This window comes from Adhaeribacter radiodurans (genome assembly GCF_014075995.1).
GTDB classification, from domain to species: domain Bacteria; phylum Bacteroidota; class Bacteroidia; order Cytophagales; family Hymenobacteraceae; genus Adhaeribacter; species Adhaeribacter radiodurans.
The window spans coordinates 5,305,776-5,421,118 of sequence record NZ_CP055153.1 but is presented as its reverse complement, the minus strand read 5'-3'; the positions used below and the strand labels follow the sequence as shown (position 1 = coordinate 5,421,118).

Sequence of the window (115,343 nt, the reverse complement as noted above, 5' to 3'; positions counted from 1 at the left end):
GCTTACAATTCTGTAAGCCTTTTTCTGTAAAAGAATATCCCATTTTAGATAGATAGCTTCCTTAACTAATACCAAATAGTAAAAAGCACCTTTTTTAGTTCAACCCCGGCAGGTTTTCAAAACCTGCCGAGGTTATACCCCTATGTTTTAACCTTTATTTTAATAGGGAAACTCTAAACACTATTGGGTATAAAACTATCCGTAAATTTAAAACGGGAAGGAAACTTTTATTTCTGAAATCCTTTCCCTATCAATCATCAGATTTTCATTACCGTAGCATCAGTTTTGCTTGGGTAGTTCCGGCCTTACCTGCCGCCCGAATCAGATAGGTACCCGTACGTAATTTGCCGGCTAGTTCCCATTCGGTGCGTGCGGTACCCTGTTCATTGGTTATGAGGTTAGTTGTTTGAACAAGCTTGCCAGTAACATCAAATAACGTAAGTGCAATGTTTTCCTGCTGGCCGCCATTCGTAACTTCTACAAAAGTCCGTTCGCCGGAAACGCCCGGGTTAGGATACAGTTTTACAGTTAAAGAATTACCCAGCGCTGGTGTCTTAACTTCGGAAGGAGTGGTAGCTTTTCGGCTTACTTTTCCCGGGTTATTGTTAGTTGCAATTACTGCTTCTCCTATAGAATCAGCTTTAACCGGAATAGTACCGGCTTTTACAATAACAGTAGTGTAATCAGTGCGGTAAGCTCCGGCATTGTCTTTTATAACCAGTTTAATTTGGTGCGTTCCAACTCTTAATCGTACCGTTGGTTTTTCGCCGTTAGCTAAATGCTGTTCATTACGAAGCCAATGATATAAAACTAAATAACCATCTGTATCAAAAGAAGCGCCGCCGTTTAAGGTTACGTTGGCATAGCCATTGGAATTAGCGGTTACTGTTTGAACTTTACCCGCATTTGGAGTAGGTTTACTATTAAAAGTAGCCGTTCCTAAAGGTGCAATCTCAATAGCGCTTACCTTGGCATTCTGAACCTGGCGAATAAAAGCAAGATTAACCGCTCCATCGGATATGGTAACCGGATATTCCCGGTAAATGGCTTTGTGGATACCGTTAGCAGCGTCATAAATATCGAAGTTTTTCTGAATGAACTGCCCTTCCAGCTTAATATCAAACTTGCGCAAATCACGACCATTTTTATTCAATTCCACAAAGTACAAGCGCACCAGGTACTGACCATTTTTTACGGGTATGTGATACGAAAAGGCCGTAGCACCTTTCGGTACAGAATTAGGTCCGGTTTCACCGCCGGTCCACTCAGTTTGGTAAATGGCCTGGTTCAAGTTATTATAATTAGCGCCGATAATGCCAGGAGAAGGTCTTTCGGTATAAGCAAAACCACCATCCACGTAATCGCGGCAGCCGTTTTCCGAAGCACAGCCGCGCCAGGTTACGCCCTTAATTGTTTGGTTGCTGCCACCGGCATTAATTCGTACCACGGTTACATCTGTTTCTTTCCGGCGGAAATTAGCAGTTATGCGGCGATTACCTTTCATGATTACTTTAAGTGGGTTAGCGGAACCAGATACATCTCCAGACCAGCCAGCAAACCGGTAACCGCTGGCAGGTTTTGCCGTTACCTGTACCCTTTCGCCGTAGCTATAATAAGCTTTGTCGGGATTTTTAGTAACAGAGCCATTACCGGTTTTAGTAATGGTTAAAACCGAAGAACCTTTAGTAACTTTTAAAGTTACGCAGAAGCTGGCACTGGTAAAGTTTCGGCCTTTACCGGTTCCTTTAGCCGTGATAGTAGCTTTGTAGTTACCAGCTGGTAAACCTTCTGCCTGAATAGTAGCTTCTACGTAAACTCCCGATGGAGCTGCTAAACCGGAAGCATTTTTACTAATTTTTACCCAAGGTGCATTTGAAGTTAAGCGGTAATTTTTTTCTCCTTCTAGGGTGTACAGTAAGTTTTTTACCGTAATTTTTTCGTTAGAAATTACCGTGCGGCTAAAGCAATCTTCTGAAAAACCAAATTTATAGGCTACGTTCTGCGGAAAAGGAGCGCTGTAGGTTTCTAAACGGGTAGTATGGGAGTTCTCGAACCGGCCACCAGTTACGATTAGTTTGTTATGTACAGCTTTCGCCGTTACGGCAATATAAGGCCGGGGTAAATTTAAAGCAGAAAGATTGCTCCAGGAACCGCGACCGCCATTTGCTTCCGGGTTAAAGCGGGTAACTTTATCCGGGCCGCCATCGCCACCTACCATGTATATTTTACCTCCGGTAGCAAAAACGCTGGCTTCGCAGTGCGAGCGATCCATGGGTAAATCTGTTAAACGGGTCCAGGTATTCGTAAGCGGATTATACACGTGGGAGTATCTCTTGTCCTGTCCGCCCCCGCAATCGTGTCCAAATTGTCCGCCGAGAACATATATTTTGCCTCCTAAAACAATGGTGCTCATGTGATTGCGTTTAATAGGCATAGGGGCAAGCTTGTTTTCCCAAGTGGTGCGTTTAGGATTAGCGGCCCACTTATCTACGTCCAAAGTCAGGTGAAATTGATCCTGGTCGCTGTTGCAGGTGGTCATGGCAAAGCCTCCTACCAGGTGAATCGTACGCCCGACTAAAGCCGCCCCACCACCGCCCCAAGGTACAGGTTTGCCGGTAACAGGGTGTTTTAAATCCGGGCCTTTAAACCATTTGTTCTGGCTGATATCATATATCCAGACTTCGTGCGTGAGGGGGCCTTCGGTACTTTCTAAACGTCCGCCAATGTGCCAAACTTGGTCACCTACCACCACAATTCCTTGGTGAGTAACAGTTTTTCCGGCGGGCATGGGAGCCAACATTGTCCATTTATCGCGAACTGGATCGTAAACCTCGGGTACGGGTTCTACCAGTGGCCAGTTGCCAATTCCACCGAAACTATACATTTTACCTTGGTATAATATATTCATCATTTCGGCGCGTCTTTTATTAGCATTTTTCTGGCGGGTCCATTGGGCGTATGTTACCTGAATTTGAAACAGAAAAATAAACAGTAACAGAACGCGAGCGGTAAGAGGAAACCTCGTTTGTGGTTTCCGGATCTTAAAAAAGTAAAGTTTGATCATAAAAATTTGAAAAAATTAAGAAAACAACCATAAAGTGCTAAAAGCCCTGCTAAGCTATTATGTTCTTACTTTTTTAGCTACCTATTTGTTTAACATTATTCGATTTGTTTTCCTTTTTACTTTATTAAGTAAAAGGAAAATGCGGGAGGCAGTATTTTCTGTTGCGTAAATGAAGTTACACATATCTTATTAAAGATAATAAAACCCAGCGTACTTTTTTAAAGTAAAATCTTGTTCTTCAAAGATCTAACAGCGTAGCCACTGATTATAAGTAAAAGTTTTCTAAAATGTAATGGTTGAAAGAGCAGATCGGGTAGCAAGATCAAAGCAACATACAAGACTATACATTATCTAAACACCTAAAAGCAAGAGGGTATAACCTGGGTTACAAAGTATGAATGAACCCTATCTTAAAAGGAGGCTTTGTTAGTTGACATATATTTCTAATTCCAAAAAGCAGTTTACTAAATTTTGGTTAGTTATGCTGCCACTGGTTTGAATGATTTAATTAATACTGGCAGAACTCACAATTAAATACAAGATAAAATTAAGGTATTAAAAAATAATGGATTAAAGAAATTAAATAAATTTTGGCCTTTACATAATTTGTATGGTATTTCTACAATATTAATTGGTGTTCTACTTCCTTCTGGTTGTTTTACGATGCCGTATAAGTCGGTTTAATAAGTTTGTATACAGAAGAAAAATGCTGCTATCACAGTTTTGGGTTTTGTAAATCATATAAATTCTTTATCTTATCCATTTAAAAGGCACTGCGTTGTTGGTCTTTTTTACAATCAATTGGATGTTGGATTTTTTTATAAAATGGTTATGCGTTCTTTAAAACTGCAAATTGGATTGTTGTTTCTCTTCTCTGTTTACCATACCTGCACTTTTGCTCAAAATACTGGTATTAGTGATGTTAACCGAACGCCAGATGCTTCTGCCGTGCTGGATGTTTATTCTACTTCTAAAGGAGTACTGGTGCCCCGCTTAAACGAAGCCCAACGTACCGCCATTGCTAGTCCGGCCATAGGTTTGCTCGTTTATCAGACTGATGGCGCTACTCCCGGTTTCTATTATTATACCGGCACTACCTGGACGCCCATTGCCTCGGGCAGCGGAAGCCGTTGGACCCTGGAGCCCTCTACTTCTAATATTTACTATAATTCTGGTTTTGTAGGAGTAGGCGTAACTAATCCCAGAAACCAATTGGTTGTAAATAATAATCTGGAAATCAGGCGTACTGGTACTGCTACGGACATTTCACAACTTATTTTTTCGAACACAGCTAATCAAGGGAATTTTAGGATTGGCGGTGATGGTGGCGATATATTTTGGCAAGGAGGAGGAGGACAATCGCTTCAAATGGGTTCCTTCTGGACGACCATATTAACCGGGGACCGCCAATCTGCAGCATTCCCAGCTTTTATTACTGGTTCTACTATTCCAAACCGGTCAGTTTTAGTAAGAAGCTCGCGCAATGCCAGTATACCTTTATCTATTCAGGGTAATTCTTCTTCTCAAACTGCTAATTTAACCGAATGGCTAAATGCAACGGGCACCGCAATTAATGTAGTAAGTAGTGCCGGGAATTTAGGCCTTGGTGTTACAACTCCAACTCAAAAATTAGATGTAGCCGGAAATATTAATTTATCAGGGGCTTTTATGCCCAACAATGCGCCGGGAACAGCCGGGCAAATTTTACAATCGGCCGGGGCAAATGCATACCCAACCTGGGTAGATTTAAGTACTGCTACCAATAATTTAAACTGGGCTTTGGGAGGCAACAACCTTGCAGGTATTAAAACTTTAGGAACTACCACTAACTTTGATTTGCCTTTTATTACTAACAATACCGAAAAAATGCGGATTTCTGCTACCGGTAACGTAGGTATTGGTTCCACTACTTTCGATGCAACCAATCCAGAGAAGTTATTGGTGAACACTGGTACTACTACTTCAGTGAATGCTATTGTAGCTAGGGGTAATATTAATAAGTACTTTCAAACCAATATTCAAAACTTATCAACCGGAAACCAAGCTAGCTCCGATATTGTAGCTACGGCTAACAACGGTACTGAAACTTCTTTTTTTGTAAACTTAGGCATAAATGGCAGTGGGTTTGTGTATAGCCAAGCGAATAATTTAATAGCAGCGGGAGCAGCTAACGACGGCTATTTGCTTTCGGCAGGCAATAATTTTCATATTGTAAACAGTAACGCCACTAAAGACATTGTTTTTACTACGGGGGGTACTGCTACTACCAACGAAGCCATGCGCTTAACCGCTGCCCGCAATTTAGGAATTGGATTAACACCCACTCAAAAACTAGATGTTTTAGGCAATTTTAAATTAAACGGAGCTTTTATGCCCAATGGCAATGCTGGTACGGCCGGCCAAGTTTTACAGTCTGCGGGTGCGAATGCATCACCGGTATGGGTAACCGCCGGTGCTTCTTCTAGTTGGGCTTTAGGAGGTAACAGCGTAGCTGCATTAAATAGTTTAGGAACCACATCTAACTTTGATTTACCTATTATTACTAATAACGCCGAAAAAATGCGCGTTTTAGCGAATGGTAATATAGGAATAGGGCTTACAGCACCCGCAGAGAAATTAGATGTAAACGGAAATATCAGACTAAGTGCTACCTCTAATACTACCCCCAGAAGAATAATGTTTGCCAACACCGGCTCGGACCCGGATGCAGCCATAGAAGTACGCCCGGGTGGTTCTCCGGAGCAGCAGGAAATGCTGTTTTACGTAGGTAATGACCCAGCTAATGCTTTCGGCCCTGACCGGATACGCATGGTAGCGGAAGAAATCCGTTTTCAAAACTTTAATGCGGATGGTACTAGTAGCTTAGCCAACGCAGAAGCACAACCTGCTTCTTTAAATACCCGCATGATAATTTCTCCGGCAGGGAATGTAGGTATTGGTGCCACTACTTTTGACCAGGATAGTCCCGAACAATTATTAGTAGAAGCGAACACTAATACCTATAACGCTATTGTAGCAAGAGGAAATATAAATAGTTATTTCCAAACCAATATTCAAAATCTATCCACGGGTAGCCAAGCCAGTTCTGATGTTGTAGCAACAGCCGATAATGGTACCGAAACTACCAATTTTATTAATATGGGAATCAATAATTCTGGTTATCTATATCAAAATGGAAATGTTATAGAAACGGGTAAAAAAAATGATGGCTATATTCTTTCAGCGGGGCAAGATTTTTACATTGTTAATAATAATCCTACCAAAGATATGATTTTTACCGTTGGTGGAACTGCTACTACCAACGAAGCCATGCGCATTACGGGCGCTGGAGAACGGGTAGGTATTGCCAATAATGCGCCAAATTCAACTTTATCCGTTAATGGAACTCTCAGTATGGCGGTACGCAATGTATCTGGGGGGACTACCTTAAGCGCTACCGACCATGTTATAATCAATACTACTAATGGGACTGCAACCTGGGCCTTACCAGCGGCAAATAGTTGTAAAGGCAGAATTTACCGGGTAATTAACCATGGTTCCGGAACGCTTACTTTTTCAACTTCTATTATAGTAGGATATAATACTACCGCAACCAGTTTAAATGCGGGTGCTGCTGTAGAGCTGATTTCTGATGGAACGAACTGGCGTAGAATGGACGACTAAGTCTCTACTTAAATAAAAATTTTAATCTAAAATTTATTTAAGGAAGATCTTATGAAAAATATACTATCCCTTTTATTTTTAATGTTACCATTCTTACTGCAAGCCCAGGGAGTCGTAAATAATGGCGGAAAAATAGTAGTGGGAACCGGGTCTTTTTTTACTATTTCGGGTAATAATAGCCACTTAACTAATAACACTACTGCCACTACTGACGGCACTTTTGATAATAATGGCACTATCCGCCTGCAGGGTAATTTAATCAATAATGCCGGGAACAATTTATTTATTAATCCCAACGGAGTAGGAGAAATAGTATTTACCGGTATTACTGGTCAGGCAGTAATGGGGCCATCCCCTACTAAATTTGAGAGGTTTACGGTAAATAATGCAACGGGGCTTACTTTACAGCAAAATGTAATTACCGAAGTTCTTACTTTAAGTACCGGTCCTTTGTATTTAAATGCCCAGACTTTATCTGTAACGAGTAATGCTCCCGCTGCTATTACCCGCACCAATGGTTATATTGTAAGCGAGCAAACTAATAATTCCGGGCGGGTAAACTGGAACATAGGCAATAGTACTGGAACGCACATTTTTCCATTTGGTACCGCCTCGGGCAGTTACATACCCTTTGTTCTTAACCTAACTTCCGGAAATATAGGTAATGTAGCCGTTGCCACCTATGCAACCGGCAACAACAATCAACCTTATCCTACCACACCCGACCTGGTAACCAATGTAAACGGCTGGGATGGCAAAGATAACAGTGCCAACACCGTAGACCGTTTTTGGCAGATTGATAAAGATGGACCCAGCGGCACCGCAACTCTTACGTTTACCGCCAGTCCGGAAGAGGTAGGAGAAATAACTATGTTGCAGGCCCAGCGCTGGAACGCAGCCCAAGCTATCTGGGAGTTTCCTTTACCTGGCCAAAGTAATACAGCTACTTCAGCAACCGTACCGGATGTAACGGCTTTTTCGCCCTGGACTTTATCGGGTAATAATTCACCTTTGCCTATACAACTGTTAACTTTTACCGCTACTCTAAACAATGCGCAGGTAAATTTGCACTGGAAAACGGTTTCGGAAACTAATACCGACTTTTTTACCGTAGAGAAAACCCGCGATTTAAAAAACTACCAAACCGTTGCTACGGTTAAAGCGGCAGGTACTAGTAAACAAATAATAACTTATAATGCGCAGGATGCTCAACCGTACAGTGGTGTATCGTACTACCGTTTAAAGCAAACAGACTTAAACAAAAAGACTTATTACTCAGAAGTAGTGGCGATTAATTTAATTGAAAATTCAGTTTTTGCCGTGCGTGTTTTCCCTAACCCAACAGAAGGAACAATAAATATATTTATTGGCGGCGACGATGATAAAGAATACACTTTATTATTAACTGACATGGTAGGGCAGCGTTACTACAACAAAAAAGTAAAAACTGAGCTTACCTATCATACTTTCTTAATAAACCAGAACCGATATTTGCCGTCAGGCGTGTATCTATTAACTGTTGCGGGCGCTGGCCATTTTTACAGCCGAAAAGTGGTGATACAATAATGTGTAAACAACTCTAAAAACCAAACAAAAAAGCTGGAAGATTTTTCCAGCTTTTTTGTTTGGTTTATTTATCAAAATTGTTTTACCCATTCAGGAAAGCATTCAGCATCCAGAAGGTTTTTTCGTTTTCGTTCAGGTCAGTGCTAATCAGGCCTTCGGTACCTTCATCATTGCTTTCATCGGCCAATTTCAAAATGTCCCGCTCCAACTGAATGATGTAGGTGATGTTTTCGATGGTAGTGCCTACAGTATCGCGATCAGAGGTAAGGTTATGGGTTTCTTTAATCTGGGCATTTTTAATAAAATCCGAAAAACTGTGTAACGGCGTATAACCCAATGTTAAAATTCGTTCGGCAATTTCATCGATGCGGGTTAAAGCATTGGTATACAGTTCTTCGAACTTAGCGTGCAACTGAAAAAAGTTGCTGCCTTTGATGTTCCAGTGAAACCCGCGCACGTTCTGGTAGTAAATGTGGTAGTTCGCCAGGAGTTCGTTTAGCTTAGTGGCTAATTCCTGATTACTTTTTTTTTCGAGTCCGGTTATAGTTAAGTCTTGCATAGTTTTATAGAATTACTTCTTATAAGATTTCTTCATTTGCTGTTTTATGTACTTTTTAAACTTGCAAATACCCTATAAAGTTTAAGAAAACTTTCTGGACGAATTACTTTTAGCAAGAGCAAAAAAAAAGAGATGCCTTTTAGGACATCTCTTTTTAAATTTATAAAGTAAGTCTTGTGTTTAGCATCTAGGTACTAGCAGCTACACTTACGCTTCAATACTTTCACCTTTTAGTACTTTGGCCATGGTTTCGCCAATATCAGCCGGTGATTTTACTACGTAAATACCGCACTCCTGCATAATCCGCATCTTGGCTTCAGCGGTATCGTCGGCGCCGCCAATAATAGCCCCAGCGTGGCCCATCCGGCGACCTTTAGGTGCGGTTTGGCCGGCAATAAAACCAACTACCGGTTTTTTGTTACCCGTTTCTTTAATGTATTGCGAGGCCATTGCTTCGTAATTACCACCAATTTCGCCAATCATTACAATAGCGTCGGTGTCTGGGTCATTCATTAATAATTCTACCGCGTTTTTGGTAGGCGTACCAATAATTGGGTCACCACCAATGCCAATAGCTGTAGAAATGCCTAAACCAGCTTTTACAATTTGGTCGGCCGCCTCGTACGTTAAGGTTCCGGATTTAGATACAATACCAATGCGGCCCGGCTCAAACACAAAACCCGGCATAATACCTACTTTAGCTTCGCCTGGGGTAATAACGCCAGGGCAATTCGGGCCAATTAAAGTAAGCGGTTTATCCTTCACATATTCTTTCACGTAGATCATGTCTTTCGTAGGAATACCTTCGGTAATGGTTACAATTACGTTAATTCCCGCATCGGCCGCTTCCATAATAGCATCGGCAGCAAAAGCGGGCGGTACAAAAATAATAGTAACATTAGCGCTGGTTTCGCGCACGGCTTCGGCTACCGTATTAAATACAGGCCGATCCAGGTGGGTGCTGCCCCCTTTACCCGGAGTAACTCCGCCTACTACGTTCGTGCCATATTCAATCATTTGTTGGGCATGAAACGAACCTTCGGAGCCGGTAAAGCCCTGTACAATCACTCTTGAATCTTTATTTACTAAAACACTCATGTCAGTCAGGTTAAAAATGTGGGTACGTATGTAATAGGTGATGCAAAAATAGTTTTTTTTAAATCCGCTCCAAACAGAATCAAGTATTTACCGGATAAAATTGCCCACCGGTTTAAGTTAAAAATTAGCCATAAAAGAAGAATAATAGATTATGATACAGAATTATTCCCAAGGAAGTTGTTTCTTTTAGCAAATGCCGGTATTAAAAAACTTTTTCTATTAACAGAAAATAGATGATTGGCGGTATTCCGGTTTCTATAATCTGTTCTTCTTCTTTGAGTAAAGTTTTAACTCAGATTTATCTTTTATAAATTTTTCTCTTAGCTTTTTCGAATAACTTACTTTTAAACTTTCCTAACAGTTTTGGTATTTAAAGACAGTGTTTTTTATTAAACATTGGTGCAATTGTTAATTTTATTTGATTAAAAATAATAATCTTATTTTAGGCGGAGTTAATCCTTATTGAATAGTATTTTATAGCCAATAAACATTTAAATCATGTAAGAATTAAATGTTAAAAAAATGTTAAGAAATTTGTAAAAACATTTGTATCTTATTTAAAAAGAAGTTACTTTAGTCACTATCAAATAGGTAAAAAACAAATTTTTAGTTTTATAATCCAATCAGCTAATTCCAACGCTTATTGAGCAACAGGCAATAAGAGATTTTACAAGTGTAGATGTGATGTGTTAATTTAATTTTAGTTATTAAATTAAATGAGGGTAACTTGATTAATGTAAAATTTAAATGTAGGTCTTTTAATACTTACATAACTCCAATAACTCAACCTGTACTTATTGTTTTATTGCTTAACGCCCTTTCTCTTAAAGGTGTAATATACAACAGAGGATAGCTTGCTATAGATTTTCTTTAGCTAGGAAGCTAATTTTCTATTCCCGTACTTATTAGCGCAACTTCTTTGCCTTTTTAATTCTGCTGGCAAACTTAATCTTTTTACGGATATTAGATTTAATATGATCTAGCTTCAGGTTCATAAAACCTGAAAATACAGTCATTTTAAACTTTATAATTTACTAATATTTTAAGTGCGTTCTTAAAAAATAAGAGCTTGAGATTACCATGATTAGTTAGTAAGTTCTTGTTTGTTAAGTCATAATATATATTAAATTAATTATGTTTTTTGCTATGCTGCTATAAATAGTAACAGGAAAGCTAGTGCCTGTAAGGTAAATGAAAATAGAAATATTATATATTTTATTTAAATTTTATAATTATAATATTCTAAATAAGAACTTCTAAATAACGGATTATATAATTGTATTATGCTATGTAGCATAGCCAATAGGAAAGCTATGCCTAAATTATACTAAATCAATAAACCATTCATTGGTTTTTAAGATATTCAGTACCGCGGACTGATAGGGAGAAGGCGAAAACCCTAGCAACAGAGTAGCCTATTTATTCATTTTTTAATTTTTTAAGTCATGATCACTTTAGAAAAAATCTTAACTGACCTAAAAGGCGAATCTCTAAATGAGATTGTTGGTGGTACATATGGTTGCTACACTCCACCTAGCTGCAGTTATAGCAAAAGCCATAGCAGAAGCTGTAGCAAGAGCAAGAGTAGAAGTCATAGCCACCATGGCAAAAAAAGAAGAAAAAATAAGAAGTGCAAGTACTAATCAGCAAGGCTGACTATAAAGTATGCTTAAGTAAATTCTGCTAAACTATAAGGAGTGGGGTAATTTCCATCACTCCTTATTCCTTTTAAAATAATCGAGAATGGTGAAGTACCGGATATCCCACAATATAAGTATCCTCAATCCTTCTGATTTTCCTGAGATAAATCCTCTGTCAGAGAATCTGCATGGACATTATATTTTGTTGGATCAAAACAAAGGGAAGGAGTTTTTAATTAATGAAACTGTTAAATATTTTATAGACAAATTTTCTAATCCTAAAACACAAGCCGAAGTCTTACAAGAAGTAGCTTTGGATGTACAAACCGAAGAAAAGAAAATAGAACAAAAATGTGCGTCCTTTTTTAAGTTTTTGTGCCGAAGGAAAATTGTGGTTCCGGAGAATTGGGTTGAACCAAAAAAAGAAAAACAACCGCTTTATAAAGAAGGAGATTGCTTTGATAATTTACTAGTTCTGGAAATTATTTCTAACAAGGATTATGTAGATATATACCTGGTCCAAAATAAAGTTACTGCCACCAAATATGTTGTAAAATTATTAAACCAGAAAAAAATATCTGATAAAACTAAATATAAAGAAGAACTTCTGGACCTGGAACATGAATATCAAATGCTCCAAAAAATTAAACATATACCTTCTATCTGCCAAGCCTATACTTTTCGAAAAGATAGTGATCAGAACGCGTATATTTTATTGGAATATATTAAAGGTAAACCATTATCTCGTTTTTTGAAGCAGGTTGATACTTTAACTCTGCACGATTGTCTTACTATTATTCATAACATCTTGCAAGCATTTTCTATGCTACATGAAAGCCATTTGATTCATGGCGATATTCACCCCTCTAACATAATGGTAAACGATGATAAAAGCATTAAGATTATTGATTTGGGATTTTCATTTGAGGTAACAATTGAGGCGGATGAAGTACTAAAATTTGGAGGGGTACTTTATTATATGCCTCCCGAACGAATCAATACTACCAGCTTGCATAAATTTTCTAAAGAGCCTGATTACTATTCTGATGTATACCAAATTGGTCTAATATTATATTTCATTTTTTACCAGAAAGAACCATTTATCGGCTTTATATGGGAAGAATTTTCGGAGAATATCAAAAGAAAGGAGGTCATGTATCCTACTCTTTCCATCTTTAATTTTCGGGTATCCGAACAGATAATTCAAATTATAGAAAATTGCTTGCAAAAGAAGCCTTCAAGGCGGTACGCAACTGCTACTTCCCTGTTAAAAGAATTTAAAAAAGTAGCCTTGGAAAATGAAGCATTAATCTTTTAATTCTTTCTTATGCATAGCGATATTGAACAACAACTAAAGCATAACGATTGTGGTATTAGTGCAGTCAAAATTATCTATAACCTGCACAACATTCATATTAACCGAAATTATTTAGAAGAAAACATATACGTTACCGAAAACGGCTCTAGCCTGCACGATATCAAAGATTTTTTTGACAAACAACATTTTCAGGCTGACTTTAATTTGCTGGATTTAAATAGTTTAAAGTTTAACAGCGATAAATTAAAGGCTTTAGTTCCCTGCATTTTGCCGGTTAAAAATACCCAAGGGCTGCATTATGTGGTGATTAAAGGTTTCCGTAAAAATAAATTACAAATTCTGGATCCAGGCATCGGTCAGTCTTATCTCTGGACCCTATCGGAGTTAATGAATAACGCTTATACCGCCACGGCTAATTACGATTATGTAAGTAACAGTAAAGTTTTACAACAAATTATCCGGGAAGAACTTATTGCTTACCAACTTAATCCGGAAAAAGTAGAAGATCAAAATGAAGGGGATGTAATTAATAAACTTACTTATTTTTCTTATTTAAAAGAAAATTTTGGTTTTGCTGATAGTACCGCCGAAAAAAACTTTTTAGTAGATCTGCTCTTTAATCAGGAGTTAAGTGTTCTGCCAAAACAATTTAGGACTTTAAAACTAAGAGAAGCTGTTTTGCGCATTACAGCTCCCGTGGTTCTAACGGTAAAAAAAACAGCAGAAGTTCAGTTACCCAGTACCAGCGCTATTGTCTCGGAAAAACCAATCAATCCGTACCGCCGACTTTTCAAAGAATTGAAGCCTTACCATAAGCTTTGGGGTATTTACATTGCAACTGCGGTTTTTGCCGCCTTGCTGGGGCAGCTTACCATCTTTAGTAGCCAGATTCTGATTGATTACGTTTTGCCCGATTATAATTTGAGTTTGCTGGTGTTATTTGCTTTAGGATTAGGTCTTTTTAAGGTTTTCAATCTTATCCTGTCGCTATATAAAAGTTTTATTTCCATTCACCTGGCCAATATTCTGGATAACTTTTTTCTGACTTCTTTTATTGAAAAGCTCAACACGTACTCTATCCGCTACATTCATACTTTTAGCCGCGGCGATTTAACCGAACGGATACAGGATAGCCTGAAGCTTAAAACTTTTTTTATGCGGTTTTTTACCGGTATCCTCATCGATTCTATTGTAACAGTATACTCATTGGTGGTTTTATTTATTCTCGATTTTAAAATTACGTTTATCGTTGTTGGCATCTTAGTTATTTTTATAGTTTGGTTTTTCCTGATTACGCCCTATATCCGCGAAAACGAAAACCGAAGGTTCCTCGAAAAATCAAATTTGTTTTCTTCTCTCTTCGAAAATATCGATGGCTTACAGGTAATTAAATCGTTTCGGTTGGAAGGTTTATTTATGCAACGATTAGGGCCGCGCATTAAAAATATTCTGGGCATTCAGCGCCGGGTGAAATACGTGAGTTTAATTAATTCGGGGGTTATTAATTTTATAATGATTATCGCCAGTATTCTTATTCTGGTGTTTCTGTCTCAAAATGCCATTACCACCCGGAACATTTCCATGGGACAGGTAATTACCTTCATCGCTTTCTCCTCTCAAGTGTTTTCTTCGGTTAGTAGCCTTTTGGATCAAAACTTGGATATTCAGGAAAACCAAATTATTCTTTCCCGTTATTTTGATTTTGGCAGTAAGGAGGCGCAAACTACAGCGGCAACTTTTCATAGTAAAATAAGAGGAGTTGAAATTCAAACAGTTACTTTCCGTAATGTAGGTTTTCATTATATCCCACAACGCCCGGTTTTTTCCAATCTAAATATTGTTATTAACAAAGGCGAAATCATTAAGCTGGAAGGAAGCAACGGGGCAGGTAAGAGTACTTTTTGCAAGTTACTTTCGCTGTTATATACGCCCGACCAAGGAGAAATACTGATAAACAACGAAAAATTCTCTTTCTATAACCCAAGTTCTTTACGCAAAAAGATATTGCTGGTCAGCAACGAGGATATTGTGTTTAACGACACTCTGGGCTTTAATATGGCTTTTTCTTATTCGGTTAATACTGCCCGGGTTTTAGCCTTAGCCAAAGAAATTGGCTTGTACGAGTTTATTACCGAAAAAGCCGAAGGTCTTGATTTTGTAATAAACGAACAAGGCAGCAATTTATCCACGGGTCAGCGAAAAAAAATACTCATGATGCGGGCTTTTCTGTCCGAAGCGGAGCTGATTATTTTAGATGAAACCTTGTCGGGTATTGATGTAGAATCGAAGGAGAAAATTGAAAACTACATTAATAACCAGACGAATCGTTCTTTCATCATTGTGTCGCACGAGCCGCTTTACCGTTTACGATTTTCAAATACTATAATCATGCAAAATGGAAGCATTGAGCAACTACAATATCAAGGAGTATAATTTTACCATTTGGTTTTTCCGGTTGCTGATGGGGATTGCGGCTACGCTTATCATCTTGGTCTTTGCCCTGCAGATAAACGATTCGGTAGCCATTAGAGAAGGGGAAATAGTAGCTACTAATCCGCAGTCGGATTATAAAGCTCCTTTTGAGGCCCAGATTGTAAAAATTTACGTGAAAGAAGGGCAACCGGTAAAAGCGGGCGACACGCTGTTGGTAATGAATAATTTGGACTTTGGGGAACAGCAAGCTAAAACCAGCACCGAAATAGAATATCTCCAGAAGAAAATTCAATCTGTTTCGGTACTCTTAGACGCGGTGCAAAAAAAGAAGGCGGCCGTAGAACAAACCAGTACTATTAATGCCCGAAAATATGAGTTAGACAATAATCGGTTGATTACGGATTTAAAAACTTTAAAAGAGCAATTTGCTTTACAGAAAGAACGGCTGGCTTCAGCGCAAGAAAAATACCTGGGCGATGCGGCCTTGTTTAAAAAAGATATGCTCAGTAAATATGAGTACAACTCTACGAAAGATGCTTACCTATCTCTAAAAGAAAATTTAACCAGCCTTAAAAACGAGCAAAATAAATTACTCGCCGAAAGAAACCTGAGTTATAACAATTTTACGAATGAGCAAAATAATTTATTGCTCAGTAAACTGCAACTCGACGAAAATACCCAGGAACTGCTGCAAACCAAAAACGACCTGGAAGGCCAGCTCTTACAGACCAGGGAAACTTTGCGGAAAGTAGATAAGGAGCTGCAAAAGCAATACGTAATTGCGGCAAATTCCGGCATTGTTAATTTTTTATTTAGTACCAAATTAACTAGTAATTTAATTTCCCGGGGTGATTTGCTGGTTAGCGTTGCTCCCGATTCCCGGTCGTATTACGCAAAAGTTATTGTGCCGGAAAAAGATATGCCCTACGTAAAAGCCGGGCAGGAAGCCCGTTTGAAACTGGATGCTTACCAACGGTTAGAGTATGGCATGATTCGGGGCAAAGTACTGTACCTGGCCGAAAGAAAAGAAAGTGAAAAGTTTTATGCGTTGGTGCAACTCCTGCAAAATGACCGGTACAAGTTAAAATCTGGTTATACCATTCACGGCGAAATTGTAGTACAGCGGCTGCCTCTCTATAAATTCTTTATTAAAAAGATTTTTAAACGGTTCGACAAGGTATGAAATGCTGGTTCGTTTTTCTGCCGATCATGCTGCTGGTTACCTGGCCTTGCTGTGGCCAAAAGCAATTCACTTTAGATGATTGTTATCAAATTGCTTTAGAAAATAATATTGCCGTTAAACAAGCTCAAAACGATATTAACTCAAATGCGCTGGACCGAAAAACGGCTCAATACAGTTTATTGCCTTCGCTGGCCTATTCGGTAAATCATTATTTTTCTTTTGGTAAAAATATTGACCCGGTTACCAATGATTTTGTTTTCGAGCGATTTAGTGGCGGCTCCACCGGGTTAGACTTAAATCTGGAATTGTTTTCAGGATTGAAAAAATTAAATACTATTAAGCAAAGTGCGTTTAACCTTAAATCGGCCGGCTACGCTAAAAAAAGAACAGAGCTGGAAGTATTATCTAATATTACGCTGAGTTATGCTCGTTTGCTACTGGATAAAGAACAAGCAACCATTGCCCGCAACAATATTTTAACTACTACTAAAACGCTGGCTATAATACAAGAAAAAATAAAAACCGGCCGGCTTACTAAATACGAGCACTATACTTTTAATGCCCGCCTAAATAGCGAAAAGGCTGATTTAATTACCGTATTAAACGATTCATTGTTGGCTTTACAGGAGTTAAAACAATTTCTAAATATCTCTTATAAAGATTATTTTACCATTGCTGCTATTGATACTTCTCTACTAGCTGATATTTACAACACTTCTATTGTAGCCAACGAATTTGTAGAATCAGTTATACAAACGCATCCAGCTATTAAACAGGCTCAAATGAACGAGCAGGTAGCCCGGTTAGGAGTTAAAGTTGCAAAAAGTAGTTTGCTGCCTTCGCTCTCCGCCGGAGGAAATCTGGTATCAAACTATAATAGTAACGAAAAAGTAACCGATGGAGCCAAAATACCTATAAATCAGCAGCTAAATGATAACTTGGGCCAAAACATTGGTATTAGCCTGGATATCCCTATATTTTCCAAAAAGGAGTTTATTAACAGTGTAAAAAAAGAAAAGATTAATGTTTCGAATGCTCAATTAGCAACCAAGGAAGCAGAGAATGCCGTAATTAATAATACCCTGCAGTTTATTAATGAATTTAATTCGGCTAAGCAAAAGTACAAAGCTACTTTGGCCGCCTGGCAACAAAACAGCTTATCTTATAATCTATACGCCGAAAAATATAAATTAGGGCAAATCAGTTCTGTAGAGCTATTAACCGCTCGCGATATTTTAAATGCTTCGGCCGCCAATTACTTGCAATCTAAACTTCAATTATTTTTCCGCTATCAGCTTTTGCTTTTGTTAAAAGCCAATTAAAAATTAACAACTCGTTACAATTAAATAAAAATAACTTTTCAATTAGTAAGCTAAAGTGGTTTAAGAATATGGTGATACACCTGCGACCGGATAAACCCTTGAAAAAAGTACTCGGTTTTAACTAAAGTAAGAGGTGTATTTTGAAACAGCTGATCAAAGTTGGGCAAAGTACTTGTTTCTAATTGGCATAACTTACTAAAAAAGGCGTACATCGCCTTTAATAAACTTTGCTGCCACCATTTCTGCCAGTGTGCTTGGTTAAAATTTAAGTAAAAATCGGCTACCAGCCATTTTCCGTTTAATTTTAAATGTTGTTGTAAATGCTCTACCATGGCAGCAGCTAAGTGCTCAGGATATAAGTCTAAAACAAAGGGCGTAAAAATAACATCAAACATTTCGCTCTTTGCTAAACTTGCCTCATTGCCCTGCCGGAAATCTACTTGCAAAAAATGATTTGAAATCCCAGCTAAGGTTTTTTTAGCTTTTGTTAACATGCGGGGAGATATTTCTAAGTACGTTATTTTCAAGGGCAATTGCAGCCTGGCTAAGTCGCGAAGCAACCAACCCGTGCCCCCACCTAAAATTAAAACCGATGTCTGAGCCGGAATAAAAGGTAAAAGAACAACCTGCGACTTTTGGATAGCCCCGCCAAAAATAAGCTTGGCTAAAGGATCGTAAAACCAGCTCACCCGGTCGAAAGAAGCGCGCATACGTGTAATTAAAAAGTTTGTTTCAAAAACGTAAAATTATTTAAATGAAATACTTGTAAATGATAGTTTATTTTAGATATTTGCTTTATGGGTAATTATATTACAACAAAATAACAAAATAATCTTATGGTAAGAAAAGTACTTAAATGGACTGGTATTGTTTTAGGGTGTTTCGTGCTACTATTAATAGCAGCGTACGTTGTTGTGTATTTTAAAACGGAAAGCCGCATTAATAAAACGTATACGGTAAATGTGCAGAAAATTGCGGTAACGCAAAGTGCGGAGGCGCTAGCCCAGGGAGAACATTTAGTACAAATTAAAGGTTGCCGGGAATGTCATGGAGAGGATTTAGGTGGTAAAGTATTTATAGATGATCCGCAATTAGGTAGGTTAGTGGGTGCAAATCTAACGCAAGGGCGAGGTGGTATTATGCGCGAGTATACCAAAGCCGATTTAACCCGGGCCTTGAAGCACGGCGTTCGTAAAGATGGTAAATCTGTTATTCTAATGCCATCGGATGAATATAATGCATTGTCCGTAGAAGATATGGGAGCCTTAATGTCATACCTTAAAAGTTTACGGCCCGTGGACCGGGAACTTCCTGAAAACGAAATAAAACCATTGCTGCGGGTGTTAACTTTTTTAGACAAGTTTCCGTTGCTGCCTGCTGAGCGAGTTGATCATAGCAAACAAAGCCTGGCAACAATAAAGTCTGAAATATCGGCTAATTATGGTCAGTATGTAGCAGCTGGTTGCGTAGGCTGTCACCGGACGAATTATAAAGGTGGAGAAGCATTAGTGCCAGGGTCTCCGCCTGTGCCAAATATTACTAAAACCGGTAATATTGGTAAATGGACGGAAGACCAATTTATTCATACTTTACGTACCGGCGTAACCCCCGAAGGTAAGAAAATGAACCCAAAAAACATGCCCTGGACCATGACCAAGGAATTTACAGATAACGAAATTAAATCGGTTTACCTGTTCCTGAAAAATCTGCCGGAAGAAGGTTAAGTTAAACGCAAACTTGAATCCACCTAAAATAAGTTTACCTTCTTATTCCTGTTAATTTACTTTAGGATGATTTACTAAAAACTACTCTCTTTCAAAATGACGGTCGACGGTAGTTTCAATTTTCTGGAAGATAAAATCTGCGGCTTGCTTCCGGATATCGCCATCTTCTTTCGAGAATTCCTGGCGAAACTCCTCTACCTTGTTTTTGCAATAAATCGAAAAAAATACGGTGCCAATGGGCTTTTCGCTCGTTTCAGAAGCTCCTTGCCCGCTTAAACCCGTAACGGCTACGCACATTTCGGCTTTCAGCAGTTTAAACAAACCTAACACCATCTCGTTGGTTACCTGTTGCGATTCAGCAGTGTAGAGTTTTAAGGTCTGCTTTTTTACGCCTAAAACTTTTTGTTTTACTTCTTCTGCATACGTTACAATACTGCCCAGTAGCACATCGCTTGCTCCTTTTGCTTTTACAAATTCCGAAATTAAGAGACCGCCCGTTACGCTTTCGGCAAAAGCAAGCGTCAACTTTTTGTCTCGTAGTTTGGTAACAATGCGGGTTAAGTCAGTTGCGTTCATGGGTAATTTAGTTTGTAGCTACCTATACTGTTTTTTACTCTCCTAGGTTTATGCTCCTTCCGGGCCAGTTAATGGGTAAAGTATCAAACTCTGATAAATGGGATGGGGACTTGCTAATTTAGATTCCCACAAGGCCACCGAAGAGACCGGTAAAGTAATTTGTTGTGGAGGTACTGTTACCGAAGATAATAGAGGTGGTTTGGTTCCCTTCCGGAAGCGGGCCAAAGTAATGTGAGGAATATAGTTGGCTTGGTTAGAAGAAGAAATGCCTAATTGAGTAGTAAAGGCAGTACATAATTGAGTAAAGGTCGGATGGGTAGCAAACCGGGCCCAAATAAGCCGCGGCGATTTTGGTTTAGGTCCCGGTTCTAGGCGTTCTAATTCTAAGTGAAAGGGAGTTGTATGGCTAGCAACTTGTTGCAAGGCCGTCATTATATTTTCCAGGTGGCTGGTTGGTACTTCTCCTAAAAAGTAAACGGTAAGGTGCAAATTGGCTGCCGGAACAAACCGAACGGCTTCATGCTCGAACGCGGATTGTTGTTGATTAAAAAAATCTTGCAGGTTATCAGGCACGGGAACCGCAATAAATAATCGTCGGGTTTCAGTCATAAAATGGAAATACTTACCAATACAAAATACTCACTCACAAATAAAGAGTTATAGTTTCTATTAATTTTTAATTAAATGGGAGTAATAAGTAAGCAGCGTTGGGTTAAGGTAGCAGTTACTGGCTATTTACTTGTAGTGGAACTGAGGAAAAATTAGTAGTAGAGGCACAATTAAAAATAAAGTAAGTTGCTATAAAAGTAAATTCGGAAAAATAATAAGCAGCTTTCATCCGAAAATAGAATATTTATTTTACATTTGCCCTTCGAAAAATGAGCGCACGTGGCGGAACTGGTAGACGTGCAGGTCTCAGAAGCCTGTGGGAGTTGTCCCGTGGGAGTTCGAGTCTCCCCGTGCGCACTAAGGCAAAAGCCGGCTTTTTAGCCGGCTTTTTTGTTTATCTAGGTTTGTCTGTTAAAATTATCTTATTTCAAGAAATCTGAGAATCAAGATCGCTGTTAAGTAACCGGACAAAATTTATGTAATATAATTGATGCGGCTATTGTTTAAAATTACTTGATATTTAATGACTGAAACACCAAAAGTCTAACATCTAGCATCTAAATACTGGTGTCTCTTTATTTACTGAGTTCCCTGTCTGTTTTGCGTAAATAAATCTGCTTCAGGCCAATTAGTTTTAAGTAAAAGTTGCTCTTTAATGGCGGCGTACAAGGCATCGGTTATAGCAAAAGGCTGATCATTATTGCGGGTATTGGCTAATACGGCAAAACTATATTCATCGTCTAAGCGGGTAAGAATAGCTGAAGTTCCCGGGAAAGAACCGGTATGAAACCAATTATAATATCCCATGTACGTTTGGTTTAACATATCACTCGATACAATATCGGCGGCTTTGGTGTTGCGGTCGATGTGAACCATCAAGCGCATTAAATCAGTGGCAGTAGCCAACCAACCACCGTGCGCATCCATTCGGTTTATATTGTAAGCATAAGGATTGTCATTTTCCTGGTAGTAGGTTACTTCGTTAAGGGCACTTTGGGCTTGGGTATTACTTGCCAGGCGCATATCAATAATTCCTAAAGGTTGCAGTATGGCCGATTGAACATAACTGGAATACGTTTTTCCGCTTACTTTCTCGATGATCCGCCCCAAAACACAATAGCCGAAATTAGAATAGTAATAAGTGCTGCCCGGTGAATATGCTAAGGGGCGATGTTGAACAATATCGGCAATTAACTCTTGGTGCGAAAGATTTAAATTGGCCATCATGGGGTCATTGGGTTGATTTATCCAGCCTGACTTGTGTTCCAGCAAATTTTGCACGGTAATAGCTTCGAGGTTGGAACCAGCAGGTACATTACCAAATTCATTTCTAAGAATGCCGGCCGAACCAAAAACTTTATCCGATAATTTTAATTTACCGTCCTGGGCTAATTTTAAAATGGCAACAGCCGTAATAGGTTTAGAAATACTGGCAATCCGGAATAAACTTTCATTATCAACGGGTTGATGGGTTTCTTTATTCGCGTAACCATACCCTTTAGCAAATACTAACTTCTCGTTTTTAACAATGGCTACTGTTAATCCGGGTACCTGGTATTGTTGCATTACGGTTTCCAGAGCCTGGTCCAGTTCCGGAAACATTGGATGTATTTCTACTCCCTTATAGTTAGCGGATTCGTTAGAGGCGAGTACCCGATAGACAAGTGGAGCCGAAAAATTGTTATTAGTTTTTCTACTGGTTGGCTCATTATTCCCGACGTAAATATTAGATTCAGGTTCATTATCGAAAGAGGCAATAAGATTATTTAAATATAATCCTGCTGGAGCCTGTAATGTAATTCTTTGTTCCATTACATTACCTGTTAAATCTTCTGATAATTCCGGATTAAGAACTTTCAAAAACCTAAAGGCACTTAAATAATTTTGAGCATTGGGTGCAATTACGCTATTATCTTCTTTCTGGCAGCCAAATATAAATAATACAAGCACCAGCATGGCTAGTCTTCCTGTTTTCATGTAAAGGAAGACTAGTAAACTGTAGAAGAATTTAAAGAAAACTCACCTAAAGGCTGGTTAGCAGCAACAAATAAATGAAGGGAATTAGTAAAATAATAAGAGGAAAATAAGCGTAAATGTTTTATTCTAATAAGCATTACAGTTGGTTGACTAATTGTTTAAGACGAGGCAAAACTATAACGCAAATAACAATAATGGAATAGTGTAATTATGACTATTCTAATATAATGATAGCAAGTAGTCTGTTTATTGGAAAGTAGTTAATCTGGGAAAAAGTAAAATAGAAGAACGTGATTGTAAACCTATTTCCAAGTGTGAATTCAGTAAACAAGAAATACAGCTGTTATTTACCGGCAAGTTGGCGCAATAACATTCTACCCCGGGCATTTACCGCCGCGCCGCCTTTTGCCATTTCTTCTTGCACGATTAAAATGGTTTCCCGGCGTAACCAATCGTGTTTTTGAGCCAGATTTGCTAAAGCTTGCAGGCAATGTGCTTTCAAGAATTTATTTGGATCGGTACGCAACCAGGTTAGTATATATTCAATTACCTCGGCTAATTGATCGTCGTCAGAAAAAGGCAAGTAGGATAGGATTAAAGCCAAATGCCAGCGGATAATTGGTTTTTGCGTATGCGGCAAAGCAGCCAGTAAAACATCCTGGTACGGCAACAATAAATGCGGATGGCGCTGACTGATCTTTTCAGAAATATCAGCCGCGTACCGGGCGGTATCTGCTGGCATATCAGAATTTAGCATGGCAGTGAGAAAAACAGCAAATTTATCCGGGTCATCACCCACTTCTTCTACTAAATCTTTTGCTCGTTCGGCGTATTTCTTACCCGGGGCCATTAATTGAGCAAGCAGAGGATGCATTTGGGATTGATCGGTTAATTTTTTCTTACTGCTAGATAATACTTATTTTAAGCTTTGTTTTATCAAGCTGTCAACATTATACTTCTTCAACCATTAACTGCTCGGGAGTTGGATTATCGTTAAACTCGCCTTCCCAACGGGCAATTACGGCAGAGGCTAAACAGTTACCGGTAACATTTACCGCCGTACGAGCCATATCCATTAATTCGTCAATGCCTAAAATAATAAATATGGGTTCAATCGGTAAATTAAAGGAAGCTGCTGTACCCAATAAAATTACTAACGAAGCGCGAGGTACACCGGCTACGCCCTTGCTGGTAAGCATTAAAGTAAATACCATTAGCAATTGTTGTTCCCAGGGCATGTCAATACCCGCGGCTTGAGCCACAAATACTGACGCTAACGAAAGGTATAAGGTAGTGCCATCGAGGTTAAATGAATAACCCATAGGCATCACAAAGGCAATAATTTTACGGGGTACGCCAATACTTTCCATAGCTTCCATGGCGCGCGGTAAAGCGGCTTCCGAACTAGTGGTAGCAAACGCAATAGAAACGGGTTCGGCAACAGCCGCCACAAATTTTTTCACCGGAATCCGGAAGAAGTACGCTACCGGTAATAATACCAATAACACAAAGGCCACCAGCGAAACGTACAAGGTAGCTAACAGCTTAAATAAATTTACTAAAATTCCAAAACCCATGTGACCTACCGTGTAAGCAATAGCTGCTCCTACCGCAATTGGAGCAAAATACATGATAATGTTGGTAAACTTAAACATAGTTTCGGAAAGGCTTTCGGCAAACTCAAGCATAGGACGGCGCTTAGCCTCGCTCAGCATGGCCAGAGCAATCCCGAATAAAATGCTAAATACTACAATTTGCAAAACCTGTCCTTCTGCTACCGATTGGGCAATATTTTCCGGGAAAATATGCAGGATTATATCGGAAATAGTTTGCGGCTCCGGCTTCTTTATTTCGTCGGTGGCATTTACTTTTAGTTGAATTCCCTCGCCGGCTTTGCTGATGTTAATGGCCGCTAATCCAATAAACAAGGCTAAGGTAGTTACTATCTCAAAGTAGATCAGGGCTTTTATACCCATGCTGCCTACTTGTTTTAAATTAGAGTGGCCGGCAATACCTACTACCAAAGTGCCGAATAAGAGCGGCGCAATAATAGTTTTTACTAATTTCAGGAATACTTTACTTAATACATTCAGGTTCTGAGCAAAAACCGGAAAATCATAGCCAATCTCGGCTCCTATTACCATGCTGGCTAAAATCCAGGTAGTTAGCGAACGTTTTAAGTAAGCATAATACAGGAGCAAGGCTATGGCCATCCACCGTACTGTTGTTAAAACCGCCGGGGCAATAGAAATAAAACCGTATTCATTAAGCAGCGAAAGGCTTAGAACGGCCGTAAAAATTAAAATAATGAGTAAAACTAAGCGGGATTTCTGCATAGAAAAAGGAGTAAGCCAATCTGCCGGAGAATTTTACTAAAAGGCCATTTAACCATTATTTAGTCTTACCAACAAGCCCGGACAGACGTATCTTTTATAAGAACAAAGATATTATTTTATTTCTTATTTAAAGAAATTACACATTTGCTCCTGGCCTAAACCGAAAAAACGAAAGAGTAATAGAAGGAAATAGTTTTCTTAAAATAAAGTAGTGGATGCTTTAATTAGAAATTTTAAATGTTTTATGCTTCTAGAAAGCCTAACGATTATTCTTTATTAAATTATTTAAAACATCGGTAAGTACAAGTTTAACCTCTGAGGAAGGTTTGGCTAAGAAAGAGTAAAGAAATAAGTGAATTAATACCTAAGCAAACAGACATGATGCAATAGCAATGCTTAACTTACAGTAACTGATTCGGAAGAGAAGGTGGCCTCAAACTTTTTTGATCCAATTATCTTGTAGATTCTGAAGGAGCGTATTTATTCATGGTTTAAATCCTCAATAAGTTTTGTTTTCCGATGCTTTTAAACTATAGATGTATACTTAGTGTAACAATGTAATAAATACAGATAGCTCTTGATTGATTAAATCAAGGGCTTATTTGCAATATTTTGTAAAAGTTAAAAAACCGGTAAAGAGACCCTACTTTACCGGTTTTTATTTTAATACCCTGAAAGAATAATTCTTATAAAAATTCTATTAGTTTTGAGATACAACAAACTTCAATATTAAGCCGGCGGAGGGTCTCTGCCGGTTTTCTTAGAATTTTTACTCGCTTCCGGCATGTGCCCGTCGCAGGAAGCGTTTTTCCTTTCTCAGTATTACCTCTAAATACCTTGAAGGAAAGAATTGTTACCAGTAGTAAACGGAATTATTTTGTTGTACTTATATAAGTAGCTGATATAATAGGTTTTGGATTAGTATTGGTGCTTTCAAAAAGTGAAACCTTCTGCTCAATAAAAGCGCAACGTATTTAATTCTAAATACTAATCGATATGCAGGTTCTCTTTAATCCTCTGTTTCATTTAGCCTTAGGTGCTACCGGTCTTGAAAGTACAGGAATATTATTAAAAGATGTATTAGCCATTCGGAAGCAGTTCCGGATAGATACAGGCAAAAGCAATCCCAAAAAGGTAGCACAAGTTTAGATGGGAATTCAATTCAAAATCATGGGCAAACCAACCGTAAACTAACCAATTAAAAAGCTGTTTATAGGGAGAATACCTTTTTATTTGGTTAGGAAAGTATATTTTTTAAGCAGCCAATACAGTTTTAAACATGTCCTCGGTTAAGGGCTTTTCTAAAAAAGCAATAATCGGATACTCGTGCGCTAACAGATAATCTAGGGGGTTATTAGAAGTGGTTAGAACAGCAATCTTTAAAGCACAAGTAACAATGGGTGAGTTTTGTAGTTCCTGTAAAAATTCCAACCCATTCATAATTGGCATATTAATATCCAACAGGATTAGTTCCGGACAGTTATTGGATGAACAGCCCTGATTTAACAGCAGTAATGCTTCCTCGCCATTGCCTGCTGTTTGAATTTGATTTGCCTGGGCCACGCTTCTAACTACCCTGGTTATTAAGAAGCGGGATACATCATCATCATCTACTATTAAAATCTTATTTAATGAATTCATTTCGAGTTAACTTCGTCTACACTTTATACTTAGTAACCTGAGATTAAAATAGCAACAATCCAGCATACTTATATAATATTTACTAGCTTATAGTATAAATACGGAGATTATAGCTGCTATTAGAGAGCAAATACACCGAATTATTCTCCAAAACCTTAATTCCATAACTTCCTCATAATCTGGCACAATATTTATAATTTATAATGTTATATCCATGTGTTATGAACCTGTACGACTTTAACCATAAAAACCACGAAAAACGAATAGCATTAATTAGAACGCAAGGTGAATTCTTAGCGGTTCGGGTTAGTAACTATTATGTTATTAAACTGTACTCGGTGGATAAGTTCTTTGCTGAAATCTGGTACCGGGGAGAAAATTGCGAGGTTGGCCTAGTTAGAGGTTTTACCGGCATTGCTTTATTGGAACCTTATTTGGAGATGGTAGATTTATCCGAAATAACGGAATAAAATTATGGAGTGGTGGCAATGGCTTATAGCCACAATCCTTCTGATTGTGGCTATTTTATTTGGGGATTGGCTTAAGAAAAAATTGAAGCCTAAACCAAATAAGCAAAGAAAGTACAAAGGATTGTAAATCTAAGGTTTCTGACTTGTATCCATTTAAAAAATTCCTAAACTTTTTACTAATAATTTGTTGTGAACCAATCAGTTGTGTTTTTAATCCCATTGGTTTAACACATTAAGGGACAAATAAAAAATATTATTAGTGGATGATGTTTCTACAGCTATTTTTTAACCAAGAGTGTACTTGACAGATTTGCAATAAACCTCCAGGTGCAAACTGCGGCCAACGGGGAATCAACTTTGGGAATTGTAAAGGAAGTATGCTGACAAGAGCAATGCCTCAATTTAATTTTATGAGATATTAACATGCCTATAATGGGTGAATTTGAATTTTTAGAAGAATTACAAATATCGGCATAAGAAAACACGGCTACCATTAAGATCGTTGCACTGAGCAGTTCAAGGAATTATCTGGATATAGCTAGATCAAAGGACTTTTTCCTAATCGATTGCATTAAAAAACCACTTACTCCGGAAAAGCTTACTCCCTTTTTAAAGTAGACTTTTTAAGCGCCTTTTAAATTTCCAATTATCGTATTTAATTCAATTCTGTTCAGATAGAGTATTACTGACCGGTAGTGTTCTATTGCACTACCGGTCAGTAATACTTAAAAAGAGTTACTCTTTTATAATTCTATTAGTTTTGAGATACAACAAACCTTCAATTAAGCCGGCGGAAGGTTTCTGCCGATTTTCTTAAATTTTAAAATAGGGCCAGTGTAATGAATGCTTCTTTTTTGAGTATTAATTCTAAATCCACCTTAGCAGAAATTTGTTACCGGTAATAAGTGGATAATTTATTTCAACCCATAATTATACAGGGCGTATAGCTGGAATAATTACTAAATCATGGAAAAAGAATACTTTGAATTACCAGTTACCTATAAAGGAGAGGAACGGGATTTTAAATCAAGGCTTATCATGGCCGGCTACATGCATAAGATAGAAGTGGAGGTGGATGGATTGCTCGTCTATTTTGAATCAGACGATGAGCAGAATTACCGGGCATTGGTAGATCAGGATCAAATAGATAAACATTCTAAAGTAGATATAGGATTGCTACAAGCTATAGCAAAAGTCATTGAATCCGTGCGGCAGTAAAATTAGAACATTTATAAATGAACCTATACAACTTCAACTTCCTTACTCCTGAGCAAAGATTTTTACTGGTATAAAAGCAAGGAAAGTTCCTGGTCGTTCGCCTTCTATTTGTTCTTACTCACTGGGTAAGTACTTTGCCGAGGTCTGGTATTAGCCAAGGTCGATGATATTGAGCTGGTGTATGGTTTTAAAATTAAAACCCAGCGTGAACCTTACTTGGACATGGTGGATATTGCAGATATAAAAATTAACTTAAATTAATTCTTTAATCAGACACCATAATGGGTAAAACATTAGATTTAGTTAATAAATGTAATGGCAGTGTTTTTATATAGAGAGTTTTAAAAAGCATTTGCAAATAGTAGAAAATAAAAGAAAGCTAACTGTATATGCTTACCTGGCACATTGAGACCAAAGTACTTTCGTTACGCTACACCTGGAAAATTTCCCGCAACGCCGCAGATAGTAAAATCAATTTATTTGTGCGCGTATCTGACCAGCAATTTTTAGGAATTGGGGAGGCTGCTCCTAATGTACGTTACCATGAAACCCCCGAACTCTTGCTACAGCAATTTCAAAACTTGCTCCGTAATGGTTTAGCGTACATCCGTTCTATTTCGGAATTGGAGACTTTGCTTAAATTGTACCCGGTAGCCAATTCTTTGCGCTTTGCCGTGGAGTCGGCGTACGTGCATTTTATTTGCTGGCAGCAGCAACTCACGGTGAGTCAATTTTTAAAGTTACCTCAGCCCGAAACTGTGCCTACCATTTTTTCTTTACCCATAATGGCACCCGAGTTAATAGGTGATTTTATTAAAGTAAATAATTTAACGCGTTTCTCTCCTTTAAAAGTGAAGGTAAACCAGACGGATGCCTTGGTCTTAGTGCAAGCTGTAGCAGCAGTTACCGTAAGTCCTATTATTATTGATGGCAACGAGGCCTGGACGAACCCCGACGAACTTCTTGTTTTTCTACGGGAGTTAAATGGTTTACCAATCCTTTTTATCGAACAGCCCTTACCGGCTAGTCAGTTAGAGGCTTACCAGTATTTAAAAAAGCAGAGTCCTTATCCAATTTTCGCTGATGAATCGGTAACGAACGAACCTGATTTTGAGAAGCTACGTGCGCAATTTCACGGCATTAATATGAAATTAATGAAAGCGGGCGGTTACCTAAACGGACTGCGGATATTACAAGAAACCCGTGCCTATGGTTTACAGCCTATGATTGGGTGTATGGTAGAAACTTCGTTGGGAATCTGGTCGGCTATGCAGTTATGTTCCGGTATTCATTACGCCGATTTAGATGGCTTTTTAATTTTAAAAGAAGAGCCATTTGGCATGGTAAAAGAAGAAGACGGGCAGCTTATTTTAAATAAATAAACTTTATGAAGGAGCTGTTTGAAAGTAAAAAGACATAAGTATTCAGATATCAGACACCAAACTTCTTTGTATGTAATAGGCTTTATTTCTGCTTATAACACTAAATACATTTCTAATAAACGGGTTGAATTAAGTTTGTCCTTTTACTTGAATATTGCTCTAGTTTATAGGCTTCGGATGTATTCTATGATTCGGTAAAGATTTACTAAACTAGCTACTTATATCTTATGGTCTTAACTACCACTTATAAGATTAAGCAAATTAGGTAAGTCCACCAAATAAGCTTGTACCACACCTAGATACCAGTTCAGATCATCAGGCATAACAGCCTATTAATCGTCATCCTACCAGAATATAACCGGTTCACAACGACTGCTAGAGCAGTGTTAAAAAGTAATTTTTTTTGGTTGAAGGAGAAAATAAATTACTTTTCTTAAACTCTTCTTATTGACTTGAACAAGTGGGATAAATAGTTTTTCTACCTATTCAGGGTTTAGGTAATCTTATTTTCAAAACCGCTGGATTTATCATCTCTTTATTAGGCAAGTGGTTTAGGAAATTAAGCAGGATAGCTTTACTTAGAGAACTAGTTAAAAAAAAGCCAACAGACAACATCTGTTAGCTTTTTAGCGCCTATTATGAAAAAACTATAAATTCTAACTTATCTCTAATCTAGCTGCAAAACTTAGTAAATACTTATCTTAAACCGCCTGTAGTAGTACCGGAAGTACTGCCACCAGAGCCAGAAGTAGAACCACTTGTAGATCCTGTACCAGAAGTGCTACCGCCGGAAGTTGTTGCTCCGGTTGTGCCGCTGGTAGTTCCGCCAGCTGTTGTACCACCCGAAGTAGTAGGTCCGGTTGTAGTTCCAGAAGTAGTAGTTCCAGAAGTGATGGCTCCGGAAGTGGTACCGCTGGTTGTTCCGGATGTAGTGCCACCAACAGTTGTTCCTGAAGTGGTACCAGAAGTAGTTCCGCTAGTAGTGCCAGTAGTAGTTCCACTGGTTGTACCGGCTGTAGTGCCACTGGTAGTTCCAACAGTTGTAGAACCACTTCTTGATCTACCGGAGGTAGTTCCGGAAGTGGTGCCGCTGGTAGTGCCCATAGTACCTGTGGTTGTACCAGAAGTAGTACCGCTGGTCGTGCTTCCTCTTCTTATCGTACCGGAGGTAGTTCCACCGGTAGTGCCGCTAGTTGTTCCCGTAGAACCGCTAGTAGTGCCAGCAGTGGTACCTGTTCCAGAGGTAGTTCCTGAACCAGAAGTGGTAGTTTGGGCATTGGTTAAATAACTGGCAAATACCAAGGCAATGGCTGGTAAAAACTTTAATTTGTTTGTCATAGCTTAAAAAATTAATAGAAAAATAAAAATTTAGTTAATAAGGTATCCTATGATTCGGGCTTGTATGCTTCGGTAAGAAAATCCTTTAATCCTCCTTCGCAGTCCTAACCCTTTTAAAATCTTTCCTATTCTACTCTAATTAACTTCTTTCTAAAATTATGATTCTCTTACTTTTAAGAGATTATGTCCTTTTACGCGGGTTTTAAAGAGAGAACTAACAATTAAATACTTATTTTAAGCTGAAAAATACGGATTTACCCCGCTTAGTACGGATAAATAAGACTAATTGCAAGATTTTTAAGTGGTTATATAGGTTAAAAGCTCTTAGTGGATAGCTGTTTTATCCCAGAAAAATTAAAGCAAAAATTAACTTACGTCAGGAAGCCGGCTGTATTGATATCGTTGAAAGAGTAGATAAGCAAAAACAATCAGGGTAAGAACAGGTAAAAAATAAAAGGTTTTAAGATAAATTTCCAGAATATAAAACAAGACCATAATTACTACTAATACCATACTACTAATAATGTAGTGGCGGGTAGGTACTTGTTTAAAGTTAATCCCCTGAATAATGCCGAGTGGTAAGATAAACAAGGTAATTCCAATTATCATTAACAAGTTAGCCAGGTTCGCCAGCGTACTAATGTGGCTGAGAATACTGTACTCGAGTCCTACTCCCAGAATAACAATCCCGATGTAAATAAAAAAATGCAGGTAAGTATAAAGCAACCCCGTGCCTTGTATTTTACCGGTAACAAATTCTTCGATGTAATCGAAGTAAATCCACCAGACCAGAACAATTAAAATAAAGCTGCAAATGGCATTAGCGCCGGTAAAAAACTGCCATAATTCCAGGTTAGTTAAGGCTCTGGTAATTCGTAAAATACTTTCGCCTAACACAATTATTACAAATAAACCAAAGCGTTCGGGTAAATGGGTATTCTGAATAGGCTTTTCCCGTAGTCTTTTGTGGTTCATCCAAGGAATAATAAACTCTAAAAGCCAACTAAAACCCCATAAGTAAAATCGCCCGGGTGGAGGTGTAAAAATGGATATTATCCATATAATAGCCCCAATCGAAAATCCGATTAATAAAGGAGTAACAATGCTACGACTATCCGGCTCGTGGTAGAATACCCGAAGGTACATTATCAGCAATACCAACCGAATAAATAAATAAGCGCAAGCAAATAGATAAGATTCTTTTAATAAAGCTTCCTGAATAAAGACCGCGATAAAAAGGGAACCTAACACTTGAAGTAAGGTAAGTATCCGGTGCCTTTGATCGTCGAGTTCAAAGCGATTAGCGTACATGGTATGGCCGGTCCAGGCCCACCAGATTGGAATAAATAACAAAACGAACTGCCACAAGCTTACCAACGTTAAATCTTTCGATAAATGAGTAGTAAGTTGCCCAATAGCAATTACAAAAATTAAATCGTAAAAAAGTTCGAGCCAGGTAGCATGACGTTCCTGCTGTTGTGGCGTATCAGTTTTAGGCGAGTCATCCATAAGATCTCAAAAATTAACCAGAAGTAAGATTTAACAACGCTTTTTAACAGTTCAAGCAAATTAAGCTTCGTTAATATTTGGTTCTGGTTAAGAATAGCAGCTTTTTTGAATAGTTTAAATTCGTATTTTAAAGAATATTCAGAGATTGTTTTTTGTTAATCGAGTAGCTATTTAAGGTTTTGATTAACAATGTCTTATTGAATTAAAAATAGCATCTTAGCAATACGGCGACCTTGGTAATTGGTTTTAAGGAAACAAATAAAGTAAATTCTAAAAAAAAATAAATTAATAATATGTTGGTACATTAAATGTATATACATATATTTGTAACGTTAAAAGGATATGAAGATAGAAGAAGAGATTAAGCAGAAAACTTTTAAAGATGTGTATCAAAAAATATACATAAATATTGGGTACACAGCTGGTTGGTTACAAGTGCAGCAAGCAGCTGTTTTTAAGAAGTTTGGACTTACGTTGCCACAGTTTAATATTTTACGCATTCTGCGGGGGCAATACCCAAAACCAGCAACGGTAAATTTGCTGATTGACCGAATGCTGGATAAAACATCTAATGCTTCCCGCATTGTAGATAAACTGGAGGTAAAGAATTTAGTAACGCGTCATCAATGCCCGAATGACCGCCGGACGGTAGATATTCTGATTACGGAAAAAGGGTTATCGTTATTGCAGCAAATTGACGAAGACCAAGGTACCCGGATTCCAGGTTTGGAAAACTTAACCATAGCTGAAGCCGAAGAGCTGAGTCGCTTGCTGGATAAAATCCGGGATTAGAACTAAATAAAACCAATTATTTACACCTTAAAATTAAAAATAGAATCTTATCAACCTTAGTATTTTAAATTAATCATGAAAAAGACATTATTATCAGTTGCTGTTGTTGCTAGTTTATTTTTTGCCAATGCTGCTTCGGCTCAAGCCTTAGCTTCTGCTGCTAAAACTACCAAAGCCGTAAAAGCAGCTACCGTTTATAAAGTAGAAACTTCTCAAAGTAACCTGGAGTGGAATGGTAAAAAAGTTACCGGCGAACATACCGGCAACATTGCTATTTCTAAAGGCGATATATTAGTAAATGGCAATAGAATTGTGAGCGGTACTGTTTTAATCGACATGAATTCTATTACGAATAAAGACCTGACCGATGAAGGTTATAAGCAAAAATTATTAGGTCACTTAAAATCTGATGATTTCTTTTCTACGGAAAAACACCCAACCGGTACTTTAAAAATTACCAGCGTTACTCCTCTTAAAGGAGCTGCTGCCGGAGCGGCTAATGCTACCGTTAACGGTGATTTAACAATCAAAGGAATTACCAAGCCTGTTTCTTTTCCGGCTACTGTTAGCGTGAAAGATGGAGTGGCTACCGCTGTTGGTACGGCTACTTTAAATCGTACTAACTGGGATATTAAATATAACTCTAAGAGCTTTTTCCCGAATATCGCCGATAAAGCTATTTACGACGACTTTACCGTTAAATTTAATTTAGTTGCTAAAAGCGATCGTAAAGCTTAAATAATACCTTAATTTTTTACTTTTCTGTTTTTTAACCTATAAGGGAGGCCAATTCTACTGGTCTCCCTTATTTATTCTGGAAAAAATTCAAAATGATGCAGGTAAACTTTTTATAATGAAAATTATATTTTTAGTTTGTTACAACTTAGAATTCTAATCGGTTACTGCATTCTAACTTCTATAATTTTATCTCCCACTTCTAACAAGGGCAATACTTCTAATCCTTTTACTACCTTAGCGAAAATGGTATAGCGGCCATCAAGGTGGGGGGTAGGAGAGTGGGTAATAAACCATTGGCAACTTTCGGTGTCTTTACCCGCCGAGGCCATCCCCACAAAGCCTTCGCGGTAACGTAGATTGGCAAACTCCGAGCGAATAGCATAATCCCTACCGCCCCAACCATCGCCGCGCGGGTCACCACCTTGTATGACAAAGTTGGGGACTACCCGGTGAAAGTTTTTGTCGTTAAAAAAGCCGTTGCGCGCTAGCAGCACGAAATTAGCAACGGTACCCGGGGCTTGTTCCACAAATAACTGCAGTATTACTTCTCCCCGGTTTGTTTGAATGGCCACTTTCTGGTTTGCCGGAATACTTTTTACTAAATTCCAATCTATGGGGTGCGAAAAAGGGTTTTTAGGGGCAGCAGGTTCTGGTTTCCCTTCAAAATAAGCTACGGTTTTCGCAACTTCCTGGTACGCTTCGTTATCGCGGGGTAAGACTAATTTATCTAAGGCCGTTTTTAAGAAGCTTGTATTCGTAAAATCCGCTTTAAAATTTAATTCGGGTTGTCGCAGAATGCCAGCTGTAATTCCTACGGCGGCTATATCGCCGGAAGAAATGGTCCGTTGAAATAAGTTGGCAAAGTGCTTTTTTTGATTCGATGGAAAATTTTTCTCGCTGCGAAGTTGAGTTAAGGCTTCTATGCCGTAAGTGCGTACAACCGGTATCTGAGCGGCAAATGTTTCCTGCTCCACAAAACTGGCGCCTGCTATATCTTTTGCGGCTGCACTTAGTAAAGCAGCTTTTTCGTAAAAATTGTTGGTTTGTTGGTAACGTTCCTGGATGCTGCTTAAAACCTGTTTTTTATCCGGATGTTGCTTCATAGCGGTTGCCAATAAACTAGCTCGTACCCGCCAGCGTAAAGTTTGTTCGGCTTTTTGTAATAACTCGGGCGCTTCTTCGGGAGTAGATTTGCCGGCAATTAGGTCGGCGGCGGTAAGGGCAACATTTATATTTTTGTCGGTTAAGGCGCGCCATACTATTGGTTTTACCAAAATCCAAACCTGGTTGGTTAAAGCCCGAAGCGAATTTAATCGCACCCGGTAATCGGGCTCGGTTTCCATTATTCCCGCTACCTCTTCGGGTAAATGGGTTGCTTTAGATTTACTTAATGCCAGCGCGGCGGCCATGCGTACTTCCGGGCTCGGATCAATTTGAACAGCTGTTAAAACGGCTTCGGTATGCGGCGTTATATCTAGCTTTGTCGTCCGGGCTAAAAAATGACTGGCTGCTAACCTGGTTTCTGGGCTGGGAGAACTTAATAAGCTAATTATTTTAGGTAGGGCAGTTTTGAATTGTAATGGACGAGAGTGGGCCCGGTAAATACCCCAGGCCTGGCCTGCTTGCACTATAGGGTCCGGAAAATCATATTTTACTAAAGTCTCCAAACCTTTTTGGGTGGCACATTTACCTAGTGCTTCTAATAACTCCGCGTTTACTGCCGCCACAGTTTCTTTTTCAATAGCAGCTTGCAGAATTTCCTCTACCGAAGCTTTTCCGGTCTGCCCTAAAGCGTAAGCCGCTGCCCGCCGTACCGTCGATTCCGGATCGGTAAGTAACGGAGTAAGGGAAGTAATTGCCTGCGAGTCTTGCACGGAAGCAAATGCCTGGGCGGCTTCTTGCCGGTAACTGGCATCTGCGTGGGTTAAGTAAGGCAGTAAAACAGAAGTTTGCCGTTCGTCCTGGGCCGTGTAAATAGTTTGTAAAGTAGTATCGTTAAATTTATTAGTTAAAAGAGAAGAACTTTGCCGCCCAGGTTTTTGGCAGCCCATACAAAATAAATAAAGCAGCAGAAAGTAATAATATTTCATAAAGATGACCTCCTGCCGGAAGATACAGAAAACCATAAAAAATTACCAAAATACTCCCTGCTTAGCTAAAAACCTGAAACCGGCAAAAGAAACATTTAGTCATTAGTTACGCCGTTTAGTAAAAGGTTTAAGTTAAATGAGTACCATTATAGCTATAGGAAAGCATTGATAAGTAATACTAGGGTATTTACAAAAGGAACATTCTGGCTTGTTTATAAAGCTCCAAAGCCAATTAAAATAATGTATTGTATGTCAGTAATTTAAATTTATTTTTTCTTTTAATTAAACCGATATATCAAAAAAGACGAAAGAAGGTATTTGTTAGATTTACTTAATTTTAACCTATGTATACCACAACAATTGTAATTAATAATTCGGAAGCTTACGTGAGAAGTCCCCAACTACTGAGAGAAGATGTACTAACCAAGCTTTGTGTTGAAGCTGAGGCTGTAACAGGTGCCAGGCCGGAAAAGGACGAAATTGAGATAATAAGCGGTTTCCCTGAACTTATAGATGGGGAATTACTGCCTTTTACTGTAGAATGGGAAATTATACCTAAAGCGTAACCGATCCAAAAAGCCTCTCGCGTATAGCAAGGGGCTTTACTTTATATTAACTACGCTTTTAATCTTTCTGATCTACTTCCGTCATTTATTATTTCAACAAATCCCGTTGGTTTAGGGATTAAAGGAATTTGTAAAAGTTTAATCTTCCTCCCTAACTGTTAATAGTAATTCTAAATATTCTGGTGTCATATTTAGGTCACATACAATATAATACCCTTTATCTCTTAGAAACTCTAATTCTGCTTTACTAAACCCAAAAACTTTATTAAACCTTGCTAAATCCACTAACATGCCTTTGGTGGGAGTGTAAGGAAGGTAGAAAACCACGCCATTTACTTTTTTTAGAATAGATAAATGTAGCCCCTTATTTTCAAAACCATACAGGTAATCATCTAAAGGTTCTTGTAATAAGTAAAAGGCTACTTTCATATTCTTAATTCATAAATTCAAAAGGCATTGTAGTATTTACGCTAGCTGTCCAGAGTGGCGGTGATGCCTTTTTTACTTTTTTTAGGATGGAGAAGTTTACTTCCTAATAATAGTTAAAAGTATTTTATAATAGAGAATTCTACGAAAATAGTAGGTGAAAAAAATATAAAAAATACCCTAAAGCTTTCGAAGGCAGGAACTAGAATTAGCAGTAAGGATTGTTACTTTGTACAGTAACAAAGCTTTACAAAATCAGAGCGCCTGGCAAACCGAGAATAGTTTACAAAATGAGTAGAGGAACCAAGGATGTAAAAACAGATAGGTTTCTATATGAATAAACACGCGTATAAAGTATAACCTATAATTTTAGCCTATGAAAAAGTGTGTTTTCTTCCTTCTGCTAGTACTCTGTTCCGCTTGTGAAAATAGGTTTATGCGCACTATTGTTTTTGACGGAGATAGTATGACTGCGCCCAACCCTGCGGATGGTGGTACCGAATGGCCGTTGCTGTTAAAAGAGCAATTATGGTCGGGCTATTCGGGCTGGCAGAACTATGCGAAAAACGGCCAAACCGTAGACCAAATGTTGCAAGATCAAAACGGTCAGATTATCGCCAGGTATAAATTCAGCAATACCATGCTTATGGTTTGGGCAGGCATAAACGACTTGCATTTAGGGGTAAATGCCGATTCATTAATTGAAAGAATAACTATTTACCACCAAAAATCTGATCGGTACTCTATCCGTACATTTGCCTTTACTCTTACCGCTAGTCAGATTCCAAAATACGCCCCGGTACACCAACAGATAGAAACGGAAAGACTTAAATTTAATAGCTGGTTACGAGCTAATTATAAGTTGATTGGAGCAGATGCTTTAGTAGATTTAGCGGCTGATAAGCGAATAGGAGAATTTGATTCCGTTTTAAATCAGCAATACTTTCAGGCAGATAGATTACACATGAACCAGGGAGGGCGTAAGGTAGTAGCCGAGCTAGTAAAAGCACAACTTTAAGTAAATTTAAAGGCTTATCTATCTTTATCTTATATTCTCTGAGTTTATTAACCTGCACGCCTTTTTTCATCTTCGGCACCCCCGGAGCGCCGCCGTGCGGGAGCCGCCTGGCTTTGACCAAACTGGTACGTAAAGCTAATGGTGGCTACCCGCGAATCGCGCCGTTGAAAAAAGCGTTCGGTGTAACCGGTAAGCGCAGTAATTGCCCGGACTTTGTTCGTGTAAAAAGCATCGGTTACGTTTAATTTCACATTCGCCTTTTTCTGCCAGAGTTGCTTTTGAATGCCCCCGGTAACAAACCAGATAGGTTTAATATCCAGGAATCCGTAGATTTCCCGAGCTTGATATTCCCCGGTTACCTCGGCAGTCCAGTCTTTGTTTAGCACAAAAGTGTTATTGGAGTTAATATTAAACGTAGGCCGACCGTTCCGTAGATTGGTATTTGCTAAATTACCCTGGTACAAACCATAATAAAACGATGCATTAGTTACGCTATTAAACCAATTGCCAATGGAAGCCGGCACGGACAGGTTTATACCGTAATAATTATACTTAGCCAGGTTGCGATCGGTTTGTATTACCACTTTGTCTAGTTCCGGATCGGGTGAGAGAACCGAAATAATGTTATCGGTGGTGCGGCTGTAGGAGTATTTGGTTGTAATTTTTTGCTTGATAGTATGCGTAAACTCCACCGAATACGTTAATTGCGGCTTTAGGAAAGGATTACCGGTAGAGTACGTACTGGGGTCCAGGAAATACTTGAATGGGTTTAGCTGGTTATAAGTAGGCCGGTCTATGCGGCGGCTCAGCGACAAGCCCAGGTCGTGCATTTTGTTAACGGTATAGCCCACAAAGGCACTCGGAAATAATTGGGTATAATTCCGGTTAAACTCTTGCCCATCGGAAAGTTGCTTGCCATCTGCAATGGTATTTTCGACCCGCAAGCCTAGCTGTAAACTGGCTTTGCTCCATTTTTTAGAGGCATTAAGGTAAGCCGCGTTAATGTTTTCTTTATAAATAAAATGGTTGCTTTTGCTTGGGTCCAGCACGTTGCCGTTGTTACTGCGGTCGAGGAACTGTAAATTGTTATCGGCTTTTACCGAACTGCTTTTCAGGCCGGCTTCTAGTTTCCCTTTGATACCTTTTAGCGGTTGAGTATAATCTACTTTCGCCGATTGAATAATTAAATCTCCGTCTAAATCGCCGTACAATAAATAAGGCGAACGGGTAGGTTCGTTTTGCAGGTTAAAATAGTTAGTAGTATAATCCTGGATATCGGTGGTTTTATAAGAAATATAATCAAAGTCGGCGGAAATTTCCCGGCCCAAGCTGTCGAGGGTATGTTTCAAGTTAAGGTTAGCCGAACCATTATACCGGTTAGTGCCGGTAATAGCCTTCGTCAGGAACGACGAGGCAGGCTGATGCTGTTCATCCAGCACTCCGGCCTTATTGTCGGTGGTGCGGTTAATATCGTTCGCAAACCCGTTTACTACCACCCCCACAATGGTCTTGGGGGATACGTAATAATCCATACCCACCCGGGCAGAATGGTTATTTAAGATAAAGCCGAAGTTGTTTTTCTGGTCGTAGGCACCAATATAGGTTAGACCTTCGAAAAACTCCCGGTAAATATCTAACTTAGATAGTTCGCTTCGGTGCACGTAATTGTAACTGGCAAATAAGTTTATTTTCTTACCCCGGTGGTTTACCTGCACGCCTTGGTTGGATTTTTCGTACTTGCCGTGCCCGAACGACGAAGTAAGGGTACCGTTGGTGCCCATGCGTTTGTCTTTCTTTAACCGGATATCTATAATGCCCGCATTACCAGCAGCCTCGTATTTGGCCGATGGATTAGTAATTAAATCAATTTTTTCTACTGAATTCGCTGATAAGCCCCGCAGCATATTAGCCAGTTCGGTGCCCGACATGGGTACCCGTTTCCCATCAATCATCACGATTACACCCGGACGGCCGCGCATACTAATGTTATCGTTCTGGTCTACGTTTACGCCGGGGGCTTTTTCGAGTACTTCCAAAACCGTGTTGCCGGCAGCCGTAATGCTGTTTTCTACGTTTAAAACAGTTTTATCAAACTGTTGCTCAATAAAGGGTTTCTTGCCTACTACATCTACTTCCTTTAAAGTGGTTGCTCTCTCGGAAAGGTTTATTACCCCTAAATCAACATTTTTCTCTAATGGTATAACCGCTGATTGGTATACCGCAAAATCAAAATGGGTTATTACTACTTTGTACGTGCCAACAGCTAAATTTTGAACCACAAAGCGACCTTCAAAATCCGAAACTTCTACTTTTACCAAGGTGCCAGCCGGCTCCTTGGTTACCTGAATGTTGGCGCCGCTCACCGGTTTGTTTTGCAGCCCCATCACCTGGCCCCTTAATTCTAACCGCCAAGGCGTTTCCTGCGCCCATCCTAATTGCCCCAGACCTAAAAATAAAGCCAGAATCAGCTTAGTAACCTTGCTGCCCATATCACTCAATCTTAAAATTTTATAATTCAAAAATAAAGCTTGAATAATTATTTAAAAAATATACTTTAGCTTACCATTTGATATAAAAAATATATGGATGTAAAGCCAGATATAGACTTGAAAGTGCTGTATTACTTTACCGTAGTAGCCGAAGAAAAGCACTTTGGCTTGGCAGCCAAGCGCATTGGCATTGAGCAGCCGCCGTTAAGCTTAGCCATGCAAAAATTGGAGAGGAAAATGGGTGGTAAGTTGTTCGACCGCAGTAACCGGCGTATTGCCCTCACCGAAAGCGGCGAAGCCTTACTGCCCGAAGCCTTAAAATTACTAAATACTACTAAACACATAGTTGATAAAATCAGACGAATTAACCGGGGCGAAGCAGGCGTTTTAAATATAGGCTTTACCTCTTCTACTATTTTTTGCGGCGTTCCGGAATTAATACAAAAACACCGGCAAGCCTACCCACACGCCGAGTTCTCGCTGCGCGAACTTTCCCCGGCGGCTCAACTGGCCGAATTAAAAAACGGAACCCTGGACGTAGGCTTTATCCGGGAACCGACAACAACAACGGGTATTTCTTGCCGGCCCATGCAGCAGGAACATTTTGTGGCGGCGCTATCTGGCAGGCATCCTTTGGCCCATAAGAAACAACTTAAGTTGAAGGATTTGGAAAAAGAGTCATTTGTGTTGTTTCCGCAATTCATCGCACCTAAATTGTATGATAAGCTCCAGACTATTTTTAAAGCGGCACAGCTTGCTCCGCAGATTGGCCAGGAAGCCAACGAATGGCAAACTATTGTGAACTTAGTGGAAGCCAACCTGGGTATTTCCGTCTGTCCTTCATCTTTCCAGAAACTGCAAATCGGGCAAATCCGATATATTCCGCTTACAGATGTAAAAATTAAAACCGGTGTGAGTGTGTGCATCAATGCGGATTACAAATCCAAATTAATTGATTCCTTTATGGCTCTGATAGAGGAAGAAGTTGCCCAAAGCGGCAAGTAGTTAATTAGGGCTGCTTTAAAAATAATAGTAATTAGGGTAGAGCAAAAGCTAGTTAGGCCTATTCGTTTTAATTGCTCTTGTACATAAAATTTATTATAAGAAGTTCTCCTTTAGTAAATTCATCTATATGATTTACTAATACTAATTATTAAATCTATTTTCTGCTAGGGAGTCACCTAAAGGCAACTTAAAGTTTTAAGCTTATTTATAAATTATTGTATTTTTTATATGCTATAAGTAGTTTGTTTACCTGAACTGCTTATATATTTTAACTATTCCTTACTTTTAGGTGCTATCCAATTGAAAAGCGGTAATAATAGTTTTATGGCAAGGGTAGGACCAGAGGCATTGTATTCTTTCTGTTTGAAAATACAAACAATCATAACGGTTAGCAACAGGTTACTTTAAACGATTAATTCTTAGATCGAAGCTGGCAGAGCGTATATGGAGCAATCTTTTTTTAAGGTAATTCAACAGTACCTGGCCGTAGCTGGAAAGATTAGAAGTACCTGGTTCGCCGTTATGATTTATGCGCTTTTCACCACCTTCTTTTTCTCTTGCTCGATTGCATTTGCTCAAAATACAGTTAACCTGGCCTTGAATAAAGCAGCTACTGCCTCTTCTGCGGTGGGGAGCAATAACGCTAATCTGGCCGTTGACGGAAATGAAAATACCCGTTGGGAAAGTAATTCCAGTGATCCGCAGTGGCTCCAGGTAGATTTAGGAGTGGTGCAAAGCATTAGCCGGGTTCGTTTGGTTTGGGAAAATGCTTACGGGAAAGATTATGAAATCCAGGTTTCCGATAATGGTACTACCTGGTCTCCCATTCAAACAGTTACGAACAATAACACGCTTATCAATGATTTTGCCGTTTCGGCAAATGGGCGGTACGTGCGCGTATATGGTACAGTTCGGGGCACTGGCTACGGCTATTCTTTGTTTGAATTGGGAGTGTATGGTATAGATAATTCTCCCGTTGTTAGTCTTTCTTCGCCGGCAAATAATGCCATTTATAATCTGCCAACCACTATTCTTTTAAGTGCCACGGCCAATGCCGCTTCGGGCAGAACCATTAGCCAGGTAGAATTTTATAACGGAACTACTTTGTTAGGAAGCACCACCACTGCTCCTTATACTTTTACCTGGGGCAATCCTACCTTGGGCACCCATACTATTACGGCCAAAGCCATAGATAACGAAAATGCCGCGGCTTTTTCCTCCCCGGTTACAATTACAGTAAATGCCTTAAATATAGCTTTAAACCGGCCGGCTGTTGCTTCTACCACTAATAATAATGGGGTACTGGCGAGCAACGCTTTCGACGGCAACCTGGGTACCCGGTGGGAAAGCCAACAAGGTGTAGACTCACAATGGCTATACGTGGATTTAGGGGATATTTACTCCATTGAACGTGTTAAACTGACCTGGGAAACGGCCTATGCTTCTAACTTCCGGATAGAGGTTTCTAATGATGCCAGTACCTGGACCACGATTGCCAGCGAAACCAATCCGGCTAATTTAGGCAACAACTTAGTCAATGACCTAACCGGGTTGGTTGGCTCCGGGCGTTATATACGAATGTACGGGGTAAGCCGTTCGACGCAATATGGTTATTCGCTTTGGGAGTTTGAAGTTAATGGGTCGAGTGGACCTTCTGTTATTGAGGCACCTGCTCCAGGAGTTACTTATACAGCACCGGGTAATTTAGCCGTGAGCATCAATGCTGCCTCAGTTACTGAACCCATTTCTAAAATTGAATTGGTGTCTGATAATATCGTTTTGGACACGCGAACGACCGAGCCATTTACATATACGGTGTCGTTAACCGATTTAGCGGCGGGTAATTACAATTTGTACGCCCGGATATACGATGAAAATAATTCTGTTACTAATTCTTCGGTAGTACCTGTTTACGTGGTACCAGCTACATCAGGGGCTTTTAGTTGCGGCGAACCGGTAATTTTAACTGCCTCCGGGGGCACTTACCGGTGGTACACGGTTCCGGTGGGAGGAACTCCGATTGCAAATACCTCGGGCACTACGTATACCACACCTATTCTCAATTTTACTACTACCTATTATGTAGCCGCAGTAAGTCCGGAGGGAGAAGAAAGTCAACGAACACCGGTTACGGCTAATTTTAATAGTTTGGCGCAGGTGGCTACAACGGGTTTAACCAGCTCTTATCCATTTAACGGTAATCCGCTGGATGCTACCGGCCAAGGCAATAATGGAATAGTTCATGGAGCTATCCTGGTTGCGGATCGGTACAACCGGCCTAATAGTGCTTATAGCTTTGATGGCGTGGGCGATTATATTACTACCAGTACTTCTTTTCCTACGAACATCGAAGGTACTAATGTGTTTTCCTTAAGTCTATGGTTTAAAACTAATACTGCATGGGGGGGAAAGATGCTTGGCTTAGGTACTAGTCAAACCGGTCCGAGTAGTCAATATGATCGGCACATTTATATGACGAACTCGGGGCAGGTAGTTTTTGGAATTTACTTAGACACCCATAAAATTATAAAGTCTCCCGAGGCTTTTAACGATAACGAGTGGCACCACGTGGTGGCCACTTTGGCACCGAGTGGGATAAAATTATTTATTGATGGAAAATTAGAAGCCAGTGATGAATCAGTAAAAAAAGGAGAGAGTTATGCGGCTCCCGGTTATTGGCGCATCGGATTTGATAATTTGGGCGGTTGGCCAGATGACCCAACCAGTGATTATTTTCAAGGCCAATTAGATGATATAAATATTTATTATTCTACTGAGATTTCTCCGGGGGATTTAACGAGCCTTTACGGGGCAAGTGTAGATCCTGTAAATACAGGTGAAACGCTGAAACTGAAAGCCAACTACGTAGAAGGGGTAACTTATTCCTGGACGGGACCAAATGACTTTACTTCTAATTTGCAAAATCCCACTATTCCAAATGCTACTGCTGTTAATGCCGGAGAGTATACCGTAGTTGCTAATAGTGGTACTTGTTCCACTACTCCCATAACTGTTACTGCCGTAGTAAATGCCCCTTTACCGGTAAATTTAATTTTATTTAAGGCTAATCAGAGAGCTGGCGAGGTAAAGTTACAATGGGAAACCGCCATGGAAGTAAATAATAAAGGTTTTATTGTTCAACGCTCCACTGATGGTCTTCTTTTCGAAAACATTGGATTTGTTGAAGGTGCATGTACCAGCCGGCAAGTTCAGCATTATACCTATTTCGATAAACCGGTTTCTTTTGAGTGGTTGTATTATCGTTTACAGCAAATAGATTTTGATGGTCAGATTGTTTACTCTAAAATCATCACTGTCAAAACTGTTTTAATTTCTTCATTTTCCTTTTACCCGAACCCCGTAAAGACAAAAGCAATCCTGTCATGGAGTACTCCTCTGCCAAAAGGAACCTTAATAAAGATTTTCGATTCTAAAGGTCAAATCATCTTAATGGAACACTTGCCCGGCAAGGAACAAAATGAATATTGGCTTAACCTGGAAGAATTAGTTCCTGGTCAGTATTACTTTATTTTGGAGAAGGATGATCAGGTTATATACCGCAGTAAAATGTTGAAACAGTAGATGCTGCGCCTGAATGAGGATAGTAACGGTTCGTGTGTTATAAAGGTTGAATAGAGCTGTTTTTAACTAAATATTTAATAATAAAGTAAGTTCCCAAACTCCCGGAAACGGATTAAAGCCACTTTCAAGGTAACAACATTATTTGTGAACCGGTAAATAATGTTGCCTGCCCAGTGGGCACCCACCGTGTACCACAAATTCTGGGTGTTTATTAAAGGTAGCGTTAGCATTAGCCCAATTACAAATAAATTAATGAACTGCGTAGGGCCATTACTCAGGGCATAAATGTGGTTCAAAATATAAAAATCAGATGATAAAAGTATAAAACCCAAACTGGACGTTTTATTCTTAAAATGTTTATATAAATATCCTCAGGTTAAAATGTCTTCGGCCATTGAAGGCAGGAAGGAACCTATACTAAAATTGAAGGTACCAGTCATTATTTTAGCCAAATTGAGTACTGTCGAAATAGATTCTATGTAAGCCAAAGGCTCACTAAAAAAGCAATGCTATTAATAATTAATCCTATTTATAAACCAATAGCCAATCAGGTTAGGGTACGGAGATTGGTTTGCAGTCGCCAGGCACTTTGCCCTTTAAAACCTTGTCTTTTTGCCACCGCATAGGTTCCTATTACTACAGCCAACAGTAAACCCAGGAACAAGGGAATATTCCGGTAAAAACGCATGGTGTATTCGGCAGCATGGTAAGTAAATGCCAACAATAGGTAACCAGAAATCAAGTGCCACCAATTAATTTTTACTTTTTTCAGCAGAAAGTAGTTGAGTATCCTTTATATAATTTGTTGAGCGGTAGAAAACTGGAAGAGTGATAAAGATATGTTAGTAAAATATTAAGGTTGGGCGGAATGTTATATATTTCGGCCGGAAATTCAATTTTTAAAAACTTGGAAGATTACCGAGGTAGAAAGTTGAGTATAACCGGCAGATTAGATAGTATCCGAGCAAATTAAAAGCAGATGAAGAAACAGTTATTCTTATTAGTATTTTGCCTTTTAACCAGCTTTTACCTATTTGCGCAACAAAAGAAAAAGCAACCTAATATTTTAATAATTGTTTCGGACGACCACGCTTACCAAGCCATTAGTGCTTATGGCAGCAAATTAATCCAAACGCCCAACATTGATCGTATTGCTCGGGAAGGTGTAATTTTTAAAAAAGCATACGTTACTAATTCTATTTGCGGGCCTAGCCGGGCGGTACTTTTAACGGGCAAGTACAGCCACAAAAACGGTTTTAAAGACAACGAAAATTCACACTTCGACGGCAGCCAGGATACTTTTATCAAACAATTAAAGGCCGGCGGCTACCAGACCGCTTGGGTAGGCAAGTGGCATTTAGAAAGCCAGCCTCAAGGATTCGATTTCTGGCAAATTCTGCCTGCTCAGGGCCACTATTATAACCCTGATTTTTTAATGATGGATGGCAGCCAGAAACGGATAGAAGGGTATGTATCGGATGTGACGGCCGATGTAGCCGAAAATTGGCTGGAGAAACGCAACCCCGAAAAACCGTTTTGCCTCGTTGTTGGCCACAAAGCTACTCACCGCACCTGGTTGCCCGCCCCCGAAGATATGGGCCGGTTTGATAATGTTACCTTCCCTGTTCCGGCTAACTTTTACGACACCTACGAAAACCGGGAAGCAGCTCGGGTACAGGATATGAGCGTAGAAAAAACCATGCTGATGGGCTACGATTTAAAAATGTTTCCGGCCGGCGAAGAAATTAAAGACGGCACCATTACCCGCATGAACGTTGCCCAACGCGCCAAATTTGATGCGTACTACCAACCCATTCAGGCCGATTTAAAAGCCCGTAATTTGACTGGGCATGCTTTAACCGAGTGGAAATATCAGCGCTACCTGCGCGATTATTTGAGTACTGCCGCTTCCCTGGACCGCAGCATTGGCCGTACCCTGGCTTACCTGGACAATAATAAATTAACCGACAACACCATTGTAATCTATCTGTCGGATCAAGGCTTTTTCCTGGGCGAGCACGGCTGGTTTGATAAACGCTTTATGTACGAAGAGTCTTTCCGGACGCCCATGGTGATGCGTTACCCGGGAGTAATAAAACCCGGTACTGTTTCTAACGACATGGTTATGAACATGGATATTGCCCCAACCATGCTGGATGCCGCCGGTTTGCCCGTGCCGCGCCAGATGCAAGGCCAGTCGCTGTTGCCAATTTTAAAAAATAAAAATGCCAAGGGTCGGGAAGCTTTGTATTACCATTACTATGAAAATGGTGAACATTCCGTTTCGCCGCACTTTGGTGTAAAAACCAGCCAGTATAAACTAATTCGCTTTTATAAGCGCGTAGAAAGTTGGGAACTGTACAATTTGCAAAAAGACCCGCAAGAAATGCATAACTTATACGGTCAGAAAGGCTACGCAAAAATTACCGCTACGCTGCAAAACCAACTGACTAGCTTAATTAATAAGTACGAAGACACGGATGCACAAAAGTTATTAGTAAGTAAATAATGGCTGTTTTGTTATGCTGAAAAAAGTAAATTTATTCTTTTTAGTTGTATTAGTTTCCTTAACCTGTGCTGCTCAGAATAAGCATAATGTGGTTTTTATTCTGGCCGATGATTTAGGCTACGGCGATATTGGCGTTTACGGCCAAAAATTAATTAAAACTCCTAACATTGATAAACTAGCGGCCAACGGAATTCGCTTTACTCAGTTTTATGCGGGTACCTCGGTGTGCGCACCCTCCCGGGCAGCGCTATTAACCGGCAAACATACAGGCCATACGCCAGTGCGCGGGAATTACGAGATCCAACCCGAAGGCCAGTTTCCCTTAGCGGATTCAGTTTTTACCATGGCCGAAATGTTCCGGAAAGCGGGATATGCTACGGGTTTATTTGGCAAGTGGGGGTTGGGTTCTCCGGGTTCGGCGGGGGAACCTACCCAGCAAGGTTTTGACCAGTTTTATGGCTATAACTGCCAGCGGCAATCGCATAATTTCTTTCCAGATCATTTGTGGCACAATCAGCAACGCGTTAATTTAACCAATACTACCACAGTTCAACCGCAATACGCCCCCGAGTTAATTCAGGAAAAAGCTTTAGCTTTTATTACCACTCATAGCAAAAAACCTTTTTTCCTGTACCTGGCCTACACTTTGCCGCACGCCGCCCTACAACTACCAGCTGGCGATAAAGCTTTTGAAGCTTACAAAAAGCAGTTTAACGAGCAACCCCAAACTGTACCGGCCACCTGGAATGGCCTTGGTTATCAGCCTCAGGCTTACCCTCGCGCCACCTACGCGGCTATGGTTACCCGCCTCGACGACTACGTAGGGCAGGTAGTAAAAGAACTAAAAACCTTGGGCATCGATAAAAATACGTTAATTGTTTTTACCAGCGATAACGGTCCGCACCGCGAAGGGGGAAATCAACCGGAATATTTTAATAGCAGCGGCGGCTTTCGGGGCATTAAGCGCGATTTGTACGAAGGCGGCATCCGGGTACCCATGATTGTGAGTTGGCCAGCTTTAATCAAAAAAGCCCGGCAATCGGAATTTGTGGGAGCTGCCTGGGATTTTTTGCCCACTTTTGCGCAGCTGGTAAACCAACCTGTACCTAAAAACCTGGACGGAATTTCGATTTTGCCTACTCTCCGGAACCAAGAAAAACAAGCGCAGCACGACTTTTTATACTGGGAATTTCACGAAGACGGTGGCCGGCAAGCCGTGCGTTTGGGCAACTGGAAAGGCGTACGATTAAACGTGAAAAAAGACCGCCACAGTCCGATTCAGTTATACAATTTAACTGTTGATCCTGCTGAGAAAAAAGATATTAGCGCGGCGCACCCTGACGTAGTAAAACAAATAGCCCGCATTATAACGCGTGAACACATTCCGAACAATGATTTTCAGTTACTGGCCGTAGAATAAGTTAAGTATAAAGTTTAAAAAAATCTATTATCCTTAACAATGCAATTAGAGCATCACAATAACCATGCAGAAGGATTATTGCCAGTAACTGCTATTTTGTTCAATAAAATTATAAATAAGGTACGTTTAGGTGCTTTCGTTAAAATCAGGCAAAGATTAATTTTTCTTCTTTAATAAGTAGTGGTAAATACTTTGTTCTTCCTCTATAGAAGTATAAGCCTGAATAAATTCATAACCGTTTTTGGTCATAAAGTTTAAAGCTTCCACCATATAATTAAATTGAATATCTTTCCCCTTCATATCTTTAATTTTCATGTTTCAATAAGAATACAGTCCAGAAGCTTTTTCTTGTCCGTAAGCTATTTCAACAAACTGCCGATTGGATAACACCTTTGTTTGTCCCACAATTTCCACATATTCTATAGCTAAATCTTTTAACGCAGTTCCATCAATTGTTTGGGCAGAGCTATCCATAATTCCCCATAAGAGCGCTACCGATAAAAGTAAAATAAATTTCATTTCGTTTTAATTCTAAAATAAACTCTGAATTCTATGTATTGCTTTTTGCAGCCTGGGCCGATTATACCGTTGAACTACAATGGGGTAAACATGGAAAATTACATTTAGAAAAATTAGCCATAGTGAATGCTGAATTCCCTCTTTTAATGCTACAAAAAGGATAAAGAACGATACGATAAAAAATATAATTAAATGCCCAAATTCCGATTGCCGGGTACTATACTCTAAATGTTTTAACGCTGTTAAACTCTTTTTTACCGGATAAGCCGTTTTTTGAAGTTTCTCCCACCCAATCCAGACCAGGATTTTCCTAAATCCAAGAACCCCGAACCATTCATATAGCTTTCCATCTGCCTCCCATCTTTTTGAATGGTAATAAGTCGAGGTTAATGGCGGTTGAAAGGTTTGCGTGAGGTATAAAACACCCGTCATGAGCATGAAGTTTAAAATCCAGGCAAACAGAAAAGAGGGAAGGCCCTGCCATAGGGCTGCTGCCACCACCATGCAGATAACAAACAATAAGACCAAACCAACTCTTACATATTTAATCATGGTTTTTTACTAGAAATAGAAAGCACAATATCTGAGGATACATATTGTGCTTGAGGTTAACCTGATGATTATTTAGAAATCCTTACTTGTATAATTGGGTACTTTATTCTGTAGGTTCTTATTAGCAAGTATAACGTTACTAATTAAATAAAAACAAAAAGCCCTGACCCATAAGGCAGAGCTTGATGATAAAAAAATATATTATTAAATAAAATAAAAACGGTTCTAATATAGAAGGATAAACTATCTTATTCCGAATGTTACCGAAGGTTAAGCTAGTTTCCAACCATTTTGATACTCGCGTTTCACAAACTGATTCGCTTCTTCAAAGTTGGTAATGCGGGTCTTGGGTCCATCCCACAACAGTTTCTTACGACCCGGATAATTAAAGCCTTTACCGTCGGCGGTAGGAGTGCGCAGGTTATAACTACGGATAGCCAGATTACCCATAAGCACAGTTTCAGTTAGTGGTCCGGCGTAGTCGAACGACGAAGTTAAAGCTTTGTGCTTGGCACTATTGAAACCGGCCTTGCAGGCTTCTTGCCAAGCCAGGTTATGGCCCCACTCCGGTACCGACGAATTAGTAGAGGAACCTTCGCCGCTGCTGTTTATTACTTGTCCGTTGTTCAGGAAAACTTTTGGGTTAACGCCGTACGTACCACAATTAATAACCCCCTTAGTACCAACCATAAACACGCCATTGCTGCCATCTGGTTCGCTTAGTTCCGCATCCGCCGGTATTACTTCCGGCCGGAATGCCCGCAGACCACCATCCGACCAGGTCATGGTAATGGGAGTTTTGTTTTTAGCGGTGGCCGGAAACTTTAACTGCACGTGCGATGATGGTGGTGCCCCTTCGGGTAAATATTCCGGAGTCCAGTCTTTCAGGAACACCGAACCTACACTGGCTTCTACCTCAGTAGGGTAACCTAAACCCAATACCCGGAAAGGCGGATCGATGAGGTGGCAGCCCATGTCGCCAAGGGCACCCGTACCAAAGTTCCACCAGCCCCGCCATTTAAACGGATGGTATGCCGGCGTATAACCCACTTTGGTGGCTGGCCCTAACCATAAATCCCAGTCCAAGGTGTCGGGAGGTGTCCCGGTAGCTTGTGGCACCGGAATACCTTGCGGCCAAACCGGCCGGTTGGTCCAAACGTGTACGGTATGCACATCGCCAATAACGCCGTCGTTAAACCATTTTATCATTTGTTGCTGCGCCGGGTTCGAAGCACCCTGGTTTCCCATTTGGGTTACTACTTTGTATTTCCGGGCAGCTTCGGTTAATAAGCGTGCTTCGTAGATGTTGTGGGTTAAGGGTTTTTGCACGTACACGTGTTTTCCTAACTGCATGGCCGCTAAGGCTACTAAAGCGTGGGTATGGTCGGCGGTAGATACGGTAATGGCATCAATATTCTTTCTTTCTTTTTCCAGCATTTGCCGGAAATCTTTGTAGCGTTTGGCTTTCGGGTGTTTTTCAAATTGTTCCTTGGCCAGGTTCCAATCCACATCGCACAAAGCCACAATGTTATTGGCTCCGTTGTTGTACGCATTATTAACGTCCGAAAATCCTTTGCCCGATACTCCTACGCCCGCAATGTTTAATTTATCGCTCGGCGCAATAAACCCTTTGCCGAGTACGTGCCGGGGAAAAATAAAAAAGCTGCTCGCAGCCAGGGCACCTGTCCTAAGAAAATCGCGACGGCCAGTCGTTATTTTTTCTTTTTCTTTCATGTTTGATTTGAGGTAGGGATGAATGAAAATAATTAACGAATGAAGTTAAGGAGAGAAAATAACAGTATGAAGTACAATTAGTAATATTTTTCCAGTTAAATGTATTTAGGATAATGGAGTGGTTTATAGAAACCAATTGCAGCCTTACTATTTGGGTTGCTAAGTTACTTTTAAAGTTGGCGTATTTTATAGTAGTGCAAGGCTTTTTAATTTAATAGGTATGCTTCAACTGCCACCTGTAAACCAAAAATGCAGCTACTTGCCGGCTGACTCTTACTCATCAGAAATTAAATGTAATAAAACCTAAGGTAGTTACGACATACCCTGAACTATGAGAATGCCCAAGAACTACTTAGTTGAGATAATGCCTTATAATTAATTGGGGAGCACTATACAAATACCTAGTAAAACCATTTTCTTGAAATAAAGGGTAGTTGTAAGTGAATTTTTTAGGAACAAAAAAGCACTTACAGAAATTTATCTATAAGTGCTTTTTAATCTGTGGAGAATATCGGAGTCGAACCGATGACCTCTTGCATGCCATGCAAGCGCTCTAGCCAGCTGAGCTAATCCCCCTTGCGTTTGGTGCTACAAAAGTAAAAGAAAGTTTTAAAAATAGAACAGGTGAAGTAAAAAATAATTTAAAATAAAAAAGCCCACCATTTCTGGTGGGCTTTTTTATTTTAAATTATTCCTTAGAAACTGTACCGTAAACCAAGTTGCATGCGCCAGGTATTGGTAGTTGCCAGGTAGTTACGGAAAGGAGAGGTAGGTAATACCGTTTGGTTGTTCTCGTTCCGGATGGTAATCATCTGGAAAGCGGGAACTCCCTCAGGGGTTACACTGGCTACGTTTAATAGTGGATAGTTAAAGTTAGAGCCACCGTTTAATTGTTGGATTAATCCCCAATCAGAATTTAGCAGGTTTCCTACGTTCTGAATATCCAGGCTTAACTGCAAGGTGTTCCGGCGCTCCCCAATGTTCGTGAAAACATCTTGTAATAACCGGAAATCAAAACGGTTTAACCACGGCATTAAACCATTATTCCGTTCTACGTAACCGCCGCGGCTATTTTTTAAAAATTTACTGTTATTTACGAACTCATCAAAAGCGGCTCTTTGCTGCTCCGGGGTAAAGGTTATATCTCCAACGGTAAGCGGGGCAAAGTTTAACTCCGAAGAATTATTCGGGATGTACAATAAGTCTAAGCTTACGCCATCCTGGTTCAGGTCGCCGCGAGTGGTGTAAGCAAAACGGCCGCCATTACCCTGACCCTGATGCGAACCTTCGTAGAATAAAGAAACCGTAGTACCTAAATGGTTCAGGTATTCTTTGCGGTAAGAAATGCTACCTATTACGCGGTGCGGACTGGCGTACTGCGAAATACCTAACAGTTGCTCATTCGGATCGTTTATGGAGTAGTTATTAGACCAGGCCGAAGCCGCCGCTGAACCGGGGTTACCTGTAATATCTTTGGCTTGGGTATAGGTGTAAGCAACGTTACCAAAGAAGCCATTTTGGTTAGGCAATGTAACCCCTACAGTCGAAGAAAAGGAGTAGCCTTTTTTAGTGTTCGACAATACAGCAGCAATACTTCCAGTAGAAGCAGTGTAACTGGCATTGGCACTGCCACCCCAGAAATCCCGATTGTCACCGGAGTAATTCATTTGTTGCGTAGCCGGTTTCCGGTTAGCGTTATACATGTAAACGCCCTGGATGTCTTTGGAATACAAAATATCGGCGGTGGCTACTAAAGGAGTACCCGGAATTACATAATCTACGCCAAAGCTGGAACGCCAGATTTGCGGCATTTTAAAATTGCGGTCAACCACGGAAATACTTCTGGGAATACCTGAACTTGGCGTAGGTAAGAATACATCTTCCGGGCCATTCTGTACCCAATACAAAGGATCCGGATTAAACCGGATGGTATTTAAAGCTGTGGCCGGAACCGGCTCTAAGTTGTTTTTAGTTAAACCGGTACCACCGGCCATGTTGGTTAAAAATACAAACGGCACCCGGCCGGCAAAAATACCGGTTCCACCGCGTAGTTTTAAAGAACCGTCTTCAAAAACATTGTAGTTAAAGCCAACACGCGGCGACAAAATTATCTTTTGCTTCGGCCACCGGGAGCTGGCGTAAGTAGTAGCATTGCCATCCTGATCTAACAATTGTAAATTATCTACGGCCGAGTTCGCACCTAAATCGTTCAGGTATAAAGGTAGCTCCGCGCGAATTCCATAAGTAAGGTCGAACCGGTTGTTAAAGGCTACCCGGTCCTGAATATACGCGCCGGCTAAACCAAAAGTAATGCTTTCGTAAGGGTCGCCGTACGGGTAAGTAATGCCGTAAGAAGTAGGCTGCGCATTATTAATAAAATCGTCCACGGAAGCGTAACGGTAATAAGACGTAGACATCCGGAGGTATTTATTGCCGTATTCGATTTGCTCGTAGCTGATACCGCCCGTGATGGTATGCTTGCCGGCTAAATACGTTACGTTATCGATAAAGCTGTAATTATCGTTTATTAAATCGTTATCCCCAGAAAACAGTTCAGTACCAAAACTCATGTACTGGTCGCCCCCTTGCCAAATATCGACAAACGGAAACCGGTTGCCCGGGAAAGAACGGGTAGCCTGGCTGTGGCTGTAAGTAGCTAATAGTTGGTTAGATAATTTGTTACTAATCGTACTGTTTAATTCGCCGGTAAGGGAGCTGATCTTATTTAAGAAGCTAAAATTTGAATTAGAAAAAACCAGGGAGTTAGAACCAACCCGGGAAGAAGAAGAACGTGGGTTCGGGCCGGAATTGTCATTTACTACCTGGTCGCTGGTGCCTTCGGCGTAGGTATACCGGAGACTAGCTTTGTGCGTCTCGTTAATGTTCCAATCCAGGCGGGCGATTAAACGGTCACTAAGATTGGTAAACTTATTGGCGTAATTTTCATAAGCTCCCGGATCGTAGCCGTAAGTAGATATCAGGTGCTGGCGAACCCGTTCTAAATCTTCTACGGTCGTACGGGCTACGTTACCGGTAGCACCCGGCCGGCTAGCTACCCAGGTAATACCCGGAAAAGTTTCTTTTTCGTGTTCGTAATTAGCAAAAAAGAACAATTTATTTTTGATGATTGGTCCGCCTAAACGGGCACCGTAGGTGAAGGTTCTGTTATCGGGGTTTACCACTTCGGCATCGCCCACTTTTGTACCCCTTAAATCTTGATTCCGTAAAAAAGTGTAAGCCGAACCGGTAAAGCTATTGGTACCACTCCGGGTAATGGCATTAATACCTGCACCGGTAAAACCCGATTGCCGTACATCGTAAGGCGCAATGTTTACCTGAATTTCTTCTACCGCATCCAGCGAAATAGGCCGGGTAGCGCCACCGGGTAATAAATCCTGAGCGCTTAAACCAAAAGCGTTATTAAAGTTAGCGCCATCTATTTGTAAGTTGTTATAACGGTTATCACGGCCGGCAAAACCTACTCCATTGGCTTGGGGAGTTAAACGGGTGAAATCTTCTAAACTTCTGGTTACCGTGGGTAAAGTAGCAATTTGTTGCGTACCAATGTTGGTGGCGGCCCCGGTTTTATTGGCGTTAAACACGTCGGTGCGGTCGGCGGTAATTTCTACTTCCTGCAACGCGGTGCTGGCCTGCCCAATGCGGGCATCTAAAGAGTAAGGCACCCCTAAGGCAAGGGAAATGTTATTATAGGTTTGTGTTTGAAAGCCAATATAGCTCACTTCTACGGCGTAAGGGCCACCTACCCGCATATTTTGAATGTTAAAACGTCCGTCGACATTGGTAACGGTACCGTACACCGTACCGGAGGGCTGGTGGGTAGCTTTTACCGTAGCCCCAATTAAGGCTTCGCCGGTAGCATCTCTTACAGAACCGGTAATACTACTGGTTGTTACCTGGGCGTACAGGCTGGCTGCACCTAGTAACAAGAAGAGGATAGTAAGTAAGTACTTCTTCATAAAGAATTGTAAATTATTGTTTGTTTACGCGAATGGAAAAGGAATTAGGACTAAAATTGAAACGAGAATTAAGCAACTAGGTTATTTTAACTAATTACTTATGAGTTAGTTATTAGGTATTGATACTGGTTGAAAGTATTTAAATCATGCAGTTAGGTTAAGTTTTTAAAATTTCTTAATACAAATTTAATTTAAGTTTTTGGCTTTTATGTTAAAAAAATATTAATAAATGTAAAGGTTTGTTTGAAAAATTAAAATTGATTGACTTATAGGAAGTTAAGAGTAGGGCTTAGAACAAAGAAAAAAGGTCTGCCGGATAAAATATTTTAGTCCTTACTGAAGGAGGTTGCAAGTGCGTGTTAGGAGGGAGTAGCAATAAAAATCAAAAGCCTTTATCTTTCTGCAAATGGAAGGATAAAGGCTTTAAAGCTGCGTTATATTATAAAGTTTCTGTTTACTTTATTATTAATGTTGATAAATGAGACAGATAAAATTTTAAATTTTTGGCCGAACAGCCTTAATAAAGATTTTCTGGTAGTAGCGGGAGTACAAATTATCTTCGATTACGCCTAAAGTAGAAGAAGCATGAATAAACGTTACCTGGTCTTTGCCTTTTACATCGGTAACCATGCCCACGTGCGTAATCTTATTACTAAACTTGTTGGCGCCGAAGAAAACCAAATCGCCTTCCCGGATGTCGTTGGTTCGTACCGTGCGGCCAAATTTACTCTGATCGGTAGAGTTACGAGGTAATGTTACGTTAATGGTTTTAAAGGAAGTACACAATAAACCAGAACAATCCATGCCGATGCGGGTGGTGCCTCCAAACCGGTAAGGCGTACCACGGTAGGAGCGGGCTACCTGAATTACTTTAGCCACTTTCCGGTCGAGGTGCGTTTTGGCATAGCGGGCATTTCGGCGCTCCATACGGCGCGCTACCCGATCGAGTTTGCGCGATTTTTTTAAAAAAGCTTTTTCCAACATCCGCTGGCTGGTGTCTAAAGCCGTGCCTGATGGCCGTTGACCAAAGCTAAAAGTAGGTTTAGCAGAACGGCATGAAGCCATTGCCAGTAAAGTTCCTAATAAGATAATAACGTAGGTTCTGGTAAATTCTCTCTGCAACATAGTCCGGCACGTTTGGCGATATAGGTAAAAATAAAAATTCCGGTAGTGCAAAGAAACGATTCATTCTTTAAAATTTATCCACGATAAATAAGGACGAATGTGGATTAATGTGTGAATAAAATAAGCTGCTATAATTAAATATTCATCTAATTGCTTTTCTAAGTGGTGGTTATATTCAATCCTAGCATCTTAAATTAATGGCATTTATCACTTAACAGAAAGCTTCATTTAGCTTAAGTTAGTGGAATTTATAATTCAGTTTTACTTTATTAAAAGGCTAATAACCAGAATAAACCAAACTATAAAACAGCAATTTCGGAACCCTGTAGAAGCAAGAGTCGTTTTATGATTTATGTAATATTGTTTATTTTTAATATTTAATAAGTTGCGAAAGGTAGATTTATCTGTTAATGGTTTATAAAAGTGTATTCACAAAATAAAAAGTAATCAGTTAAATATGGTTTTTAAGGAAGTATTCGAAGTAGAATGCTGACAAGTAAGTGAATAAGGTATAAGTTGTATTAAATTGTTTCGGGATATCTAGTAATTTTGCCTCATGTGCGGAATATCAGGAGTATATGCTTTTAGCGACAAAGGGCGCGAATCAATTACAAAGTTAAAAGACTCAACCGATGCTATTGAAAGCCGGGGACCAGATTCTCAAGGTCATTATGTATACGACAAAGTAGGGTTAGGGCATCGGAGGTTATCTGTTCTGGATGTAAGTTCCGATGGAGCGCAGCCCATGGTAGATGAGTCAGGACGTTATACCATCGTATTTAATGGAGAGATTTTTAATTTTTTAGAGCTAAAAAGAAAATTAATTCAGAATGGCTACACCTTCTACTCCGGAACTGATACCGAAGTTTTATTAAAGCTGTATATCACCGAAGGAAAAGATCTTTTGAAAAAACTAAATGGCTTTTTTGCTTTTGCCATTTACGATAAAGAAGAAGACTCTTTGTTTATTGCCCGCGACCGGATGGGCGTAAAGCCTTTACTCATTTACAAAGACGAAGATCAGCTATTATTTGCTTCGGAAATGAAAGCTATGCTGGCTTTTAGCATTCAGCGTAAAATTGATTTTGTTTCGTTGTACCAGTATTTACAGTTTAATTATATTCCGGGACCAGCCTCTATCTTTAAAGGGGTTAAAAAGTTAGAACCGGGTCACTACTTATATATTAAAAAAAATCGGGTTCTTAAAAAAGCTTGGTACCGTATTCCTTACGATCGTAAAAAGATTAAGAAAAATGATTTATCGTACGAGGATCAGCAAAAGAAGCTCGTTACTTTATTAGATGAAGCCGTTCAGCGCCGCCTGGTTGCCGATGTACCTTTAGGCGCTTTTTTAAGTGGCGGTATTGATTCTTCCGTAATTGTGGCGCTGGCTTCGCGGCATACCCAACATTTAAACACCTTTTCTATTGGTTACCAGGACGAGCCATTTTTTGATGAAACCCGATATGCAAATTTGGTAGCAGATAAATATAAAACCAACCATACCGTTTTCTCACTCACTAACCAGGATTTGTACGATCATTTGTTCGATGTATTAAATTACACCGACGAACCTTTCGCCGATTCTTCCGCCTTGGCAGTCTATATTTTGAGCAAACGTACCCGCGAAAAAGTAACCGTAGCCTTATCCGGTGATGGAGCCGATGAATTATTTGCCGGTTATAATAAGCACATGGGCGATTTTAAAGTGCGGCAAGGAGGCTTTCTGGCCGAAGCGGTTACTTTTTTAGGACCACTTTGGGATGTGCTGCCTAAATCGCGCAATTCATCTATGGGTAACCGGGTGCGGCAGTACCAACGATTTGCTGAAGGTATGTTGGTATCCGCTAAAGACCGTTACTACAATTGGGCTACCCTCGCCGACGAAGATGAAGCCAATCACTTATTAAGTAAGCGCATTCGCCGGGCGTTGTCCAAAAATATCTACAAAAAAAGGAAAAAGCGGATTCTGGAACATATTCACCAGGAAGGTGACTTAAACGAAGTACTGTATACCGACATGCAATTAGTGCTACCCAACGATATGCTTACAAAAGTAGATTTAATGTCGATGGCCAATAGTTTAGAAGTACGCACTCCTTTTCTGGATTATAAAGTAGTTAATTTTGCTTTTTCTTTGCCTCAATCTTCTAAAATTGATGGCGGGATAAAGAAAAAAATTGTGCAGGATGCTTTTCGCCCGCTATTACCTGCCGAACTGTACAAAAGACCCAAGCAAGGTTTTGAAGTTCCTCTGCTCAAATGGTTCCGCAATGAACTTCGGCCCTTAATTACCGACGAACTACTTTCCGATGATTTGATTCATGCTCAGGATATTTTTAGCGTAAATGAAATCCGCAAGCTCAAGGCAAAATTATTCTCCTCCAATCCCGAAGATGTTCATGCCCGCATTTGGGCGTTGATTGTGTTTCAGCATTGGTGGAAAAAATGGATGGCATAGATTAAACTCTTCTTAAAAAAGAAAGAATTACTTATTGCTACTTTAATTTTTCTTCACGCGGCACCTGTTTGAGTTGCTAAATGGTGCTAAAAAGAATTTTTATACTTAGAGATTGGGCTAATAACACCTAATAGTTTATACGTATTAAGATTATTTTACTAAATAATTGAAAATTTTTGGCAGTTATAAAGCTTTTTAACTAAAACGGAACAATAATTGTAAAGACTGGCAAATATATAAAAATTCCTTTTTAGTAATATCCAATAAAGACGTTACTATTTAGAAATGAATCATTTAAGTTGAATATAGTGTTTGCCTTATTAAAATTTATCATTATTGTATTATCCAAATGTTAAATTAGCTATAAAGAATACCGTTTTTCATCTTTTTTCTTTCTTTCAAAAAATAATTAGTAATTTTATATCGTAAAAACTTGTATAACCAAAAATTTCTAACACATAACTTAAATTAATATGAAAATTGCAGTTGTAGGAACAGGCTATGTTGGCCTGGTTACTGGAACCTGTCTGGCCGAAGTGGGCATGGAAGTTACCTGTATCGACATTGACGTTAAAAAAATTGAAAATCTCAAGAAAGGTATCTTACCGATCTATGAGCCAGGGCTGGAAGAAATGGTGTTGCGCAACACTGCTCAAGGCCGTCTGCACTTTTCTAACGACATTGAATCTAGTATTCAGGACGCGGACGTTGCCTTTATTGCGGTGGGTACCCCTCCCGGCGAAGATGGCAGCGCCGATTTAAAATATGTATTAGCTGTTGCCCGTAGCATTGGTAAATACATGAATAACTACATTGTAGTAGTAACCAAGAGTACCGTGCCAGTAGGTACTGCTATTAAAGTAAAAGCAGCTATTACCGAAGAATTAGCTTTACGCAATTCGTACGAAGAATTTGATGTGGCTTCTAACCCAGAGTTCTTAAAAGAAGGTGCTGCTATTGACGACTTCCTGAAACCAGATCGTATTGTAGTTGGTGTAGAGTCTGCCCGTGCCGAAGAAGTAATGCGCCGTCTGTACAAGCCTTTCTTATTGAATGGTCACCCGATTATTTTCATGGATGTTCCTTCAGCTGAAATGACTAAGTATGCCGCTAATTCTATGTTGGCTACTAAAATTTCTTTCATGAACGATATTGCTAACCTGTGCGAGATTATGGGTGCCGATGTAAACATGGTTCGGAAAGGTATTGGTAGCGATCCGCGGATTGGTAATAAGTTTATCTACCCAGGTATTGGTTACGGCGGTTCTTGCTTCCCGAAAGACGTAAAAGCTTTAATTAAAACCGCTTCCGAAAATGGTTATAGCATGCAGATTTTGAAAGCTGTTGAATCAGTAAACGAAAATCAGAAATCGGTTTTATTCAACAAAGTAATGGAGCATTTTGGCGGCGACATTGCCGGTAAAACTTTTGCTTTGTGGGGCCTTTCCTTTAAACCCAAAACTGATGACATGCGCGAAGCGCCATCTTTGGTAATCATTGAAAAATTATTAGCGGCCGGTGCCAACGTGCGGGCTTACGATCCGGTGGCTATGGCGGAAGCGAAACACAGCTTAGGCGATACCATTGTGTTTGCGAATGATCAGCACGATACCTTGATTGATGCCGATGCATTATTAATTATTACCGAATGGCCAGAGTTCCGTACTCCGAATCTGAAAGTATTAGGTAAGTTAATGAATGACAAAGTTATTTTCGATGGCCGAAATATTTATGAAGCCAAAGAAATCCAAGAAGCAGGATTTGCGTATTATTGCATCGGCGTGAAGACGAATCTTCACGATGTAGCAACCGTATAATCCTTCAATGACAAGAAAACGTGTACTGATCACCGGCGGTGCCGGCTTTTTAGGGTCGCATCTCTGCGACCGCTTTATCCGGGAAGGTTACCATGTTATTGCCATGGATAACCTTATCACCGGTGATTTAAGTAACATCGAGCATTTATTTAAGCTCGAGCAGTTCGAGTTTTATCACCACGATGTTTCCAAGTACGTGTTTGTGCCCGGGCATTTGGATTACATCCTGCATTTTGCCTCACCGGCTAGCCCCATCGATTATTTGCGTATCCCCATTCAGACCCTCAAAGTAGGGTCTTTGGGAACGCATAATCTGTTGGGTTTAGCTAAAAACAAAGGCGCCCGCATGTTAATTGCTTCTACTTCAGAAGTATACGGCGATCCGGAAATTCACCCCCAGGTAGAAGAATATTGGGGCAATGTAAACCCAGTGGGTCCTCGTGGATGTTACGACGAGGCCAAGCGTTTTCAGGAGGCTATGACAATGGCTTACCACATGCACCACGGCTTAGAAACCCGCATTGTCCGGATATTTAATACGTATGGTCCGCGTATGCGCCTCGATGATGGTCGGGTGTTACCAGCCTTTATTACCCAGGCTTTACGGGGCGAAGAATTATCTATTTTCGGAGATGGCTCACAAACGCGCTCTTTCTGTTACGTAGATGATTTAATAGAAGGTATTTACCGGTTATTACTTAGTGATTATCCTTTACCGGTAAACATTGGTAACCCCGATGAAATTACCATTAAAGAGTTTGCTGAAGAGATTTGTAATATTACTGGGGTGCCGCTTAACCTGGGTTACCAACCTTTACCAAAAGATGACCCGCAAAAGCGTCGCCCGGATATAACAAAAGCAAAAGAGATTCTTGGTTGGGAGCCTAAAGTATCCCGCGCTGAAGGCCTGAAACTTACGTTAGAGTATTTTAAAGAACACGTATAGTAAGGAGCCATTATTAAAAAATATAAGTTTTTCTTTATTCAAATTTAATAGAATAAGAACCGCAGAGAACCTGCGGTTCTTATTTTTTTGACTTGTTTTTACCTACAAGAAACTACCTTATCTTCATTCTAAAGGTATAATAGGTAAGTTAGTAGCCGGGTGTTTTTAGAAAAAGAAAGTACTTTTCCATCGCAAATTTTAGATTGCTGAGCATTTAAAAATTAGTAAATGCTTTTAAAATATAAGTAATAAGTGCTTAGTTAAGAATAAGTTAAATATTTATTTCCTTCCGAAGGAATTTATTTAGCTCCGTAGCAGATTCGTTTCTTTTAGAAGGACAACTGTAAAAGATGCAGATTTACTTTAAACTAATTTTACTCCTTGAATATCTTTAAAATAATGTGAAACAGCTAGAAAGTAAATTTCTTTTTGGTGTTGAACTAAATAGCAAGGTGTCAATAAGTACGGTCTTTACTCTACTGCTTTTTCCATTTTGGGTACTAAGAGCCAAAAACCTAGGGAGGCAATGGCAGCCAAAATAACTGTAAACCACCAAAGCCCCGTAAACCCGAAGTGCGTAATAAGACTGGAGCCCAAGTACGGACCAACTACAAAAGCTACGGAGTAAGATAAATTAAACATACCCATGTAGGCACCCCGATTCTCTTCATTGGACCGGTGTACAGGAACGGTTGCCATAAAGGGCATTGCTAAAATCTCAGCTATACTTAACAAAACCATGGCCAGGTATAAAATCCATACTCCCTTAAACCAATTGAATAGCACAAAAGAAAAACCTGCCAGCAAAGTGCCTAAACTGATTAAGTGCACCAATTTGTAACGTTGCCCAAGCAGGTATACCAATATCATTTCTAAAGAGAAAACCACCATCCCATTAAGGGCGAATAGTATTCCAATGGTGGTTTTGGGCAGAAAGTATACTTGCCGGTAATATAACGGCAAATTGGAAAAAAACTGAAAAAAGACAATTCCAAAGCAGCAACTCAAAAATGTGTATGCTATAAATTTTCGGTCGTGGTAAGGCGATTGCTTTGAAATTAGAGTTGCTTTTTCCTTTGTTTTAGGAATTGCTTGCCGGCTTGAACGATGACGAAAGTAAAAATAGAAAAATAACCCAGCTACCAGGCTGCTGCATCCATCGGCTACAAATAACCATTGATACGAAATGGCTGCCAATAAACCACCCAGCGCCGGACCAATGGAAAATCCTAAATTAATAGCCATCCGGTTCAGGGAAAAGGCACGGGTAATATTTGTATTACTGGTGTAAAAACTAACGGATGCTGCGTTGGCTGGGCGCAGGCATTCCGTAGTTAAACTAAGTATAAAAATCCCAAAGGCAAATGAAAGGAAAGTTTTAAGGATTAGTAGTAAAAAGAAAAAGCCGCCTCCTAGCATTAAACTCATTATCTGCACCCAAAAATGACCAAACTTATCGGTAAGCCAACCACCCAGAAATGATCCGCACATAGAGCCTAAACCAAATAAACTAAGCGTAAAACCTACCTGTTGCACAGAAAAATGCAAGGACTCGGTCAAGTATACACTTAAAAAAGGTAAAACCATAGCCCCACTCCGGTTGATAAACATAACCAAAGCTAGCATCCAGGCAGTTCGCGATAAGCCGCCGAAGGCATTTCGGTAAAGATTAAAAATGGAAGTGGCGACCAGGTTTAACACGAATTACTTAATGATTTTAACAAGTCTTGTAGAACAAACATAATCTTGTAAAAGCATTTTACCTAGTCTATTACACTATGATTTATTCAGCATTTCGAAGCTTTTTTAAGGTGTATCTAAAAAAAGAATAAGAGCAAATAATCAGCTTAAAAATGGTGCGAAGAATCACGACTTTATAATCTCCTGAAAATAGTAAATTGCTACCTGTAACCTATAACTTACTATTGATAACCTTTGGCTTGAAGGCGGAATAATTCGGCGTAACGGCCGTCCTTAGCCAGTAACTCCAGGTGCGAGCCAATTTCTAAAAACTGACCGTTTTCTATAACCAGAATGCGGTCGGCCATGCGTACAGTGGAGAACCGGTGAGAAATAAGAACGGCGGTTTTGCCATGCGTTAATTCGGCAAAACGCTGAAAGACTTCGTGTTCGGCACGGGCATCCAGGGCAGCAGTAGGCTCATCCAGAATAAGTAATTGTGCATCGCGCATATACGCCCTACCCAAGGCCATTTTCTGCCATTCTCCTCCTGATAATTCTACTCCCTTGGCAAAGCGCCGACCGATCATCTGGTCGTAGCCATCAGGTAATTTCTGAATAACAGTATCAGCCAAGCTTTGCGTCGCAGAGGTTTGAATACGACTTCGATTTTCTTTCTCATCAATGCGGCCCACAGCAATATTATTCGAAGCTGTCATTTGAAACCGGACAAAATCCTGAAAAATAACACCGATCTCTTTGCGTAAATCTTCTGGATTATAATCCCGCAAGTCATAGCCATCGAGCAGAATGCGTCCTTCGGTGGGGTCGTAAAGGCGAGCTAGTAATTTTACCAGTGTAGTTTTGCCTGCTCCGTTTTCACCAACCAAAGCTAGTTTCTCGCCGGCAGTAAGAGTAAAATTTAAATGCCGGATAGCCCATTTATCGGGGGAGTTCGCGTATTTAAACCCAACATTTTCGAATACAAAACCCTCTCGGATAGGTTTAGGAAAAGGCCGGGCTTGCGGATTTATTTTGATATGCGGTTTTAATTGGAAGAAATCAAAAAAGTCCTGGAGGTATAAGGCGCCTTCCGCAATACTGGAAAACCGGTTTAAAATAGCTTCGAGTAAGCCGCGCAAACGAGCAAATGAACCCGATAGAAAGGTTAATTGCCCAATGCTTATTTGCCCACTAATAGTTTGGTAAATAATGTATAAATACGCGCCGTAATAACCAACACTGCCCAGTGTGGCAAAAATACTACCCCAGGCGGCTCGTCTTAAAGCCAATTTCTTATTATCGTGGTAAAATTTATCGGATAATTCTTTGAACCGGTCGATAAGAAAGTCGGCTAGGCCAAAAATTTTAATTTCTTTAGCCGTGTCGTCGCTGGCTCCGGTTAAACGCAGGTAGTCGAGTTCACGGCGTTCGGGAGTCCAGCCATGCACGAGGGAGTAGCTTCGTTCGTTGAAATGCGATTCGCCTAAAAATGCGGGAATAACGGCAACAATTAATAATAAAATTAGCCAAGGATTAAAAGCAATTAACCCAACGGCCAAAAAAACCATGGTTATAATATCCTGCATCTGGCCTAATACCTGCGACATTAAAATAGTCCGGCTTAAAGTCTGTCGACGAGCCCGTTCCAGTTTGTCGTAAAAAACGGAATCTTCAAACTGCACCATATCCAAGGTAGCAGCGTGTTTCATTAAATCCACGGAGGTTTGATTCGCAAATAAATCACCTAAAAGGCTATCGAGTAAAGCCGTACCCCGGTTTAAAACATCTGAAACAATAGCTAAGCCAAACTCCAGCGCTACCAGCGTAAGAAGATATGAGGTGTTTTTTTCGTCCGGCGATTGCGCCATACGTACTACTTCGTCGATAATTAACTTAGCAATGTATAAAGTAGCCAGCGGAATAGCCGAACGGATAAGCCGGAGAAATATGTTGCTGGCGGCTAAAGAAGGATCAGTTTGCCAGATTAATTTTAAAAAAGCCGGAATATTTTTAAGGGCGGTAAAACGCTCTTTCAAAGTAATCGGTGTTTTATCGGTGGGTTTAGCACCAGGTAAACGGATAAAATATTTAATTCGGGTCCAAAAAGACATGTAAAAAATTTAAGAATGATGTTTAATTATACGTAATAGGTTCGTGTATTTACGCTAAGCGTTAAACTAAATATTACTTCACTGAGTATAAAACGAGAAATCCTGATCAGAAAGATTTTCTACTCTATTTAATGAAACAGTTTATAAAATTTACTAAATAGGATTTAGCCTGTATTCGTAACAGAATAAGCAGAAAACTAAATAGTTATTCATTTGTTTAAACAGAATATCACAAAGCGCCTACCACTAAAAACATTAAAGTAGTTTTTGAAAGTTTATTAAGGTTTTAGGAGTTATGCTAAAAAATAACAAATAAAATTAGGTAAAAGTTAAAACTCCTGTTAGTTTTGCCCGACCGAATGAACGTTCGTTCGGTAATAGCAGGGAGAAATTAGCAGGTGGAGCAGATTACCGAGAAAAAAAAGATAATTTTTGACACTACTTTGACCTTGGTCCGAGCGAATGGATTTCATGGTACTACCATGAGTATGCTTATTAAAAGCTCGGGAGTTGCAGCCGGTACTATCTACCACTATTTCGATTCGAAAGATGCACTTATTCTAGAATTACACGCGTACATCCGGGAGATTATGGCAACTGCCATTCTGGAAGGCGACAATGAGAATCTAAACTTTAAAGATCGGTTTATTGCTTACTGGACCCGTCAATGGCAATTTTACACCCAGCACCCAGAGGCTTTGTATTTCATTGAGCAGTTTGTGAACTCACCTTATTATAAGCAATGTCCGCAACCCGAAAACGATCGTTGTCAGAATATTATTACCCATTTTGTGAAAACGGGTATTGAAACCGGTATTCTGAAATCAATGAATTACAAATTAATGGGAATTATGGTACACAGCAGCATTATAAAGGCAGCCAAGGTAAAGCTCAATAATTATTTGCCGGTCGGCGACGAAGAACTTAAACAAATTATAGATATGGTTTGGGACGGAATGGTGATAAGGTAATTGAATAAACAAAATTCTAGGATCTACTAAGCCACGCGGGCTTATGAAATATTTTAAACTATGCTAAAAGACTACTTAATTCAGTAAAAGCTTTATGAAAAAAATAAAAAGATGGGCATTTCAGGTGGCACTGGGATGCTTATTGGCTCCATTAAATTTATTTGCGCAGGTAAAAACAGAAAGCCCAACTACTGGACTTACGCTGGAGCAATGCATTGAGTATGCCCTTAAACATCAGCCGGCGGTGCAGCAGGCCCGTATTGATGAAGAAATTGGAGAGCGGGAAATAAATATTGGTTTGGCCGGTTGGATGCCGCAATTAAACGCACAGTATAATTTTCAGCATTATTTAAAAATGCCGGTTACTTTTTTCCCGAACGATGCAGGCGTACCCACCCCCCGTACTATTGGTGTAGCAAACACCTCTACTTTGCAATTTCAGGCGAATCAAACCCTTTATAGCAACGATGTCCTTTTAGCTTCGCGGGCAGCCCGGTTTGTTCGTTTACAGGATGATCAAAACACGCAAAATGTTAAAATAAGAACGGTAGTAAATGTAAGTAAAGCTTTTTACGACATACTGCTTACCCAGGAACAACTACGTATTCTGGATGAAGCCATTACCCGGCAGGAAAAACAGCAAAAAGATGCTTTGGCGCAATACGAGAATGGTATTGTAGATAAAACAGATTACCAGCGGGCCAGTATATCGCTGAGTAATACGCGCAGCGACCGTAAAAGGACCCAGGAATCTATTAAATTTAAAGTTGCTTTCCTGAAAGAATTATTAGGTTACCAGCCCGAAACTAATTTACAATTAGCGTTTGAGCGCAATAAGATGGAGCAGAATATTGTGGTAGATACAACTGAGACCTTAACTTTTGCCAACCGCATTGAATTTCAGCAGCTTCAAACTCAAAAGCAACTGCAGAACCTGAATGTTACTTATTACCGCTGGGGCTTTTTACCTACTGTTTCGGCTTTTGTAAACTACAATATAGTAAATCAAAATAACGAGTTTTCGGAAGTGTTTAGCCAGACTTTTCCCAATTCCTTAGCCGGCTTAAGTGTGGGGCTGCCTATATTTCAGGGTACCCGCCGCGTGCAAAACCTGCGCCGGGCCCAGTTATTAAACCAGCGCCTAGATGTAGATATTGCTAATACTAAAAACATAATTAATACTGAATACCAGGAAGCTTTAGCCAATTATAAAAGTGACCTGAACGAGTGGAATACTACTAAAAGTAACGTAGCCGTAGCGGAAGATGTGTATCGGATTATAAAGTTACAGTACAACGAAGGCATTAAAACTTACCTGGAAGTAATTACCGCCGAAACCGATTTGCGCACTACCCAGCTCAATTATTTTAATGCGCTTTACCGTTTATTGGCCAGTAAATTAGACCTGCAGCGCGCCCAGGGAACCATTAACGTGAATTAATTCTCAAGCAAAAATTCAAAACTTTATCATGCATAGTAAATTCATTTCATTGGCAACTGTCGTTGTAGTTTCGATTAGTTTGTCAGCATGTAACAAATCACAGAATGCGGGTCAGCCTAATCCTTTGGATGCCCCGGTACCCGTTAATGCCTATACCGTGGCGCAGGAAAACGTAGTAGGTACCGATACCTATCCGGGAACTGTAGTAGCTTTAAACGAAGTAGAGCTTCGGCCGCAGGTTGCAGGTTATATAACAAACATGTATGTGCAAGACGGACAAATGGTAACGAAAGGGCAAAAACTGTACGAAATTGACCGTACGCAGTACCAGGCTACGTATAATCAGGCGCAGGCTAATTTACGAAGTGCCCAGGCTAACCTGGAAAGAGCCCGGCAAGATGCAGAACGTTACGAGAACTTAGCGAAGCAAGATGCGGTGGCCCGGCAACGGGTGGATTACGCGCGGGCCGAACTAGGTACAGCCGAGGCGCAGGTAGCGGCGGCACAGGCGGGAGTTTCCGGAGCATCTACTAATTTGCGGTATTCAACTATTATAGCTCCTATGAGTGGCCGGATTGGCATTGCCCAGGTTAAAGTGGGTTCGCAGGTTTCGCCGGGAACAACGCTTATTAATACTATTTCAGCGGATAACCCCATTGCTGTGGATATTGTAATTAACGAAAGCGAAGTGCCCCGCTTTGTTCGTTTAAGAAGTAAATCAACTTCTGATTCTACTTTTACCCTTCAGTTTACGGATGGTAGCGTTTATCCTTATCCGGGTAAAATTCAAGCTATTGACCGTGCTATTAACCCGCAAACAGGTACCATTACCGTGCGGATAGGCTTTCCTAATAAAGATCGCCAGTTAATTCCGGGCATGATTGCTGTTTTACGAGTACGGAACGCAGATATTGGAGAACAATTGGTTATTCCAAATAAAGCCATTACCGAGCAGATGGGCGAATTCTATACTTATGTTATACAAGGCGATTCAGTTGTTCAGAATAAAGTTTCTTTAGGCAGCAAAGTGGCCGATAAGATAGTAATACGCGAAGGTTTAAAAGCGGGAGATAAAATAGTGGTAGAAGGAACGCAAAAACTGCGGCCGGGTGCTAAAATTACCTTAGGTCCCCCAACTGCTTCAGCCGGACCTGCTACTGGTAAATAGAGTTTGAAAGTTTTGAATGTTTGAATAAGTGGGTGAGTGAATAATTTGAAATAACAAATTAAGACCTTGATTTAGTAAAAGGTAAGCCCTTCCATTTATTAAGTAAATTTTATTATTCAATCATTCCAAAACGCACTCATTTACCCAATCATTTAAAGAGTACTCATTTTATTTAGATAAAAAATGATTTCAGAAGTATTTATAAGAAGGCCGGTTACGGCAATTGTAATTTCAATTGTGATAGTTCTGGTAGGTACGTTGGCCATATTAAATTTGCCCATCAGCCAATATCCTAATATCTCGCCGCCGGTAGTTTCCATCCAGGGCAACTATACGGGGGCCGATGCCCAAACAGTAGAACAAACCGTTACTACTCCCGTGGAAACCCAGGTAAATGGTACCCCGGGCATGACTTACTTGTCCTCTAACAGTACCAGCACCGGGCAAATGTCCATGGATGTAAACTTTGAAGTAGGCACCGATGTAGACATTGCTACCCTGGATGTACAGAACCGGGCCAGTATTGCTGAACCACGGTTACCGGAAGAAGTACGCCGTTTAGGTTTAACTGTCCGGAAGCGGAACCCTACTATCATGATGGTAGTAACTTTTTACTCACCCAACGGTACGCACGATATTAAATTCCTGGATAACTACACCAACATTTACATTCGCGATGCTATTTTGCGGGTAAAAGGCGTAGGGGATATTAATACCGTAGGCGAAGAGTTTAGTATGCGGGTTTGGTTACAACCCGATAAGCTTTCGCAGTTGGGAATAGCCCCTACCGAGGTAGCGGCGGCTTTACGGGAACAAAACGTACAGGTGGCGGCTGGTTCAGTGGGTGGAGCCCCGCAATTTTCAACTCAGGCTTTCGAATATCCTTTAACAGTAAACGGCCGCTTAACGGGCCAGGAACAGTTCGAAAATATTGTAGTGCGTACCCGACCCGAAGATGGATCGGTTGTTTATTTGCGCGATGTTGCCCGTTTAGAATTAGGTAGTTTCGGGTATACCCGTCAAGCGTTTATTAATGGCAAACCAGCTACATTTTTACTAATTTATCAATCGCCGGGCAGTAATGCCTTGGATACCGCCGAAGGTGTTTATGCAGCTCTGGCAAACCTGAAAAAAACGTTTCCGGCCGATATGGATTATAAAGTATCGTTCGAGACAGTTTCGGTAGTACAAGTTTCTATTGAAGAAGTAATTCATACTTTGATAGAAGCTTTGGTGCTGGTAATTTTAGTGGTATTTATTTTCCTGCAAAACTGGCGGGCTACTCTGATACCTATCCTCGCTATTCCGGTTTCTATTATTGGTACGTTTATTTTCTTTATCCCGCTCGGGTTTACTATTAATACGCTTACTTTATTTGGTTTCGTGTTAGCCATTGGTATTGTAGTAGATGATGCCATTGTGGTAGTAGAGGCCGTGCAGCATTACATCGACCACGAGCGACTTTCGGCAAAGGAAGCTACCCGTAAAGCCATGAAAGATATTACGGCTCCGGTTATTGCCATTGCCTTGGTATTGGCCGCAGTATTTATTCCGGTAGGCTTTATTCCGGGTATTGTAGGCCGTTTGTACCAGCAGTTTGCCATTACCATTGCTATTTCGGTGCTTATTTCGGCTTTTGTGGCCCTTACTTTAACCCCGGCCCTGTGTTCCTTAATGTTGCGGCCTATGAACCTGAACAGGAATTCACGCGGTATAAATAAGCTCTTTTATAAATTTAACCGTTGGTTTGCCCGGGTTACGCACGCGTATTCTAATGGCGTTCGGAAAAGCATAAAGGCGGCTCCTTTGGTTTTAATTTTGTTGGCCTGTATTTATGCCGGCACTTTTGGCTTGTTCCGGGCCAAACCAACCGGCTTTATTCCTACTGAGGATGAAGGTCGTTTATTTGTAACCTTCGAATTGCCCCAGGCAGCTTCCAGTAATCGGACTATTGCCGTTTTAAAAGAGATATCCGAACATTTAAGAACTACTCCGGGAGTTAGCAACTACTCAGCCATTGCCGGATTAAACGTTTTAAACTTCTCTATCAAATCGAACAGCGGTACTATTTTCGTGCAGTTGAAGCCTTGGGCCGATCGGAAAGATGCCGCTCAACAGCTTTTTGCTATTATCGGCAGCTTGCAGCAAAAGTTTGCTACCGTTAAAGATGCGAATATTGTAGTAGTGCCTCCTCCAGCGGTTCCCGGCTTAGGTCGTACGGGTGGTTTTAGCTTTATTTTGCAGCAACGCGAAAGCACCGACGATATAAAAGCGTTTGAAGGAGTAGTAAATAACTTTTTGGCGGAAGTGCGGAAGCGTCCCGAAATAACTGGTGCCTTTTCGTTCTTTACCGCCCGGGCTCCGGGCTACCAACTCCAGGTGGACCGCGAAAAAGTGAAAAAAATGGGTGTTTCCCTGGCAGATGTTTTTTCTACCATGTCTACGTATATGGGTAGCCAGTACATTAACGATTTTACTATGTACGGTCGTAACTTCCGGGTAGTAGCCCAGGCCGATACTGCCTTCCGCGACGATATCAGCGATTTAAGCCAGTATTACGTATTAAACCGCCAGGGACAATCGGTGCCGCTAAGTGCACTGGTTTCGCACCAGGTAACGGAAAGTGCGCCGGTAGTAACCCATTTTAATTTGTTCCGGTCAACCGAAATAAATGGTAACCCGGCTCCGGGCTATAGTAGTGGTCAGGCCATTCAGGCTCTGGAAGAAGTAGCGGCTAAAGTGCTGCCAGCTGGTTATGGCTACGAATTTTCCGGGTTAAGCCGCGAAGAGCTATCGTCGGGTAATACTACTATTTACATTTTTGCTTTATCTATTACCTTGGTGTTTCTGTTAATGGCGGCTCTTTACGAAAGTTGGTCGGTGCCGTTTTCGGTTTTATTGGCCGTACCATTAGGAGCATTCGGGGCCATTTTGGCTTTAACGTTTCTACCCAAGTTATCTAATAATATCTACGCGCAGATTGGTTTGATTACCTTAATTGGTCTGGCGGCGAAAAATGCGATTCTGATTGTGGAGTTCGCCAAAGAAAGGGTAGACCACGGTATGGAAATACTCGCTGCTACCATCGATGCCGTTAAACTTCGCTTACGGCCAATTATTATGACTTCCCTGGCCTTTATTCTAGGGGTATTGCCTTTGGCGTTCTCGTCGGGGGCAGGAGCGGTAGCCCGGCAAACCATTGGCTGGACAGTAGTAGGGGGGATGCTTTCGGCTACCTTCTTGGCACTTTTTATGGTTCCGGTATTATTTATCGTAATTACCAGGTTTGCCTACGGTAAAAAGCAATTAGAAGAACTGCAAAAAGCGCATCCAAGAGTAGATTACGACCACGCAGGAGCTTAAAGCTTTCGCCACCAGAAAACTTTAGAGTAAAACAGAACCCCGAACACAGACAAACTAGGCTGCGTTCGGGGATTTGCTATTTCTGGGCGGTAACTTTCTTATTTTTAATTCGCAATTATATCCTAAAATCATTACTACTTTCCATAATATTAAGTAAACCCGCTAAGTTTCCAAAACAAGCTTCTCCCGCCCCTAGAACCCGACTTAGGCCATCAGACGTCCGCTTCTTTTGTCTGTCATCCTGCAAGGATTTAACCGGTTCACTGCAATTGCCGGAGCAACATTATACTGTAGTTTCTTGGTCGAAGGAATCACTAGTATTCCTTTCCATTCCAACTCCTGTTTCGAACAATCTTGCTTTCAAAAGCAGTTGAAGTTCGTGTCTCTTGATTAAGTTAGCAGGTTCAGGCGATTGGGTATAATCTTAAGGTTCTGATTTTAACAATATTACTACCCAACTACCATTCTTTTTAATGCTGATTGCTGAAGCGTAGATTTTGATTCTGGTGAAATTTTAATAGAATCTACTAGTTCTTTATCTAATTGTACCAGTCTGTTTTCCAGGCTTATTTTGTAGGAATAATATTTCACTATTCTGTCCAAAGAAGTTTCCTGCTGCGTTATTTCATTTAAGTAAATCAGATGATTTAAAACTGCGCTTCTATCTAAGCTTTTGAAGTCTAAATTCTGGAAAATCCAATCTATTAATCTGATGGACATGGCACAAGTCGAATAAAAATATTTTTAAAGTGCTGTGCTGCAAGTAATATGCCCACCAGATTAAATAAATACGGAATTAGTTAGCTATTAATACGGAAATAAACCAGGTTTTATTTAGCATAACAGCGCAATTACTTGTTATAGCCAGTGGGTTTTTAAGTAAGTCAAATGCGCTCGTAAAACCACTTAAGATTTTACTATATAAAACATATTCTAAACCAGGCACTCCCTTATTTACTTTTATTAACCCTACAGGATTAAACCTGTTATATAATTATTTACTATAAAGTATTTTTAAGATGAGGAAAGCAAGAGATTTCATGAAACAACATTCTTGATTGCAGGTAAACCAATCTGAAACTAAAAGACAAGTTCATCAAAATAGAGGTTAGCTTAATCAATCTGAAAATGATAAATAATTACTTTACTAAATTGAATTTGTGGGAAAGGTAGAATTAAAGAAAGCAAACGGCGACGTATTTTTAATTGCCGAACGAATGCCGGATAACTCCTATGTTCTGGCGCAATGGATTGGGATACAAACCTTAGATACGGTAAAGCAAGGCGGTAATTATTACATAGAAATGCTGCAGAAGCAACCTTGCTCTAAACTCTTAAATAGCCACGCCGAATTAATTAGCCCCTGGACGGTTGCTAACGATTGGATTGTACAAACTTGGACTCCTAAAATACAAGCCTTAGGACTGCGTTACATGGCCCAGGTACTGGCGCCAGGAGTATACGGGCAAATGTCGTTTCACCAACTGTAGTAATACCTGGGAAATTAAAATGTTTGATGATGAACCTTCTGCCCGGGAATGGCTGCTTTCTTTACCATAACGCTATTTTAACGAGTTAAGCAGATATATTTATAAGCTGGTTTGCTTCCTGCGTTACTAATTCATTCTTAGATTTATCTAAAATGCTATCATATATTTTGCAGCAGAGATTAGTATAATTTCAATGATAAAATTTGGATAATTTTATACTACAACTAAGACTAATTATCTTTTAGCTCTAAGTTTAAATTCAACTAACTATTTACAAGTAATATTGTTCTATTGAATTTGGGCTATGTTTAACAAGTTTAAAATAGTTACCGGATTAAGATAGGAAATAGTGCGTATAACAAAGCTTAGTTGTTTTTAAATTTTTTGTGCTGGATGGTAGATGTTATTAAAAGAAACAATGTTCGCGTAGTAGGCAATGCAAACCAATCTATTGTGCTTGCTCATGGTTTCGGATGTAGCCAAAATGTATGGCGTCATTTTGTTGCGGCTTATCGATCAAAATATAAATTAATTCTTTTTGATTTTGTGGGGGCAGGTCAATCGGACTTGAGTGCGTATGATTCTGACCGCTACAGTTCTTTAGAAGGGTATGCTCAGGATGTTTTAGAAATTCTGGAGGCATTGCATATTACCAGTATAATTTTTATCGGGCATTCGGTGAGCAGTATGATAGGGGTAAAAGCCGCTATTATGCAGCCAGCTTATTTTAGTAAATTAATTTTTGTGGCTCCATCGCCGTATTACATAAACGAAGCGGAATATATAGGCGGCATGGAAAAAGAAGATTTACATAATTTATTAGAGTTAATGGATAGTAATTACCTGGGCTGGTCGAGCTTGTTGGGGCCTCAGGTAATGGCAAATGAAGACCGACCTGAATTAGGCGAAGAACTGGTAGCCAATTTTTGTGCAACCGACCCAGATATTGCAAAGGAATTTGCCCGGGTTACTTTTCTTTCGGATACTCGGGCAGATCTGGAAAATCTTCAAACTGAAAGCCTGACCCTGCAATGCTCGAACGATATTTTAGCTCCTTTAGAAGTAGGTTATTACATAAAAGAGAAAGCCAAAGGAAATACTTTACAAATTTTAGAAGCCACTGGTCATTGTCCGCATTTAAGCGCCCCGGAAGAAACCATTAAGGCAATTAACGCTTATATCCAAATCGAACAATAATACCGCTGATGGAAAAAGAACATCCAGAAAATCTTACAGATTATACCTTTTTATATAACACGGCTCCCTGCGGTATACTAACTTTTGAGATTAATGGCCCCATCAATCAGGCAAATCAAACTTTGTTAAATTGGCTGGGTATCAGTAAAGAAGAAATACTAGATAAAAAGTTTACACACCTCTTAGATAAAGCCGGTGTAATGTATTACGAGCTTTTTGTTCAGCCTATCTTAAAAATGCACCAGGAAGCAAAAGAGATTAATTTAAATATTCAAACTTCTCAAGGCGTTTTCTCTTGTTTATTTAACGGAGTGGTAGTTAATAAAAAAGAAGGGGGAGGCGAAATTATAAATGCCATTATTTTTAAGGTAGAAGACCGGAAGAAATACGAAAATGAGCTGCTGCTTAAAAGAACCAAGGCCGAAGAAGAAAAGCAATTAAAAGCAAAAGTTTTACAAGAAGTATCTTTTAGTCAGGCGCATTTAGTCCGGGCTCCTTTAGCCAACATTCTGGCTCTTATTACTTTTCTAGAACAAATAGATCATCAAGACGAGGAAACCAAACAAATAGTAGGTATGCTGCAGGTGAGTGCTGCTGAATTGGATAAGCAGGTAAGAGCCATTGTAGATAAAGCCGATTTAAATATTTAACTCTTGATTTAGTAAATTTTTTCACTTTCATCTTCCCGCTTATACAAATTAATACACCTAAATGGATAGGTTACAGAATAAAGAAATTCTTATAAGAACGGAAAGCTAAGAAAAAATTAATAAAATTATTTTAACGTATAATTCTGATCCAGAGAAGGATAGAAACTCTTGGATCAGAATTTAAATTTTCCTATCTTTCAAATACTTTCCTGAAGTGACCTAAATAGTAGATTTAGTCACCTTATTTTCCCGAATCGATCATATAAAGTACCCTATACTAAATAGGTATTTAAAATAGATATACTTTTCTGTTTTAAATACTTATTCATCTAAATTGGGTAGCTACTTACTCTTCTCCGGTAGTTGTTAAACTACATTAAGGCATCTTTTTTTATAAGGTAACTTTAACAACAAATAATAAAAGTTTACCCTTTGTAAATTAATACCATGAGATAGATATTCTTCTCCTGAAAATTCCTTCTCTAGCTTAGTTTAATTCTAATTTTTTTCTTACAGGCGAGGCGTACTGCACGAATTAGAATCATTTAAATACCGGCAATAAAGCAATTTTAGTAAGCACAAAGGTTATAATACTTGCCGGGTATATTTTGTATCGGATTAATTTAAAAAAGAAGAAGATATGAATAAGCAATTACTCCGTAAAAATGTGCTTTACATTTTGGTCTGTACAGCCACTATTGTTCTTTCCTCCGCTGCATCCTTGCAAGCCCAAATGCAACGCGATGTTATGGTTAATGCCATCTTTGAAAGGTATGTTTACCTGACAGCAGGGAATAAGGTACAATTTGAAACAAGAAACCTTTCCCAGCAATGCGATCCGGTGCTAAATCTTATCTCTCCCCGAGGAGTAGAAGTGGCGGCAAATGATAACGGCGCCGGTGGCTTTGCCGCCAGAATCACTTATACTCCCCCGGCATCTGGGTATTATACATTGATTGTCAGGGCTCGTTCCACTGCGAGAAGTGGCACCGCAGATATTTATAAAAATAATGCCCAGTTTCAAACTAATGTTGCATTTGGCGGACGCCTATTAATTCTGGCAAACCTGCGAAATAAAGAATCGATTCAAACGGTAAAATTGCCACGGGGCGATAACGGTAGCCACCGTATTTATTTATTAAATGTAAATGAAGTTAATATTGTAGCTCGCGGCGCGAATACGGCGGCCGGAAACGCTGCTATTCTTAAATTAACAACTACCCCAAATACAAATAAGATTATAGTGGGTTCCACTGGAGTTGGAGGAATGCTTCGTTTGATTCGGAACGATGCGGCTATCTTGTGGCATGACCCGGACCAGGATGGTTTAGGAACGGAGTTAGAAACAGAACTTGGGAGCTGTTCTTTCCGGAGCGGATTTGCCAAAGGTTTTGACTGCCGCCTGGTAGCTGATCCGAGAGATACAGATGGTGATGGCATATCGGATGGTTGGGAAGTTCTTGGCCGTTCCGACATTACTCCCACTCAACCTCTTCCTAAGTGGGGAGCCAATCCCAGGCATAAGGATCTTTTTATAGAGGTAGATTTCATGCGCCGAACTAGCGAGGAAAATACCGGCAACGTTAACCTAAAAATGAGCCCTGCTTCTGCCCGGCAGTTTGCTGCTATATATGCCGACTCATTTACGGTATCTCCTTTATTAAAATTGTATCACGCAACCATTTTGCAAAACCCGGATCTGGTACCGGGTATTAGCGCCCACTTAGATATTGGCCTGGAACCTGCTTCGCCCGCTGATGCCACAATCTATGGCAATTGGGGAGGGTTTAATGCTGTAAATGCTATTGTTTCCGGATCCGATTACATTGGCTTGGATCCCAATGTTGCCTGGAAAACAAATCTGAGAGAAGCTAGATTAGGAATTTTTCGTTATGCCCTGGGCTATAGTAGTGGGGGCGGAAGCTGCGGAAACACTTATGCCTGTGCCTTTAATTTTCAGGATAATTTCAACCCGGCGCATGAATATGGGCATACTCTAGGGCTTGGCCATTCAGGTCCTTATGGGGCTACGGGAAATGTTGACCCTAACTGCAAACCTAATTATGCCAGCCACATGAACTATGCCTTTTATGGTCAGTCGAAAGCCGGCTTTTCGGATGGTAACGGAGCCCCCGCCTTGAATAATGCTTCTCTTAAAGAATGGAAGGCGGTATCACCCAGTAAAACGTTATACCTAGATGTGTTAGAAAAAATATTTAGATATTGGGTAGACCGTACCAATGGTCACGTGGATTGGAACCGTAATGGGGTATTTGAACCCGAAGGGCAAACAGTAAGAGCGTATGCTAATTACCGGCCCGGTGCAGCTTGTGAATATACCCGGTATAACAAAACCATAATAAACGGTGCCCAAACTACTACCACGCCTATTTTGGCCAGGATGGGCAACCGACTCTATATGTTTTATACCAATGGTGGAACGTTAAAATACAAGTATTCTACTTCTACCTGGAATTGCCCCGAGCCAGGTACGGCCGGCTGTGCTAACGGTACCTGGAGCAGCGAGAAAAATGCCGGAATGCTGTCGGTAGGCGTAGATGTAGCCAATGATGGAAATGGTCTTAGGGTAGTGTCCGTTGAATGGAGTGGAAAAATAATGGAAAAACGGCTTCAACTGGATGTTATATTTAATAGGGAAGTATGGACTAGTGCCAGGCAAATTCCCGGATCAGCGCAGGGGGAACCCTCCATTTCTTACACCCGCACCAGTACCTACCTGGTATATAAGGGTACCGATTTACTCATTCATTTTAACAAATGGGTGAATGGTAGGTGGCAAGGAGATCGGATTGCTTATTCAGCTGCAAATACTCCGGTAAAATCTACCAGCCAGTGGGCCTTCCCGGCTATTATTCAAACGTATCTACCCTGGAAGCCGGGGGTAAAAAGCTTGTATGCCCTCGTTCCGGCTGCTGATGCCAAACTTGACTTGTGGTATTACAATCCTGCTACCAACTTATGGGAATTAACCAATGTAATAGAAGGTGGGCGGGTTGGACCTATTCATAGCAAACCTTCCATGGCCTATGTTCCTTACCGGGGCAGTTCAGAAACTCCAGGAAGAGTATATATGGTATACATTAAACAATCCCAGCCAGGTGCTGTTTTCAACGGACAAGTCAGAATGAAAATGTCGTATGTAAAAACCACGCTTAATCCGGATAGCACTTATACAAAAGAGGAAAAAATAGGACTAGATTCTTATTTTGACAATTCCTGGTTTTATGCTTATGGGATGAGCTTATATTTTGATCGCGGGCAAGACACTAATCTACGGGCTGTTTCCACAATAGGAAGTGAAGAAAACAAATTGAACGTAGTCTTTCGCCCCAAAGCTGACGGTATAAATGATTTTAGTTATACTAATTACAATGATTGGGAGGTGCTTCGGTTAAATCTTTGTAAACAGGTTGTAAATCCAGGAGGCCTTGTTTCTAATCCGATTAATTGCACCTCTGCCACCCTGCCGCAAGAAGCAGCAATAGAGGCAACCCAGAGAGAAGAAAAAGCAACGGATAAGAACCCCTTAAAGGTGTTTCCTAATCCTTTTTTTAATAACGTACAGGTAAGTTTTTCTTTACCCGTAACCCAAGTTGCTTCAGTTAAAATATACGACTTGCAAGGTATAGAAAGAGCTACTTTATTCCAGGGCGAAGCGCAAGCCAATCAAACATATCCATTAGAATGGCAAGCCAGCCATAAAGCTGCAGGTATATATCTTTTGCAATTGCAAACCCCCGGTAAACGTTATCAGCAAAGACTGCTTCTGGCAAAGTAAATAGTACTACCTGAAAAAGCCGGCGAAAAGTAATTTTATCCGGCTTTTTAGTAAATTCTGATCCTATTTATACCAGGTAGTATTTACAAATTACCATAAGAGTATATTAAAAAGAAGTTAATCCGGTAGGTATTGAAAACAGGAATGTCGAAAACCTGCGGGAACTGTAATCAAGTAATACATACTTCTTCCACTTTAGTCATCCTGAAAGGAACTAATCGGCAGAAAAGAAGAACAAATTGTTGGAAGTAAGGGAGATTACCTACTATAACTTTCCGGATCAGTAAAAACAGCAGAAAGCTAGTTTTAACGTTAACTTGAGTACTGCTTACTTTATTAACTTACTCGAACGAAAACCGGTTTCTGTTTTTGATTTCATAGTTGCAGACTTTATGATTTTCTTTCCACAACTCCAGTTCTTTCATTACTAATTCGGCCAGGTGGGTGAGCATATCCTGATCGGCATAAGTAAACTTTCGGGGCTCTTTATCTACAATGCACACGGAGCCCAGATTGTAGCCATCGGCGGTTTGTAAGGGAGCGGCGGCATAAAATCGTAGCCCAAAGCTACCGGCAACTAACGGGTTAGCTAAAAGGCAGGGTTCTTCTAAAGTATCCGTAAATACGGTGAGGTCATCGTTTAAAATAGACAGTGAACACAAACTAATGCCGCGGTCTATTTCTGTTACTTCTTCCATACCCTCATTCGCCTTAAACCAAACCCTTTCAGAATCCACGAAAGAGATTAAAGCAATGGGTACTTTAAAAATATGGGCCGCTAAAGAAGTAATATGCTTAAAAGAACCTTCGGAATGGGTATCCAAAATGTTGTATTCGTGGAGTTTTTTTACTCTTTCCCGATCGTTACAAGGAATAATGGGAATGCCAAATGTGTTTTTCATACGCCTCTACCAACAGACTTACAATTATAAACTAAGCATAAATACGTGTATGCTTTAGCGTTTATACTGATTGCTGCTGTTTAGGTTAGCCAACTCAATAAAAAAGATACAAATATTTTAAACGGACAAGTGTGCCCGCTTTATTCAACTTTACGCAAAACGAAATTGGTTACCAGGTTACAGAAGGATGTGGGCCAGTAGTAAGGTTAAGAAAAGTAAAATCCAGCTAAATTATTTTTCAGGAATAGATAAATAACCTTTACCTAAATAGTAAGCTTAGAGGCACTAAGTAAAGAGACAAATGAAATGATAGAGGATAAGTTGAGGAAAAAACTCACCACCTAAGTTTAAGAGGGGTAGGGGTGGTTGTTTTCCTACGCAGTAATTCTTAAGCTAATAACCATTCCATAGCTTCGGCTTTGCCGTTAAAACTTTTGTATTCGATAGGTAGGTTCAGTTCCTGTTTAATTTCCTGGGAAATCTTTGCTGAACTTTCTTCGCGGTTCGTATTGGTGGTTCCTACCCGCGCTAGTTTCTTTAAGCGGGTGTTCATCAGGTTTAGCGCAAATTGAGTAGTAATGGTTTTGTACGCTTCGTCTTCTACTTCTACCACCGAGTTGCTGGAATCGAGCAAAAGCTTTTTAATATCGTAATTACGAATATATTCCACAATCAGACCCAGGCAATAACTTACTTCTGAAAGACCAAACGTTTTAATATCGGGCATACTGGTGATGAGCACATCTTGAGCCGGATTATAATCGAGGGTAATAATACCATCATGTAGAACCATACTTTGCGATATCAATAATTAAAGGAATGATTTTTATAACTATTAAGGGAGATCCACGCTCCTAAGTAAACTGAAAACAAGTTATTAATACTTAAGTTCCGGTTTGTAATTATTTAAATTTTTTAGATATAAGTTATTGTAAATAAGGTAATTAATTTGCGTTAAATACTTGGTAAATGTGGGTGCGACTTATACTTATTATCCTTATTTAAAAAGAATATTACCTAAAAAAATAAAGCTATAATATAATCAATTTAAAGTTAAAAGGAATAAGGAGAGTAGATTTAAAACCTTCCTCTGCTTTTGATGTAAAGCGGATAACCACCAAAAGCCCGAAAAGCGTCGGAGTATACTTAACCAAGTATATAACTAAGAATAAGGCAGAATTCAGGTGTCAGGTTTGGAATTGCTCGAAGGATATTTCTGCTCTTTATACTCACTTCCGTTCAGATTATGCCACTTTGGATGAGTTTCACAGGCTCAAGAAGGAGGAAATAAAAGTAAAGCCTAAAGATTATTACACCCTGCACATTATTCCTTTGGATAAAACAACTATGCGGTTTTATGACTGTTTAGCATTGAAGAATAAACAAATTTTACAAACTCTAAAATAAGTAAAATGCCAAGTTCCCGTAAACGTAAAAATAGGTATCCTCCTTTTGTAAGGCTAAAGTAAAAGCAACACAAGTTTATTTTAACAATCGTGAATTCAGAGGATGTAAATAAGGAAAATGTATAATTTGTAGGTTATTGAGAGAGAAACTTACGACTCTTGAGCTTCCACTTAAGCAAAAGATTAATTGGATATTGGATATAAAATAAGCATTTTAGGTCAATAAACTTTTTCCTTTACTTTCTACAATGCCAAGAATCAACTGCATTATTTTAAATTTATAGGGATTTAACAGGAGAGCCGGTCTAACCCGGTTCTTTTGTTTATGATTGTCACTTTTAATTGAATTGCATATCTTGACATTCTTGTAATCTACAACCTTACTGTATTAAAAAGAACACATGTCTTTAAGTAGAATTGAGAACACAATAATTTGGAAAAAAACTTTAGCAAGTCAAAAAAAAGATACATTCTCTACTAAAAGAGAAGAGCTTCGTTCCTCTTTTTTTAAGTTAAGAGAAAATGTTTCTTTTTTAGTTGTAAGAATTACAGGTGAACTACCGGGACTTACTCAACATGACATTAGCCATTTGGACGCATTATGGGAAACTGCCAGTCTTATAGCTGGAGAGGATTTCCCAATTTCACCACTTGAAGGGTTTGTTTTAGGAGGAGCTATTTTACTTCATGACTCAGCACTTTGTTTTGAAGCATATGAGAATGGTCAAATTGGAATTAGGGAAACTTTGCAATGGAAAGATGCATTTTCCTCTTTAGAAGATTTAAAAATATCTGAAGAAGAGAAAAAAAATATAGCTGATTTTTATGCACTTAGACAATTACATGCAATACAAGCAGAAACATTGCTGGGAAAAAGTTGGATTGACCCAGATACTGAACAGGAAATCTATTTGTTAGAAAACCAAAATTTACGTAAACATCTTGGTAAATTAATTGGTCAGATTGCTGCTAGCCATCACTGGGATGTTGAAATGGTAGCATCGAAATTGCCTTCGCAACTCAATGCCTTAGCAAATTTTCCAACAGAATGGCGAATAGATCCAGTAAAATTGGCCTGTCTACTTCGGTGTGCTGATGCCTCACATATTAATAATGAACGAGCACCTGATTTCTTACACGCATTATTAAAGAGAAAAGGAGTCTCATTTTTACATTGGCAAGCTCAAAATAGACTTGCTGCTGTAGATATTGACCAATCTGACCCTAACAAAAATACGCTGTTATTTACTTCAACTATTGATTTTAATGAAGCAGAAGCTGAATCTGAATCTTGGTTCGTTGTATACGATGCTTTATATCTATTAAATAAAGAGCTACAGTCCTGCAACACTCTCTTAGATACCCGGAATGGTATTTCTTTTAAAGTGAAAAAAGTAAAAGGAGTTGAATCACCTGAAAGTTTAGCAAACTTTGTAAAAGCAGTTGGTTGGAAACCTTGTTCTGCTCATGTCCATGTAAGTAATATTGAGAAATTGGTGCAGAACCTTGGAGGTGAAATGCTATATGGCACGCATTCTGATTTGTTTGGGGTTGCTATTAGGGAATTAATACAAAATGCCCGTGATTCCATAAAAGCTCGTTTACTTTCTGAAATGGATTTTGTTGGTAAAATTCTTGTCAAAATTAAAAATATTGATGATTCGCTTTGGCTTTTTATAGAAGACAACGGTATAGGGATGTCTGAAAGAGTATTAACAGGTCCTTTACTTGACTTTGGTACAAGTTTTTGGACTTCCTCTTTAGTACAAAGTGAATTTCCGGGTTTGCGTTCCTCTAACTTTAAATCTGTAGGTAAATTCGGTATTGGGTTCTATTCTGTTTTTATGGTTGCACAAAAAGTCTTTATTGCTACAAGAAGATGGGATGAAGGTATCTCGGATATTAAAGAGCTTAAATTTTCTTCTGGATTTACCTTAAGGCCAATAATAACTAAAGGACCGGTTGAAGGATTTAGTTCTTTAATATCAACTCAAGTTAAATTACAATTAAATGATAACTATTTAAGAGAGGACTTGAGTATGTTAATAACAACTAATAGAAGCGGGGCAAAAAATTTTTATGTGCCTTTTAAGAATTATTTAGCTGCTCTTTGTGCAGGATTAGATGTGCCTGTTTTTTATAAGGAAAATGAAAGTCTTGAGGTAAATATTCATGAGAGTATAGAAAGTGAAAATTTTGATAAGGAAAAATGGCTTAATGATATCTCATTTTCAGGATATATACCTAATATTTCAATTAAAGAATATATTTCAGTAAACGTAAATAGATTAAAGCCAATCATTGAAAACGAAAAGATACTTGGATTAGCTGCAATAAATACACAAACAGAAAAAGAGCAAAATTTTCTTAGTATTACCACTATTGGAGGATTGGCTTCAACTGTCCATGCAAGAGATTCAGAAAATTTTATTGGTTTTATTGATTATAAACCTAAATCCGCAAAAAGAGACCAGGGAGATTATTCTGCTAGTCCAACTATTATTAAAGATTGGGCCCAAAATCAACTAGCGGAGCTTCTAAAATTAAATTTATCTCCCCATGAAAAAACTTCCGCTTCAGCAGCTTTATGTTCGTTCGGAGTAGACCCAATTTCAATAGCTCATGTTTATGTTTTGCTTAATGGAACTCAGAGCTTTGTCTCAATTGATACATTGGCAGATTTATCTGTTAATATAGGAATAGCTTTCTTAGAGTCGAGTTTTGGAAGTTATATGGAAACACATCATAATTTTCAATACTTAGATGGTTTCGCCTTAGTAGTGCCCCTGGCTGGAGGACCTTTTTTAAAGTTAGAATTGGAAAATGGAATTCCACTTAATAATAATAGTATCATTGATTGTTTACACAGGTCTATTTCGAAGAAAGGATATTTACCAAATTGGGAAAAATCTGAAAATGTAGATACTAATAGGTTTAATGAAAAAATGAATGCGTTAGTTGTTTCTTCAAAAATGGCAACTACCTAAACATAAATAGTTAAGGTTTTAATTAAAATATTTAATCTAGATTAATGTTATAAACCGTCCCCTATACTGTCCCCTGAAAACCAAAAAGCCTTGTAAATGATTAGTTTACAAGGCTTTATAAGATAAATAAGTACCCAGAGCCGGGGTCGAACCGGCACAACCGTGAAGTTATTGGTGTTTGAGACCAACGCGTCTACCAATTCCGCCATCTGGGCAATTTGTAGCTTCCTTTTCGCTAAAAACGCCGGAGCGTTGTTTTACGATGGGGTTGCAAACTTAGAGAATCTTTCGGGAATACGCAATAGGTTTTTCTCCCACTCGTAATAAATTTTTGCCTCAGCCGGGTTCTGGTTTAGGAGTAGTTTAAAATTATTCCGGTTGGTTCTGGCTACTTCGTACCCGGTGCCCTAAATAAGTAAAAAATTTAAAAATGCAATTGTAGCTGAGGCAAAGGTAGTTTCCTCCCCTTACCCTCTCCGAAGGGGGACTTTTACCTGTATTGCTTCATGGTATTCGTGTAGGTGAATCAGAATTTACTATTTACTATTACTATTTACTTTTTTCTGTATTTACCTTACAACCTTACAACCTTCTAACTTTCCAACTCTTCAACCAAATTTAACCTGTAACTTGCAACCTGTAACTTGCAACCCCTAGCATGCGCCTTGTTCGTCACCCAGTTTTGTGTAATTATTACGTTACGTACCGCTGCAATGCCCGGTGTTCGTTCTGTGATATCTGGGAAAAACCGTCGCCGTATATACAACTGGCCGATGTAGAGCAGAATTTGCGCGATTTACGGGAATTAGGCGTGCAGGTAATTGATTTTACCGGCGGCGAGCCTTTGCTGCATCAGCAGATAGATACTTTTTTGGCATTAGCGCATCAAATGGGTTTTATTACTACCCTTACCACTAATGGTTTGTTATATCCCAAATGGGCAGAGCGTTTACGAGGCAAGGTAGATATGCTGCATTTTTCGCTGGATGCCGCCGATAAAAATTTGCACGACCAGGGCAGGGGAGTAGCTTGTTTTGATTTTGTGCAGGAATCTATCCGGATAGCAAAAAGCTTAGGCGAACGACCCGATATTTTATTTACCGTTTTTAGCGGCAATATAGACCAGGTAGAACGGGTTTACCACGAAATAGCGCTGCCCAATAATTTAATGCTGCTCCTTAATCCGGCATTTTCGTACAACACTGTCGAAACCGGGACTCCTTTAACGCCCACCGATCTGGATTACCTCTCGGCTTTTGGCAAGCGCCGGAACGTGTACCTGAACGAAGCTTTTATGCAGTTGCGCCGCGATGGCGGCAATCATATTTCCGATCCCGTTTGTAAAGCCGCCAGCACTACTTTAGTTATTTCGCCGGAGAACGAATTAATTTTACCTTGTTACCATTTGGGCGAACAGAAATTTAAAATTACCAGGAATTTAAAGCAATTATATCGCTCCGAAGAAATACGGCAGCTTGTAGCCTTGGAGGGGCGTTTACCCGCCTGCGAAGGTTGTACTATTAATTGTTACATGCAGCCAAGTTTCGCCGTGGAGCTTAATTCGTACTTCTGGAAAGCTTTGCCCAGTACAATTAAATACAATTGGCAAAAAGGCACCTGGAAACGTTTATTAAAGCAAGTCGTCTGAATCGCGGATTTTTACGGATTATACTTATTACGCGTATTATTAAAGCCATGTAATTAAGTGAAGCCAATCAGATGAAAAAAGTCCCCTTTTGAGGGGGTAGGTGGAGGATTTAAAACATCTGATTAAATTTTACAATACGCGTCATTCCTTAATTTAATGATATTTCATTTACCATTTACCATTTACCAGTCACCAATTATCATTTACCAAAGTCCGTTTGCAATTTTATTAAGGTTTTTGCAAAGTATTAACTTTCTTGTATTTGCTCTATTTGGAGTTCGTATAATTCGGCATAATCATACATTAGTAGGGCATTGGAGTTGGCATATCCTTTTTCTGCTAAATGCAACAGGTTATCTTCTCCTCCACCGCTTATAACATCTATGTAAATAGAAGAAGCTGCCTTTTTTAAGATGACTATATTCAGGTGAACTGCCAGGTTTAACAGAAGAAGGTTGTCGCTTATAAGAATGGACATATCTTCGCCGTGATTTTCGTAATCAAATTTTCCATCCTTAATTAAGTAGTGTACGAGTTGGTCTAAGTTATTATTGTTTAGTTTTAACTTCAAGGTTGTCATTTTAATTAAGGTTAAAGGGTACTTTAATTGTTTAAAATTTCCTGAATGTTAAATACCAAAGTTTAAAATAATCTTCAGGCAGATAGGGCCACAAATGCAGTATCACCGAAACTGAAATTATATACCGTTATAAAGCTTAAGAATAATTTATTTGATTGAAGCCTATTTGTTTACAGCAGTACGGTCAGGTCTTTTTCTTTATATTTATATCACTAATCCAGGTACCCTTTATTCTAGAATCTTAATTTCAAGCGGGCATGTATCCTACGTTATTAGCTTTGCACTCTTTGGTGCGGTGGTTAGTTTTAGCTAGTTTGCTTTTAGCAATTATTTATGCGTATAAAGGCTGGTTCACGAATAAACAATATTCCCGAAGCGATAATATTATCCGGAACATAGCCACCAGCTTCGCGCATATTCAAATAACGATCGGGCTATTTTTGTATTACCTCAGTCCGTTAACTACTTACTTTTTGCATTATTTTAAAGATGCCCTGCACCAAAGAGAAATCCGGTTTTTCGGGATGGAGCATAGCTTTATTATGTTTTTATCCCTGGTTTTAATTACCATTGGCTCCAGCAAAGTCAAACGCCTGACTGATGACAAACAGAAGTTTAAAACTATGGCTATTTGGTTTACTATCGGCCTGGTACTTATTCTTTCGTCTATTCCCTGGGCCTTTTCGCCGTTGGTAAGCCGGCCTTATTTTAGAGCTTTTTTCTAAAAACCACTACTAAATGGGTTGTTCTAAATGGTTGTGGCAATTAGTATTAGTTGTTAGCAGTGGCTATGATTTTACCAAGCTACCCGGTTTTGCTTACCCAGGAATAGGAATAATAGAGTCTGTAACCTGTTTCTATCGCGAGCGTCCTCGCTCGTGATGTTCATCGTCCGGCCTCTGGCCGGTAGGAAATTTTGTTTTTCTTAGTAAAAGTAAATCGGTTCACCCGGCCGGCGGCCTCCTGAATAATCTTCACGAGAAAACAGGAATTTATTAGAACTTAACGGACCTACCCCTTCGGAGGGGATAGGGAGAGGATGATACAATTAGAAAAAAAATAATTTACTAAATCTTTCTCCTTTCACCAGACAATATCCGTTCACGGATAACCTAATATTATTTATTCTTAGCTACTTATAGCCGATACACCCTTATTGTTTCCATTTCGTATCATTAGCTTACCTGTCTTATAAATAATAAATTTACTTTTAAATTATAGCCAAACCATCTCCCGATGAAGCAAGCGTATCCTCTTTTTCTTATTTGGTTAAATTTCTTTTTTTTCTTTCAAAGCAGCCAGGCTCAGGTTACCTCTGGCACCACTAGTAAATACGATCAGCTAAAAGTATTTGATCCTTTATTTTATAAAGAAAACGGCAACCAGTACCGAACTGCCGGTGGCGCTCCCAGCAGCAAATACTGGCAAAACAGAGCCGATTACCAAATTACCGTTTCGCTCGATACCGCCCAGCATCAGGTAAGTGGCAGTACTATAATTACCTATACCAATAACAGTCCGGACGAATTACCTTTTTTATGGCTGCAACTCGACCAGAATATCTACCGAGAAGATTCGCGTGGGGTAGCTACCAGTCCGGTAACCGGTGGCCGTTATTCTCATCGTTCCTTTACCAAAGGAGACGAAATTAAATCGGTATCTATTATCCAGAAGAAAAAGGAGGAACCGGTAGATTATCTGGTTTCGGATACCCGCATGCAGATTAAGTTAAAAGAAGCTTTAAAAGCCGGAGGGAACAAAATACAGATTAAGATTACCTACAATTTTGAGGTTCCGGAATACGGAACAGACCGGTTAGGGCGGTTAAAAACCAAATACGGCTGGATCTACGAAATAGCGCAATGGTATCCGCGTATGGAAGTGTACGACGACGTGAGCGGCTGGAATACCATTCCGTACCTGGGTGCATCGGAATTTTACCTGGAATACGGCGATCTGGATTATACCATTACTGCCCCGGCCGACCTGGTAGTAGTAGGTTCAGGTGAATTACTAAATCCTAAGGAAGTTTTAACGCCTACTGCTATTAGTCGTTTGGCCAAAGCGCAAAACAGCGATCAAACCGTGGTCATTAAAGATTCGGCGGAGGTAGTGGCGCACAACAGTTACCCGAAAAAGAATACGCTTACCTGGCACTTTCTCTGTAAAAATGCCCGCGATGCTTCCTGGGCAGCTTCTAAAGCCTTTGTTTGGGATGCCGCCCGGATTAATCTGCCCAGTGGCAAAAAAGCCTTGGCCCAATCGGTGTACCCTCTGGAAAGTGGTGGCCAATCGGCCTGGGGACGATCGACGGAATACGTGAAAGCTTGCATTGAACTTTACTCGAAGCAATGGTACGAATATACTTACCCAGTAGCTACCAATGTGGCCGGCATTGTATCGGGTATGGAATATCCGGGTATTGTTTTTTGTGGAGCTAACAGCAAAGGCGCCGGCTTATGGGGCGTTACCGACCATGAATTTGGTCATAACTGGTTCCCGATGATTGTGGGTTCTAACGAGCGTAAATACGCCTGGATGGATGAAGGTTTTAATACTTTTATCAATTCCTTAAACGCAAAGGCCTTTAACAACGGCGAATACTACACGAAAGAAAATGTGCAGCGGAGTGCCCAGAATACCTTTGGCCCCAAGGCCAAACCCATTTTAAATACTCCGGATGTATTACCGGGCGATTATTTAGGAGAAGCCGCTTATAATAAACCGGCCATGGGGCTTACTATTTTGCGCGAACAGATTTTAGGAAAAGAGCGGTTTGACTATGCTTTTCAAACGTACATTAAACGCTGGGCATTTAAGCACCCAACTCCCTGGGACTTTTTTCACAGTATGGATAATGCCGCCGGCGAAGACTTAAGCTGGTTCTGGAAAGAATGGTTTTTTACCGACCGGAAACTGGATCAAGCCTTAAGAGACCTCCGTTACGTAGGTAATGATGCTGCGAAAGGGGCATTGATTACCCTCGAAAACCTGGAAGAAATGGCTTTGCCGGTTACCATTCAGGTTAAAGAAGAAAATGGAAAAACCGGTACCGTGAACTTGCCCGCCGAAATCTGGCAGCGGGGCAGCACCTGGACTTTTTCTTATAAATCTACATCCAAAATAAATTTAATTACCATTGATCCTGAGCATCTTTTCCCTGATATAAATCCGGATAATAATGCCATAAGCGGTCTGGATATGCCGGCCGGTATAACGGCCACGCAGGTAATCCGGAAATACATTAATGCCGTGGGCGGAGCCGAAAAACTGAAAAATGTAAAAGATATTTCTTTTACGGCAGCTGGGGTTATTCAGGGTACGGCCGTGAAATTAGTAATGAACCATAAACTCCCGAATCAATATGCCCAGGAAATTCGGGTGCCCTCGGTTAACATTGCTATTTGGGGAGCGGTAAGTGGCGATAGTGCTACTGTTACCTATAATAACCAGAAAGTACCGCTCACCGACGATTATAAAGCTCTTCTGAAGCAATCGGTGGCTATTTTTCCAGAATTAAATTATGGGAGTAATACCTATAACCTAACGCTGGATCCCCGGCTACGAATAGTAAATGATAAACCAGCCTACTTAATTACCGCCACTGCGGCCAACGGAACAGCAAGGAAGAGCTATTACGACCTGAATACCGGCTTAAAATTAAAAGAAATAAAAATATCGCCCACCGAAACCCGGGTAGAAGAATACGCCGATTACCGCGAAGCCGGCAACGGTATTAAAGTACCCTACACGATAACTAGTCCAATTGCCGGTCCACCGATTGAGTTCAAAGTTTCAGAGGTAAAAGTAAATAGTAATTTGGCGGATAAGATGTTTAAATAATACCAGCTAAAGAAGTTATTATGTTCTTCCAGAAGGTGCGCCAAATACAATTTTCCTGCACCGGATGGCTGGAGATGTAGTCTAATCTTTGTTTTAATAAGCTTTCGGACCATATAGGCACGATTAAAGGGGGCTACCTTCCTGCATACTAAACAAAAATTTACTATATTTCCCAGTCTCTTTCTAAACTCCAGAGCTATGAAATTCCGGATTCTGTTGCTTTTTACGTGCGCTATTCTTCTAGTAGCTTTTATCAATCCAAAATCAGAAAAACAAAAAGCAGGTATTACGCAAGAGGTATTTGGTAAAATGCCAGACGGGCAGGAAGCGCAGTTGTTTACGCTGCGCAATGCGGCGGGTATGGAAGTGAAAATTACTAATTACGGCGGCTACATTGTTACCTGGGCGGCACCGGATAAGAACGGAAAACAAGAAAATATTACCCTGGGCGTGCCCACTTTCGCGGATTATTTAAAAGGTACTCCCGCTTTTGGTCCTATAATTGGCCGTTACGGCAATCGCATTGCTAAAGGTAAACTCGTTTTGGATGGTAAAGAATATGCCTTACCTACCAACGGCAGCGGCAACCACATGCACGGGGGTAAAATAGGTTTTGATAAAAAATTATGGACCGCCACCTCTACCAACGGTACCGAACCTTCCCTGAAACTGCATTACACCTCGCCGGACGGCGAAGAAGGTTACCCCGGTACTTTAAACGTAGACGTAACCTATACCCTGCAAAAAGATAACGCTTTGCGCATTGATTACCGGGCTACCACCGATAAAGTAACGGTAGTAAACCTTACCAATCACGCTTATTTTAACTTAAGCGGCATGAAGCGCGATATTCTGAACCAGGAATTAATGATAAAAGCGAATAAATTTCTGCCCACCGATGCTACTCAAATTCCAACCGGGGAGTTAAAAGCAGTAGCCGGAACACCTTTCGATTTTACTAAACCCACCGTAGTGGGTGCCCGCATCAACGATACCATGGATACGCAAATAAAATACGGCCACGGCTACGACCATTGCTGGGTTTTTACCGACCAATCGAAAAAATTAAAACTGGGGGCTACGGTATACGAGCCCGTAAGTGGCCGGTATATGGAAATGTATACCACCGAACCGGGCGTGCAAATTTATACCGCTAATCATTTAAATGGAAAAGTACAGGGAGTAGAAGGAGTGCCGTATACGAAACGTTTTGGCTTGTGCCTCGAAACCCAGCATTTCCCCGATTCGCCTAATCACCTGAACTTTCCTACTACCACGCTCCGTCCCGGCGAGACCTACCAATCTACTACCGTTTATAAGCTATCAGTGAAGTAGAAAACAGGCTTGCCTAGGCTCGTTAAAGCCAGGCTGGTGGGGTGGTTAATCTATTTAAATGGCAAACACTAAAACCAGATTGTTGCAAGCCTGTGAAGGATTACCTATATTTCTAAAATTAAATGAAATTGAACGCTTAATCTTACCTAATACTATGAACAAAAATCGATTTGCTAAATCTTGTTTATTGGGCGCTTTGTTGTTGGGTTTTACTCAAATAAGTAGCCCGGCAGTGGCTCAAACCGTAAGTCTGGTTAAAAAGTGGGAAACCCCCGCTACTCTAAAAGAGCCGGAGTCTGTATTGTACGACAAAGCCAATAAGGTGCTTTATGCTTCTAACATTAACAACCCGGCGGGCAACGCCGATGGCAATGGTTCTATCGCCCGGATTTCTTTAAACGGCGATATTCAGAAAGTAGAGTGGGTCGTAGGAGGCATGGATTCACCGAAAGGGTTGGGTTTATCGAAAGGGCTTTTGTACGTTGCCGATCTCACCAAAGTAGTGGTAATTGATACTAAAACCGCCAAAGTGGTTCGTACTATACCCGTAGCCGATGCCGGTATGTTAAACGATATTACCGTGGATGCGCAAGGAGTGGTGTATGTGTCGGACTCCGATAAAAAAAGAGTATACCGCTTACAAAATAACCAGGCAGAGGTGTGGCTGGAAAAAGACCATTTTCAAAAACCGAATGGCTTGTTGGCGCATCAAAACAAATTTTACATGATTGATATGACGGCGGGCATTTTCTACGAGGTAAATAAAACCACGAAAGAGCTGCGTAAAATAGCCGAAGGATTACAAGGCGGTGATGGTATTATTCCGTACGGTAAAGATTTTATTATTTCTAACTGGAACGGCGAAATCAATTATGTAACCGCCAGTGGCCAGGTAACTAAATTGCTCGATACCAAAGCCGAAAAAGTAAATGCCGCCGATATTGAATATATTCCGGAACAAAATTTACTATTAGTACCTACCTTTTTCGCGAATAAAGTAGTAGCCTACCAGGTTAAAAAGTAAGTAAGTATGTGATTAAAGCCAGAATAAAACAACCAGCAGATTTCAGTTGCTAGTTGTTACATTAAGCCTAAATGACCAAATTCTAATGCCGAACGGGACTTGCTCGTAGCATTAAAATTTGGTCATTTTTTTATCGTAGTAGTCTAAATTGTAAGAAATAATTGCTATAGTGGTCTTTGATGTTGTTCTTTGGAGCCTTTGCAAGTCTCCAGGCATTGGTGCTAACTTGTTTGACAAGCCTAAGTTCGCCTCATGGCCGGCGGGCCTCGTTTGGCTGTTGAGGGCGGTCTAAGCTTCCTTTCCTCGCTCCGCTGCGGAATTTTGCTGCGCAAAACCGGAACCTTAGAAGGCCCTCAACAGCCAAACTGGTGTCTTTATTCTTAGCTAAGGCATTTCTTCCGAATTTTGTATAATTAAGGAGAAGAAGGAATGTTTTAACTACTTTATACTATTTGGTATTCATTAAGCTACGTCCAAGGCAATAATTTCGTGATCGGCTAACTGGCTTACTTTTAAGTTTATCAGTCCATCTTTTATCGTAAATGCTGGTTTTTGTTCGCTTAATAGTAAATGCACACCGGTAACTTTTTTATTTTTTGGTACCCGGATGCTTACCTGGGCATCTACCGGAATTAACTCCCGGAAAGGTCCTTTTAGCAGCATAGGGTTAGTCAAATTTACTATATGAACGGTCATAGAGTTTTTCTGCTGCCAGGCAGTTACATCAATAATTCCAGGCCCGGTTACATCTACCAAGGGAGCTTCGTTTAAAGCCCACCTGATAGTATTCCGCAGCAGTTTCCCATGATCGGAGCTCATAATTTGCCAGAAAGCGCGATCCAGATCGCCCGGAATATACGCTATCCGGCCTTTCCCAACTTCGCGCAGGTAAAGTTCGCGGGTATCGGTATCGGGTTTCCGCGGGAAAACATCTTCCATCGGTAAGTCGGGGTAAGACGGCACCAAGGTTACCGGGCTGGGGAAAGTACCGTTGGGTTTTACTTTCACGCGGTGAGTAGTATTGATAATGCGATAAGCATCTTCTAAACCTTTTAAAACTGGATGAAAGGTATTCGTACTAGCATCACTCTTGAGCCGCAGGTAACTATTCTGGAGGGGGCCTTCTACTTCCTGGTTGTAACTCACCCCCAATAAATCGGCTAAGCCAAAATCCGGACGTTGCTTACCTTCTTCATCGTACAGCGAGGTTTCGAAGGTAGCTACTAAACTGCCCCCGGCGTTTACAAACTGCCGCAGCTGGTCGCATTGAGCCTGGGAAAGTACCGCAATATTGGGCAGGATTAATAATTTATAAGGTTTCAGGTGTTCGGCATCCAGCAAGCGGTCGTTTACCATTTCAAAAGGCATCCGGTCTTCAATCAGGGCGTGGTATACTCCATTCGCGTGGTCGGGGTAATTTTTCTGCCACGCTTTATCGCCATAATTTTTAGCAGTTTGCTCGGAGTATACTACTCCTACGCGTGCTAGTGGAGCCGTATTACGCAAATACTTTTCGTTTTTATAATAGCTCTGATACAGTTTTTCAACGGTGGTAAGCCAGCGTTTATCGTAAATTTGCCCCCCGAATTTTACAAAACAAGGTAATAAACCGTTTGCGGTACCTTCGGCTACCCAAATTTTTATTTCTGCATTATCCTGCACCGAGTCTTTCCAGCGGTATTGTTCTTCTACGCCCACGCTAAAAATGCCCACCTGAGGTTTCATGCCCATGGTAGCCCGCAATTCTTTGGCGTGTTTGCCATTTGACCACGGCGGAATCACGCCGCTACGGGCCTGCTGGTCCGCAAAAAAGAAATCAGAATTCTGACCGGTTACTAATTTATCCGGAAAGCCATTCGGGATGAACCGGGCTGTTGCTTTTTGCTTTTGTATTTCGCTATCCCACAAAAACCATAATTCCCGTAAACGTTCGGTGCGCCATGCCACGTATTTCCGGTAAGCAGGATCGTTTTTATCGCCGGAGGCCATGGCCGTGCTATTATTGACGGAAGTGGAACGCGGCAAGTCGTAACCCGAAAAAGCTTTAAAGTTGCGTTTGCAATGTTCGCAGTAACAAATACCGTGGCCCGACCACCGGTTAGAAAAAATGGCATCGGGCTGGTAACGGGTCATTATTTCCTGATTCACCTGCTTCATAAAATCGAAGTTGTAGGGACCTAAAGCGCAGGTTACCCATAATTCCGGGTTAGCCCAATGTTTCCGTTTATCACCATTTATATTTGTATGAATCCAATCTGGGTGGGCATCTACCACGTTTTGCCGGGCGGCATGCGGGTCGGTACGCAAAATTACCGACATATTCATTTTTCGGCAGCCATTTACTAAATAGCCGAGCACGTCTTTATCTTTCAGCCAGGCGCTTTGGTAATGCAAGGGCACTTTAGTAGGGTAAAAGGCAACAATGCCACCCGCACTAAGCAATACCCCATCGGCATGTAAGCGTTTAAAATAATCCAGCCAGAAATCCGGGTCGTAATTGCCGGGGTCAGTTTCTACAAAGGCTAACTGCGCCCACCGCATGCACCGGTCAAACCACAAACTTTCTTTGGGGCTGGTGGCTTGAGCCCAGGCAGCGCTTCCGGCCAGCGTAAAACTTCCACCAACAACTGCCGTTGTTTTAATAAACGTTCTTCTATGCATAATAAGGAGTACAAGGAAAGACTAAAGTGAATTTCGCACCCTAATAATACAATTTAGTAGTTATTTAAAATACATTTATTTAAAATGTTTTCCGGCAGGCGCCACCAGAAAACAAAATAGTAAAAGGAGTTATTTTATTAATTGCGGGATTGCACCTCTTTATAGAGCCTGCCTTCGTTGCCCAGAGCCTCGTTATATAATTTAAAGTGTTCTTTGCCAGTTGTTGCCCCATACATTTTGGTGAGTAAACTTTCGATATCGTAGTTTCCTTTCGAAATGAATGGGTTCATGATAAAAAAATAAGCGTAGGTGCCATCCGGTTCCGGGGCGACCGCGTAGCGGCCAGAGTATTTCTGGGAAGAGATAAAGTAAAAGATAACTGTATTTATAAGGGAAAACTTTAAGTAGCGGATTAAAGCAGTCAAAGCAATCTCTGCGTAAAACGAGCTTCCAAAATTAGGAAATAAACTCCTTTAATAAGATTATAATTTATCCGAAGCAGGTACCAATTTGGCCGAAAGGTCCGGATCTTTCATGTTTTTATCGAAAGGAAACATAGGGCGTTTAATTCTTTTGTAGGTTAAACCTTCTAAGTTCTGATCTACGCCGCCGGGAGTAAGTGCCATTATCCAATCGGCGCGCATGGCGTAAAGTTCCGGCTCCAAGTAACCAATTTTTACCACTACAATATCCGATTGACGAGGATTTAGGCCCAAGCGGGTAAAGTCTTTTTCTTTATGATAAGGTTTTCGTTTTTTGGTAACAATTACGTGTACGCTGCCCACTTTAACCACTACTTCGGTTTCGGCATTGGTATCGCCGTGTTCAATGGCTGTTACGGTACCAGTAAGTCTTACCGGGGGAGCAAAGCGGGCATCTACCTGGGCACCCACTACTCCGTCTACTTTATTACCTACCCCAGCAGCAATAGCTTTTTTTACTAATTCAGGGCCCGGAATAGAGGCATAAATTAAAGAAGGCCCGTTTTCATTTTTAAACTCCGGACGAGCTAATATTTGCTGTAAGGTCCAAGTAACATCACCGGCTCCTCCGGCAGTTGGGTTGTCGCCGGAATCACTAATAAAGTAAGGATGTTTGTTACTGGCTAGGGCTTTATCCAGGCTTTCTTTTAAAGAACCGGTAGGAGCCACAAAAGCAAAACGCGAACGGGCCTGCCAGAAATTTTTGGCTAGCTGCTCGGCGGTTTGGGTTACTTTAACTTTATCGTCGCCGGTAACCATTACTACCGCGTGATTACGGGGTTCATCGGCCCAGGCGTATCCTATCCAGATTGCGGCGTCTATAATTCCTTTTTGCGCGGCCGCCGGAGCTACCGCCTGGTAAATGCTTTTACCGGGTTCAATGCGGGTACTGGTTTTTTCGCCGGGTAATAAAATAGGTACCGGAATCCAGGCTTTGTAAGCCGGTTTTCCCTGGCCACTTTTTAAGCGGTTAATTAAGTTCTGAACTGCTCGCTTTTTGGTTTGCATGGCATCTTCGTGAGGGGCCATGCGGTAACAAGTAATTAAATCGGTATTTTGAGCCAATCGCCACGATACATTGCCGTGTAAATCCATGGAGGTAGAAATTAAGGTATTCGTGCCAATTACCTTTCGGATGCGGGTAATAAAATCACCTTCCGGATCATCCAGGCCTACTACACTCATTGCCCCGTGAAGGTCAAAGAAAAGTCCATCGTACGGGGCGTGTTTTTTAAGTGAATCCAACGTTTTTCTTACCAGCGATTCGTAAGCCTCACGGGTAACTGCGCCGCCGGGTAAGGATTTGCCAACAATGGTGGGTACCCAGGTAGCTTGTTTCCGGAGTAATGAATCGGTGGATAAAAAAGGATAAGAGGTAAAAACCTGTGTGCCGTATTTGGCATGAAAAGCTTCTTCGTTGGTGAGCGCCGGCGAAAAAGTACTGGATTCAATACCTAACCCCGCAATGGCAATACGAGGAAGCGCTTGGGCAGACTTTGTAGAGTTAACTATACTGTGATTCGTTACAATTTTGGAGCTTTCCCAAACAGAAGAAAAGGTGGTAGTAATAAATACCCCAATAGAAATAATTAGAAAAAGCAGGAGTTTCATAATAGAAATTCTAAGTGCCCAGCAGTTTTATTGCCTTTGGTCTAAAAGTAACCAGAAAATATTGAATTTTACAAAAGTTAAGCAGCATTCTGTTGTTCTCTCTTATAAAGAAGCAGAAACTATTCTGTTAAGGCGGCGAACCTAGGTAAAAATAGTCGTTCTCGCAGTTAGACTGTTTAGGTATTACAGCCACGTTTATTTTCCTGCAATAAGTAAATTCTCTTCTCTGTATTTCTACTGTAAAACATAAAAAAACAGTGGCTAAAATACTTAGGTATTCAACAACCAGCTTTACCTTAATTCGTTAGAGAAGGAATTATGGCGGTACCTTTTCCTGGTGCTGCTTATGTTCCACCATCCAAAATAAAACTATGAAGGCCCTTGTATTTCACAAAATAAACGATGTACGCGTCGAAACTGTAGATGATCCCATAATTGAAGATAACCGCGATGCCATTATTCGGGTTACCTCTACTGCTATATGCGGGTCTGACTTACATATTTTAGATGGTTTTGTACCCCAGATGCGCAATATGGTACTAGGGCACGAGTTTATGGGAATTGTAGAAGAAGTAGGCTCGGGAGTAAGTAATTTAAAAAAAGGCGACCGCGTAGTGGTACCTTTCCCAATTGCTTGCGGCCAGTGTTTCTTCTGTACGCATAAATGGCCAACCCAATGCGAGAATTCTAATAAAAACTACGGTCCGGATGGTGGTTTAATGACCGAAAAAGCCGCTGCTTTATTTGGTTACACCGATTTGTATGGCGGCATTAACGGTGGCCAGGCCGAGTACGTGCGAGTGCCTTACGCCGATTATGGTCCGCGCCTGGTACCCGACGGATTAACCGACGAGCAAGTACTTTTCTTAACCGATATATTTCCCACTGGTTGGGCCGCCGCTGACTGGGGCAAAATTAGAGGGGGCGAAACAGTAGCTATTTTTGGAGCGGGCCCTGTGGGAATTATGGCGGCTAAATCGGCGTGGATAATGGGAGCGGCTCGCGTAGTTAATATTGACGTGCAGCAATACCGGTTAGATATGGCTAAAAAAGCGGCTAATTCCGAAACCATTCTGTGGGAAAGTGAAGACCAAGTAGTAGAACTGATTCGCAGTATGACCGAAGGCCGCGGCGCCGATGTGTGCATTGATGCGGTGGGGATGGAGGCAGATCGCAATGTGCTGGAAAAAGCAAAAGCTGTAATTAATTTCGAAAAAGGAACTACTAAAGTACTCGAAACTTGTATGCGGGCAGTGCGGCGTGCCGGTGTAGTAAGCGTGGTGGGCGTATACGGAATGCCTTACGACAATTTCCCGATTGGCCGTTGGTTTGATAAAGGCATTACCTTAATGGGCACTCAAGCTCCGGTGCAAGTGTATATCGACCACTTAATGAGTCTGGTGCAAGAAGGAAAAGTAATGCTCAACGATATTATTACGCATACTTTGCCTTTAGCAGAAGCGCCGCGCGGCTACGATATTTTTAAGAAAAAAGAAGATAACTGCGTTAAAGTAGTTTTAAAACCTTAATGAACAGATAGAGAGCCAGGTGTAAGAAATTAAAGAGCAGGTTGTAATTACCTGCTCTTTTTTTGCCTCTTACAATCGAATTTTTTAGGTTACTTTTCTGTCTTCAACAAGTATACTAATGGGATTCGCAAATATTTAGTAAATTTTTAATTTCATTAAAGAATAATAAGTCTGAAAAGGGCTTTTTATTTAAATTAGTCGAATTTCGGTTTTTGTGTATATTTGTTCTTATCGTGTTATATACGATGTAGATAATTAAAGAAAACAGGAATTTAAGATATAAGGAGAATTTAAGGTGGGATGTGGTTCATGTTCTAGCGGCGGTTGCAGTACCGATACCAAAGGCTGCAAAAGCAACGGCGGGTGCAGTACCGGCGGTTGTAACCGCTTAAATGTCTTTGATTGGTTGAGCGACATGGATTTGCCAACCTCATTCGAAGAATTTGATATAGTTGAGGTAAGATTTAAAGGCGGCCGAAAAGATTTTTACCGCAACATAAATAGTTTACCTCTTATTACCGGCGATGCCGTGGTAGTAGATGTGCCCAATGGACATCACATTGGTTACGTTTCGCTCAAAGGAGAATTGGTTCGGCTGCAAATGCTGAAAAAGAAAGTAGATAACAACGAAGAAATCCGAAGCATTTACCGGGTTGCTACCGAAAAGGATATGGAAAAATTACAGGCCGTACAAGATCTGGAAGCAGATACTATGTACCGGGCTCGTTCCATTATCCAGGATTGCAAACTCAAAATGAAATTATCGGATGTGGAATACCAGGCCGATCGTTCTAAAGCTACTTTCTATTATTCGGCCGAAGACCGGGTAGATTTTCGGGATTTAATTAAAAAACTAGCTGATGAATTTAAAATTCGTGTAGAAATGCGCCAGATTAGTCTCCGCCACGAAGCTGGTCGTTTGGGTGGTATTGGTTCTTGCGGACGGGAATTGTGCTGTTCTACCTGGCTGACTGATTTTAAAAGCGTTTCTACTACGGCAGCCCGTTATCAGAATTTATCGCTTAACCCAAGCAAATTATCGGGGCAATGCGGCCGCTTAAAGTGCTGCCTTAATTATGAGCTCGAAACGTACATGGATGCTTTAAAAGATATTCCGAACGTTACCCGGCCATTATTAACCCTGAAAGGCGATGCGGTACTGCAAAAAACCGATATTTTTAAACGTTTAATGTGGTTTGGCTTCCGCGACGATAATAACTGGTATCCGGTACCGGTAGAACGCGTAAAGGAGATTCTGGAATTAAACGCGCAGGGAATTCAGGCTGAAACTTTAGTTGTAGCAGCTGAGGATTCTAAAAAGGAAATTAGCTTGTCGGAACAGGTAGAAGGAAATCTGGAGCGGTTAGACGAGAAATTTGATAAACCGAAAAAGAAGAAAAAGAAGAAGAAAAAGAACGCTGAAGCAAAAGGCGAACAAGCGGCTACTTCTATTCCGGTTGCTGCACGCCCAGACGCTAAAACCCCGGAAGTGGTAAATGATGCAGCTATTCCCGGGCAAGGACCGAGTGCCCGACCTAAAAACAAATTTAAAAACAAAAAAAATAAACCGCGGCCAATAACAGTAATAGCCGAAAATGGATCGGCTCCAATGGCTGCTACGGCGGCTACCTCTTCTGAGAAAGTAAAACCGGAAGGCAATTCCGAAGGACAATCCCGGAACCGGCACCGGCGACCGCACCACAATAAACCAAAGGGGCCGCGGCCGGATAAACCAGCTTCTCTATGATGATGCAGGTGCGTTGGTATTTTTATCTGGTATTTTTTATCGCAGCTTTAACGGGCTGCGATAAAAACCGGATATTCGAAGAAAATCAGGACATACCTAATAACAATTGGCAGATAAGGAATGCGCCTCAGTTTTCTTTTACGATTGAGGATCCGCAAGCTTCTTATAATATTTATTTTAATATCCGGAATGCCTTATTTTATGAGTTTTACAACTTATATGTGCGCGCAGAGTTAACCGGACCAGATAAAAAAACACTGCACGTAAAATTGCATGAAATGTATTTGATGGATAAAGTTACCGGTCGGCCCTTAGGCGATGGCTCGGGTGACATTTTTGATCATCAGTTTCTGGCAATTAAAAATTTTAAGTTTCCGCAGGCTGGAGCTTATCAATTACGTTTAAAGCAATACATGCGCAAAGATCCTCTGCCAGGTATTATGGCCATAGGAATTAGAGTAGAAAAAATAGCTCCTTAATAAGCGATTTTGAGGGTTTAAATGAATAGGTGATAAATACAGCTTATAAAATTTAAAATACGTAAAACTTTCTGTAAAAATACGGGTAATAATACAAATACATCTTTATATATTATAATGCATGAAAATTACCCTTGAAGCATTTGGCGCCTTATTAATTTTATTTTCTTTTCTACCTCTTATTAAAACCCATTACTGGTGGATACGGGTATTAGATTTTCCTCGGGTTCAGGTAGCTTTTTTTATCGCAGTTACATTAATTCTGTATCTGTTCCTTGTTCCTTTTCAAACTACCGGCGAAATTTTATTTACTATTTTGCTCGCTTTAGCTTTAGCGAACGAGATAAAACACATTTACCGGTTTACCCCTTTAGGTAAGACAGAAGCGCTGCGGAGCAAAATAAAAGCACCGCGTAATTCCTTTAGTATAATGGTGTCGAATGTCCGGATGTCGAACCGCAAGTATCAAAAATTTTTGAAAGTAGTGCGCGAAAACGATCCGGATATTTTGCTGATAAACGAACCCAATCGGCAGTGGGCCAATGCCTTAAAAGACTTAGATAAGGATTACGAATACTCGATTAAAAAGCCGCAGGAAAATACCTACGGGATGATGTTTTTTAGTAAATTCAAAATTGTATCGCAGCGTATTCAGTTTATTGTAGAAGATGATATTCCTTCTTTTTACGCAATTCTGGAACTGCCAAGCGGCAAACATTTTGATATTTTTACTGTGCATCCACGGCCACCGCATTTTGATAAAAATACCGATACCCGCGAAGCTGAATTGCTGCAAGTAGCTCAGCTGGCAAAACTCACTCCTTTAGCCACTATTGTGGTCGGTGACCTGAATGATGTTGCCTGGTCGCATACTACTAATTTGTTCCGGAAAATCAGTGGGTTGTTAGATCCCCGGATTGGCCGGGGCTTTTTTAATACCTATAATGCCCTTATTCCTTTTTTCCGTTATTCCTTAGATCATATATTTTACGATCCGGCATTTCGGCTTATTCGCATTAAACGGTTGTCTAAATTTGGTTCCGATCATTTCCCGATGTTCTTACGCCTAAATTATGAACCGCAAGAAGCCGAAGAGCAGGAAGTTCCGGAAGCTGCGCCGGAAGAAGTAGAAGAGGTTCAGGAAATGATTGATAAAGTAATGGAGCCGGAAAATGATAGTAAGTAACTGATTAAAATTAATTTACTATTTTACTACTAATTTTATTGTGGTTTAAGATTGATAATCAATTAATTGATTACCCCAAAGCCTAATATCTAATAGCTTAATACTAGTGTTTCTTTACCTATAGAAAGCTGTATAAAACAAAAAATCCCGTTCAGTTTTCTGAACGGGATAATCATAAAATAATACGATGCCAATAAGGCAATATATTGTTTTAGTTAGATTCTCTCTACATTAACTGCATTCAAACCTTTTTTTCCTTCGGTTACTTCAAAAGAAACCCGGTCGTTTTCGCGAATCTCATGAACCAAGCCGCTCTGATGAACGAAAATATCTTGGCTATTTTCATCTGAAACAATGAAACCGAATCCTTTAGATTCATTAAAAAATTTTACTTTACCTGTTTTCATAAAAAATGTGAAATTAATAATTAATACAAAGATAGAAATTTAATTTAATATTTTATCTATTTAGAATATCAGACTCTACTTTTTTTGGATTCTTTTAAAATAATTGGTTTTAAAAGAGCGTTTATGGCACTAAAATACTAATTTATTATAATTCTGTATTTAAATTTTAAAAATTTTGCAATTATCTGACTAAAAATCAGTTTGCAACTCCTGAAATTTTTATTTTACTTATTTTATTCGGTAGCTGGTATTACACAGCATAAACCATAAGTAACTTTCCCTATAATTTATGCTGGCAAGCAGTCCTTCAGAAAATAATTTCGTAAAATACTAATCTTTTTTAATCTATAAAATTTTAATTTATTCAATAAATAATCACTTTCCATTAAGTTACTTTAATAGAATCATTAAAAAAGTAACAAACTAAGTTTTAAAAGCGGTAGAAACTACCTTGTTGTTTACTTTCTGGTTTACCTGTTGCAAGCTCCCCGAAAACATAGCTAAAAAAGGCTTCGTATAGCAGAAGTATCACAGATTGAATAGTATAGCAAATAGTTGTTTAAAAGAGAAGAAGGTTTACTAAATGGCCTTTTACCTGCCAAACAGCAGTTTGCCCGAATTTTCTTTCAACTAAAACCAGAGTGAAAAATGGAAAACGAACAAAAAAATCAGGCTGAAGACCAAAAAGATAACTTTAGTGCTGGTACCCCAAATGCGTCTGTTAATGCAACGGCTTCTGCCAACCAAAATAAAAATGATAATACTTTTGGTGGAATAGGAGCTAGCGCCAGCTCCAATCAGGAAAATAAAGATCAAGGCAAAGAAGATAAAAAAGAATCAGAAGGTCTTTTTGGTAAAAGAGTAGAGAGTAAAGCCGACAGCGGAGAAGCAGCTAAAAAATCAATTGCAAAGTCTACTCCCGTAGCAGCTAAAACTGATACTAATGCGGATAGTAAAAATAAAACTACCGCTAAGATTACTACTAATAAAACTAGTGGCACCGCAACTTCCGGCAATAAGGATACTAAAAGTAATTTAGCCCAGGCTGGAGATAAAACAAACGCCAACGCGGACCAAAATAAAACGCAATCTGAAACCCAGCAGAATCAGTTTAGCGACCAAAATAAAAATCAGAACAACCAGAACAACCAGGAAAATCAGTCCTCTGGTAACAATGATTGGTCGCGGCAGCAAAATCGGGAAGGTCACGGAGAATCAGACTATGATAACTACGGCACTCAGCAACGAGGCAGCTGGGGAAACCAGGGCGGTAGTTATGGGCACCAGCAAGACTTTGGTGGAGGAGGCGCTGGTTACGGCGGCTTTAGCGGCTATGGGCAGCAAGATAGGAGAGATCAGTATTCTCAACCCTCTCACCAGAATTATGGCGGGTATGATAACTACGGTGATTTTGGTGGTTTCCAGGGTGGATACGGCAATCCGCGCTCACACGAAGATAATAACAGCGGTTACCCATCTGCTACCCGCGGCGGTTATGGTTTGCAGGAAGGCGGGGAGTATAATAATCATACGCATGGTGGTGGCTTCCAAGGCAGTTACGGCGGACACGATATGCGCAATAGCGGGCATAATCAACAGCAGCCTTATAATCAGCAGCGTGGCCAGCAAGGTAATCAGCAAGACTGGAACCAGCAATCACGTTTCCGCCAGCAAGATGATTCCCACGGTCAGGGCGGCTACGGTAATTCATCGCAGTGGGATCAGACGAACAGATCTAACTACGGCAACAATTATGGGAATCAGGATCGTAATCAATCTTATAATCAGTCTCGGCAGCATGGCTCATCTGATCGGTTAGGTTCTTCTTCTGGTTCTAATTCTGATTATGGCAACCAGCGGGGCTATGGCAATCAACAAGAACGCCAAGGTGGTTTTAACCAGCAAGGAGGTTATGGTTCGCAAGGTGGTTCTTACAACGACGAATACCGTTCGCCACGCAATGAACGGGGTGCCTCTAACGGTACCGGATATGGTTCGCCGGACTACGGCAGCGGACAAGGACGCCAGGATGATAACCGGTTCCGGGAGTCGTACCGCGACCAAAACAGAAATTATGGCAGTGGATCGGGTTATGGTGGTTCTTCGCAATACGATAGAGGCGAAGATTACGGCAACCGTTCAAATTATGGCAATTCTTCGCAAGGCGGAAATTACCGCAACAACGAACAGCACGAACAGCGTACCCGCTACCAAGGACAAAGCGGTTATGGCGGTCCTTCGCAGTACGGACGGGGGCCACAAAATCAGCGGGACGATGATCAATATAATTCCTCTTATCAGGGTAACCGGGGCGGTTACGAAGGCCGGGCTCGTCATACCAGTTATGATGAGGAATAATTAGAATTTATTTTTTACTTTTTAAAAGCTCTTCTATTTTTAGAAGAGCTTTTTTTATTGCTTATTTTTGCTTTACTGTAATTAAAACGGTTTTGTATGTTACAGTTTAAATTGATTTATTAAATAATAATGGGCTGACTTTTTACACCCGTTAATTTATTTAATGGTCTACTAAAGTCGTGTTCGTTTATTTTGTATGTTTGTAAGGCAGTTTCGGCTGGAATTATTTACCGGTTTAAACTGTTTATTATTTTGAATCCGTAAACTGGGGCTGACTGGAATTGACAGCTTGTGCAGGCTGCGGGTAAGCATGTCGGGAGTGGAGCGAATCTCCTGTTAAAAAGTCGTTCAAACAATAATCGGCGAGACTAACTACGCCATGGCTGCTTAATCTAGGTATTAAGCAATAGCCATTGTCCCGCAACTGCTTCTCCGTTCCGCGGTTGAGTACGGGGCATCGAAATGAATGGATAGCAAGGGCGAAGGTATGGCGCCCAAGCGAAGCTAAAGTACCTAAGGTGCGTTCACAGGTCTGGTGCCGACCTAAGCGTACTCGAAAACCTAACGGCAACTAAACATGTAGAAAGCTCGACGGTTTCCTTGTCTGGACCAGGGTTCGAATCCCTGCAGCTCCACCAACCTACAAACAAACCATAACACCCCCGTTATGGTTTGTTTGTTTTTATAGGGTTCCGTACCCTCCAGACATGGATTAATATGCTTTTTATTAGTTTCAAGATGTTTGGATTAACTGCCTGCGATAATGATAATTCCCAAACCGGCTATAAAACACAAAAACATGCCTGTTAAAAGCCCGGTTACGTTTTTAGGCGATTGTTTAAATTCCCGCCAAATGACTACTCCCCAAATAGCTGCTACCAGGGTTGCCCCTTGACCTAACCCGTAGGATACGGCTGGGCCGGCCTTACCCGCCGCTATCAGGTTACATAGGTTACCCAAGGCCCAGATGGAACCGCCTAAAATTCCGGTAAGATGAAAGGCTGCTTTTCCGCTGAAATAATCGGTATAGCTAACCGGCGTTCCCTGGATGGGGCGCCGCATAATTAAGGTATTAAAAACAAAGTTGCTGGCCAGAATGCCTAACGCAAATATAACCGAAGCAGTATAAGGCGTCATTTTACCGGCTGCCGGACTTACGAAGTTCTCCAAGTCCATGGATGCGGCCACAAAGCGATAGAATAAGGACATCAAAACACCCGCCACCACCGAAATAACTATTCCCTTTAAGCCGGCTGCTTTATTAGCCGAAGAAGATACGCGATAAGCTCTGGCATTTAGAATAATAGCTACAGTTACTAACCCAATACCAATAGCGAGCAAGGCCGGATTGCCCTTTTCGAGTGCTACGTAGTTTACAATTACGCCTAGTATCAGAGCAATACCTATACCCACCGGAAAGGCAACCGACATGCCCGCTATAGCAATAGCAGCGGTTAATAAGATATTAGCCAGATTAAAAATTACTCCACCCACAAAGGCACTCAGCAGATTCTCGGGTAGGGCTTGTTGCAAATCGGGGATAAAGCTACGTCCCTGGGTGCCGGTGCTACCCAGGGTAAATGCCGCTAAAAGCGAAAACAAAAGAATGCCCCATACATAATCCCAGTAAAACAGCTCAAAACGCCATTTGCCATGCACCAATTTTTGGGTGTTGGCCCACGAGCCCCAGCAAAGCATAGTAATTACACAGAATAGCACTGCAAGCGGGTAATTTTCGACAATAAACATAAGCAGGGTTTATAGTTTAGTTTTGGGGTATCTTTTTCGCTATCAACTCATTGCGGTAAGGAATAGACGATTGTGCTCCTAGCTTTGTTACCGAAAGAGCGGCCGCTAAACAAGCAAATTCTACTGCCGGAATAAGTTCCTGTCCTTCAGCTAAGGCTACGGCCAAAGCACCATTAAAAACATCCCCTGCCGCTGTAGTATCTACTGTAGCCACTTTTTGTGCCGGCACCATGGTGAATCTTTCTTCTGTAAATAGTAAAGCGCCTTGGGAACCCAAGGTAACTATTACATTTTTTACGCCTTTTTCATAAAGCACCATAGCGGCTTTTTTGGCGTCTTCCATACTATTAACCTCCACTCCCGAGAGCATTTCGGCTTCTTTGGCGTTAGGGGTGATAATATCGATACGTTTTAATAGTTCCGTTGACAGCAAATTGGCTGGGGCAGGATTTACAATTACTAGAATGTTTTTGCCGGCGGCGTATTGCGTAACAAAATCGACTGTTTCGATGGGTATCTCCAGTTGAAGTAGTATAATGTCTATTTTGCCTATTTTTTGTAAACAATTTTCTACATCTGCGGGCATTAGGTTTGCGTTGGCACCCGAGGCTACCACAATGCTATTTTCGCCGATTTGGTCTACTGTAATTAGTGCCACTCCTGATGGCGAAGTAGGATCAGACAAAATGCAGGAGGTATTTATTCCTTCTTCTTCGAATAATTGTTTTGATTGCTTGCCGAATACATCAGTGCCAATTTTGGTTACAAAAGTGGCGTCTCCGCCCAGCCGAGCTACGGCTACCGCTTGGTTGGCACCTTTACCGCCCGGGTTCATAAAAAAAGATCCCCCCAAAACGGTTTCTCCCGGCACGGGCAAATGCGTGGTTTTCACCACCATATCCATATTGGTACTGCCAATTACAGTTATTTTCTTTTTTTTCATTAAATAGTTCAAGGAAGGATGATTTGTGAATAAACCAAAATCAAATACATAAGTAGTTCTGGTTTGTATATTACTAATTTTAATAATAAGTCATATTTTTAAATCTAGTAAATTTATAATTATTGCCTAATTAAAAAATTAATGATCAGACGGTTAATTGCTTTAAAAATTGACTGATAATATAATTAAGTAATTAGGTTAGACTAAAAAATAATGTGGTGCGCTTGGTAAAACCTTTCGTCTTCCTAAAAATCGGTAACTGAAGCTTATTCCGAAAACAATCGAACCATCAGGCTTACTTTTTCTTGTTCAATTTTATTGGTGAAATGCCGCTAAAAAACATAAATCAGTTGTATAAAAAATTGGAATCTGCTCTTTCTAACACATTGTTTGTTACTAAGGCTAAATACCTGTTAGGCATTGTCACGGATTGCTTGATTAAGGTTAAATTGGATAAAAACCCGCTTTTTCAGCAACTGCAAACGTTTATGCGCGCCAAGGTTTTACTTGACTTCTCTTTGATTAAGGAAGATTTAAAAGAATTAAACAAGGCGCAAAAACTAGCTGTTTACTTGCAAAACTACCCGGCTAGTATCAATTTTTGTATTTAGATGCCTGAAGGAGAACTCTCGGGCAAATTTTACTAAAATAACAAGCAGTATGCGCATCATTTCATAAACCTAGCTCCCTATCACTACCCCATTTCCCACGTTCTTATTCCTATTTCTCCTACCTTCATTTAATAAATTAAACGAGAGATGAGCAGCACTTTTGATGTAATGGTAGTGGGCCTTGGCGCGGCGGGCAGTTCTGCCTTGTATCATTTATCTAAAACAGGCAAAAAGGTTTGCGGCATAGACCAGTTTCTACCACCGCACCCGTATGGTTCGTCGCACGGACAAAGCCGCATTATTCGACAGGCTTACCACGAAGATCCGCTGTATGTACCTTTTATAAAGCGCGCCTATGTGCTTTGGGAAGAAATTGAAAAAAACTCAGGCAAGCAGTTATTTTTAAAAACCGGCGGATTGATGCTCGGCCACCCTGATACCGGCGTAATTAAAGGCGCCGAACTCAGCGCAAAGATGCATGATATACCTTATGCATATTTAAGCAATCAGGAAATCAGTACCCGCTTTCCGGCTTTTAAGCCAGGTAACAATGTTGTGGGCGTGATTGAAGAAAATGCCGGTATATTATTTCCGGAGGATTGCATCAAAGCTCATCTGGAGGTGGCCGCGACAAACAATTCTAAAATTTTAAAAAATGAAAAAGTTACAACCATTCATACCCATTCAGATGTTGTAGAGGTGGTGACTACTCAAGGCAAATACCGGGCAAATAAAGTAATTATTGCAACTGGTGCTTGGATAAGTGAGTTTATACCCGAACTAAATTTGCCTTTAACAGTAGAAAGGCAGGTTCTGTATTGGTTTAAAACAAATGAATCGAGAGTCCGGGTAGATAATTTACCCATTTACATTTGGGAATATGCGCCAGGTAAAATGTTTTATGGTTTTCCGGATTTAGGCGATGGTATTAAAGTAGCGCATCACCATGCCGGCGAACCCACTAGTGTGCATACCTTAAACCGGAATATAAGCCAGGAAGAAATAGATTCGATGAGAAACGTAATAAGTACTCATTTCAACTTAAATGCTGCATTTAATTACGGCACGGTATGTATGTACACCAACACGCCGGATGAGCGCTTTATTATTGATTATCATCCACAACATAAAAATATGATTATTGCTAGTCCCTGTTCGGGGCATGGTTTTAAATTTGCGAGCGTAACGGGCAGGCTATTAAGTCAGCTAGCATTAAATGAAAAACCGGAACTGGATATCTCCCTATTCAGTATAAGCCGATTTAATAAATAAAGTAAATGATCGAATTAAAAAATATAACTAAAACTTTCCGCCAGAAAGACCGGGTAGTTACCGCGCTCAACGGGGTATCGTTGCAGGTGAGTAAGGGTAAGATATTTGGGGTAATTGGCGCTTCGGGAGCGGGTAAGAGCACATTAATCCGTTGCGTAAACCTGTTGGAAAAACCTACTTCGGGCAAAGTGATTGTGGATGGGCAGGATTTGCTGCAACTATCAGCACCGCAACTGGCACAAGCCCGCCGACAAATCGGAATGATATTTCAGCACTTTAATTTGCTGTCGTCCCGGACTGTGTTTGATAATATTGCCTTGCCCTTAGAATTAAGCAACACCCCCAAACAAGAAATAAATACCCGCGTGCTCGATTTATTGGCTTTGGTCGGCTTACAGGAAAAACAACACGATTACCCCAGCAGTCTATCGGGCGGACAAAAGCAGCGGGTAGCCATTGCCCGTACCCTGGCCAGCAACCCCAAGGTTTTGCTTTGCGATGAGGCCACCAGTGCGCTGGACCCCGAAACCACCGGTTCTATTTTAAAATTATTAAAGGATATCAACCAACGGCTGAATATCACCATTTTGCTAATTACCCACGAAATGAACGTAGTAAAATCTATTTGCGACGAAGTAGGCGTAATCAGTAACGGCCAATTAATTGAGCAAGGCACCGTGGCCGACATATTTTCGCATCCTACAACCGAGCTGACCAAAAAGTTCATTGCCTCCTCATTAGAGATCGAATTGCCCGAAAATTTTAAAAATCGGTTAAGCAACACCCCGGATGGCGGCAAACACCCATTAATACAATTAGAGTTTTCGGGCCAATCGGTGAATGATCCGGTACTTTCCGAAACAGCGCGTACTTTTGGGGTCGACTGCAATATTATCAGCGCGCGCATGGAATATGCTGGTGGGGTAAAATTTGGTGTTATGCTGATTGAAGCCTACAGTACCGGCGAACAAACTAAACAGGTTTTGGCCTATTTTGAAGATAAACGTATTAAAACTCAATTAATAGGCTATGTCTGATTCCATGCTATCGCTCTTGGTTCAGGGCTTACTTGAAACCATATTAATGACGCTTGCTGCCGGCTTTTTTGGCTTTGTGATAGGCCTGCCAGCCGGGGTATTCCTGTTTATGACGCGGCCCGGCGAAATACTGCAAAACCGTTCGTTTAACCGGGTAATATCCATTATTGTTAACATATTTCGTTCCATCCCATTCATTATTCTGATTGTTTGGATGATTCCGTTTACCCGCGGTTTAGTGGGTACTTCCATCGGGGTAAAAGCCGCTATAGTACCGCTGAGCATTGGCGCAGCCCCATTTATCGCCCGCATGATCGAAAACAGCCTACTGGAAATATCACCTGGGTTAATAGAAGCAGCCCGGGCCATGGGCGCTACTCCCTGGCAGGTAATACGCAAGATTTTACTACCGGAGGCTTTACCTTCTATTGTAAACGCGGCTACTATTACCTTAATTACTTTAGTGGGCTACTCGGCCATGGGTGGCGCCGTGGGTGCCGGTGGTTTAGGGCAAATTGGGTATCAATATGGCTACGTGGGTTACGATACATTCGTAATGAACTCGGTACTAATACTCTTGGTCGCGCTTGTTTTTATTATTCAATTCACTGGTAATCATCTTTCCAAGAAGGTAGATCATCGTAAATCTATTTAACTTATACTAATGCAAAATCAGATAAAATTTTTAGTAACCTTATTATTTAGTGTTTTTATAGTTGGTTGTGGCGCCGAAAAAAAGAATGATCCCAATCATATTGTGGTGGGAATTATGTCGGGTCCTGAGTACCAGATAGCTGAAGCGGCCAAGAAAGTAGCCGAAGAAAAATACAAGCTGAACGTAGAACTGGTTAGTTTTAACGATTATGTAATGCCTAACGAAGCCTTACAGCAAGGAGATATTGATGTAAACGCTTTTCAAAACAAACCTTACTTGGATATTCAGGCCAAACAACGCGGCTATAAACTAGCCATAGTGGGCAACACCTTTGTTTATCCACTGGCCGGTTATTCTAAAAAAATAAAAAAACTCGACGAGCTGAAAGAAGGGAACACCATTGTTATTCCCAATGATCCTACCAACAGTGCCCGGGCGTTATTGCTGATGCAACAGGCAGATATTATCCAATTAAGAAATGGTGTTGGCCTGTTCCCCACCCTAGCCGATGTTACCGCTAACCCCAAAAATATCCGCATCTTGGAAATGGAAGCCCCGCAACTGCCCCGCGCGTTGGACGACCGTGATGTTACGATTGCTGTTATTAACGCTACTTTCTCAACCCCTATCGGCCTTAATGCCTTACGTGACGGTATTTTTGTGGAAGACAAAAGCTCGCCTTATGTAAACAACATTGTTGCCCGCGAAGACAATAAAAATGAGGAAAAAGTAAAAAAGTTTGTCCAAGCTTATCAATCGCCGGAAGTGGAACAGGCCGCAATAAAAGCCTTTGATGGGGGCGCTATTAAGGGCTGGTAAAGTTTTGTATATACACAATTATAAATTGGGTAAACAGGCCTTTTGTGCAGTTAACTTCTAACTTTACAAAATGCCCTTTTACATATTATTTAAAGTTAGCGTTAAGAAATTGGTTAAGTTAAACTGATGAGTGAATAGAATAAGTAGTTGGAAAAGATTAATTTACTATACTTGATGATGAGAGTATTGTGCTGTTTTATAGGTAGCTAGATAGTTAATTTCAAATAGCGTAATTTATAAGCCTTTGGGTATGTGTACTTATGAATAAAAAAGTATTATTTCTGATAATTTTAGTTCTTATACTTATTCAGTTTTTCCGGCCGACTAAAAATATTTCCAGACAAGAGCAGCCGCAAGCCTTAAAAAAGCGCTACATAATTCCGGCAAATGTTGAAGTCACTTTGCAAAAAGCTTGTTACGACTGCCATAGTAATAATACCCGTTATCCTTGGTATGCAGAGATACAGCCAATAGCTTGGTTCTTAGCAGATCATGTGAAGGAAGGAAAAGAAGAATTAAACTTTGATGAATTTTTAACTTACCCTACCCGCAAGCAGGATCATAAGCTGGAGGAAATAGTGGAAACCCAGGAGGAGGGTACCATGCCTTTGTCGTCGTACACGTTTATTCATAAAGAGGCCAATCTGAATCCAAGGCAAAAGAATGAGATTATTACTTGGGTAAACACTCTCAGGCAGCAAATACAATCTAATAAAAATAACTAATTCATAAATAAACAGAGCCTTAGCCTGTGGGTAACTGTACTTAGCTGAATTTTGCTAATAAGATAATTCCGCACCCGTTAGAAAAGCAGAAAGGGACAACATTATATAAACAATTCTGCTATACTTGCTTTTATTTATTAGTTGGATTATTATTTATTATTTTAGAAACGCCATGAATAAAACTGCCACCGCTTTATTTATTACTTTACTGTTGGTAGGTACAGCAGTCTATTTATATCTGGATACTTGTAATAGCCAAGATACTTTAGATATTCATTTAGAAGATGAGGATGTAAGCAACTATTGTTAATTTCTAATAAAATAAGAGTTAGCTTTAATTTATATTATTAAGTAAGGTTGCTCATTAATAGAGATAAATTAGAAGTGCTGTTTAAGCCAAACGGCATGGAGAACAGGTACATCCTAATAACTAGTTTTTGCCTATTCGTCTTTGGCATTTTAAATGAATAATCAGGCGTAGCGCATTATAAATAGAATTCTTCCCGAAAGTGGTCACCTAAATTTATTTTTATTCTGTCCGAAAGTTTGTGAGCGCATCTTAGCTTAAATGAATGCACCAGTTACACGGATTTAAATAAATACTTCTAGAAGCAATTTGCCTAAACAGTTTCACTTATCGATCCGGGTGGTATAGCGGATTTTTTATTTTACTACTTCCTAATATAACAACTTATCAGTCGATTAAATATATCTTGAAGAAGTTTTCTGCTTTTCGGAACGCACTCCTAATTATTTTACAATAAGCCAGCTATGCAGCAAAAAGTTTGTCATTTAAGTAAACAGCCGCTTAATGAAAGCCATGCTTATAAAGCCAATACCATTATTGCTCCGCTTTATGAATTCATAAAAAAAGATTATCCTGATTTAACCCAGGAGGATTATATTTCTATGGAGCAGCTAAATATTTACCGGCGAAAATACCTTACCAGTTTAATTACAAAAGAATCGGGTGAGGTAAATGATCTGGAAAAGGAGGTATTAGAAAAGATGGAAGGTAATAAAATGCTATCCGAAAATATTGAACCCGAGATAGCTGAAAATAGTACCTTTGGGCAAAGATT

General features: G+C 40.3%; 83 protein-coding genes, 3 tRNA genes, 1 other RNA gene and 1 pseudogene (1 of these 88 only partly in view). 51 read left to right on the top strand and 37 right to left on the bottom strand.

What is annotated here, in order from left to right; translation table 11 throughout:
- Window positions 1–268: 268 nt before the first annotated feature.
- Window positions 269–3,064, bottom strand: coding sequence for a Kelch repeat-containing protein (locus HUW48_RS21650; RefSeq protein WP_182412912.1), 2,796 nt, complete (start codon window positions 3,062–3,064; stop codon window positions 269–271).
- 831 nt (window positions 3,065–3,895) lie between these two features.
- On the opposite strand from HUW48_RS21650, the gene HUW48_RS21645 reads away from it, so the two are divergent.
- Together HUW48_RS21645 and HUW48_RS21640 are read left to right on the top strand one after the other, a co-directional pair.
- A complete protein-coding gene (locus HUW48_RS21645; RefSeq protein WP_182412911.1) occupies window positions 3,896–6,727 on the top strand; it encodes a beta strand repeat-containing protein in 2,832 nt (943 codons plus the stop codon).
- Window positions 6,728–6,778: 51 nt separating this feature from the next.
- Window positions 6,779–8,293, top strand: coding sequence for a T9SS type A sorting domain-containing protein (locus tag HUW48_RS21640; RefSeq protein ID WP_182412910.1), 1,515 nt, complete (start codon window positions 6,779–6,781; stop codon window positions 8,291–8,293).
- An 82-nt stretch (window positions 8,294–8,375) separates the two neighbouring features.
- Here the strand turns inward: HUW48_RS21640 and HUW48_RS21635 are convergent, their stop codons facing one another.
- Window positions 8,376–8,852 carry a Dps family protein gene (locus HUW48_RS21635; RefSeq protein WP_182412909.1) on the bottom strand — a complete coding sequence of 159 codons (477 nt, stop codon included), beginning with the start codon at window positions 8,850–8,852 and terminating at the stop codon, window positions 8,376–8,378.
- Window positions 8,853–9,059: 207 nt separating this feature from the next.
- Window positions 9,060–9,950 carry a succinate--CoA ligase subunit alpha gene (gene sucD, locus HUW48_RS21630; protein ID WP_182412908.1) on the bottom strand — a complete coding sequence of 297 codons (891 nt, stop codon included), beginning with the start codon at window positions 9,948–9,950 and terminating at the stop codon, window positions 9,060–9,062.
- Between the two features lie 1,743 nt (window positions 9,951–11,693).
- Here sucD and HUW48_RS21625 point away from each other — a divergent pair.
- From HUW48_RS21625 to HUW48_RS21610, 4 genes are read left to right on the top strand one after another with little or no spacing between them, the layout of a single operon-like run.
- Window positions 11,694–12,908, top strand: a complete 1,215-nt coding sequence (locus tag HUW48_RS21625; RefSeq protein ID WP_182412907.1) for a serine/threonine-protein kinase — start codon at window positions 11,694–11,696, stop codon at window positions 12,906–12,908.
- A gap of 9 nt (window positions 12,909–12,917) precedes the next feature.
- Window positions 12,918–15,341 (top strand): ABC transporter transmembrane domain-containing protein, encoded by a 2,424-nt coding sequence (locus HUW48_RS21620; RefSeq protein WP_182412906.1) that lies wholly within the window; start codon window positions 12,918–12,920, stop codon window positions 15,339–15,341.
- Window positions 15,304–16,524 carry an HlyD family secretion protein gene (locus HUW48_RS21615; RefSeq protein ID WP_182412905.1) on the top strand — a complete coding sequence of 407 codons (1,221 nt, stop codon included), beginning with the start codon at window positions 15,304–15,306 and terminating at the stop codon, window positions 16,522–16,524. Before HUW48_RS21620 ends, HUW48_RS21615 begins: the two co-directional genes overlap by 38 nt.
- A complete protein-coding gene (locus HUW48_RS21610; RefSeq protein ID WP_182412904.1) occupies window positions 16,521–17,846 on the top strand; it encodes a TolC family protein in 1,326 nt (441 codons plus the stop codon). The genes HUW48_RS21615 and HUW48_RS21610 overlap by 4 nt, the downstream gene beginning before the upstream one ends.
- 50 nt (window positions 17,847–17,896) lie before the next feature.
- On the opposite strand, the gene HUW48_RS21605 is transcribed toward HUW48_RS21610, so the two are convergent.
- On the bottom strand, window positions 17,897–18,556 hold the full coding sequence (locus HUW48_RS21605) for a class I SAM-dependent methyltransferase (protein ID WP_182412903.1): 660 nt from the start codon (window positions 18,554–18,556) through the stop codon (window positions 17,897–17,899).
- A gap of 126 nt (window positions 18,557–18,682) precedes the next feature.
- Here HUW48_RS21605 and HUW48_RS21600 point away from each other — a divergent pair, with 126 nt between their 5' ends.
- The gene (locus HUW48_RS21600; RefSeq protein WP_182412902.1) at window positions 18,683–19,570 is read left to right on the top strand and encodes a cytochrome c4; all 888 of its coding nucleotides are present in this window, start codon (window positions 18,683–18,685) and stop codon (window positions 19,568–19,570) included.
- An 81-nt stretch (window positions 19,571–19,651) separates the two neighbouring features.
- On the opposite strand, the gene HUW48_RS21595 is transcribed toward HUW48_RS21600, so the two are convergent.
- Together HUW48_RS21595 and thpR are read right to left on the bottom strand one after the other, a co-directional pair.
- Entirely contained in the window at window positions 19,652–20,146 is a 495-nt protein-coding gene (locus HUW48_RS21595; protein ID WP_182412901.1) for a CinA family protein, read from the bottom strand.
- 48 nt (window positions 20,147–20,194) lie between these two features.
- Window positions 20,195–20,755, bottom strand: coding sequence for an RNA 2',3'-cyclic phosphodiesterase (gene thpR / locus HUW48_RS21590; protein ID WP_182412900.1), 561 nt, complete (start codon window positions 20,753–20,755; stop codon window positions 20,195–20,197).
- A 273-nt stretch (window positions 20,756–21,028) separates the two neighbouring features.
- Between thpR and HUW48_RS21585 the strand changes: the two genes are divergently transcribed.
- Window positions 21,029–21,112: transfer RNA gene (locus tag HUW48_RS21585), tRNA-Leu, on the top strand.
- 222 nt (window positions 21,113–21,334) lie between these two features.
- Here the strand turns inward: HUW48_RS21585 and HUW48_RS21580 are convergent.
- From HUW48_RS21580 to HUW48_RS21570, 3 genes are all read right to left on the bottom strand, one after another.
- Window positions 21,335–22,732 carry a serine hydrolase domain-containing protein gene (locus tag HUW48_RS21580; RefSeq protein ID WP_182412899.1) on the bottom strand — a complete coding sequence of 466 codons (1,398 nt, stop codon included), beginning with the start codon at window positions 22,730–22,732 and terminating at the stop codon, window positions 21,335–21,337.
- Between the two features lie 343 nt (window positions 22,733–23,075).
- On the bottom strand, window positions 23,076–23,606 hold the full coding sequence (locus HUW48_RS21575; protein ID WP_182412898.1) for a hypothetical protein: 531 nt from the start codon (window positions 23,604–23,606) through the stop codon (window positions 23,076–23,078).
- Between the two features lie 76 nt (window positions 23,607–23,682).
- Window positions 23,683–25,068: a dicarboxylate/amino acid:cation symporter gene (locus tag HUW48_RS21570; RefSeq protein WP_182412897.1), complete on the bottom strand. Its 1,386-nt coding sequence runs from the start codon at window positions 25,066–25,068 to the stop codon at window positions 23,683–23,685.
- A gap of 996 nt (window positions 25,069–26,064) precedes the next feature.
- On the opposite strand from HUW48_RS21570, the gene HUW48_RS21565 reads away from it, so the two are divergent.
- On the top strand, window positions 26,065–26,217 hold the full coding sequence (locus HUW48_RS21565) for a hypothetical protein (protein ID WP_182412896.1): 153 nt from the start codon (window positions 26,065–26,067) through the stop codon (window positions 26,215–26,217).
- Between the two features lie 105 nt (window positions 26,218–26,322).
- Here HUW48_RS21565 and HUW48_RS21560 read toward each other — a convergent pair whose 3' ends face one another.
- Window positions 26,323–26,709 (bottom strand): response regulator, encoded by a 387-nt coding sequence (locus tag HUW48_RS21560; protein WP_182412895.1) that lies wholly within the window; start codon window positions 26,707–26,709, stop codon window positions 26,323–26,325.
- Between the two features lie 221 nt (window positions 26,710–26,930).
- Here HUW48_RS21560 and HUW48_RS21555 point away from each other — a divergent pair, with 221 nt between their 5' ends.
- From HUW48_RS21555 to HUW48_RS21545, 3 genes are all read left to right on the top strand, one after another.
- Window positions 26,931–27,179: a hypothetical protein gene (locus tag HUW48_RS21555; RefSeq protein WP_182412894.1), complete on the top strand. Its 249-nt coding sequence runs from the start codon at window positions 26,931–26,933 to the stop codon at window positions 27,177–27,179.
- Window positions 27,180–28,145: 966 nt separating this feature from the next.
- Complete coding sequence (locus HUW48_RS21550) at window positions 28,146–28,397, top strand: hypothetical protein (protein WP_182412893.1); 252 nt, start codon at window positions 28,146–28,148, stop codon at window positions 28,395–28,397.
- Between the two features lie 389 nt (window positions 28,398–28,786).
- Window positions 28,787–29,779 (top strand): dipeptide epimerase, encoded by a 993-nt coding sequence (locus HUW48_RS21545; protein ID WP_182412892.1) that lies wholly within the window; start codon window positions 28,787–28,789, stop codon window positions 29,777–29,779.
- A 696-nt stretch (window positions 29,780–30,475) separates the two neighbouring features.
- On the opposite strand, the gene HUW48_RS21540 is transcribed toward HUW48_RS21545, so the two are convergent.
- Both HUW48_RS21540 and HUW48_RS21535 read right to left on the bottom strand, forming a co-directional pair.
- A complete protein-coding gene (locus HUW48_RS21540) occupies window positions 30,476–31,117 on the bottom strand; it encodes a hypothetical protein (protein ID WP_182412891.1) in 642 nt (213 codons plus the stop codon).
- Between the two features lie 366 nt (window positions 31,118–31,483).
- A complete protein-coding gene (locus HUW48_RS21535) occupies window positions 31,484–32,626 on the bottom strand; it encodes a low temperature requirement protein A (protein WP_182412890.1) in 1,143 nt (380 codons plus the stop codon).
- 342 nt (window positions 32,627–32,968) lie between these two features.
- Between HUW48_RS21535 and HUW48_RS21530 the strand changes: the two genes are divergently transcribed.
- A complete protein-coding gene (locus HUW48_RS21530) occupies window positions 32,969–33,418 on the top strand; it encodes a MarR family winged helix-turn-helix transcriptional regulator (protein ID WP_182412889.1) in 450 nt (149 codons plus the stop codon).
- 75 nt (window positions 33,419–33,493) lie between these two features.
- Complete coding sequence (locus HUW48_RS21525) at window positions 33,494–34,156, top strand: YceI family protein (protein WP_182412888.1); 663 nt, start codon at window positions 33,494–33,496, stop codon at window positions 34,154–34,156.
- Window positions 34,157–34,317: 161 nt separating this feature from the next.
- Here the strand turns inward: HUW48_RS21525 and HUW48_RS21520 are convergent, their stop codons facing one another.
- Window positions 34,318–36,246: a peptidylprolyl isomerase gene (locus HUW48_RS21520; protein WP_182412887.1), complete on the bottom strand. Its 1,929-nt coding sequence runs from the start codon at window positions 36,244–36,246 to the stop codon at window positions 34,318–34,320.
- A gap of 344 nt (window positions 36,247–36,590) precedes the next feature.
- On the opposite strand from HUW48_RS21520, the gene HUW48_RS21515 reads away from it, so the two are divergent.
- A complete protein-coding gene (locus tag HUW48_RS21515; RefSeq protein WP_182412886.1) occupies window positions 36,591–36,812 on the top strand; it encodes a hypothetical protein in 222 nt (73 codons plus the stop codon).
- Window positions 36,813–36,950: 138 nt separating this feature from the next.
- Here HUW48_RS21515 and HUW48_RS21510 read toward each other — a convergent pair whose 3' ends face one another.
- The gene (locus tag HUW48_RS21510) at window positions 36,951–37,241 is read right to left on the bottom strand and encodes a hypothetical protein (RefSeq protein WP_182412885.1); all 291 of its coding nucleotides are present in this window, start codon (window positions 37,239–37,241) and stop codon (window positions 36,951–36,953) included.
- 433 nt (window positions 37,242–37,674) lie between these two features.
- On the opposite strand from HUW48_RS21510, the gene HUW48_RS21505 reads away from it, so the two are divergent.
- A complete protein-coding gene (locus HUW48_RS21505; RefSeq protein WP_182412884.1) occupies window positions 37,675–38,256 on the top strand; it encodes an SGNH/GDSL hydrolase family protein in 582 nt (193 codons plus the stop codon).
- Window positions 38,257–38,303: 47 nt separating this feature from the next.
- Here HUW48_RS21505 and HUW48_RS21500 read toward each other — a convergent pair whose 3' ends face one another.
- On the bottom strand, window positions 38,304–40,775 hold the full coding sequence (locus HUW48_RS21500; protein ID WP_182412883.1) for a TonB-dependent receptor: 2,472 nt from the start codon (window positions 40,773–40,775) through the stop codon (window positions 38,304–38,306).
- A 63-nt stretch (window positions 40,776–40,838) separates the two neighbouring features.
- Between HUW48_RS21500 and HUW48_RS21495 the strand changes: the two genes are divergently transcribed.
- Together HUW48_RS21495 and HUW48_RS21490 are read left to right on the top strand one after the other, a co-directional pair.
- Window positions 40,839–41,750: a LysR family transcriptional regulator gene (locus tag HUW48_RS21495; protein WP_182412882.1), complete on the top strand. Its 912-nt coding sequence runs from the start codon at window positions 40,839–40,841 to the stop codon at window positions 41,748–41,750.
- A gap of 444 nt (window positions 41,751–42,194) precedes the next feature.
- On the top strand, window positions 42,195–45,332 hold the full coding sequence (locus HUW48_RS21490; protein WP_182412881.1) for a discoidin domain-containing protein: 3,138 nt from the start codon (window positions 42,195–42,197) through the stop codon (window positions 45,330–45,332).
- Between the two features lie 74 nt (window positions 45,333–45,406).
- Here HUW48_RS21490 and HUW48_RS21485 read toward each other — a convergent pair.
- Both HUW48_RS21485 and HUW48_RS21480 read right to left on the bottom strand, forming a co-directional pair.
- A pseudogene (locus HUW48_RS21485) lies at window positions 45,407–45,691 on the bottom strand (CPBP family intramembrane glutamic endopeptidase); the annotation flags it as partial.
- Window positions 45,692–45,879: 188 nt separating this feature from the next.
- Window positions 45,880–46,074, bottom strand: a complete 195-nt coding sequence (locus HUW48_RS21480; RefSeq protein ID WP_182412879.1) for a hypothetical protein — start codon at window positions 46,072–46,074, stop codon at window positions 45,880–45,882.
- Between the two features lie 237 nt (window positions 46,075–46,311).
- On the opposite strand from HUW48_RS21480, the gene HUW48_RS21475 reads away from it, so the two are divergent.
- Complete coding sequence (locus HUW48_RS21475) at window positions 46,312–47,841, top strand: sulfatase family protein (RefSeq protein ID WP_182412878.1); 1,530 nt, start codon at window positions 46,312–46,314, stop codon at window positions 47,839–47,841.
- A 13-nt stretch (window positions 47,842–47,854) separates the two neighbouring features.
- Complete coding sequence (locus tag HUW48_RS21470; protein WP_182412877.1) at window positions 47,855–49,261, top strand: arylsulfatase; 1,407 nt, start codon at window positions 47,855–47,857, stop codon at window positions 49,259–49,261.
- 156 nt (window positions 49,262–49,417) lie between these two features.
- On the opposite strand, the gene HUW48_RS21465 is transcribed toward HUW48_RS21470, so the two are convergent.
- The 7 genes from HUW48_RS21465 to HUW48_RS21435 form a co-directional block, all read right to left on the bottom strand.
- Entirely contained in the window at window positions 49,418–49,576 is a 159-nt protein-coding gene (locus HUW48_RS21465; RefSeq protein WP_182412876.1) for a hypothetical protein, read from the bottom strand.
- A gap of 3 nt (window positions 49,577–49,579) precedes the next feature.
- A complete protein-coding gene (locus HUW48_RS21460; protein ID WP_182412875.1) occupies window positions 49,580–49,780 on the bottom strand; it encodes a hypothetical protein in 201 nt (66 codons plus the stop codon).
- Between the two features lie 12 nt (window positions 49,781–49,792).
- Complete coding sequence (locus tag HUW48_RS21455) at window positions 49,793–50,332, bottom strand: glycosyl-4,4'-diaponeurosporenoate acyltransferase CrtO family protein (RefSeq protein WP_182412874.1); 540 nt, start codon at window positions 50,330–50,332, stop codon at window positions 49,793–49,795.
- A 270-nt stretch (window positions 50,333–50,602) separates the two neighbouring features.
- Window positions 50,603–52,066: a Gfo/Idh/MocA family protein gene (locus tag HUW48_RS21450; protein ID WP_182412873.1), complete on the bottom strand. Its 1,464-nt coding sequence runs from the start codon at window positions 52,064–52,066 to the stop codon at window positions 50,603–50,605.
- 502 nt (window positions 52,067–52,568) lie between these two features.
- Window positions 52,569–52,642 (bottom strand) — tRNA-Ala (locus HUW48_RS21445).
- A gap of 119 nt (window positions 52,643–52,761) precedes the next feature.
- Window positions 52,762–56,043: a TonB-dependent receptor gene (locus HUW48_RS21440; protein WP_182412872.1), complete on the bottom strand. Its 3,282-nt coding sequence runs from the start codon at window positions 56,041–56,043 to the stop codon at window positions 52,762–52,764.
- 495 nt (window positions 56,044–56,538) lie between these two features.
- Window positions 56,539–57,168, bottom strand: a complete 630-nt coding sequence (locus HUW48_RS21435; RefSeq protein ID WP_246343571.1) for a C40 family peptidase — start codon at window positions 57,166–57,168, stop codon at window positions 56,539–56,541.
- 556 nt (window positions 57,169–57,724) lie between these two features.
- Here HUW48_RS21435 and asnB point away from each other — a divergent pair.
- The 3 genes from asnB to HUW48_RS21420 all read left to right on the top strand — a co-directional run bounded on the left by asnB (window position 57,725) and on the right by HUW48_RS21420 (window position 62,392).
- A complete protein-coding gene (gene asnB, locus HUW48_RS21430) occupies window positions 57,725–59,629 on the top strand; it encodes an asparagine synthase (glutamine-hydrolyzing) (protein WP_182412871.1) in 1,905 nt (634 codons plus the stop codon).
- A gap of 473 nt (window positions 59,630–60,102) precedes the next feature.
- Entirely contained in the window at window positions 60,103–61,446 is a 1,344-nt protein-coding gene (locus HUW48_RS21425) for a UDP-glucose dehydrogenase family protein (RefSeq protein WP_182412870.1), read from the top strand.
- A gap of 7 nt (window positions 61,447–61,453) precedes the next feature.
- Window positions 61,454–62,392, top strand: a complete 939-nt coding sequence (locus HUW48_RS21420) for a UDP-glucuronic acid decarboxylase family protein (protein WP_182412869.1) — start codon at window positions 61,454–61,456, stop codon at window positions 62,390–62,392.
- Window positions 62,393–62,863: 471 nt separating this feature from the next.
- Here the strand turns inward: HUW48_RS21420 and HUW48_RS21415 are convergent, their stop codons facing one another.
- Both HUW48_RS21415 and HUW48_RS21410 read right to left on the bottom strand, forming a co-directional pair.
- A complete protein-coding gene (locus tag HUW48_RS21415; RefSeq protein ID WP_246343569.1) occupies window positions 62,864–64,093 on the bottom strand; it encodes an MFS transporter in 1,230 nt (409 codons plus the stop codon).
- 221 nt (window positions 64,094–64,314) lie between these two features.
- Entirely contained in the window at window positions 64,315–66,186 is a 1,872-nt protein-coding gene (locus tag HUW48_RS21410; RefSeq protein ID WP_182412868.1) for an ABC transporter ATP-binding protein, read from the bottom strand.
- Between the two features lie 398 nt (window positions 66,187–66,584).
- Between HUW48_RS21410 and HUW48_RS21405 the strand changes: the two genes are divergently transcribed.
- From HUW48_RS21405 to HUW48_RS21390, 4 genes are all read left to right on the top strand, one after another.
- On the top strand, window positions 66,585–67,157 hold the full coding sequence (locus tag HUW48_RS21405; RefSeq protein ID WP_262891465.1) for a TetR/AcrR family transcriptional regulator: 573 nt from the start codon (window positions 66,585–66,587) through the stop codon (window positions 67,155–67,157).
- 94 nt (window positions 67,158–67,251) lie between these two features.
- The gene (locus HUW48_RS21400) at window positions 67,252–68,598 is read left to right on the top strand and encodes a TolC family protein (protein ID WP_182412866.1); all 1,347 of its coding nucleotides are present in this window, start codon (window positions 67,252–67,254) and stop codon (window positions 68,596–68,598) included.
- A 28-nt stretch (window positions 68,599–68,626) separates the two neighbouring features.
- On the top strand, window positions 68,627–69,766 hold the full coding sequence (locus HUW48_RS21395) for an efflux RND transporter periplasmic adaptor subunit (protein WP_182412865.1): 1,140 nt from the start codon (window positions 68,627–68,629) through the stop codon (window positions 69,764–69,766).
- A 183-nt stretch (window positions 69,767–69,949) separates the two neighbouring features.
- Window positions 69,950–73,129, top strand: coding sequence for an efflux RND transporter permease subunit (locus HUW48_RS21390; RefSeq protein WP_182412864.1), 3,180 nt, complete (start codon window positions 69,950–69,952; stop codon window positions 73,127–73,129).
- A gap of 450 nt (window positions 73,130–73,579) precedes the next feature.
- Here the strand turns inward: HUW48_RS21390 and HUW48_RS21385 are convergent, their stop codons facing one another.
- Window positions 73,580–73,849: a hypothetical protein gene (locus HUW48_RS21385; RefSeq protein ID WP_182412863.1), complete on the bottom strand. Its 270-nt coding sequence runs from the start codon at window positions 73,847–73,849 to the stop codon at window positions 73,580–73,582.
- A 440-nt stretch (window positions 73,850–74,289) separates the two neighbouring features.
- Here HUW48_RS21385 and HUW48_RS21380 point away from each other — a divergent pair, with 440 nt between their 5' ends.
- From HUW48_RS21380 to HUW48_RS21365, 4 genes are all read left to right on the top strand, one after another.
- On the top strand, window positions 74,290–74,619 hold the full coding sequence (locus HUW48_RS21380) for a hypothetical protein (RefSeq protein WP_182412862.1): 330 nt from the start codon (window positions 74,290–74,292) through the stop codon (window positions 74,617–74,619).
- A gap of 369 nt (window positions 74,620–74,988) precedes the next feature.
- Entirely contained in the window at window positions 74,989–75,816 is an 828-nt protein-coding gene (locus HUW48_RS21375) for an alpha/beta fold hydrolase (protein ID WP_246343567.1), read from the top strand.
- A gap of 8 nt (window positions 75,817–75,824) precedes the next feature.
- Window positions 75,825–76,466, top strand: coding sequence for a PAS domain-containing protein (locus HUW48_RS21370; protein WP_182412861.1), 642 nt, complete (start codon window positions 75,825–75,827; stop codon window positions 76,464–76,466).
- Between the two features lie 640 nt (window positions 76,467–77,106).
- Window positions 77,107–80,265, top strand: coding sequence for a T9SS type A sorting domain-containing protein (locus HUW48_RS21365; RefSeq protein WP_182412860.1), 3,159 nt, complete (start codon window positions 77,107–77,109; stop codon window positions 80,263–80,265).
- Window positions 80,266–80,606: 341 nt separating this feature from the next.
- Here the strand turns inward: HUW48_RS21365 and HUW48_RS21360 are convergent, their stop codons facing one another.
- Window positions 80,607–81,167, bottom strand: a complete 561-nt coding sequence (locus HUW48_RS21360) for a GAF domain-containing protein (protein WP_182412859.1) — start codon at window positions 81,165–81,167, stop codon at window positions 80,607–80,609.
- Window positions 81,168–81,555: 388 nt separating this feature from the next.
- Window positions 81,556–81,960 carry a hypothetical protein gene (locus HUW48_RS21355; RefSeq protein ID WP_182412858.1) on the bottom strand — a complete coding sequence of 135 codons (405 nt, stop codon included), beginning with the start codon at window positions 81,958–81,960 and terminating at the stop codon, window positions 81,556–81,558.
- 1,014 nt (window positions 81,961–82,974) lie between these two features.
- On the opposite strand from HUW48_RS21355, the gene HUW48_RS21350 reads away from it, so the two are divergent.
- Window positions 82,975–85,560 (top strand): HD domain-containing protein, encoded by a 2,586-nt coding sequence (locus HUW48_RS21350; RefSeq protein WP_182412857.1) that lies wholly within the window; start codon window positions 82,975–82,977, stop codon window positions 85,558–85,560.
- Between the two features lie 131 nt (window positions 85,561–85,691).
- On the opposite strand, the gene HUW48_RS21345 is transcribed toward HUW48_RS21350, so the two are convergent.
- Window positions 85,692–85,775, bottom strand: a tRNA-Leu gene (locus HUW48_RS21345).
- A 443-nt stretch (window positions 85,776–86,218) separates the two neighbouring features.
- Here HUW48_RS21345 and HUW48_RS21340 point away from each other — a divergent pair.
- Window positions 86,219–87,208, top strand: a complete 990-nt coding sequence (locus HUW48_RS21340) for a radical SAM protein (protein ID WP_182412856.1) — start codon at window positions 86,219–86,221, stop codon at window positions 87,206–87,208.
- A 247-nt stretch (window positions 87,209–87,455) separates the two neighbouring features.
- On the opposite strand, the gene HUW48_RS21335 is transcribed toward HUW48_RS21340, so the two are convergent.
- On the bottom strand, window positions 87,456–87,788 hold the full coding sequence (locus HUW48_RS21335; protein ID WP_182412855.1) for a hypothetical protein: 333 nt from the start codon (window positions 87,786–87,788) through the stop codon (window positions 87,456–87,458).
- Window positions 87,789–88,045: 257 nt separating this feature from the next.
- On the opposite strand from HUW48_RS21335, the gene HUW48_RS21330 reads away from it, so the two are divergent.
- The 5 genes from HUW48_RS21330 (at window position 88,046) to HUW48_RS27370 (ending at window position 94,374) form a co-directional block, all read left to right on the top strand.
- Window positions 88,046–88,513 carry a hypothetical protein gene (locus tag HUW48_RS21330; RefSeq protein ID WP_182412854.1) on the top strand — a complete coding sequence of 156 codons (468 nt, stop codon included), beginning with the start codon at window positions 88,046–88,048 and terminating at the stop codon, window positions 88,511–88,513.
- 511 nt (window positions 88,514–89,024) lie between these two features.
- Window positions 89,025–91,631, top strand: coding sequence for a M1 family metallopeptidase (locus HUW48_RS21325; protein WP_182412853.1), 2,607 nt, complete (start codon window positions 89,025–89,027; stop codon window positions 91,629–91,631).
- 198 nt (window positions 91,632–91,829) lie between these two features.
- Window positions 91,830–92,966, top strand: coding sequence for an aldose epimerase family protein (locus tag HUW48_RS21320; protein ID WP_182412852.1), 1,137 nt, complete (start codon window positions 91,830–91,832; stop codon window positions 92,964–92,966).
- A 154-nt stretch (window positions 92,967–93,120) separates the two neighbouring features.
- Window positions 93,121–93,990, top strand: coding sequence for an SMP-30/gluconolactonase/LRE family protein (locus HUW48_RS21315; protein ID WP_182412851.1), 870 nt, complete (start codon window positions 93,121–93,123; stop codon window positions 93,988–93,990).
- Between the two features lie 252 nt (window positions 93,991–94,242).
- Window positions 94,243–94,374, top strand: coding sequence for a hypothetical protein (locus tag HUW48_RS27370; protein WP_262891464.1), 132 nt, complete (start codon window positions 94,243–94,245; stop codon window positions 94,372–94,374).
- A 78-nt stretch (window positions 94,375–94,452) separates the two neighbouring features.
- On the opposite strand, the gene HUW48_RS21310 is transcribed toward HUW48_RS27370, so the two are convergent.
- The 3 genes from HUW48_RS21310 to HUW48_RS21300 all read right to left on the bottom strand — a co-directional run bounded on the left by HUW48_RS21310 (window position 94,453) and on the right by HUW48_RS21300 (window position 98,744).
- Window positions 94,453–96,651 carry a beta-galactosidase trimerization domain-containing protein gene (locus tag HUW48_RS21310; RefSeq protein WP_182412850.1) on the bottom strand — a complete coding sequence of 733 codons (2,199 nt, stop codon included), beginning with the start codon at window positions 96,649–96,651 and terminating at the stop codon, window positions 94,453–94,455.
- A 137-nt stretch (window positions 96,652–96,788) separates the two neighbouring features.
- Window positions 96,789–97,076 (bottom strand): hypothetical protein, encoded by a 288-nt coding sequence (locus HUW48_RS21305; protein ID WP_182412849.1) that lies wholly within the window; start codon window positions 97,074–97,076, stop codon window positions 96,789–96,791.
- Between the two features lie 57 nt (window positions 97,077–97,133).
- On the bottom strand, window positions 97,134–98,744 hold the full coding sequence (locus tag HUW48_RS21300; RefSeq protein WP_182412848.1) for a M81 family metallopeptidase: 1,611 nt from the start codon (window positions 98,742–98,744) through the stop codon (window positions 97,134–97,136).
- Window positions 98,745–99,115: 371 nt separating this feature from the next.
- Between HUW48_RS21300 and HUW48_RS21295 the strand changes: the two genes are divergently transcribed.
- The 4 genes from HUW48_RS21295 (at window position 99,116) to HUW48_RS21280 (ending at window position 103,685) form a co-directional block, all read left to right on the top strand.
- Window positions 99,116–100,273, top strand: a complete 1,158-nt coding sequence (locus tag HUW48_RS21295) for a zinc-dependent alcohol dehydrogenase (protein ID WP_182412847.1) — start codon at window positions 99,116–99,118, stop codon at window positions 100,271–100,273.
- A 295-nt stretch (window positions 100,274–100,568) separates the two neighbouring features.
- Window positions 100,569–102,020, top strand: a complete 1,452-nt coding sequence (locus tag HUW48_RS21290; RefSeq protein WP_182412846.1) for a PSP1 domain-containing protein — start codon at window positions 100,569–100,571, stop codon at window positions 102,018–102,020.
- The gene (locus HUW48_RS21285; RefSeq protein WP_246343566.1) at window positions 102,017–102,499 is read left to right on the top strand and encodes a gliding motility lipoprotein GldH; all 483 of its coding nucleotides are present in this window, start codon (window positions 102,017–102,019) and stop codon (window positions 102,497–102,499) included. Before HUW48_RS21290 ends, HUW48_RS21285 begins: the two co-directional genes overlap by 4 nt.
- 121 nt (window positions 102,500–102,620) lie before the next feature.
- Entirely contained in the window at window positions 102,621–103,685 is a 1,065-nt protein-coding gene (locus HUW48_RS21280; RefSeq protein WP_182412845.1) for an endonuclease/exonuclease/phosphatase family protein, read from the top strand.
- A 215-nt stretch (window positions 103,686–103,900) separates the two neighbouring features.
- Here HUW48_RS21280 and HUW48_RS21275 read toward each other — a convergent pair whose 3' ends face one another.
- A complete protein-coding gene (locus HUW48_RS21275) occupies window positions 103,901–104,092 on the bottom strand; it encodes a cold-shock protein (RefSeq protein ID WP_182412844.1) in 192 nt (63 codons plus the stop codon).
- Between the two features lie 648 nt (window positions 104,093–104,740).
- Here HUW48_RS21275 and HUW48_RS21270 point away from each other — a divergent pair.
- Together HUW48_RS21270 and ssrA are read left to right on the top strand one after the other, a co-directional pair.
- The gene (locus tag HUW48_RS21270) at window positions 104,741–106,450 is read left to right on the top strand and encodes a hypothetical protein (protein WP_182412843.1); all 1,710 of its coding nucleotides are present in this window, start codon (window positions 104,741–104,743) and stop codon (window positions 106,448–106,450) included.
- Between the two features lie 267 nt (window positions 106,451–106,717).
- Window positions 106,718–107,088, top strand: a transfer-messenger RNA (tmRNA) gene (gene ssrA, locus HUW48_RS21265).
- Window positions 107,089–107,197: 109 nt separating this feature from the next.
- On the opposite strand, the gene HUW48_RS21260 is transcribed toward ssrA, so the two are convergent.
- Together HUW48_RS21260 and rbsK are read right to left on the bottom strand one after the other, a co-directional pair.
- Window positions 107,198–108,199, bottom strand: a complete 1,002-nt coding sequence (locus HUW48_RS21260; RefSeq protein ID WP_182412842.1) for a GRP family sugar transporter — start codon at window positions 108,197–108,199, stop codon at window positions 107,198–107,200.
- Window positions 108,200–108,215: 16 nt separating this feature from the next.
- Window positions 108,216–109,142, bottom strand: coding sequence for a ribokinase (rbsK, locus tag HUW48_RS21255; RefSeq protein WP_182412841.1), 927 nt, complete (start codon window positions 109,140–109,142; stop codon window positions 108,216–108,218).
- A 326-nt stretch (window positions 109,143–109,468) separates the two neighbouring features.
- On the opposite strand from rbsK, the gene HUW48_RS21250 reads away from it, so the two are divergent.
- The 7 genes from HUW48_RS21250 to HUW48_RS21220 form a co-directional block, all read left to right on the top strand.
- Window positions 109,469–109,753 carry a hypothetical protein gene (locus HUW48_RS21250; RefSeq protein ID WP_182412840.1) on the top strand — a complete coding sequence of 95 codons (285 nt, stop codon included), beginning with the start codon at window positions 109,469–109,471 and terminating at the stop codon, window positions 109,751–109,753.
- A 147-nt stretch (window positions 109,754–109,900) separates the two neighbouring features.
- Window positions 109,901–111,025, top strand: a complete 1,125-nt coding sequence (gene solA / locus HUW48_RS21245; RefSeq protein WP_182412839.1) for an N-methyl-L-tryptophan oxidase — start codon at window positions 109,901–109,903, stop codon at window positions 111,023–111,025.
- A 5-nt stretch (window positions 111,026–111,030) separates the two neighbouring features.
- Window positions 111,031–112,062, top strand: coding sequence for a methionine ABC transporter ATP-binding protein MetN (metN, locus tag HUW48_RS21240; RefSeq protein WP_182412838.1), 1,032 nt, complete (start codon window positions 111,031–111,033; stop codon window positions 112,060–112,062).
- Window positions 112,055–112,717, top strand: a complete 663-nt coding sequence (gene metI / locus HUW48_RS21235; RefSeq protein WP_182412837.1) for a methionine ABC transporter permease MetI — start codon at window positions 112,055–112,057, stop codon at window positions 112,715–112,717. Before metN ends, metI begins: the two co-directional genes overlap by 8 nt.
- Before the next feature lie 9 nt (window positions 112,718–112,726).
- Complete coding sequence (gene metQ / locus HUW48_RS21230; protein WP_182412836.1) at window positions 112,727–113,536, top strand: methionine ABC transporter substrate-binding lipoprotein MetQ; 810 nt, start codon at window positions 112,727–112,729, stop codon at window positions 113,534–113,536.
- 260 nt (window positions 113,537–113,796) lie between these two features.
- Complete coding sequence (locus HUW48_RS21225; RefSeq protein WP_182412835.1) at window positions 113,797–114,261, top strand: heme-binding domain-containing protein; 465 nt, start codon at window positions 113,797–113,799, stop codon at window positions 114,259–114,261.
- A 771-nt stretch (window positions 114,262–115,032) separates the two neighbouring features.
- Window positions 115,033–115,343, top strand: partial view of a DUF1003 domain-containing protein gene (locus HUW48_RS21220; RefSeq protein ID WP_182412834.1) — the 5' end (the start) only. Its footprint extends 394 nt past the window's final position; only the first 311 of its 705 coding nucleotides appear in the window; it begins with the start codon at window positions 115,033–115,035; its stop codon lies beyond the right edge, outside the window.

Excerpts from the sequence above, each read along its gene's own strand:
- HUW48_RS21635 (WP_182412909.1), bottom strand. The coding sequence starts at position 8,852 with ATGCAAGACTTAACTATAACCGGACTCGAAAAAAAAAGTAATCAGGAA.
- HUW48_RS21385 (WP_182412863.1), bottom strand. The coding sequence starts at position 73,849 with ATGTCCATCAGATTAATAGATTGGATTTTCCAGAATTTAGACTTCAAA.
- HUW48_RS21270 (WP_182412843.1), top strand. The coding sequence starts at position 104,741 with ATGGAAAACGAACAAAAAAATCAGGCTGAAGACCAAAAAGATAACTTT.
- HUW48_RS21225 (WP_182412835.1), top strand. The coding sequence starts at position 113,797 with ATGAATAAAAAAGTATTATTTCTGATAATTTTAGTTCTTATACTTATT.
- HUW48_RS21460 (WP_182412875.1), bottom strand. The coding sequence starts at position 49,780 with ATGAAATTTATTTTACTTTTATCGGTAGCGCTCTTATGGGGAATTATG.
- HUW48_RS21410 (WP_182412868.1), bottom strand. The coding sequence starts at position 66,186 with ATGTCTTTTTGGACCCGAATTAAATATTTTATCCGTTTACCTGGTGCT.
- HUW48_RS21455 (WP_182412874.1), bottom strand. The coding sequence starts at position 50,332 with ATGATTAAATATGTAAGAGTTGGTTTGGTCTTATTGTTTGTTATCTGC.
- HUW48_RS21465 (WP_182412876.1), bottom strand. The coding sequence starts at position 49,576 with ATGAAAATTAAAGATATGAAGGGGAAAGATATTCAATTTAATTATATG.
- HUW48_RS21350 (WP_182412857.1), top strand. The coding sequence starts at position 82,975 with ATGTCTTTAAGTAGAATTGAGAACACAATAATTTGGAAAAAAACTTTA.
- HUW48_RS21490 (WP_182412881.1), top strand. The coding sequence starts at position 42,195 with ATGGAGCAATCTTTTTTTAAGGTAATTCAACAGTACCTGGCCGTAGCT.
- HUW48_RS21530 (WP_182412889.1), top strand. The coding sequence starts at position 32,969 with ATGAAGATAGAAGAAGAGATTAAGCAGAAAACTTTTAAAGATGTGTAT.
- HUW48_RS21620 (WP_182412906.1), top strand. The coding sequence starts at position 12,918 with ATGCATAGCGATATTGAACAACAACTAAAGCATAACGATTGTGGTATT.
- HUW48_RS21330 (WP_182412854.1), top strand. The coding sequence starts at position 88,046 with ATGTATCCTACGTTATTAGCTTTGCACTCTTTGGTGCGGTGGTTAGTT.
- HUW48_RS21600 (WP_182412902.1), top strand. The coding sequence starts at position 18,683 with ATGGTAAGAAAAGTACTTAAATGGACTGGTATTGTTTTAGGGTGTTTC.
- HUW48_RS21275 (WP_182412844.1), bottom strand. The coding sequence starts at position 104,092 with ATGAAAACAGGTAAAGTAAAATTTTTTAATGAATCTAAAGGATTCGGT.
- HUW48_RS21325 (WP_182412853.1), top strand. The coding sequence starts at position 89,025 with ATGAAGCAAGCGTATCCTCTTTTTCTTATTTGGTTAAATTTCTTTTTT.
- HUW48_RS21475 (WP_182412878.1), top strand. The coding sequence starts at position 46,312 with ATGAAGAAACAGTTATTCTTATTAGTATTTTGCCTTTTAACCAGCTTT.
- HUW48_RS21365 (WP_182412860.1), top strand. The coding sequence starts at position 77,107 with ATGAATAAGCAATTACTCCGTAAAAATGTGCTTTACATTTTGGTCTGT.
- HUW48_RS21355 (WP_182412858.1), bottom strand. The coding sequence starts at position 81,960 with ATGGTTCTACATGATGGTATTATTACCCTCGATTATAATCCGGCTCAA.
- HUW48_RS21310 (WP_182412850.1), bottom strand. The coding sequence starts at position 96,651 with ATGCATAGAAGAACGTTTATTAAAACAACGGCAGTTGTTGGTGGAAGT.
- asnB (WP_182412871.1), top strand. The coding sequence starts at position 57,725 with ATGTGCGGAATATCAGGAGTATATGCTTTTAGCGACAAAGGGCGCGAA.
- HUW48_RS21495 (WP_182412882.1), top strand. The coding sequence starts at position 40,839 with ATGGATGTAAAGCCAGATATAGACTTGAAAGTGCTGTATTACTTTACC.
- HUW48_RS21560 (WP_182412895.1), bottom strand. The coding sequence starts at position 26,709 with ATGAATTCATTAAATAAGATTTTAATAGTAGATGATGATGATGTATCC.
- HUW48_RS21360 (WP_182412859.1), bottom strand. The coding sequence starts at position 81,167 with ATGAAAAACACATTTGGCATTCCCATTATTCCTTGTAACGATCGGGAA.
- HUW48_RS21300 (WP_182412848.1), bottom strand. The coding sequence starts at position 98,744 with ATGAAACTCCTGCTTTTTCTAATTATTTCTATTGGGGTATTTATTACT.
- HUW48_RS21510 (WP_182412885.1), bottom strand. The coding sequence starts at position 37,241 with ATGAAAGTAGCCTTTTACTTATTACAAGAACCTTTAGATGATTACCTG.
- HUW48_RS21250 (WP_182412840.1), top strand. The coding sequence starts at position 109,469 with ATGCCGCTAAAAAACATAAATCAGTTGTATAAAAAATTGGAATCTGCT.
- HUW48_RS21520 (WP_182412887.1), bottom strand. The coding sequence starts at position 36,246 with ATGAAATATTATTACTTTCTGCTGCTTTATTTATTTTGTATGGGCTGC.
- HUW48_RS21420 (WP_182412869.1), top strand. The coding sequence starts at position 61,454 with ATGACAAGAAAACGTGTACTGATCACCGGCGGTGCCGGCTTTTTAGGG.
- HUW48_RS21580 (WP_182412899.1), bottom strand. The coding sequence starts at position 22,732 with ATGAAAACAGGAAGACTAGCCATGCTGGTGCTTGTATTATTTATATTT.
- HUW48_RS21625 (WP_182412907.1), top strand. The coding sequence starts at position 11,694 with ATGGTGAAGTACCGGATATCCCACAATATAAGTATCCTCAATCCTTCT.
- HUW48_RS21390 (WP_182412864.1), top strand. The coding sequence starts at position 69,950 with ATGATTTCAGAAGTATTTATAAGAAGGCCGGTTACGGCAATTGTAATT.
- HUW48_RS21335 (WP_182412855.1), bottom strand. The coding sequence starts at position 87,788 with ATGACAACCTTGAAGTTAAAACTAAACAATAATAACTTAGACCAACTC.
- HUW48_RS21440 (WP_182412872.1), bottom strand. The coding sequence starts at position 56,043 with ATGAAGAAGTACTTACTTACTATCCTCTTCTTGTTACTAGGTGCAGCC.
- HUW48_RS21610 (WP_182412904.1), top strand. The coding sequence starts at position 16,521 with ATGAAATGCTGGTTCGTTTTTCTGCCGATCATGCTGCTGGTTACCTGG.
- HUW48_RS27370 (WP_262891464.1), top strand. The coding sequence starts at position 94,243 with ATGGCCGGCGGGCCTCGTTTGGCTGTTGAGGGCGGTCTAAGCTTCCTT.
- HUW48_RS21640 (WP_182412910.1), top strand. The coding sequence starts at position 6,779 with ATGAAAAATATACTATCCCTTTTATTTTTAATGTTACCATTCTTACTG.
- HUW48_RS21525 (WP_182412888.1), top strand. The coding sequence starts at position 33,494 with ATGAAAAAGACATTATTATCAGTTGCTGTTGTTGCTAGTTTATTTTTT.
- HUW48_RS21515 (WP_182412886.1), top strand. The coding sequence starts at position 36,591 with ATGTATACCACAACAATTGTAATTAATAATTCGGAAGCTTACGTGAGA.
- HUW48_RS21315 (WP_182412851.1), top strand. The coding sequence starts at position 93,121 with ATGAACAAAAATCGATTTGCTAAATCTTGTTTATTGGGCGCTTTGTTG.
- HUW48_RS21280 (WP_182412845.1), top strand. The coding sequence starts at position 102,621 with ATGAAAATTACCCTTGAAGCATTTGGCGCCTTATTAATTTTATTTTCT.
- HUW48_RS21340 (WP_182412856.1), top strand. The coding sequence starts at position 86,219 with ATGCGCCTTGTTCGTCACCCAGTTTTGTGTAATTATTACGTTACGTAC.
- thpR (WP_182412900.1), bottom strand. The coding sequence starts at position 20,755 with ATGACTGAAACCCGACGATTATTTATTGCGGTTCCCGTGCCTGATAAC.
- rbsK (WP_182412841.1), bottom strand. The coding sequence starts at position 109,142 with ATGAAAAAAAAGAAAATAACTGTAATTGGCAGTACCAATATGGATATG.
- HUW48_RS21535 (WP_182412890.1), bottom strand. The coding sequence starts at position 32,626 with ATGGATGACTCGCCTAAAACTGATACGCCACAACAGCAGGAACGTCAT.
- HUW48_RS21260 (WP_182412842.1), bottom strand. The coding sequence starts at position 108,199 with ATGTTTATTGTCGAAAATTACCCGCTTGCAGTGCTATTCTGTGTAATT.
- HUW48_RS21595 (WP_182412901.1), bottom strand. The coding sequence starts at position 20,146 with ATGAACGCAACTGACTTAACCCGCATTGTTACCAAACTACGAGACAAA.
- HUW48_RS21450 (WP_182412873.1), bottom strand. The coding sequence starts at position 52,066 with ATGAAAGAAAAAGAAAAAATAACGACTGGCCGTCGCGATTTTCTTAGG.
- HUW48_RS21550 (WP_182412893.1), top strand. The coding sequence starts at position 28,146 with ATGGAAAAAGAATACTTTGAATTACCAGTTACCTATAAAGGAGAGGAA.
- HUW48_RS21370 (WP_182412861.1), top strand. The coding sequence starts at position 75,825 with ATGGAAAAAGAACATCCAGAAAATCTTACAGATTATACCTTTTTATAT.
- HUW48_RS21320 (WP_182412852.1), top strand. The coding sequence starts at position 91,830 with ATGAAATTCCGGATTCTGTTGCTTTTTACGTGCGCTATTCTTCTAGTA.
- metI (WP_182412837.1), top strand. The coding sequence starts at position 112,055 with ATGTCTGATTCCATGCTATCGCTCTTGGTTCAGGGCTTACTTGAAACC.
- HUW48_RS21285 (WP_246343566.1), top strand. The coding sequence starts at position 102,017 with ATGATGATGCAGGTGCGTTGGTATTTTTATCTGGTATTTTTTATCGCA.
- HUW48_RS21575 (WP_182412898.1), bottom strand. The coding sequence starts at position 23,606 with ATGCATCCTCTGCTTGCTCAATTAATGGCCCCGGGTAAGAAATACGCC.
- sucD (WP_182412908.1), bottom strand. The coding sequence starts at position 9,950 with ATGAGTGTTTTAGTAAATAAAGATTCAAGAGTGATTGTACAGGGCTTT.
- metN (WP_182412838.1), top strand. The coding sequence starts at position 111,031 with ATGATCGAATTAAAAAATATAACTAAAACTTTCCGCCAGAAAGACCGG.
- HUW48_RS21470 (WP_182412877.1), top strand. The coding sequence starts at position 47,855 with ATGCTGAAAAAAGTAAATTTATTCTTTTTAGTTGTATTAGTTTCCTTA.
- HUW48_RS21435 (WP_246343571.1), bottom strand. The coding sequence starts at position 57,168 with ATGTTGCAGAGAGAATTTACCAGAACCTACGTTATTATCTTATTAGGA.
- HUW48_RS21505 (WP_182412884.1), top strand. The coding sequence starts at position 37,675 with ATGCGCACTATTGTTTTTGACGGAGATAGTATGACTGCGCCCAACCCT.
- metQ (WP_182412836.1), top strand. The coding sequence starts at position 112,727 with ATGCAAAATCAGATAAAATTTTTAGTAACCTTATTATTTAGTGTTTTT.
- HUW48_RS21395 (WP_182412865.1), top strand. The coding sequence starts at position 68,627 with ATGCATAGTAAATTCATTTCATTGGCAACTGTCGTTGTAGTTTCGATT.
- HUW48_RS21555 (WP_182412894.1), top strand. The coding sequence starts at position 26,931 with ATGAACCTGTACGACTTTAACCATAAAAACCACGAAAAACGAATAGCA.
- HUW48_RS21650 (WP_182412912.1), bottom strand. The coding sequence starts at position 3,064 with ATGATCAAACTTTACTTTTTTAAGATCCGGAAACCACAAACGAGGTTT.
- solA (WP_182412839.1), top strand. The coding sequence starts at position 109,901 with ATGAGCAGCACTTTTGATGTAATGGTAGTGGGCCTTGGCGCGGCGGGC.
- HUW48_RS21570 (WP_182412897.1), bottom strand. The coding sequence starts at position 25,068 with ATGCAGAAATCCCGCTTAGTTTTACTCATTATTTTAATTTTTACGGCC.
- HUW48_RS21645 (WP_182412911.1), top strand. The coding sequence starts at position 3,896 with ATGCGTTCTTTAAAACTGCAAATTGGATTGTTGTTTCTCTTCTCTGTT.
- HUW48_RS21400 (WP_182412866.1), top strand. The coding sequence starts at position 67,252 with ATGAAAAAAATAAAAAGATGGGCATTTCAGGTGGCACTGGGATGCTTA.
- HUW48_RS21545 (WP_182412892.1), top strand. The coding sequence starts at position 28,787 with ATGCTTACCTGGCACATTGAGACCAAAGTACTTTCGTTACGCTACACC.
- HUW48_RS21540 (WP_182412891.1), bottom strand. The coding sequence starts at position 31,117 with ATGACAAACAAATTAAAGTTTTTACCAGCCATTGCCTTGGTATTTGCC.
- HUW48_RS21605 (WP_182412903.1), bottom strand. The coding sequence starts at position 18,556 with ATGCGCGCTTCTTTCGACCGGGTGAGCTGGTTTTACGATCCTTTAGCC.
- HUW48_RS21295 (WP_182412847.1), top strand. The coding sequence starts at position 99,116 with ATGAAGGCCCTTGTATTTCACAAAATAAACGATGTACGCGTCGAAACT.
- HUW48_RS21565 (WP_182412896.1), top strand. The coding sequence starts at position 26,065 with ATGCAGGTTCTCTTTAATCCTCTGTTTCATTTAGCCTTAGGTGCTACC.
- HUW48_RS21615 (WP_182412905.1), top strand. The coding sequence starts at position 15,304 with ATGGAAGCATTGAGCAACTACAATATCAAGGAGTATAATTTTACCATT.
- HUW48_RS21425 (WP_182412870.1), top strand. The coding sequence starts at position 60,103 with ATGAAAATTGCAGTTGTAGGAACAGGCTATGTTGGCCTGGTTACTGGA.